We start from the raw sequence: 90,186 nt of genomic DNA, 5'->3' as shown, positions 1-90,186 counted from the left end.
GCCGGACATCGAGGGCGACCTCCTCGGCGTGGGCCCACTGCCCGTACTGATCAGCACGGGTCCAGGCGACCCAGACCTGGGCGACCGGGGCCTCCAGGGTGCGGGTGACCGTGTAGTCGAAACCGGTGGTGGTCATGGCTGTCTCCCTCAGTTCGATCCCGCGGACGCGGGGTCAGGACTCTCTCTCACACAGGACGTCGGAGCCGACGACACGTTCTCGACACCACCCGGAAGATTTCTTTTCCCAGTTGTTCCCGCGGTCCGGAGCGCGGCCCGGCAGAACACCGGGCAGGGACCGCGCTGTCAGTGGGCACTGGCAGGATGGTCGACATGATGATCAAGGAAGTGACGCGTCACACAGTCGCGGAACAGCGGATCGAGCAGGCTCTCGCGGACATGCGGGGCCGGGCCTTCGGCCGGTGTTACGAGATGCGCGACGGCGACAAGCCGCTCCGGCAAGGGCTCAGGGAACTCGGCGGAGAACTGGCCGACCACATCGCCGCGCGTACCGTGTCCGACCCCGACCTGCGTACACCCGACGCGCGAGTCGCGGTCCTCACAGCCGCGGAGTGCGCCATGGGCGTGCTGAGCCTCGCGTGTTTCCCTGACGGGGACTTCACGGTGCCTCTCCCCCTCGCCGCTGACACGCTGAGCAACGAGGAGCTGCACTACGAGGAGAGCTCGGAGCCGGTCGATCCGGTCACCTCGGCGCGGACATGGACGGACGCTTTCGCGTGGTCCGTGATCAGCGGATTGATACGGGAGCGGAGCCGGGTGATCGGCCCTCTGCTGCGCGAGGACTACGCGCCCGCCATCCGTGACGGCGTTCCGTACTCGAAGCGGGAGTCGGTGTCCGACCCGGCCGACCTCGCGGAGATGGACGCGCTGTGCGGCTATCTGACCGTCGTCCAGGGCCCCTATCCAGGCGCGCTCCCCGGCCCGGTGCCGCTGGCCAAGCCGGACACCGCCGAGCGGGCGCGTACGGCCGAGCAGCTCGACACCGCCGGCACGCTGACTCCGGACCAGCGGCTGCTGCGCGTCCTGCTCGACGACGACCAGGCCGCGTTCGAGCGGGCTCTTCAGGAACGACTCGTCGCGCATCGCGAGAGCGTCGGCGCGGATCCGGCTGCCCGGAGTCTGCTGCCGGTGGGGGCCATCACGTTGGCCGCCCTCGCCTGTCTCGCGCACGGCTGGCAGTTGGGCACCCGGTCCGCCTATCTGCCCGAAGGTCTGGTGCGCGCCGCGCAGGAGTGAACGCCCGGCGGAACGGCGGAGTGCGACTGGACCCGGTGGACGCTGTGGACCCGGTGGACGAGCTTGCGGTGCCGCGACCGCGGAGCTGAGCATGTGAAGGGCGGGGTGGGGGGCGTTCCTGAAGCTGTACGGGGTGCCGGGAGGTGGCGGGAGTTGACCGGTCGGCTCTGCGTCAACGCGGCCTGTCCCCGTCGGGGGGCGTGGCTCGGGCGGGTCGGCGCGACTACGAGGAAGGCGTCCAGGAGGCCCGAGCCCGGTACGGGACAGCGGTTCCGGGCCGTCACCCCGCCCGTCCGACGGCGCCTTCGGCGTCGGACGGCACGGTGACGGTCTCCTCGCCGTCCCGCGTCCCCGTCGGCGCGACGGTCGACCGGCGCTTCAGCCGGCGTACGTCCGGAACGGCCAGGACCGCGGCCGTCAGCAGGACGACCAGCGCCGAGCAGCCCCACAGCGCGTACGTACGCCCGAAGGCACTCTCCGCGGGTCCGGCGAGCGCGGTGGCCACCGGAATCATCCCGATCGAGCCGAGCATGTCGTACGCGGAGACCCGGGAGAGTTTCTCCTCGGCGATCTCCTGATGCAGCGCGGTCATCCAGGACACCCCGAAGACCTCGACCGACAGCCCCGTCAGGAACATCACCACCGCCAGCCCCGCGCCCGGCAGCGGCACCGCGAGCCCGGCGGCCGGCAGGGCGAGCGGAAAGACGCAGAGCGTGCCCGCGAGCAGCAGCCGCCGCGGCTTCCAGCGCATCATCACCAGCGCGCCGCCCACGGTGCCCGCGCCGAACGCGGCGAGTGCCACGCCCCAGGGGCCCGCCCCGCCCAACTCGTCGCGGGCGATCAGCGGTCCGTACACCGACTGGGCCGCCACGACAACCGCGTTGACCACCGCGAACTGGACGACGATCGCCCAGAGCCACGGTCTGCCGATGAACTCGCGCCAGCCGTCGCGCAGATCGGCGACCATCCCGCCGCCTGGCTCCCGGGCCGGGATATGGCTCACATCGAGGAAGGCGCGCAGCGCCCCGGCCACCAGGAAGGCGGCGGCGTCGACGGCCAGCACCCAGCCGGGGCCGATGACCGCGACGAGCGCCCCGCCCAGGGCGGCTCCCCCGATCCCGGCGCCGTGCATCGACATCCGGTAGAGGGCGAAGGCGCGGCCCGCCTGTTCGCTGTCGACGCTGGACATCAGCATGCCCTCGGAGGCCGGGCTGAAGAAGGCGTGGCCCGTACCGCCCAGTGCGGCCAGCGCCATCATCTGCCACATCCGCGCGTCGCCCGTGATGACCAGGGCGGCGAAGGTGGCCTGCGAGACGCAGTTGACGGCGTTGGCGGCGACCATCACCCGGTGCCGGGGCAGCCGGTCCGCCAGCGCGCCGCCTACCAGGAGGAAGAGAACGAGCGGAATCGTACGGGCCGCCGCCACGAGCCCCACGTCGCCCGCGTCGCCGCCGGACTCCAGCACCGCGAACGCCGACGCGATCAGCGCGCCCTGGCTGCCCAGATTGGTGGCGATGGCCGCGGCGGTCAGGAGGGTGTAGTTGCGTCCGGCCCACGCGGGGCGGTGGGGGCGGTGGGCGCGTCGCGGGCGTCGCGGGCCGGTGTCGGCTTCGGCGGCAGGGGTCACTCCCGGACTATCCCCGGGCCGACGCTTCCTGCCAACCGGTTTTGTCGCCATCTGGGATCGGCTCCGGAAGCTGCTTACGGGAGGGACGATCGGCGGGAGTTGACGCGCCGTCCGAGTTCAGAGCGTGGTGGCGGTAGTCGCGGGGCGGGAGGCCGAAGGCGGCGCGGAAGGTGCGGGAGAAGACGGCCGCGTCGGTGAAGCCGCAGCGGGCGGCGATGTGGTGGACCGGGGTGGTGTGCTGGGCGGGGTCGGCCAGGAGCCGGCGGGTGCGTTCCAGGCGCTGCTCGCGGATCCAGGCCGCCAGGGTGGTGTGGTGGCCGAGGGTGCGGAAGACGGTGTGCAGGTGGCTCACGGAGATGTGGTGGGCCGCGGCGATCGAGCGCGGGGTGAGGCCGGGGTCGTGGAGGTGGTGACGGACGAAGGTCTGGATCCGCAGTGCGAGGGCGCGGGTGCGGGTCTCCGGCGGGAGTTCGTCGTCGGCGTCCAGGTGGTGCGCCAGGGTCGCGGCGAGCAGGTCGACCACCACCGGTTCCAGGCGGGGCCCGTCCGACGGGCGGAAGGAGCCGATGTCCTGCCTCGCCAAGCGGATGAGGGTCCCGGCCAACAGCGCGCCCGGCCCTTCCCGCCCCGGTAACCGCCGGGTCGCCAGTCGCCGCACCTTGTTGTCCGGAAGGGGCAGGAGTCTTCGGGGAACTTCGAGCGCCACCACCCGGCTGCGCTCTTCATTGGCACAGTCGAAAGGCTCCGAGGTGCTGACGGTGTACATCTCCAGCGGGCCGTGAAATCCGCTCCGGCCTCTTTGGGTTATTCCGATTCCGCCGGCCAGCATGAGTGTCAGGTGGCAGATCTCCGGATCGGACTGCCGGATGAGTCGGGGAGTCCGCCGGAAGCTCATGGGCTTGGACTTGCCTGGCCAGACGGTTACTTCGCCCAGCATCCGCAGGTTCGCCTCCGCCTCGAACCGGTCGGGCCGATCAGTTGTCATCTCCATCGGAGCCATGGCGTTAGCCATCTGCTCACGCCACAGGTCGAACCTGTCCTCCCGAGGAACATCAGAGGTCCGGAACACCGTTTCGATCATCACAGCCCCCGTGCTGCTTCGCGACGTTGTCTTGTTCAGCAGCGTAACGAGAGTGAATAAACACGCACTACTCAGCTGGTGCGTCCGGCCTCGGCCGGGTCGCACGGGCATGGGAGTGCGGGTACTACCACCGCGGGGGTATCGAATGACCAGGAGTCCGGCGGATCGTGGGGCCAAGAACTGCTGGTTCGGACACGATAGGAGGATCTGCACGGTGCCGCCGCTCAGCGAGAGACTCGAACGACGGATCCGGCATGACTTCCCCGGGCCGGGCTCGGCGGCAGAGATCATGCGGATGCTTGACGAGCTACCGAGCAAAGCAGGCCATGAAGCGGAGCACTTCGCAGGTGAGCGCCTGCAAGCTGCGATTGTGCTGCTCACCGACAGGAGCATCGGTCGATTTCATGAGGCCGTCAGACTCGCCTTGAGCGACTGGCGCGACCTCCTGGTCGCGGCCGAGTTGGCTCACGAAGACTGGCCCGATCGGTTGCGTGCCGAATTGGGCGGGCCTGAGCAGGAAGAGAATCCGGGACCTTCCTAGCCGTTCGTCGACGCCCTGGCGAGTTCTCGTAGTCACAGGTCCTGTGGCCATCCACCCAGGGCCCGCGCCAGGTGCTCGTGAAGATCCCCCAGATATAGAGACACTCATTCGTCGACGGGTCAATCACGATCACTCAATTCTCGTGCAGGAATTGGCGGAGATCGGCGGCGAGGGCGGACATCCGCTCGCCCGCTTCCAGCCACGTGGTGACGGAACTTTCCCAGCCACCGGCGGCAGTCGGCCAGGGCCGAAGAGTCCAGGTCAACCCGACATGCCCGCCCGACCGGAAGACCGCTCCGAGGGTGAGGTCGTGATCGCAGTTCTGCCAGACGCGCTCTCCGTCCCACCCTCGAAAGTCCCGGGCCAGCTCCTCCAGGAAGGGCACCAGGTCCGCGTCCCAGATCCATGCGACGACTTCGGAGACTCGGACATCGAGCCCGGGCGCACGTGCCTCAACGGCGTAGTGCACGGCGTCTTCGTCCGGGCGGAAACGATCACAGAACCTCACCGTGACCGCGGGGTTGTCCTGGGAGTGGACGACCACCTCGGTCACCTCGTCGAGGCCGGTGTCGCGAGTGCTCATCCGCTGAACTGTAGGTGAGCCGGCGCCAACCGTCACCGGGATTCCGGACCGGGCAGCCGGCCGCGGATCATGGCACCGCGAACTGCTCGTTCGCGGCCGGTGGCCGATCCGCCCTGTCGGAGGTGTGGGGGCAGGATGGCGCCATGACACAGCGGATCTTGTCTCCGTCGGAGTCCTGGCGCCGGATCGATGCCTGGCTGGCGACCCATCTGGCCTCCGATTTCGCGCTCCTCAACCCACCGGTGACACCGGACCAGCTTCTGCGGGCCGAACGCGTTCTTGGCACCCCGCTGCCCGGTGATCTCGCTGAGTCTCTGCGATGCCACGACGGCGTGAGCTCCTGGACGACCATCTTGCCGGAGCAGTCCCCGCTCCCGGTGAGCGGCATCGTGGACCATTGGGAGACCTGCATGGCCGTCGCGGCGGAGAATGACGGCCTTTCCCCGCGGCCCTGGGAAGACGAGCCCTGGTGGCACCCGCTCTGGGTTCCCTGGGCTGAGAGTGCCGATGGCGCGGCGCAGGTGGTCGACCAGCGTCCTGGTCCGGACGCCGGGCGCCTGGGGTGGGCAGGCAACAGTGGTGGTGGTGACTTCACCGATTCCTGGCCTGATCTGGCGAGCCTTCTCCACGCGGTCGCTCAGGCGCTCCACGAGGGCGGAGACGTCCGCGGGCTGCGCCCCTACCTCACCACGGAAGGTGGGATGTGGTGGGACGAGGACGGCTGCGAGGAGCTCAACGGTCACCCGCTGTGGGCAGCCCCCATCGGGCTGCCCCGACCACCAGCGCGGCCCGACAGGATGTGACATCTGGTGGCGCACGGGACAGCAGTGCCTCCATGTGCGCGTCGACCAGGTCGAGGGCGATCCGCTCGGCGGGCGTGTTCATTTGGCCACCCTGGGGCGTGTTTCAGAAGTGGCGTGGACGGGACTTCTGAAACACGCCCTGGCCGCCTCCCCCGTACCAGGCCGGCCCCCGGGCGATCGACGGGACGATCCCCCGGGATCGCGGCCGAGGTCCGGGCGGCCTGGTCCTTGCCAGCGGGCGGCCAACAGGACGACAAAGCACGTCAGATGGGCGTCGAGACGCTGCGGGGAGCGTCATTTCGGCGTCCAGGTATCACCGAGTGGCGTCCTCGTCGTCGACAGCGCCGCACGCCCCGAGCGCCGGGGTGTGCGGTCGCCCTACCGTGTGTAGACGGCGTCACTGCCGTACAACTGCCTGGTGAACGCGGAGACGTCGGCGCTGCGATCGGCACCGTCGAGGTTGTACGTCAGATAGACGCCGTATCCCTCGCTGACGGTGCGGCGGGCGAGGTCGGCGGCCGTGCTCTGCGAGGTCCGGCCGATCTCGACGGCCGCCGGCGACAGCTTCGACTTGGGCAGCGCGATTCCGGGGACCTGCCAGCTGCCGTAGTACGGGTTCCAGGCGTAGTCGAACTCGGACGAGAGGTCGACACCGCCGTAGGAGAGCCGCGACGCGGCCGGGCCGATGTTGTAGAGGCTGATGATCTTGTTCGGCATGTTCGCGCGCAGCGCCGTCACCAGGTGCACGAACGAGCTGGCGTTGGGCTGGCCGGTGCCGTTGTTGCCGTACTGGGCGTACTCGTCGTCGAAGTCGATGCCGTCGAGACCGTACCTGGCCACGGCGTCCGACATCTGCTTCGCGAACGCCGAAGCCGCCTGCTGGGTCGGGAAGTTGGCGAAGCCCGCGCCCTGGTGGTTGCCGAGCACCGACAGGACGACCTTGATGCCCTTCTGCTGCAACGGCCGTATCTCTGTGGCGGCGTTGTCGAGGACGCGCTGCACGTTCTCGTTGAAGTGCAGATACGCCGTCTTCGAGCCCGTGTCGTAGTTGATGTTCGCCGCGAAGATCACGGCGACGTCGAAGACGTTGCCGCCGCCGTTGGCGAGGGTGTATTTGCCGACGTTGAGCATGCTGTTGTTGTTCACCTCGACGTACGCCACCGAGGCCGGTCCCTGTTTCGCGAGAGCGGGAGCGGGTGCCGCTGCCGCGCCGGTGGTGCCGGTCGTACCGAAGGCGAGGGCCGCGACGGCCGAGAGCGCGAGCGCGGCCGTCCGCACTCTGCTCCGTACCAGAGTGAACATCGTTGATCGGTCTCCCATCGCACGGGTCGGCGCCCGGCCTGCTGCGAGAGCGCCGAGTGAGCCTTCCGAGTTTTCCGCTCCCCTGGCCGAATCCCGAGAATGTCGCACGAACTCTCACGACTCCCACGCATGTTTCACCTCAACTCAGCACTTTCACAAGGGAGTTGACGCATCGAGCCGACGCGTATGGATGTCATACGGAAGCGACTTGAGTCTCCAGCGGCTGGAGGGTCCAGGATCTCCCCCATGAACGACGAACGTCCCGACGTGCTCACCATCGGCCGCCTCGCGCAGCGCACCGGACTTCCGGTGCGTACCCTGCGCTTCTGGTCGGACGAGGGAGTGGTGCCGCCCGTGGCCCGCTCCGCCGGCGGCTACCGGCTGTACGACGCCGAGTCCGTCGCCCGTGTCGAACTGGTCCGCACCCTGCGGGAGTTGGGCCTCGGGCTCGACGACGTGGCACGGGTGCTGAGCGGTCGGGCCACGGTCGCGGAGGTCGCCGACGCGCACGTGGCCGCCCTCGACGCGCAGATCCGCTCGCTCAAGGTGAGCCGGGCCGTTCTGTCCACCGTGGCCACACGTGGTTCCACCACTGAGGAGACAGCACTGATGAACCGGTTGGCGCGGCTTTCCGCCGCCGAACGCAAGCAGATCATCGACGAGTTCAAAGAGGAGGTGTTCGGTGGTCTCGACGTCGAGCCGCGGCTGCGCGACCGCATACGCACGTTGAGCATCGACCTGCCCGACGATCCCACCGCTGAGCAGGTCGACGCCTGGATCGAACTGGCCGAACTGGTACGGGACCCCGGCTTTCGCGCCCGGCTGCGCACCTGGATGGAGCTCAACACACCCGCACCGGGGCAGAGTCGTCCCGCCGGCGCGTCCATCTGGTGGGCCAGGCAGGTCGTGCAGACCGTCGCGGAGGTCAGGAAACGCGGGGTCGACCCCGAGGACCCGGAGGCGGCCGAAAAGCTGACCGAGCTGTTCGGCGACGCCGATCGGGCCGCCGTGCTGCGCGGCCTGGAGGCCGGGATCGAGGCGGGCGCGGAGCGCTACCGCAGGCTCGTCGCCCGCGTGCGCGGGCAGGAATCGTCGCCCGACGCGACCGAGGAGCTGGAGTGGCTGGCGCGCGCCCTGCGCGCCGCGGGTCGGGCCTGACCGGTCAGGCCCGGCCGGCCACGCTGCCCTGGTGCGCGATCCCGTGACCCGTGACCCGGACCCGTGCGGACCTTCGCCTGTAACGGTCGAGGCTCCTGCCATGATTCCCGTCATGGGGATACACATCGCACCGGCCCAGGTGGCCGACTTCCACCAGGTCCTGGCTGATCACTCCCGTTACTGGGGCGAACGCGACCTTCGGTCGCTGCACCTTCTGGCGCTGGTGCAGGAGTTCGGTTCCACCTGCTTGGTTGCCCGGGCCGAGGACGGAATCCGTGGCTACGTCTTCGGCTTCGTCACCCCGGACGGCACCGGATACGTGCATCTGATCGCCACGCGGGACGACGCCCGTGGCACCGGTCTCGGGCGCCGTCTGTACACGGCGTTCGCCGAATCAGCGGAACGTGACGGTGCACGGCGGCTGAAGGCGATCACGTCGGTCGAGAACACCGGATCGATCGCCTTCCATCGCAGCCTCGGCTTCGACACGAAGATCGTCGACGACTACAACGGCCCCGGCCGGGCGATGGCCGTCTTCCTCCGAGACCTGCCGATCGCAGGCTGACGAGTCGACCGGTCGGGCCAACACCCCAGGGTGTCGCGGCAGTCCAGGTCGCTCACCGTCCGGTCTGATCCACACCGGTACCACCTAGATCCATTGCGGCAAGGTCGCACAGTACGGGATACTCGCCCCCTCACAGTCACCCTTCCCCCACACCTTCCATCTCCCTTCCCGGGGAGATGGCCGTCTGTCGTGGGGAGAGAAGGCGCCCGGTGGACGCCCGTCCCCTCGATTCGCCACCGAGAGGACCTCATGCTCCGGTATCTCCCCATGATCGTTGGAGCCGTCTGTATCTACTACTGGTTCAAGACTCGTCGCCACGACTCCGTGATCGCCTCCGGTAATCCCAGACAGTCCGCACGCTCCACCAGACTCGGTTTACTTCCGGTCACCCAGCTGAACAAAGAGCTGGCCGCGCGCCCGGAGCCCGAACTGGAGGCCGCCCTCACGGGAACCCGGTCGGGTGACTGGCGGGCTGCCGCCGATCTTCTGGCGGGCACCGGTACGGACTGGGAACGCCGCTCGATGTACGCGGAGATACTCGGCGGCATCGCGGCGGCGGACGACGGCTGGCTCCTCGCCTGGGAGAAGGCCCGCCACGACGACCCTGGCGCGGCGGTCGTACGAGCTCGCGCCACGGTGAACATGGCGTGGCGGATACGTGGTGACGCCGCCGCGTCGCGCACCAGCCGCAAGCAGTTCGACGGCTTTCATCGGACTCTGGCCCGCTCACGCGAAGACATCGTGCGGGCCGCCACGCTGAACCCGCACGACCCGACTCCGTACATCACCGAGATCTGGACGGCGCTCGGCCTCGGCTACCCGCACGCGGACATGGACCAACTGTGGGCAGAGATCACGGCCCGCGCCCCACACCACTTCCAGGCCCACTTCAGCGCGCTGCAGTACTGGTGCGCGAAGTGGCGGGGATCCGACGAACTGGCCCACGCGTTCGCGGCGCACGCGGCGGCGGACGCACCACCGGGAAGCCTCATGTCGGCGTTCCCGCTCATCGCGTGGTTCGAAGCCCGTCTCAACACCACGGTGAAGGCGTCGGCGTACCGGAGCCCCGAGCTGACGTCGCTCGTCGACGCGGCCCTCGTCGACGCCGCGGCCGCCCCGCGCGAGCACCCGCACCTCGCGGAACTGCGCCATCTGCTCGCGTACTTCCTGTTCCAGCAGGGCCGTTACGACGCGGCACTGGAACAGTTCCGGCTGGTGGACGGCTATGTGAACGCCCTGCCGTGGACCTATTACGGCGAGCGGTACTACGGCTCGATCCGCGAGGCGACGGTCCGCAAAGCCCGCCCGGCCGACGCCTAGGAACGCGTAGCCGATGACGCGCCCCCGCCCAACCCGATACCCATACTCCGGTCGGTCTCGACACGAGGTGTGGGATGCGAACGCCCCCGGTCTGGTTCTCATCACAACGGTGTTGAGTGGGTGGGATCGGGCGCCGATGAGAAATGGCGCCGACAGTCGTCTAAGTACGGTCCAGTGAGAACGCGCTGCGCGCATCAAGGGAGAGCAACGGGATGAGACCACTTCGATACTCGATCAACGTCACGCTCGATGGCTGCTGCCATCACGAGGCAGGGCTCCCCCCGGACGAGGAGTCGATGCGCTACTGGACCACTGAGATGGAGCGAGCCGATGCCCTGCTGTTCGGCCGGGTGACCTACGAGATGATGGAGTCGGCGTGGCGGAAGCCGGCCACGGGTACGTGGCCCGACTGGATGGATGAGTGGGAGATCCCGTTCGCCGAGGCCATCGACCGGGCGAAGAAGTACGTCGTGTCGAGCACGCTGAGCGGGGTCGACTGGAATGCCGAGCTGGTGCGAGGCGACGTGGGGCAGGCGGTTCAGCGGCTCAAGCAGGAGTCAGGCGAGGGCCTGTGGGTGGGTGGCGTGACGCTCCCTCTGGCGTTGGCGGATCTGGGACTGATCGACGAGTACGAGTTCCTTGTGCAGCCGGTCCTTGCCGGACACGGGCCAACGTTGCTCGCCGGTCTGCGCGAGCGCATCCAGCTCGACCCCGTGGACCGTCATGAGTTCCGGTCGGGGGCGGTCGCCCAGCGCTACCGGCCCACGCGAGTTACGGCTTGACGTGATTTATCCCGGCACGTTGGCCGCTCCCTCGCGATGGAACGACGGCTCGGGGTCACGTCGGACGCGCGCTGGCCGTGCCCCCGAACGCGCGGACATATCGAAGGGGGACATCGCCCCGAGGTGCCGGTAGCGGACAGGGCGAACGTTGCCTGACGTGGCCCGAGGTGTTCTGTCCACGGGGGTTGGGTGCGGTGACAGTGATCACCATCTGGGGATCTTGAACGAGTGAGGGCCTTTCGGGTCCGGTGGGGATTGCGACGTCTGCACCAGCCCGGAAGGCCCTCATGCCCCACCGTGATGCGCCTCTGACCGAGACCGGACGTCTGCGGCCGGCCCGCTGCGTAGTTGATGACGGATGGCTTCTGCGCCGGGCCGCGGAGCGGTTCCAGGTCGCGCCATCTCGACCAAGCCGCACCAATCTCGGCGCTGCGGAAAGCCGTCAGTGGTTCGAGATCATCTCGTTGCCCCTTTGACCCGTATCTCGGTCAGACCTCCAGAGGCTGCGATTTCCGACTCCAGTCCTGAGAAACTGTGTGAGTGAGGGGGAATGCCGATACGGATCCGGAATTTCCTCGCCCGGAAATACGGGTCGGACGGGTCAGCAGGTGGCCGCCGTATCGATCCTGATACCGGTCACGGTGTAGGCCGAAACGAAGTTGATGGAGTGGTTCGGCGGGACACAGACGTACTGGGTCGCTCCGGTGCTGTTGTTGATGTAGCGCAGGTAGGCCCGGTCGTCGTTGCGGGTGTTGTGCACCCAGTCCGCGCCGCGGCTGTTGGCGCCGAGGTTCTGGTAGGAGCCAGTGACGTCCTGGTACGCGGCGGTAGGACTGCCGCTGTTCCAGTTGCTGTTGGTGAGGTAGAAGCAGACTCGGGGATATACACACCCGTTGTACGAGTCGGCCGTTGCCGTGGGCGCCGTGGCCAGAGCGGCGACGGCAAGTGCGGCGCCGGCCATACCGACGGTAGCAATTCGCTTGATCGTATTCATAAGGAAATTCTGATGGCGGAATAATCGACTCAGAAGGATTTTCTCAGCCACGGAAGTGGCCCGTTTCTTCTCGGAATTCGAATCTCCTCTTCCACCCGCCGACGCCACTCCCGTGCCGATCTTGACTCCGCCCACGGGCACGGAGCCGACGGCCGTGGCGGCCGGAGGGCGGGCGGCCGCCGGTGACGCACGTCTAGCGGTACCCGGACCAACCCGCCCTGGAGGTGCGTGTCGCCGGCCGGTGGCAGCGGTGCCCCGTCACCGCCCGGGCCACCTGTCCGGGCGGGTGGCCTACCACCTTCGAGCCTCGATGATCTGGATCAAGGACCTCACCCGGACCGCTCCTTGATCACGACCAAATACGCGCCCTAGGCACTGTTTCTCGGATCTCCCGACATGAGTGGGGTGTTGGGGTCAGGCTGTTGGTATGGGGCGTGGAGATCTGACCAATGCGGAGTGGGATCGGCTGGAGTCGTTCTTACCTCCTGGTGGTGCCCGTGGTGGGCGGTGGAGTGATCACCGCCGGGTGATCAACGGAGTGCTCTACCGGGTCCGGACGGGCGTTCAGTGGAGAGATCTGCCGGAGCGGTTCGGGCCGTGGGAAACAGTCTACAAGCGGCATCGCCGCTGGTCGGCCGACGGGACCTGGGCGATGCTCCTGTCGCGGATTCAGGCTGCCGAGGACGCTGCGGGCCGAATCGACTGGGACGTATCGGTGGACTCGACAGCGGTACGAGCCCACCAGCACGCTGCCGGCGCGAGGAAGGCACCGCCGGACGCGTCGCCTCAAAGGGGGAATGTTCGAGGGACGAACCAGGTCGATCCGGTACTGCGGAAACTCGTCGTCCGGCTGGAGGAGGTGGTCAGATCGGCGAGTGTCTGGGCCGCTCCCGCGGCGGATTCACCACCAGAATTCACCTCGCCGCCGACGGACGATGCCGGCCCCTCGCCTTCGTCCTGACACCCGGACACTACGGCGACGGACCCCAGCTCGAGCGCGTACTGGAAGAGGTCTCGGTACCCCGAAACGGAGTCGGCCGACCCCGGACCAGACCCGGCCGGGTCCTGGCGGACAAGGCCTACACATCCCGCAGCAACCGCCGCTACCTGCGACGACGCGGGATCCCACACACCATCCCAGAACGCCTTGACCAGCAAAGACACCGCAAGAACCGGGGATCACAAGGCGGCCGACCCACCAGCTTCGACAACGAGCGCTACAAGAAACGCAACACCGTCGAACGCACCATCAACCGCCTCAAAGGCTTCCGCGCCGTCGCAACCCGCTACGAGAAACGCGCCTACATCTACCTCGGCACCGTCACCCTCGCCGCCCTCGCTATCTGGCTCCGCACATGATCCGAGAAACAGGCCCTAGTACTGCAACGCCGTCGCGACGTCCCTGCCGATGCGTTCGACCGCGCCGAGGTCCAGCCCGTAGAGCACGTAGCGGCCGTTGCGTTCCGTACGGACGAGGCCCAGGTCGCGCAACGCGCGAAGATGGCGCGACACCTGCGGGCGCGTCATCGACAGCCGGTGGGCCAGGTCCGCCGTGGTCATCGACTGGCGGGCGATCAGTCGGCAGAGGCGTACCCGCCTCGGATCGGTCAGCGCGAGCATCCGGCTCCGGGCCAGGGTGACCCCCACCACCGGCGCGTCCACCGGGAAGTGCACGACCGGCGGCAGGCCCGGCTCGTTCTTCACGACCAGATGCGGGGCGCCGTAACGGGTGGGGATGAGGAGCACCGGGGTGCGGGCCGGAGTGATCACCGCGTGGTGCACCTTGTCGAAGACAACACGCGGCGGGTCGGCGAGCCGGACGCTGGAGGGGCTGAGCGCCGCCAGCGCCGCCGCCGGGCCGTCGTCCGCGAGCCGCTGCCGTACGCGGTGGGCGGCGCGTGCCAGATGGGGTCCGGTCTCGGCCCACAGCGCGGTGAAGAAGACGGAGTGGCACAGGCGGAGGAAGGTGAGCACGTCGGCCCGCAGCGCTTCAGGGTCACGCAGCAGCGCCTCGGCGAGTTCGAGGTGCGGTTCGGGGAGCCCGGAGGCGGCGTGGCGCAGGGCCGCGGCTTGGGCGGGGTCGTGGAGGACGCGGTCGAAGGCGTAACCGTTGTAGCCGCTGGCGCAGGAGTACGCGGTGAGTTCGGCGAAACGCTCGACAGGCAGGCGCGACAGCGGGGACATGGCGGCGGGCGGGCCGGACGGGGCGGAGACGGAGGGGGTCGTCGGTGACGGGCCTGCCGGTGGTGGGCCTGCCGGTGGCGAAGTGGCCGACGGAGCGCGGACGCCCGGGGACGGACCGGGTCCCGGCCGCGGGGCCGGCATCCCCTCCGGCCTCTCCAGCCCCGTGTAGAACCCCCGCCACCGCAGTGCCGTCCACAGCGGAGAGAACCGGCGCAGACCGGCCCGGAAGGCCGCCGGCGCCGCGCGTGCCACCTCCTGGGCCCAGGGCGCGTGTTCCGCGTGGTGCCCGCGCCCGTGGCCGGTCAGCACATGCAGACTCGCGGCCAGTTCGGCGAGGGGCGACACCGCGACCGTGAAACGGCCCGGCCCAGCCCCCTCCAGCACGACTACGACCGACATGACGGGAGTGTACGAGCGCCGTCCGGGCGGCCGCTCGTGTCCCCGGCGGCGACGAACCCCGCGTCACTCCCGGCCGCGTCGCTCCCGGCATCGATGTCCCCCGCCGCCCCTGGCTCCTTCCCTTCCGCCCGCGTCGCCGCCTCGAACTCCGCCCGCGCCGCCGCCAGGAACTCCGGATCCGAGACCAGATCCGTCACGACCCGGGCCAGCCCCGTGGCCGCCGTCCGCGTGCGGTCGTGCGCGAAAACCGTCGCCGACGCGTCCCGCATGGCGTGGGAGTGGCTGGGCGTACCGAACGCGGCGGTCTGCATGTACGGATGGATGACCGGAAGCAGGTGGGAGAGGTTGCCGATGTCCGACGAACCGGCCGGTTCGTCCGGTGCGCCGGGCCCGATGTCCACGCCCAACGCCCGCACCGTGGCGCCGAATCGGGCGGCGAGCACACGGTTGTCGCGGCGCTCCGCGTACAGGGGCCCGGTCTCCGTGACCGCCGCCTCCGTCCCGGTGGCGAGCGCCGCGCCCCGCGCCGCCGCGCGGACCCGTTCGACCAGCGCCTCGGTGGCGGCCGTCGTGCCGTCCCGTACGTAGAAGTCCACGGCCGCCCGCGCGGGCACCACGTTCGGGGCCTGCCCGCCGTCCGAGACGATCCCGTGGAGCCGGGCGGTCGGCGGTATGAACTGCCGCATCGAATCAAGTGCGTTGAGGAACAGCTGCGCCGCGGCCAGCGCGCTTCTGCCCTCCCAGGGGGTCCTCGCGGCGTGCGCGCTCACGCCGACGAAGTCCGCCCGAAGGTGCGCGGCGGCCAACGCCCTCTGCGTGGTCGCCGAGCGGTCCGCCGGATGGAACATCACCGCCGCGTCGACACCGTCGAAGACCCCGGCATCGGCCAGCAGGACCTTGCCCGCGCCACCCATCTCCTCACCCGGCGTGCCGATGACGGCGATCGTCCCCGGGTGGCCGGGCAGCGCGCGGACGGCGGCGATCGCGGCGGCCGCGCCGCCCGCCGCGATGAGATTGTGGCCGCAGCCGTGGCCGACGCCGGGCAGCGCGTCGTACTCGGCGAGCACAGCCACGTACGGACCGGGCGCACCCCCCGCGTGCTCGGCCACGAACGCGGTCTCCACCCCGCCCGCCCCCGTCCCGACCGCGAAGCCGGCCTCCGCGAGCCACCCGGTCAGCACCTCCACGGCGTGGTACTCGCCGAACTTCAGCTCCGGCCGCGCGTGGATGGCACGGCTGACCTCTTCCATACGGGGCTGCAGCGCGGTCATTTCGTCCATGACGCGCGTCAAGGACGGGGTGGCCGTGGGCGACGCGACGCGTGGGGGCGTACTGCCGGTGGGCGTTCCGGACATGGGGGCTCCTGTCGTACGGGAGAGCGCGCACCGCGTGGGTTCGCGGCGACGGACCGCCCACGGGGCTGCGTGGCCGGCCACCACGAGCGTGCGTCCGGCCGTGTCCGCCCGGCCCCGGATTACCGCGCCCCAGGTAACCCACCCACGCCCCGGGCCACCCCGTCCGGCACCGGGGTAAAGGCGTTGAGGCGTTGAGGCGTTGAGGCACGTCGGCCGGGTGGTTGCTCAGAGAGCAGCGGACTCAGCAGTCGCCCGAGGTTCTCGCGGGCCGCGGGACCGCAGGGTCCAGCTGAGGACGAGGTTGGTGGTCGTGCTTCCGAACTCGGCCAGCGCATCGACAATCTCTTCGAGGTGGGCCATCGACGTGGCCGCCACCTTCAGGACGTAGCAGTCGTCCCCGGTGGTGCGCAGACACTCCAGGATCTCCGGGCGCTCCCCGAGCAGCCTGCGCAGCGGTTCGTGCCGGTTCCCCGGGTACTTCAGCCGCACCACCGCCAGCACGGCGTACCCAAGTAGTGGCGCGTTCGGCGCTCGTCACGCGAGGGCGCGGATCGCCTCGACGGTCCGGTCCACGCTGAGGGTCCCGTTCGCGCAGTCGCGCAGCAGGGCCGTCACCCGTTCGTCTTGGTATTCGCGCAAAGGCGCGGGTGGGGCCTCGGGTGCCGGCGCTTGGGCGATGTCGTCGCGGGTCAGGAGGTGGTCCGCCAGGGCGGCGCAGGAACGGTGCTGGAAGATGACGTCCGGCTTGATCGGAACGCCGAGGACCGTCCCGACCCGGCGGGCCAGGCGCACGTAGATGATGGAGTTCAGGCCGAGCTGCCGGAACGACGCGTCGTCGTCGAAGCCCAGCGCCTCGTCGCCGATCTCCGGCTGGAGGATCTCGCGTTTGATGCGCTCGATCAGGTCTCGGCGTGGGTCGGGCGCGGGCTCCCGCGCGGCGGTGATCCGGTCGATGAGCGAGGTGAGCACCTTCGATTCGCTCAGTTCCGTGAAGACCGACACGCCCGCGTCCCGCAGATACCGGATGCAGTCGGTCCAGCGGACGGGCTTGGCGATCTGCTCGGCGAGCAGTTCGCGGACTTCCCGCGCATCGGGGCCGAACGGCCGGCCGGTCACGTTGGAGATGACCGGTGTCCGCAGTTCACCCACGTCGACCGAGGCCAGCAGGAAGCGGAAGCGCGCGGCGGCCGGGGCCATCGCCGGCGCGTGGAAGCGTCCGCTGACCCGGACCGGGACGAAGCCCCGGACACCCTCCACCTTCTCGAAGACCGGCTTGATCCGCGCCAGTTCCTCGCGGCTGCCGGAGAGCACGAACTGCTCGGGCGCGTTGTAATTGGCGATGACGACGCCGGTGGCATCGTGCTGCCTCAGGGTCTCCTCGACGATCTGCTCGGAGACACCGACGACCGCGGCCATCGCACCGCCGCTGACCTGGCTCATCAGTTCCGCGCGGCGTCGCACCAGCGTCAGGCCGGTTTCGAAGTCGAAGGCGCTGGCCGCGAACAGTGCGCTGTACTCGCCGAGGCTGTGGCCCGCGAGAAAGTCCGCGGGCGGCAGGTCCTCCCGCGCCGCTGACCAGTGCAGCGCGTTGACGACCGTACGAGATCACCCGGTGCCCCGGCCTGCGACACAGCACGGTGAGCACCCGTGCCCTCTACGGCAATTACAAGGTGCGGCCGCCGTTTCCTCCGCTGCCGGCCACGGCGGGCGGCCTCCAAGATTCCGACCTCGAAAACCTCGACCCCGGTGTATGGGGTGCCGCGGCGATCCGCACGTGCAGCGTCTGTGACCAGCACATCCAGGGTGTGAACCTCCGTCAGGTCTGGATCTCACTGTGGACCTCGGGAGCTGACGTCCTGCCACTGCTGGTCAACGCCTGTTCGGCGGCCTGCATCGACGCGCTGCCCGTACCGGCCGACGGCTACGTCCAAACGCCGCACACCGGCGGGCCGAGCGTCAGCCAGCCGCCGGCCGGCCGGCAGCCTCGTCGACGCAGAGCGGCTTCCGAAGAAGCCCTCGGTTCAGAGAAGTGACGACGCCGAAGCTGATGGCTTCGGACCAGATGGCTGACGGCATGGGACCCTCGGTGGCCGTTCTTGCGGCCGCTGAACTCGGGCCTGACCGGCATCTCGGCCATCCCCACCCCGCTCAACCCTCAACGAGACGAACCCAGTGCCGTGACCGCATAGGTTCACCGGGTGGTTGATTTACAGGTTGTTCAGGTAAAAGTTGCCGAGCCGGTCTACGGCGGCGTCGACGTACTCGGGCTCGTCGTACATCTCGTAATGGCCCGCGCCGTCGATCACCATGAGGTCGACCGGGTTGGGTGCCAGCTTCCACAGCCGCATGCCGGACTCGTAGGAGCCGGTGTTGCCGATGCGTCCGGCGAGGACGACCTGCAGCGGCTGCGTCATGAGCTGGTCGACCAGGTGGTACGCGTCGTAGCCCAGCAGCAGCGAGTCGCCGCGCGAGAGGCGGCGGTTGGTGGAGTGTTCGTTCCTGGCCCGCTCGGTGCGGTAGTAGGTGACTGCCTGGGTCGTGTCGATATCGGTCAACCCGACCGCTGTGGCTTCTTCCAAGGTGTCGGGCAGCCAGTTCACGCGGGTCAGCTCGCCGGAGCGGGTCTCTTCGATGCGCGCGTCGGCCATGGTGTCGAGTGCGGCCGCCGCGCCATCCGGCTGGAAGCCGCGGAACGACGTGCCCATGTTGCCTGGGACGACCGTGCCGACCGCCTTGATGCGATGGTCTGTGCGGGCGGTGTGCACCGCGTAGCCTCCGCCGGCGCAGATGCCGAGGACGCCGATGCGTTCCGGGGCGATGCCGGGGATCGTGCTGAGCGCGTCGATGGCGTAGGAAATGTCCTCACCGCGGCGGTAGGGGTCTTCGAGGTCGCGGGGTTCTCCGCCGCTCTGCCCTTGATGGGCGGGGTCGAACACGAGCGCCGCGATGCCCCGTGCGGCGAGGCGGGACGCGTAGTTGGCGCCGATCTGCTCCTTCACGCTGCTGCCGGGCGTGGAGAGCACCACGGCGCGCAGCGGCGTCGCATCGTCGATGTTGTCGGGCAGGTAGAGGTCGGCCGCGAGATCGATCGGTCCACGCGGGATCATGATGTGCTGAAGCATCCGATGACGCCTTTCACGGCGGAGTTTGAACCATAGCCGTTCAGTACGAGACATCTTCTAGTACAGTTTCAAACTAATTCTAAACTGTACCATCTGGATGGATGGAGGGGCTTGCGTGGCGGTTGACGGGGCGCAGCTGTGGACGCTGAACCAGCGTCTGCTGAGCGTCGTGATGGATGCCTGCAGCGCTGAACTGGCCCAACTTGGGCTGGAGACGAAGGAGTTCTTCGTGCTGGCAGAGGTGGCCGCGTCGCCGTACCCTGCCGAACTCGCGGCGGCGCTGATGATCCCTAAAGCGAGCGTGACGGTCTACGTCCGCAACCTCGTCGCAAAGGGGTTCATGCGGCGCGAGATCGACGACGAGGACCTGCGGCGGCATCGGCTCATCCTGACTGCCGAGGGCCAGGCGGCGCGGGACCGCGCGCTCTCCGCGCTCGCGGCGGAGTTCGACCGCAGGCTGGCGAGGATCACCCCGCAGGACCGCACCGAACTGCAGCGCATCCTTCTGGAGATGCTCAAGACCCCGGAATGAGGCCAGGATGAAGGGCGGTTGGCCTTCCCGGTGAATGCCTTGCCCGTCGGCGGCCGCCCCGGCGGATCTCGCTTCGGATGCGGGCGCGTTCCTCGCGTTCGGCGGCCAGGACGTAGCGATAGGGGCGTGTGGTTGGGCTCTACGCCCTAAGGGGGGCCGAGCCTATGAACGCCGGTCCGGTCGGCCCAAGGCGGCCGGATACAGTGCGCGAGACGGCAGCCTGGTCAGGAGGCGAAGCGTGACCGACACCAGCGATACCCGGCCCGCCGAGGGCGAAGCGCGAGCGCCGCGGCGGAGCCGACTGCGCCGCGTGATGCGCTACATCCCTCTGATCGCCCCCATCCTGCTCTGGGCCGTGCCCTGCTGGGTGCTCCTGCACACCGGCCAGCACTGGCCGCTGCCGGTCACGCTCATCGGCACCGCTCTGTTCGTCCTCGGTCTCGTCGGTATGCCGCTCGCGATGGCGCGCGGCCACGGCCGTCGCCAGCAGGATCGGGCGGCGATCGTAGGTGACACCCTGCTGGGCACCAGTTGGGTTCTGTTCACCTGGTCCGTTCTGATCGGCGGCCTCTTGCGGCTCTTCCTGACCGTGGCCGAGGTCGGCGAGGGGCAGGACCGGGCCCGGACCGTCACCTGGGCCGTCCTCGCCGTCAGCGCCGTACTGCTCGGCTGGGGGTACGCCGAGGCCCGTCGCGTGCCGCGCGTGCGCCGGCTCGACGTACGACTCCCGCGGCTGGGTGCCGGGTTGGACGGCCTCCGGGTCGTCCTCATCACTGACACCCACTACGGCCCGCTCGATCGCGCTCGCTGGTCGGCGAGGGTGTGCGAGACGGTGAACACTCTGGAAGCCGACCTGGTCTGCCACACCGGCGACATCGCGGACGGCACCGCCGAGCGCCGCCGCGCCCAGGCCCTGCCACTCGGCACCGTGCGGGCAACCCGGGACCGTGTGTACGTCACCGGGAACCACGAGTACTACAGCGAGGCCCAGGGCTGGGTCGACCTGATGGAGGAGCTCGGCTGGGAGCCGCTGCGCAACCGCCATCTCCTGCTCGAACGTGGCGGCGACACCCTCGTGGTGGCCGGCGTGGACGACGTCACCGCCGAGTCCTCCGGCCTGGCCGGACACCGAGCCCACCTCGCCGGAGCCCTGGAGGGCGCCGACCCCGATCTGCCCGTCCTGCTCCTGGCCCACCAGCCCACGTTCGTCGACCGGGCTGTGGCGGGCGGTGTCGACCTCCAGCTCTCCGGACACACCCATGGCGGCCAGATCTGGCCCTTCCACCACTTGGTCCGCCTCGACCAGCCCGCCCTCGCCGGGCTCAGCCGTCACGGCGCCCGCACGCTTCTCTACACCAGCCGCGGCACCGGCTTCTGGGGCCCGCCGTTCCGCGTCTTCGCCCCCAGCGAGATCACCCTGCTCGTACTCCGCTCCCCGCATCCCACCACCTCGCCCTAGCCTCAGCCACATCACGAGGCATCAAAGCCGGCTCTGGCCCTTTCGGCTTCAATCGGGGTGGGGGCGGCGCGGTGCGGCCTCCTGTTCGGGAGAGTCGTTCACCGTGCCACCCCGATCCGAGGCCGGGTGAGCGGTGCCACCCGGCGCGCCCCCTGTGTGGGCGGCCCGGTGCGAACCATCCCCGCGCGTGCGGGGATGGCCCCGACCAGGAGAATGGGGGCTCACCCAACCCTGAACTGCGGTTACCTTCAGGCGAGTTGTCCACAGCCCCCGAGGGGACGGGCTTCACCGCCTTCGCGGCCTGGGCGACCGCGCGCTCACGGCCACGGGTCTTCACCGGCGTCTTCGGTACGGCCCCCCAGCTCAATACCGCCGCACTGCATGTACAGCCCGTCCGCGACCGCCGGGCCGGTCAGAAAGATGCCGCGCCGCAGGTCAGATACCTTGCCTGTCTATAGCCTGCGCACATGAACAACGATGTGATCGCGGCATGGGAACGCATCGAGTCCTGGCTGAGACTCCACTCTCCGACCACCCCGATAGTTCCCGGCGCCTCCAACGAGCTGATCGCCGGGGCTGAGGCCGAGCTCGGTTTCCACCTCCCGGTCGACCTTCGTACGCTGTGGCGGCGGTGCGCAGGGCCGCTCGGGCCGTTGACGCCCGAGGGCGAGGTGCTGCTCGGAGTGCGCCAGGCTCTGGATGCCTACGACTTGCTGAATCACCCCGGGGTCTGGGAGACGGCATGGATCCCGTTCACCGCCGACGAACCTGACGACCCGTTCTGTGGGACTTTCATCGACGCCGCGACGGGGTTGACCGGGTCGTGGAACCGGCAGGATGTCTCCCACCTTTACGACGGAGGCAGCACCCTGACCGGGTACCTGACCGAGGTGGCCGACGAACTTCAAGCACTCCACCGACGGCGCCGAACGAATCCCGCCCGTTGAGGAACTGATCCCGCAACGGGCGGGACGGTAGTTGTCGGATCGCTGTTCTCGGGGTGTCAGCGGCGCGGCGGGCTGAGCTTTGCCGACTGACCCCATTCGGGGAAGCCGTCGGCCCACGCGTCGCAGATGACCTTCTCCGCAAGCCAGTTGCATCCGGCGGCCGTCAGGCCCGTCCAGACGTAGTAGCCGTCGGCGTCCAGCAGTCGGTTCCACGACGAGAACTGGCCGAACAGGCGCATCGCCCCGGAATTGACCTCCAGCGACATGGACGACCGCCCGCACTTGGCCTTCGTCCAGTCCGGTTCGGGATAACGCCCGTCGTCGCGGAGGTGCAGCGTGCCGTCGTCGCTCAGGCCCTCGTAGGTCTGCACGCACTCCTCACCGCTGTTGACGAGGTACGGGTTGGCGTTGCCGTCGGGCGTCTTGGGCATGCCACCGGACTCGTACGTGGCGTTGAAGGCGTACTCGTCACAGGACGGCCTGTCCTTCGGGGTCGGCTTGTCCGGCTTGGGCGTCAGGTCGCCCTTTAACTTCGGCGCCGAGTGCCTCGTCGGCGAGGAGAGCCGCTTTGCTGAGTGGAGTCAGACGATCGGACGCGATCTCTTGCCGATTGACTCGACAAAGGCCGGCTCCTCCTCGGCATCGATCAGAACAACAAGGTCTATCTGGTCGAGACGTGGGTCGCGACCTTCGGTCCGGCCCAGGACGCGCTGCAGAAGCTCGTCCTGGGTGTTGCTCCGGAAACTATCGCCAGGGCATGAACTTCGCCAGTGCGTCCCTGTCGGTTCGTCCAGGAAAGCACGTCGGTGCAGGGCAGTCCGGAGGGCAGGATGGCGTCGTGACTGATCAGCTGTCGAATGACGTCAGATGGGTCTTCGACCCCGAGGTGATGGGGTCGCTGCCGGACGTATGTGTTCCTGACGCTTCGGTGGATGACTGGCAGGCGGTGCTTGATCTCGTTCTCGAACAGGGCTGGACACCACCCGCGCGGGAACCGAAGCGCCCGCCGAGGCCGGCAGACCGCTGCAGAATCCAAGCCGACGACCCGCCAGTTCCCGCGCAGGCGGCGGGCGTCGGCCCGAGGCAGTCCAGTAGGCCGCGCTGGCCACGGATAGGCACGCCGAGCCCGAGCAGACCCGGCACGACGCGTTCGCCTCCCGGTCCGCCAAATCCGGCAGCTCTTCCGGGACGTCGCACCGACAGGCACGGACAGGCCCTACCCACCCGCTGGGCTCCTGCGCGGCATGCTCCTGCTCCACAACCCCTCGCCGTGGCAAGAACTGGACGCGGCCCGCTGGCTACGCCCACTGACACCCACTGCACGTCATCGCATCACCGCGCCTGAGCACCCAGTCACCTGCAGCACGCCTCACCCACCTGGCCCTCAGCGCTCACCACTCGTCCGGGGCGGCGCAGTCCAGCACCGATACCGACCGTCTGTACCGTGCCTGCGGCCTCGCCCCCTCACAGCCCGGCGCAGACACTCGACCAACTGGTACTTACCCGCATCATCACCCAATGGCAGTTCAGCCATGACAACGAAGAAATCCACTGGACCCCAGCCCCGCCCGCCTCTCACACACCCTGGGCACAGGCCGGGGTGTAACAGGCGGCCAGCTTCACAGGACTCACCGGCGAGAAGAAGCACGAGAAATGCCTGCCAATCGCAAGAACTCATACACAAGCTCTAGCCGAGGGCGTCGATCCAGGCGTCGCCGGGCGGCGGGACGAAGAAGTAGCCGCCGCCGGTGGTCAGCACGTACTTCGCCAGCGCCTCGCCCTCCAGGCGTTTCTGGACCGCCTCGAATCCCTTGGCCAGGTCCCGCTGGTAGCAGTTGAAGATGATGCCGGCGTCTCCGTCGCCGCGGTCGTAGCTGTAGCTGCGGCGCACGATCGGGGGCGGGTTGCGGCGGTCGGGGGCGGCGAGTCGTACGTGTGAGTCGAGTGGCGTCTGCCGGCCTTTGGGGTCGGCGGCGAAGTTCGGCTCCTCGCCGACGGACGCCCCGTCGAGCCACTTCCCGTCGCGCCGGCGGCCCATGATGCGCTCCTGCTCGGGGACGGAGTCCTTGTCCCACAACTCGGTCGCGAAGCGTATGACGCGCACGACTTGGTAACTCCCGCCGACGGCCCAGGCGGGTTCCCCCTGGCCCTCCCGGACAAGGGCCCGGTCGGCGACCTCCCGCTCGGTCTCCGGGTTCCCGAAACCTTCGGTGAAGTGGAAGGGGTTACGGGCGAGCGCCCGGCTCTCCTCGACGCGATTGTCGGCCCGGAAACCATCGATGCCCCAACGAACGGTCCAACCGACCTCGGTGGCAACGGCCTTGACATCAGCCACGGCCTTCCGCACCGCCGCCGCGTCCTCGCCCGCGACCCGCACAAGAAGATCACCATGCGACTGTGCGGGATCGAGCAGATCACCCGCGAAGGACGGCATCACCCTCAACTGCCGTGGCGCACGCGACCCCGCACCCTCGAAGAGAGACGTCCCCAACCCGAACGCAACTAGAGTGTCGCCCCCGTCGTCAGACCGCGCCCCCTCGACCAGCGCCCTTACCGCACGGCCGACTTCCCCTTCCGACTGGTCCCGATCCAGGACAAAAACCCCCGCCCGGCTCTCTGGCTGGTGCGCTCCCAGCACCGGCGCAGAGACGGTATCGGCGACCGCGCCGGAGCGTTCACCGGTCTCCGACACGCGATCCCCCAAGCGCACTGCGGCCGCACCCGCGCCCACGGCACCGAGTCCAACCGCCGCCCCCGAAACCACCAACGATCTACGCCGCACAACACAGCCCCCACTCCCGGTAGTGATCACCCTGACGAGCGACGAACCGCCGCATGCAAGTACACACGCACCGGCGTCCTCGTTCTATCACTCAAATAGGCGGCGACAGCCAGACCGAACGCCGACTCCTCACCGCCCCCGAGCAAGGACACACCACAAGATCAGCCGCTCGCCCTCTACCACCTTCTGCGCAGCCGGCGCCGGTCCTCCCTGATCACCACCCGTGCCCACCAGCATCCCCGCCCAAGCCCTCGATGACTGCAGCGGGAAGCCCGACGACCTCGACCATCGCCGTGCTCGCCGACACGGTCCGCGCTGCCACGCCCCCGACCACCCTCGTCCTCGCCCACTGGGCCTACGACGGCACCGGCCTCACCCCCGACCTCGAACGCCTCGCCGCACTCATCGGCGGCGGCCCGATGCGCGACCAGGTGGTGACAGCTCGTGCGTGACGACGAACTGCTCACCGTCCCCGAGGCAATGGCCCGTCTCAAGATCGGCCGCTCCGCCCTCTATGACCTCCTGCGCACCCGTCGCCTGGCTTCGCTGACCATCGGCCGCGCCCGCCGCATCCCCGCCCACGCCCTCGCTGACTACGTCCAGCGCCACCTGGAAGAGGCCGCGAGATGACCGTGCCCAAGCGCCAGAAGGCCCGCGCCAACGGGGAGGGCACCATCTACCCGCGCAAGGACGGCCGTTGGGAAGCCGCCGGCTACGTCCTCGCCGCCGACAGCAACCGTAAACGCGTCCGCGTATACGGCAGCACCCGGAGAGAAGCCGCCGACAAACTCGCCGAAAAGATCGCAGACAGCAACCGCGGACTGCCCGTCGCCACCGCCGACAGCACCGTCGGCGACTACCTCACCTACTGGCTCGGCACCGTCGCCGTCCACCGGCTCCGCGAGAACACCCACACCCGCTACGCCACCTGCATCCGCCTCTACCTCAAGCCCGGCCTCGGCACCAAGAAGCTCTCCCGGCTCACTGCCAAGGACGTCCGCACCTTCCTCGACCGGCTCCGCGCCACCTGCCAGTGCTGCGCGCAGGAGCTGGATGCAGCCAAGCGCCAGTGCTGTGCCGTCGACGAGTGCTGCGACAAGCGGCTGTCCCCGCTGACCGTGACGTACGTCCACTCAGTCCTCAAGTCCGCCCTGGAACACGCCGTCCGCGAGGGCGAACTCCCGCGCAACGTCGCCCGGAACGTCAAGACGGCCTCGCCCCGCCCCAGACGCTTCCAGCCCCTGGATGGACGCCGGGGAATTGCAGGTCATGGAGACCCGCGTCTACACCGAACTGCGGCGCCCGCTGCGGGCCGTGCCGCTGCTGACAGACGTGCTCGGACGATACAACGCCAGCCACGCCCGGGAGTTGGCACTGTACCTTTCCTAGATGGCGGTGGCCTACGCCGACTCCAACGAACCCGAGGCTGCGGCGGGAACAGCGGGCCAGATGCTCGCCCTCGGGCAAAGTGGCAGCGAGCGCACGGCGGAACGCACGAAATCGTGCTCGATCGGCTACATGCCTACCGCGACATGCCCGAAGTCGCCGAACTGCTGGCGTCCTGAGCGCCCTCACAGTTGGCCGCCCGGAGTCAGCCTCCGGCAGATTCCGGCAGATTCCGGGCCTGAGTGGGAGGGGACCCTCGTTGGTCGGGCATCTTCGCCGTACCAAGGTTCTCCGGGGGCCGCCAAGGCTCACATCGTGACGCTTGCGCTCGGCCTTGGCGGCCCCCGGGGGTTCCTGGTACGCCTCCGGTGACCGGGCGACGAGAGACCCCCTCCCGCGCCACGACGAAACCGCACCCGACACACCGCCTCCTGTCCCTCAGAGGGAGGGCCGGGGTCTGGGGCGGAGCCCCGGGAAAGGGTTCGCTGTGTGGGTTGGTGCGCGCCCGGACCGGCGGGGTCGGCGGCAAGCGGGGCGGCGGCCCGTGGGGCCGGGCGCGCGCGGGCCGCGCCAGCGCGTCGCCCTGATCAAGTAAAGAAACCTCTGAACAGCCCCGAGCTGTGTGCCCCGCTGTTCCGCCGGGTGCGGGTGGTTCAGCGTCGGCTTCTGCCTTCGTTGAGCCGGTCGCGCCAGGCTTCGCCGCATCCGGTTTCATGACCTCCGCCACTCGGCGGCGACCCTCCTCCTGGAGCAAGGCGTCGAACTCGTCGTGATCAAGGAGCTGTTGGGGCATGCCCACATCGGCGTCACCGCCACGGTGTACGCCCACGTCCGCCTCCGCCTCCGCCTCCGCCTCCAAGGCGACGCCATCGACCTCCTCGGCAACGCCCTCCGCAAGCCCGACGACGGCAACGAACCACCGCTCTGCGCGGCGCCGGTCCGCTGACGTTGCCGTCAACTACTGCCGTCAAGACCCCAAGAAGCCTCGCCCGAATTCGTTATGGCGGGGCTTCTAGGTTATCTGCTCACGGGAGTGAAGGAAATACTTCTTCCCATGCTCTCAACCGCCCGTTGCCCTCTTCTCTGGGTACCACTCTCACGAGACCCAGAGCAGGCGAAATTAGATTCTTGACAGCCCGCAGAAGTCGAATTTGCCCAATATCGAGAGCACGCCAATCGACAGATAGATCCCGGGCTTCTTCGGCTGACATCGGAAGCTCTTGAAATAGAAGGTCGAGTAGATGACTCGGATTCAGAATGCCAACTTCAGCATTCGGTGGAACCTGTTGCAGGAGAGCCACAGAGAGATGCAGGCGTCGAATCACGCTCTCACGCTGATCGATAGAGCCCGAGACCATCGCAGCTTCGAGAGCGTATTCGTGCGCCAACGAACAGGTAACCCAGGACTCCACAGACAAGGAGCCGCACTCGTCAGTCAGGCGCATCGTCATCAGCTCAAGAACACCAAGCCACTCACCGCGACCCAGTTCAGGGACTGCGGGAGCGCGTGAGGCCAGGATCTCAGAAAGAGACCGCAGGTCGAGCGAAGCCAGATTGTCGAGCCTGTTCATCAGAAATGAACTCCCGCCGCAGCAAATGCATCTCTACCGATTTGCAGACTCTCACTCGACGGCAGGAAGTGACCACTGTGGTTGTTGATATCCAAACCAAAGAACCCGTCTCCTGATGAGCCAGCAACATCGGCCTCACCAGCCGCTCGTACCGGGGCCCCTCGGGTGAGAGCCGAGTGTGAAATCTCTTGCCCATTGACGAACTTCGGCATGACCACGAGGCTTCCGTCCTCCCGAACCGCCCATTTAACCGTCCCGGAACTGACTGCGGAATCAAAGCCAGCAGATCCAACACCAGAGGGCGAAACGCCCAGCCTGTCCGCCAGGGCGAGCTCCCTGTCGAGAGTTCCTGGCATTGAATTGGGAAACACCTCACAGCCCGGACCGCTGTTATGCACGAGCACCGGCGTATTTCCCGCGAGTACATAGTACGTGTGGATGTCGTCGACGGTGAGGTTGTAGACGGTCGTTGGCTTGGTGTGGTGGGTGATGGCGGTGATCTGGGTCCAGGTGCCGGTGCTGGTCTGGAGCCATTGGCCGGTGGTGAGTTCGTCGGCTTCGATCCAGCGGCCGAGGGCGGGGACCCAGAAGGGGTGGCCGTCGGTGGCGGTGAGGGTGCTGGTTTTGCCTGTATCGAGGGTTATGTCGACCAGTTGTTTATCGCCGGTGCCCTTGATGAGCGCCGTGACCGGGCGGGAGCCCGATTCGCCGGTCTCCGGGTCGGTGGCGAGGACCTGGTCGCCGATCTGGATGTCCTTGATCGGTTTGCGGGTGCCGTCCGCGAGGAGGACCGGGGTGTCCGCGGTGAAGCTGTTCTTGGGGACAGTCAGGCAGGAGTTCCCGCGGGAGATCCACTTGACCTTGCTCAGCATGCCGCCGGCGCAGCCCAGCGCCGCTGAGGTTCCGACCTGGCCCCAGTTGACCTTGCGGCCAGAGAGGCGCTGGTCCAGCCAGTCCAGGCCTGCCTCGCCGAGGCCGCCGATCACGCAGCCGGCCAGGAGCGGGGAGTTGCCGGTGGGGTCGGTGTAGGTGGTTGGGGAGCTGAGGGCGTACTGGTAGAGGTTGGTGCCGCCGGCGTAGCCGATCGGGTCCTGGGAGATGAAGCGGCCGGACTCGGGGTCGTAGTAGCGGTTGCGGTAGTAGAGCAGGCCCGTGCCGTCCGACTCGCGGCCCGTGAACGTGTACGGGTTGGTGGAGGCCGCCCCGGACGAGGTCGGCTGGCCGTAGGGGTCGTAGGTGTAGCTGGTGGCGACGGTGCCGTCCGCGTCCGCGAGGCCGACCACGCTGCCCAGCGCGTCGGTCAGGTAGACCTGCGTCTTGCCGTTCTCCGTGCGGGTCAGGTACTGGTCCAGGCCGGAGGTGGCGACCGTCGCCTTCGACGCACCCGAACCGTCCTGCTCCACCAGCGGGTTGGAGCCGTCGGTCAGGTACTTCTGGGTCGCGTCGTCGAGCTTCTTCGAGCTGCGGGTGCCCAGTGGGTCGTAGCCGAAGAGGCCGGTGGATCCGCCGCCGGTGGGCGTGACCCCGGACAACTGGCCGCGGGCGTTCCAGGTGTACGTGCGTTTGCCGTCGGACTTGAGCTGGCCGTCCGCGTCGTACGTGAACGAGCGGCCGCCCAGGGATGTGACCCGGTTGTCCTTGCCGAACACCGCCCCCGTCTCGGCCGCCGGAAGGGCGACCGACGCCAGGCTGCCCGTCAGGCCCGTCTGGAGGCCCCGGGGGTCCCGGGTGTACGTCAAGTCGCCGACATCCGTGGTGCCTCGCGCGTAGTCGATTCCGGAGACCACGCCGGTCTTGTCGAGGGTGGTGGTGCGGGTGATGCCGCCCGGCAGGTTCGCCGTCTTCTCCCGGCCCACCGCGTCCAGGCCGAACCGCACTTCCTGACCGCCCGAGGTGACGGAGGTGAGGATGCTGGAGGTGTCGTAGCCGTAAGTGGTGGTGGTCCCGGCGGCCGTCATCTCCTTGCGGCGGTCCGCCGCGTCGTAGTCGTAGCCGACCGTGCCCGTCGGGCCGGTGAGCGTCTTCAGCCGGTCGTAGGCGTCGTAGTGGAAGCTCTGGTCGCCTGCCTGCGTGTCCGTGATCGTCTTCGGCAGGTCCACCGCGTCGTACGCGTACGTGGCCGTGGACTCGGCCACGCCGGCCGCGTTCACGCCGTACTTGGTGTTCTTCGCCCTGTCCAGGAGGTCGTACTCGGCCGTCGCGGCCAGGCCCGAGCGGTTCGTCGCCTTCGTCAGCCGGCCCGCCGCGTCGTACCCGAACAGCGCCTGGGCGCCGAGCGGGTCCGTCACCGACTCCGTGCGGTCCGCGTCGTCGTACGCCCACGTGGTGCTGTTGAGGCGGGCGTCGGTCAGCTTCTTGAGGTTGCCGTTCTCGTCGAAGTCCAGGGATGTCGACTGGCCGAGCGGGTCGGTGATCTTCCGGGTCTGGTTCAGCTCGTCGTACGTGAGTGTGGTGACCGAGCCCGCCTCGTCCGTCACCACGGTCGGGCGGCCCGCCGCGTCCAGGAACTGGGCGCCGGTGCGGCCCTCCGCGTCCTTCACGGAAACCAGCTCGCCGTGCCGGTAGGTGTACTCCGTCACCGCGTCCGATGCGTCGGTGACGGTTCTGACCTGGCCGTCCTGGGCGTAGGTGAGGGTCGTCTTCCGGTTCTCCGGGTCGGTGACCGTTCGCAGGTTGCCCGTCTCGTCGTAGTCGAGGGTCGTCTCGTTGTTCAACGGGTCGGTGACCGAGGTGGGTTGGTCGTAAGGTCCGTTGTAGACGGCTGTGCCCGACTGGCGCGCCTGCGCCGTGCCCGCCAGCTCCGTCGTGCGGGTCACGTAGCCGTTCGCGTCGTACGTCAGCTCCGTACGCCGGTTGTACGGGTCGGTGACCGCGTCGATCCGGTGCTTGGCACCCCGGTGGTATTGGGTGGTGCGGGCGAGAGCGTTTCCGTACGCCTCGGTGTCCTTGACGCCGTAGCCGTCGGTGTCGAACTCCACCCGCCGCACCGATCCGCCCGGCTGCGTCACGTTCGCCGACGTGATCTTCCCGGCGCCGGTCTGCGTGTACGCGAACGAGTACTCGGCGCCCTCGGTGAGGGTCTGCTTCTTCACCCGCCCGTCGGCGTAGAACTCGTTCTGCATGTACGTGACGCCGCGGGCGTCGGTCGCCGACTTGATCCGGTTGGACGTGCCGTCGTACTCGTACCGGCTGATCTTGCCCGCCGGGTCCTTCACTGTCTCCAGACGGCCCGCGGTGTCATATGTGTACGAAGTGGTGCGGCCGGTGTTGTCTTTCGCCGTGTCGACGCGGTGCTGGGTGTCGTAGGTGAGTGAGATCCAACGGCCGTCGGACGTGGCGATGCGGGTGATCTCGCCCTTCTTGCCGTCCCGGCGCGTCAGCTTGATGGTGTTGCCGTGCCGGTCGCGGATTTCCTTGAGCGCGGCGTACTGCGGGAAGACCCATACTGTGCCGTCGCGGAAGGTGAGGTCCCAGCCGCCTTTGTATCCCTTCCAGGTGATCTTTGAGCCCTGGAAGTCGGATGAGGTGTCGAGCGGTTCGAACTCCGCGTCCGTCCAGCTGGTCCCCGGTGAGGTGCGGGTGAAGTGGGTCTTGCTGCCGCCCGGGAGGTAGAGGTCGACTTCCTGCCACTGTTTCTTGGAGTGCAGGAAGGCGTTGTAGGACAGGTCGCGGCCGATGCCGAACGCCCGCTTCTCCTTGTCGCCCTGCCAGTAGGTGCGGGTGACGTCGGCCGACGCGTTCGATCCGGCGACCGCGAGGTCTGTGCGGGAGTCGGTGAGCAGGCCCGTGGAGAGTTCGACCGGGTCGCCGGAGAGCCAGTCGATGACGTCTTCGATCCAGGTGTCTTCCCACGGGATCAGGTCGGCGACGTTGAACATGGCGCCGTGGAAGGCCCAGACACGGGTCTTTTTGTCCGGTACGACCTGGCGGCCGTCGGCCGACACCTCACCGGTGCCGTAGACGTACCAGCCCTTCTTCTTCGGGTCGTAGTCGAGGAACTTGACCCGCGTGCCCGGGGCTTCACGGGTGTAGTTCGGGTAGACGATCTGCGCGCCCTCGGGGAAGACGTAGGTGCCGCCCGGCTGCACGGTGAAGTACACCGGCACGATGCCGTTCTCGGGCAGCGGGAACGGCGGCCGGTCGATCGGGATCGCCGTGATCCCCAGCTCCGTGACCGGCTTCCCCTTCTCGTCACGGACTACCGAGCCCTTGGGAATACGGACTTCGAGACCCGGGATCTTGGGGGTCTTCAGGACGACGTCGGCCTTCGCCGGCGCGGCGAACTTCACCGTGTTCTTCGTGTCCAGCGGTGTCATCCACACCGGGAACCCGAGATCGGCCGTCCGGCCTGCCTCGGGTGTGATGCGGATGTCGTAACGGCCGTAACTACGCTTGGAGTTGTTCGCGCTCGCGCCGTCGACCACCAGGGTGGTGGAGGTGTCCGCGATGCCTGTCAGCAGGAACCGGCCGCGGGCATCCGTCTTCGCTGTCTTCTTGCCCACCGAGACCGTGACTTTGGCCAGCGGCTTGCCGTCCAGCTTGAGGATGCGGCCGGTCAGCGCGGTCGTCCTGGGCGGGGCGCGGAGTGCGGCCGGGCTCTTGGGTGTGTCGCCGCGGCGGGTCAGCCAGTCGTGGCCGGCGAGGTTTCCTTTGTCCGGCTGCCAGGCGTCCGGGCCGGTCGGGGTGATGCGGGCGGCGGGGGGCGTGGTGTCGTCGGTGCTGGTCTTCGGTTTGTCCGCCGACGCGCCGGGGTTGTCTGTTCGGGCGAGGGCTGCGGCGGCGGTCAGTCCGAGGGTGTAGGTGCCGGTCTTGAGGGTGTTCGGGTCGACCGACATCGTGTAGGTGCCGGTGGCCGGGAGCGTCGGGAGGGCGTAGGTGACGGCGGTCGCGCTCATCGAGCGCCCGTCGACCAGCCACTTGCCGTCCGGGCCGTGGACCGACAACGCCCAGGCGGCGGGCGGGGTGTTGAGCCCCAGGGTGAGTTTCTGGCCCTGGGTGCCGGTGAACGTGAAGTGGCCGTTCTGGCCGGCGGTGGCGAGGGTGACGGGCTTGCGTGTGCCGGTGGTGGTGAGGGCTCCGCCGTCGGCGTCCGGTATCAGCGTGCCGGTGGTCTTTCCGGTGGCCGGGGCGTTGGGGCGTACGAACAGCAGGTGGGCGCCGGTGGCCAGCGGCGCTAGCAGGTCTCCCTCGCCCGCCGACTTGGTGAGCGAGCCCAGCGCTGTCTCTGTCCCGTTCGGCGTCCGGTGGACCATCTGTGAGGTGGTGCTGAGGGTGGTGTTGCCGAAGGTGACGGCCGCGCCGTAGGCCGCGCCGGTGGCGGTGAGCGTGAACTCGAGTTGCTGGCCGGGGCGGGTGATCTCGCCGGTGAGCGCGGGTGCCGATGTCGTGAAGGTGCCCGCCTTGACGGGCTTGGACAGCCAGAGCGTCATGCCTCCGGTCGCGGCCTCGGCCGGCTCGAAGACCAGCGAGTACGACGCTCCTGCTGTGAGGCCCGTCAGGTAGAACGCCTCGGCCGCCTTGCTCCCGGCGCGGCCGACGACCGTGCCCGCCCCGCCGTCGGGGCCGATGAGCCTGACCTCGGTGGATTCGGCGATGGTGTTCGCGGTGATGCCCAGGCCGAGGGAGGTCGTGGCGGGTGCGGTGAACTTGGCGCGTATCCGCTGTCCCGCACGGGCCGCTGTGGCCGTGAGTCCGGCCGTGTCAACGGTGAGGGCGGCCGGGGCGTCGGTGGAGAGCGTGAGGCCGGCCGATCCGGCCGCGCCCTTGTTCGGGTCCAGGACGACGCGGTAGGTGCCGGTCTCCGGCAGTGCGGGCAGCGGGACTGTCGCCGATGCGCCGGCCGCCACGTTGAGTCCGTCGACCACCTCGGCGCCGGACGGCGCGAGGACCGTCAGATCGACGTACTGCCCGAAGGTGTTGCCGGTCACGCCGAGCGACAGCGCGGCCCCGGCCTGACCTTGGAAGGACGATTCGGCGTTCTGGCCGATCCGGCCGACCGTGGCGGTGGTGGTGCCCGCCGTGGTCGACAGCGCGGGTACGGCCACCGGACGCGACATTGTCAGCGCCAGCTCGCCGGTCCCCAGGGCGCTGCTCGGCCGCACGAAGATCGTGTAGGTGCCGGTCGTGGGCAGAGGCTCGCTGTCCCACTCTCCGGCGTCGCCGTCGGGGACGAGGAAGTAGTCCACCAGCCCGCCGCCGGGACGGTGGATCTCGACCCGGGTCGACGAGCCGAAACCGGTGGCCGTGGCGCCGAGGGACACCCGCTGGCCCGCCGTCCCGGCGAACTGCGCGCGCCCCTGCTGGCCCGGCCGGGTGAGGGAGACGTTGACCGCCGGGCCGGTCGGGTCGAGCGTGCCGGCGTCGGCGTAGCGGGAGCCGGTCACCTTGACGGTGCCCAGGGCCGCGGTGTCCGGGTCGAGTTGAAGGGTGTAGGTGCCGGACTGGGGCAGCATGTCCAGGTCCAGGCCGGCGATCCGCGTGCCCGTCACGTAGACCTTGTCGATCTCCGCTCCGTCCGGGCCGTACAGGCGTGCGTAGGTGGCCTTGGCCAGCCCGGTCGCGTCGATACCCAGGCTCAGCGAGTCCCCGAGCACTGCGGGGAAGGTGAGGAGGTGGTCCTGTCCGGGTCGGGTGAACTGCGCGTCGGTACCCGCTCCGGTCAGGCTCAGCACCGATGTTCGCGGTGCCGATACGGTCACCTTCACGGAGCCGATGTTGCCGGGGCCCGGGTCCAGAAGCACCGTGTACTGGCCGCTGACGGGGACGTCCTTCATCTCCCAGTCGCCCGCCGGGCCGTTGTAGGCGGCGGTCTCCAGGCGTGTGCCCTGCGGGTCCAGGAACCTGACCGTGACAGTCGAGTTGAACGTCGACTCGGTGAATCCGACGTTGATGTCGTCGCCGGCCTCCGCGTCGAAGACCACCTGTGCCCGGTTGCCGGGAGTGGTGACCGACACCGTCGGCGGGGTCTCGTCCCCCACCGTCGTCTCCTCGGACGTCTCGATCTCTCCCTCGCCCGCGCCCGATTCCACGCGGAAGCTGGAGGCGGATGTGACGATGCCGTCGGGGGTGGCGACCTCTATGGGTCCGGTCGCCGCGCCTGCCGGGACCGTCACGGTCAGGGCGCTGTCGGACCGTGTGTCGATCTCGGCCACGGTGCCGCCGGTGAACCGCACCACGTTGTCCGTCTGCGCCGGGGCGAAGCCCGATCCGGTCAGGACCACCTTCGTGCCCACGAGGCCGGTCGTGGGCTCCACCTTGGTGACGGCCGGGGCGGGCCCGGCGAGCGCGAACGCTTCCGGTGACTGGGCCGTCGTGCCGCCGGTGGTCACCGACACCTTGCCGTTCCCGGCGGCTACCGGGACCTTCACCGTCAGGCGTGTCGCCGATGCGGAGACGACCTCCGCGGCTTTGCCCGCGAACGACACCGCGTTCGAGGCGGGAGTGGTCGAGAAGCCGGTTCCGGAGAGCGTCACGGTCGCGCCGGCCGCGGCCTTCACGGGGACAAGGGAGAGGACCGAGAGGTCGGTGGACGGGAACCGGTCGACGCCCAGGCGGTTGCCCGCCGCGTCGTACCGGTAACGGGCGGTCTCCCCCGCCGGGTCCGTCACACCGACCAGGCGTGAGGTCGCGTCGTACGCGTACACGGCGTTTTTCGTGGTCGGTTCGGCGGCTTTCGCACTCGCCGGTGCCACCGGGCCCACGGGGGCGCCGGCCAGCTTCGGCTGCGGAGGGGAAACATCCGCCGATGGGGAGGAAGTTCCCGGCGTCGGGGCGGGTGGCGCCGCCTCGGCCGACACCAGACCCGCCGACAGGGCCAGCGCGAGCAGACCGACCGTCAGAGACCGTCGGCGCGCGGACATACGTATCCCAAAGCGTTCGCCGTGCATGCGCACCGCGCCCCTCCCCAAAACCCCCTCATGAGTCACTAAGGACTCATGACGCCCACACTCCCCATGCAAGCGGTCACAACTTACACACAAACAGTCACCGTGGCGAGGAAAAAGATCAAGATCTTGCCAACTGGCCTGAGTGGCAGAGCGGAAGGCAACCGGATCCTGTTCCACCGTCGCCGGCGGTTCACACGCCGGAACGGCAGCCCCCGCACGGTCGACCCCGCAGCGAAGGGCGGCCCGTCCCCCGGCTCACGAACGGCCAGCCGGAAACCTGGACTTGACCGGATCCCGCCGGTGACCGCGACAGCGTCTCTGCGGCGGACTGTTGCCCGGCTGATGGGCCGGGCGGTCGCACATGTCGGCCCGACCAGCAGCTCCCGGAACGGGCCCCGGCTCCGGCCTGGGCAAGGCTCATTGGGTAGTAGAGCGGAGTTTCGCTTGGCTCCACCACTTCAAATGACTACCTAGGTGGACTGACTCGTGAGGTTGGGGACGCGGGGCTCGTACGACAGTTCGACAGCTAGGCCGTTTCGTTTGGATCATCCGATCGTTGGTCCGGATGTGCCGTTGACCGACGCGCAGTGGACGCGATCGAGCCGTGTTAACCGGACCGGACACCCCGGCGGGGTGGCCGGTGGAGGGGTCACCGTGAGGTGATCGACGCGATCGCGTGGAAATTCCGGACCGGATCGCAGTGGGTGCACCTGCCGGAGAAGTACGGCAACTGGCGGGGGGTCTACAACCAGCTGCGGATGTGGGCCGTCGACGGCACCTGGGGAGCCCGTCTTCACCGCGCTGACAGCGCAGGCCGACGCCGATGAGGCCCTGAATTGGGCAGTCTCGGTGGACTCCACCATCGTGCGCGCACATCAGCACGCGGCCGGGGCCCGCTAAAAAGGGGCCCGCCCGGCGAGCCGCACGACCATGCCATCGGCCGCTCCTGCGGCGGCCTGACCACAAAGATCCATCTCGCGTCCGACGCCCGCTGCCGGCCCCTGGCCTTCGCTCTCACCCCCGGGAAGGCCGGCGACGCACCCGCACCGACGTCATGGCCCAACTCCGCGTCCCCCGCCCACGCGGGCGGCCCCGCACCCGACCGGACACGGTTCTGGCCGACAAGGCGTACTCCTCCCGCGCCATTCGCGAGCCCAGGTCGTGGTCGCGGGCGCGCTGAGTGGATGCCGCAGGCAGGGCAGGAGCCTGCCAGTAGATTCTGTGTCTGTCGGCGTCTTCCTGCGCCTGCTGGATCGCGGCATCGGCCCGGCCCCCTGGCCATCGACTTGGTCCTCGGCAATGGGTCGTCCCACGTCTCGAAGGCAACCCGAGCCTGGCTGGCCGCGCGCCCACGATTCACCGTCCACCACACGCCCAAACAGCCTCGTGGCTGAACCAGATAGAGAATATTCGAATTGGCACGCTGAAAATTTTTGGGAATTGAGGAACCGTATGCGTAGAGCGCAGGAACGAACCGGTCTCGTCGAACCCCCGATCAAAGCGATGTGCGTTACAAGGTCCCCGGCCCGTTGAAGGGCCCTCATGGCGCGCAGGATGATTTGCGTTACTCCGCGTTGTCCGCGAGCGTTGGGGTGTACCGGTGCCGCCGGGCGGCAGGATCGGGGAGTAGCCGACGATGTAGAGGTGCGCCCTGGCGCACGCCGCCTGATCTCTTGCGTCAGGTCGGACAGTACTGCTGTTCTCAGCGCTGTCGTCCGCTGCCGCGTACTGTCGATGCCGTCCTTGACGTAGCGCTCTCGACAGGGAGCGTCGACCGGGACGTCTTTATTACGAGTGATGAGCTTGTACGCCGTTCCATGGTGAGGCAGCGGGTAAGCATGCTGCTGAAGCCGATGTCATCGCCTCCGATGCCGAGGGTGACGAGTCGGGTTCGGCTGGAAAGGGCGGAGAGCAGCGCCGGGTAGTTGTGGTCGGAGCGGTCACAGCCAGCTGGCTTGCCGCTCTGAGCCGGTATGCGTGGACTGGAAGTGTAGGAGTCACCGAGGGCGAAAAGTGGGCTTGATTCGGTCAGAGACAGGGCACGCCTGGGCCTGCGAGGCAGCGTCCCCGGGGGTCGGTGAAAGGCACCGGTCGCCTCGTCTGTCACCGCGGCGGTTGCATCAGGCCGAACTGGTAGGCGAAGGCGACGAGCTGTGCACGATCGCGGGCGCCCGTCTTGGTTTTGGCCCGCTGGACGTGGGTGCGGACGGTCAGGGGGCTGAGGAAGAGTGCGTCGGCGATCTCGTCGTTGGATTTGCCCTCCGCGACCACGGCCAGCACTTCGCGCTCTCGCGGAGTAAGGCTGCTGAATCGCTCGGGGGCAGGGGCGACGGAGCTGGGCACGGGTAGGGCGAGGAAGCGGGTGATCAGTGAGCGGGTTGCCACGGGTGACAGCAAGGCGTCACCGGACGCGACCGTGCGGATGCCGTCGAGGAAGGCGTCGGCAGTGGTGCTCTTGCCGAGGAAGCCGCTGGCACCCAGGTGCAGGGCTTGGGCGACGTGCTCGTCGGTCTGGAACGTGGTGAGGATGAGGACGCGTGTGTCCTGCAGCCCGCTCTGGTCGCAGATGGCGGCGGTCGCGGCCAGTCCGTCGGTGCCGGGCATTCGGATGTCCATCAGAACGACGTCCGGGCGGTGGAGGCCGGCCAGCGTAATGGCCTGCTGTCCGTCGGCGGCCTCGGCGACGACCTCCATATCGTCACAGGAGTCGATCAGCACCCGGAAGGTCGCTCGCAGCAGGGCCTGGTCGTCGGCAATCAATACGCGGATCGTCATGGAACTTACTCTCTGATCAGGCGCTGATGGGAAGTTCGGCCGTGACGGCGAAGCCGCCTCCCGGGCAGTGCCCGGCACGAAAGGTGCCCCCGACGGACTGAGCGCGTTCTCGCATGCTGATGAGACCGAAGCCTCCGCCGGGTGCCTGCGGGGGCGTGATCGGACTTCTGTCGTTGCTCACGGTGATCGTCAACTGTCCCTGGCCGTGGACGAGGTGGACATGTGCCATGTTCACCGCGGCGTGTTTGGCAACGTTGGTGAGCGCTTCCTGCACTATCCGGAAGGCGGTCAGGTCCACCCCTGCCGACAGAGCCTTCACGGGGCCTTCGACAGCGATCGTGATGTGCAGTGCAGCGGCGGCGAAGGCGGCGACCAGGTCAGGAAGCCGGTCAAGTCCAGGTGCGGGGTTCAGTGATTCCTCGGCGGTCTCAGGCTGGCGCAACAGGCCCACGGTTGCCTCGAGTTCGCGCAGCGCTGCCGTCGTCGTGCCGGTGAGTTCGGTGAGGATGCGACCGGTCTGCGCGGGACGAGTGGAAAACAGGTGGGCGGCTGTGCTGGCCTGGGCGTTGGCGAGGGCCATGTGGTGGGCCACCACATCGTGCAGTTCCCGGGCGATACGGACGCGTTCTTCGGTGACGCGGCGTTGTGCTTCCTCATGGCGGGTGCGCTCGGCGTCCTCGGCGCGTGTGCGGACGGTGTCCATGTACGCGCGGCGAGCTCGCACGGCCAATCCATGCAGGATGGGCAGCAGGATCCAGAAGGCCAGGCTCACCGCCTCGTTCGCCCAGGGCTCGTCCTCCGCATCCCAGCGCAGGGCAGTGGGCACGAGGATGACAGCAACCAGGAGACCGTGGATACGGATGGCTTGCTGGGAGACCTGGAGAGTCAGTTCGTACAGGGCGACGATGACCGGGAGCAGCAGGAGGGGTCCGAAGGTGCTGCCCTGGGCACCTGCGACCGCGGTGCCGAGGGTGGTGAGGACGACAACGGTGCCGGGGCGTCGGCGGCGCGCCAGCAGGCTCGTACAGGTGACTGCCGCGAGGACGAAGCCCGGCCACCACAGGGTGTCGTCGCCGGCCCGGCGGTACTGGTTACTGGTGGCCGCGTAGATCAACAGGAGGAAGGCCGCTTCGACCGGGCGGGGATGGCGATCGACGTGACGTCGCAGGCGGGTGACCATGGTTTCTCCGAGCCGTACCGTGACCGCGGGCTGAGGAAGTGGGCAATGTGGAGGCCGGTCCGGGCCGCTCTGAGACTGGGGTGGAGCGGCCCGGTCGGCACGTGCGTCAGACCGTCACGGAGGCCCGTGGATCGTCGGCGGGCAGATCATTCGGCGCGGAGACCTGCTGGGTGAGTGCTTCGCCCTCGACGTCGACGCGGGGCATCAGCCGGTCCAGCCAGCGCGGCAGCCACCATGCCCGCTTGCCGAGGAGCGCCAGGACCGCGGGCACGAAGGCCATACGGACGACGAAGGCGTCGAAGAAGACGGCACTGGCCAGTCCGAAGCCGACCATCTTGACCAGGGATTCGCCGCCCGTCATGAACCCGCCGAACACCGCCATCATGATCAGCGCTGCTGCCCCCACGACCTGGGCGCTGTGCCGGAACCCGGTGACGATGGCCTGGCCGGGTCCTTCTCCGTGGATGTGCGCCTCCCGGATCCGGGAGACGAGGAAGACCTGATAGTCCATGGCGAGGCCGAAGACGATACCCACCAGGAAGATGGGCATGGTGCTCATGATCGGGCCGGTTTCGTCGACGCCGAAGATGCCGGCTCCGTGGCCCTGTTGGAAGACCGTGACGATCGCGCCGAGGGCCGCGCCGACGGACAGCAGGAAGCCTAGTGCGGCCTTGAGCGGCACCAGGATCGAACGGAAGACCAGGGCCAGGAGGAGGAAGGCGAGACCGACGACGACCGCGAGGTAGGGAATGAGGGCGTCCTGCATCTTCTGGCCCACGTCGATGTTCAGGGCGGTGGTGCCGGTGACCTTGAAGTCGGCGCCGGTGGAGGACTCCACCGCACCGCGCTCGCTGCGGATGGTGTGCACCAGGTCCTGCGTCTGCCGGCTGGTGGGTGCGGTTGAGGGGACAGCGGCGATCACCGCTGTGTCTTTGGCCTCGTTGAACCGTGCCGGGGAGACGGAGACGACTCCCCTGGTGCCGGTGAGCTTGTTGGAGACCGCTGTCACGGCCGCCTGCGGGTCCTTGGCCTCCTTGACGTCGACCACCACGGTCAGCGGGCCGTTGTAGCCCGGGCCGAAGCCCTCGGCGAGCGCGTCGTAGGCGCGGCGCTCGGTGGTCGCGGTCGACTTGGCCTCATCGCCAGGCATGCCCATCCGCAGGTCCAGCGACGGCACCGCGAGCGCCCCGAGGCCGATCACCGACAGGAGCAGGACGGGCAGCGGGCGGCGCACCACGAACTGCGCCCAGCGAACCCCGCGGGGGAGCTTCGTGGAGGTGCCGGCCGTCCTGGTCCTGCCGACGAGGCTGAGGATCTTGGTGCGGGAGCGACGTCCGCCCTTGCGGTCACGGCGCGAGAGCACTGCATTCGGCCAGAAGCCCAGGAGTGCCGGCACTGCGGTCAGGGCGATCAGGACTCCGACCATGACGGTGCCTGCCGAGCCGATACCCATCTTGCTGAGCATCGGGACTCCGATGACGGAGAGACCCAGCAAAGCGATGACGACGGTGAGTCCGGCGAAGACGACCGCGCTTCCGGCCGTGCCCACGGCCAGGGCCGCCGCCTCCTGCGGCTGGTGTCCCTTGGCCCGCTCCTCCCGGTAGCGCGAGACCACGAACAGGGAGTAGTCGATGCCCACGGCGAGGCCGAGCATCATCGCCAGTTCACCGACCGTCGAGGAGAATCCGAAGGCACTGCTCAAAGCGGTGATTCCGGCCAGGCTGATGCTGACGCCGAGGATGGCGGTGAGCAGGGGGAGACCGGCGGCGGCGAGTGAGCCGAAGGTGATCAGCAGAACCACTGCGGCGACGAGAACGCCGAGTACTTCACCCAAGCCCTGCGCTGCTTCGGTCTCCAGCGCGGAGCCGCCGACCTCGACGGTCAGGCCCGCGTCCCGGGCCTGCTCGACTGCCTTGGTCAGGTCCGTCTTGCTGGCGTCGGTGAGATCGTCACCGGCGACCTTGTAGGTGACGGTGGCGTACGCGGTCGACTTGTCCTTGCTGACCGCGTTCGTGTCGAAAGGGCTGGCCGCGTCGGCGACCTGCGGCCCGTCGGCCACCGCCGTGACGAGTTCACCGATGGCCGACCGGCCGGCGGCGGAGGTGACCTGCTGGCCGTGTTCCGCGACAAACACGATGCGGGCCTCCGCACCGTCCGCTTCGGCGCCCGGGAACCGCTCATTGATCAGGTCGAATGCCTGCTGGGACTCGATGCCGGGCAGGGAGGACGAGTCCTCCGATGCCTCGGATGCGCTGGAAGCCCCGAGGAATACAGCAGCCAGTACTGCCACCCAGGCCAGCACCACGGTGCGGCGCCTTCGGAAGGACCAGCGGCCCACCCGATGCAAGAAAGTCGCCATGAAAGACATCTCCATATCTGAATATCGGGAACGTCATTCACCCTGCCGGGGCGCCCGCATTCGTGTCGTCGGCCGTATCGACGATCCCCGTACTCAAAAACAAGTAGGGCTCGGCGGGGGTGTCATATCCCGCCGGTAGTCCTCCTGCGACGAACGGCGGGAAGCCGCGCGAACAGGACGGCGGCACATTTGGCGGAGCACGCCATCGGCTCTGTTGAGGCGTTCGGTGTGTCGGTAACCGCCCGCTGTCCGCAACAGCGGACCGACGGGCTCGGGCGATTCTCAGGAATTGCCGACGAGGCTGTCGGAATGCAACGGCAGCAGGACGCGGAACGTGGCGCCTTCCCCAGGCTGAGAGCACACCTCAACACGGCCTTGGTGAGCGGTCACCAGGGAGCGGACGATGGACAGACCAAGTCCGGCACCGCCGGTCTGTGTGCGGCCGCGGGCGGTGTCGGCACGGTAGAAGCGGTCGAAGACCTGGGTGACCTGTTCGGCTGTCATCCCTGCTCCCTCATCGCTGAGTTCGAGGATGGCCTGGTCCTGCAGAGTGCCTACGCCGATGCGTACCGGCGTGCCGGGCGGGGTGTGGGCGATGGCGTTGCCGACGAGGTTGGAGGTGACCTGCCGCAGGCGTGACTCGTCGCCCAGAACCGGGGCGCCACCGGGCGGGCCGCCGCCCGGCCCGGTCAGGGTGACGGGACGGTCGGGTGCCATGGCCCGCAGGTCGTGCAGGGCGTCGGCGGCCAGGGTGCGCAGGTCCATGGGAGTCAGGCGAAGGGGCAGATGCGCATCAGCGCTGGCGTCTTCGTCGAGCCGGGCGAGCAGCAGCAGTTCCTCGACGATGCGGACCAGGCGGGCTGCTTCACGTTCGATACGGCTCATGGCAGCATCGACGTCCGCACGCTGGGGCATGCCGCCCATCCGGTACAGCTCGGTGAAGCCCTTGATCCCGAACAGCGGGGTGCGCAATTCGTGACTGGCGTCCGCGATGAAGGTACGCATGCGCGCGTTGGTGGCCGCGCGGGCGGCGTCGCCGGCTTCGATGCGGTCCAGCATGCCGTTGAGGGCGGCGGACAACCGGCCCAGTTCTGTGCGCATGGTGGCCGGCTGCGGCACCCGGCTGGACAGGTCCCCGCCCGCGATGGCGGCTGCCGTCTTCTCCATGCGCCGCAGGGGCCGCAAGCCGGCCCGCACCGCGAACCAGGCGACGACGCCCAACCCGATGAGCACCACCGCATCGATCACCAGCATCCACACGCCCAGGTGCCGGATCGTCGTATGGACCGGAGCCAGGGAACCGGCCACGACGACGCTGCCGCCCTTGCCCGCGTCGACGTCCTGACCCGGGGCCAAAGGAGTAGCGATGACACGCCACTCTTCGCCGTCGCCCTTGGCCGCCACCTGGAAGGGGCGCTGTTCGCGGACGGCGACCGCCGCTGCGTCCAGGTCGGGAAGACGTGGGGCGCTGTGCGTAGCCGGACGCAGCGTACGCCGCAGTTGCCCCTCGGAATCGAGGTAGACGACGTAGACGTCGCCCGTCAGGTCGCGCTCCACTGCCTCGCGCAGCTCCGGTGCCGTCTCACCGGGCACGTCTTCCAGGTTCGACAGCCGCGCCGCCGTCGCGGAAGCGGCGCGCAGCCGCTCTTCCAGTTGGTGCACCAGTTGCCGCTCCAGCAGGGTGACGAGTACGGCGTTGCTGGCCAGCAGGGCGGTGACGACCAGCAACAGAGTGATGGCCACGACCCGCCCGCGCAGCGACATCCGGCTGATCGGCCCGCGCGTGGAGGCGGTACTCACGCGCGGGACCTGCGCAGAACGTAGCCCGTCCCCCGCACCGTGTGGATCAGCTTCGGTTCTGTGATGTCGATCTTGCGGCGCAGGTAGCTGATGTAGGAGGCGACGATGGAGTCGTCACCGTCGAAGTCGTAGTGCCAGACCTGGTCCAGAAGCTGATGCCTGGACAGGACCTGGCCGGCGTTTTCCATCAGCACCCGCAGCAGACTGAACTCGGTCGGAGACAGTTGCACCGGCCGGCCGCTGCGGGTCACCTGGTGGCTGTCGGGATCGAGCTCCAGGTCGTCCACCACCAGGAGCCCATCGGGCCGACGGCCGCTGGTTCGGCGCAGCACCGCCTGGATGCGCAGGATGAGTTCCTCGAGGTTGAAGGGCTTGGTGACGTAGTCGTCCCCGCCTGCCCGGAGACCGCTGATACGGTCCTCCGCCGCGTCCCGGGCGGTCAGAAAGAGGATCGGCGGCTGCCCGATTCCCAGGCCGGAGGGGTCCTCACGCAGACGACGTGCCACCTCGAAGCCGTCAAGGTCGGGCAGCATCACATCCAGGACGATCAGGTCGGGTCGGTTGTCGCGGACCGCTTCCAGGGCTTGGCCGCCCGTCTGGGCCGGAGTCACCTCGAAGCCGGCCAGCCGCAAGCTGGCGGACAGCAGCTCACACAGCGTGGGCTCGTCCTCGACCAGCAGCAGTCGTTGTGTCGTCGCCATGGCACCTGTCCCCGACTGATGATCTTCTGTCTTCACTGTCCCGCCCCGCTACGCGTCACGCTTGCCGAAGACAATGAATGCCACCACCATCAGAACCGCCACGGACCCCACCATGACACCCACCCCTGCCCAGGGACTCAGCAAGTCGGGGTCCTGATGGCTGGTAATGATCTGCCCACCTGCGATCGGCGGCCAGTACTTCGACACCCAGTCGCCCAGTTCTCCGGGCAGGGCCGGGGCGAATGCCTGAACAATCAGCATCACCCCGAACAGCGTGGTCACCGTTGCCGTCGTGGAGCGGATCACCGTGCCCAGAGCCAGTCCGAAGAGCCCGGCCAGTGCCAAGTACAAGCCACCACCAAAGATGCCGCGCAGCGCCACGCCGTCGGAGAGCGCGAGGTTCGGAGCGCCCGCCCTGGACAGCGACGTCTGCCCAACCAGAAACCCGGCCAGCGACACCGCGATCCCGACCGGGAGCGCCACGCCCACCAGCACCACAGCCTTGGATGCCAGCACCCGCGCCCGGTGAGGAACCCCGATCAGAGTGGGGACGATCGTTCGCGCGCCGTACTCAGAAGTGATGACCAGACCGCCCAGGAGACCGAGCGCGATCTGCGCGAGCAGGTAACCGCGCAAACTGGTGGCCAGCGGGTCGAACGACGCCTGGTCCGCGGGGCTCAGGTCCGCGAACTCGCTGCCGGCGGACGAACCGTTCAGCGCGGCGAGTCCGAGGCAGAACGCCAGGGTGCCCAGGATCACGTACAACGTCGACCGCATCGTGCGGATCTTGATCCACTCGGCGTGCAGGCAGTGCCAGAAGGTCACCCTTCCATCCCTCGCACGACGCGGTTGCGGCTGAAGACGGAGCACGAGCGGGCGTCGGCGGGCTTTCGTCGCCCTGACAAAGTTTTGCGTGGTCGAACGTGTCATCGGCTCGTCTCCTTCTCCGACTGGTACTCCACCGCATCCCGGGTCAGGTCCATGAACGCCCTTTCCAGCGACACCTGGCGCGGAGCAAGCTCATGCAGCTCCACTCCGTTGGCCGACGCCAGCGCGCCGATCCCGGCGGCCTCCAAGCCCGTCACCACCAGAGCGTCGCTGCTCTCAGTCCGCACCTCAACGGCTGCACTGAGCATGCCGCGCAGTTCCTCGGCCTGGGGACTGCGGACAAAGACCTCACGCTCGGAGTAAGCCTCGATGAAGTCCTTCATCGAGGTGTCGGCGATCAGCCGTCCCCTGCCGATGACGATGAGGTGGTCGGCAGTCAGCTCCATCTCGCTCATCAGATGGCTCGACATCAAAACCGCGCGTCCTTCCGCCGCCATCCTCCGCATCAGCGAGCGGATCCACACGATGCCCTCCGGGTCCAGCCCGTTGAGCGGCTCGTCAAAGACCAGCACCGGAGGATCACCCAACAGAGCCGCCGCGATACCCAGCCGCTGACGCATGCCGAGGGAGAACGTCCCCGCACGTCGGCGGCTCACGTTCTCCAAGCCGACTTCCGCCAGCACCGCCTTGACCCGGCTGCTCGGGATCCCATTGCCGGCCGCCAGCGCCAGCAGATGGTGATAGGCGGTGCGGCTGGGCAGCACCGCGCCCGGATCCAGTAGCGCCCCGACCGCCTTCAGCGGCGTGGGCTGCGCGACGTACGGCCGCCCACCCACAGTCGCAGTCCCGGAACTGGCGGCGTCCAGGCCCACGATCAACCTCAGGGTGGTCGACTTGCCGGCACCATTCGGCCCCAGGAACCCCGTCACTTCCCCGGGCCGGACAGCGAACGTCAGATCGTCCACGGCCAGGACCTCGCCATAGCGTTTTGACAGGCCACGTACTTCGATCATCGAGACTCCAGACCGGCGGTGGTGCACGCGACCCTCGCGCGCACCACTCACTGTCCGCCGCCGCCATGAACCGGATCTGGACGAATATGAACGTCACATGGGAATGCCAAGCCTGTGACCTGGGAAGACTCGGCAGGCTGCACCGGGGCGCCCTCTGACTCACATGAAACTCACATGCTGGCCTCCGGCCGGCAGCCATTGATGGCCACCCCCGCGCGGTGGGCAGAGGCCCAGCAGGAAGAGTCCGGCGCTGGCCGGCCATGGAACGCAGGTGGCCTAGGTGTTCTGTCCGGGGAGGTTGTGGACGGGTGAGGCAGATCTCGACTGAGGGATCTTGAGCAGGTGAGGGCCTTCCGGTTCGGTGTGGATTGCGACGTCTACACCACCCGAAAGGCCCTCATGCCACACCGTAATGCACCTCTGACGGAGACCGGCCGTCTGCGTGTGGCCCGCTGCGTCGTGGACGAGGGCTGGACCCTGCGCCGGGCCGCCGAACGCTTCCAGGTGTCACCCACGACGGCCCAGCGGTGGGCCGTCCGCTTCCGCGAACTCGGCGAGGCGGGCATGGCGGACCGGTCCTCACGCCCGCACCTCAGTGCGCGCCGGACCCCGGCCCGCACTGAACGCAGGATCATCAAGGTCCGTGTCCTGCACCGCTGGGGACCGGCCCGCATCGCCTACCTCCTCGGACTGAACCCGGCCACCGTCCACCGGGTCCTGACCCGCTACCGCCTGGCCCGCCTCACGCACCTGGACCGGGCCACCGGCCGGGTGATCCGACGCTACGAACGGAGCGCGCCGGGCGAGCTGGTGCATGTCGACACATCAAGAAGCTCGGCAACATCCCCGACGGAGGCGGCCACAAGGTCCTCGGGCGCCCGGCGGGCCGCAAGAACCGTGCCAACGCCGGCTACAGCTTCCTGCACAACGCCGTCGACGACCACTCCCGGCTCGCCTACAGCGAGATCCTCACCGACGAGAAGAAGGAAACCGCCGTCGCCTTCCGGCAGCAGGCCCACGACTTCTTCGCCCAGGCCGGGATCATCACCATCGAACGCGTCCTGACCGACAACGGCTCCTGCTGCAAGTCGTATCTGTGGCGCAACACCCTTACCACGCAGGGCATTTCACACAAACGCACCCGCCCCTACAGGCCCCAGACGAACGGGAAAGTCGAACGGTTCAACCGAACCCTCCTCGACGAATGGGCTTACGCGAAGCCCTACCGCACCGAGACCGAACGACGCGAGGCATACCCCCACTGGCTCCACACCTACAATCACCACCGCGGACACACCGCACTCAAGGGCCAACCACCCGCCAGCCGCGTCCCCAACCTCACGAATCAATACACCTAGGGCGTGTCCGCAATGTCTTTCGGTCGTTGGTCCGTTCGTGGTGCGACGTCATGAACTGACTGATCAGGCCTGGGAAGTTGTCGGGCCGTTGCTGGCTCCGCCTCGGATGGGTCGTCCGGTGCGGGACCGGCGGCAGGTCCTCAACGGCATCCTGTGGAAGCTGTCCACGGGGGCGGCCTGGCGGGACCTGCCCGAACGGTACGGGCCGTGGAAGACCGTCTACGAACGGTTCCGCCGCTGGTCGGCCGACGGAACCTGGGACCGGCTCCTGGCCCACGTCCAGCAGCACTCGGATGCGTCCGGCGAAGTCGACTGGTCGGTCGTCTGCGTCGACTCGACGATCGTGCGCGCCCACCAGCACGCCGCCGGAGCCCGAAAAGGGGGCCCTGGACCGGTGAAGCACTCGGCCGGTCCCGCGGCGGGCTGAGCACGAAGATCCACCTCGCCTGCGACGGCCGCGGCCTTCCCCTCGCGTTCACGCTCACCGGCGGGAACGTCAACGACTGCACGCAGTTCGAGCCGGTCATGGCCCGCATCGCCATCAAGCGGGCCGGGCCCGGCCGGCCCCGCACACGACCGCTACGGGTGCTCGGCGACAAGGGCTTCCAGCGACTCGAAGCCGGCTGATCAAGCGCCTGGCCGCCGTGTGCGGCGTGGCCTGTCAGGCCACGTCTGTGTCCTGTTCGATGGCCTTGAGCCGGTTCTTGAGCCGGTAGCTCGGTCCGTTGATGGAGATCACGTCGCAGTGGTGGAGGAGGGCGGTCAAGGATGGCGGTGGCGAGGACTTCGTCACCGAACACCTGTCGGCGCTGGAGGCCCGGAGGACGTACTGCGGCTGGTGCCCGGAGCTGGGCTGAACGCCGGTAACGGCGGCGGCTGGCCGGTGGCCGAGGAGATCCTGATCGACGGCACACCGGCCGGTCGTGCTTACGCCACTCGCCAGGCCACGCAGGAGAAACAGGAGGTCGGTGAGGCGCCGGCCCGGCGGTGGACACCGCTGCTGGACGGTGCGGAGCGGGTCGGAGTCCTACACGTGCGGACGGCGTCGGCCGACGAGGACACAGCCGCGACCGTTCGGCGGCTGGCCGCGCTGGTGACGCTGCTGCTCATCTCCGTGCGTTCGCAGAGCGACTCCTACGCCCGACTGGTACGCACCCGCCGGGTGACGGTGGCAGCCGAACCGCAGTGGAACCTGATGCCGCCACGTGCCTTCGCCAACGGGCAGGTCACCATCGCGAAGGCCGCTGCCGGAACCCGTCCTGGCAACATTCGCAGCGCCAGGATCACCCACGCCGACGACGGCACCGCCGTCCTCGCCAACGCGGCACCCGAAATTCCCTGGCGCCGACAGGAACGGCTTCGTCCAACCCGGACAGGTCGCCGACTCCGACGAATCCACGATCAGTCTCGCTGGCGGTTTCTGGAAGGCGCGCGCTGGCCGGCTGCTGGGTTTCGACTCGGCCGACGCGCCGACGGGGCAGCCATCGCGACCGCCACCCCGCAGCAATGGGCAGGTGAGGCGGTACGCGAGCCGAACCTCATCCCCTGAACCAGCGGCATGATCGACAGGGACACATCCAGGTCCTTGCAGGACCGCCCGCAAGGCACGGAACGCGGTGGACGCGGTTTCGGTCGCTCACTGCCAAGCCGACAAGCTCCGCGGCAGGCGGCCTTCGGACTGGAATGGGCGTAGCTCGCCTGCCTCCGGCCGGCCCTTTCAGGCGTCAGCCTTGCTCCGCGGCGCGGAGGGCGAACCACGTAGCTGTTCGTTGATGCGCTGTGCTTCGTCGAGCTGGTCTTCGAGGATGACGATGCGGCAGGCGGCCTCGACGGGGGTGCCCTGGTCGACGAGTTCGCGTACACGGGCCGCGATCTTCAGCTGATACCGGGAGTAGCGGCGGTGGCCGCCCTCGGAGCGCAGCGGGCGGGTGTGGTGCCGAGCAACCACGCGGGCGCCGACCCGAACCTGGCCGTTTCCGTCAACGTGGGCGCCTTCAACCTCGGCGCCGCGGCTGGCTCCGTCATCGGCGGCGCGATCGTCGCCGCCGGCGCTCCCCGCTGGACCGGCCTGGCCGGCGCGGTACTGAGCCTCGATCGCCGCCTGATACCCCGTCCACTCACCTCGCAAAGAGGTCACCCTGCACGCTATCCAAATCCCTCGTCACGGCGGGCCCGAATTCCTGTCTGTCCGGGAGGTTCCCCAGCCCACTCCAGGAGCTGGTCGAGCCCGAACTCCCCGCCACCCCGGGGAGTCGGAATGCCGTGTGCGGGAGCGCCCCACCTTCGACATCAACCCATAAAAGGCGACATACTGACGCATAGGGAAACCTCTCCGCAAGGAGTTGCCTGTGACCACCAGCAGTCCGGCCGGAAGGCCCGACCAGGCGGTACGCGGCCGCGGAGTCCCGGACATCCTGGGTTCGGACCTCACAGCGCCGCTGGTCAAGGCTGTCCGGGAGGCCGTAGGGCGGCTGGACGCGGTGACGGCGGTGGTTTACCTGCTGAGCGACCACAGCGACCAGCTGTGGGCGGCGATGATCGGCGGCAGTTCCCTTTCGATCTTCGCCCTCCAGGGGCAGATCGCGGTGGACGCGCCGAGTCCTTCTGCCGACGCGCTCCGTTCCGGAACGGTGGTCGTACGGGACTCGCCGAAGCCGGGCGGGGCCGACGAACGCTACGTGCAGGTGTTCCCTTACGCCGTGGCCGCGGCCCCGGTGGCAGCTGCCGGGCACCGTTTCGGCACCCTGGAGGTGCTCCGGCCGCAGACCGAGGCCGGTTACGACGCCGGGGACCGTGCCGGACTCCAGGAGACCGCCGATCGGCTGGGCGCCCGTCTTTCGGCGCTCGCCGCGAGTGGCACGCCAGTCCGCTCCGGGAGCAATCCCGTGCTGGTGCCGGCCTTCGGTGACCCGCCGGACACCGAAGTCGATCCCGGCTGGGGTGTGGCCGGCGTACCGGGTTCGGCGGGGATGAGCTTCATGTACCCCCTCGGCCGCCTGGCCGACGCGATCAACCGCGCCGCCACCATGGACGACGTCATGGCGGCCGCCCAGGTGTCAGTCGGTGCGCCTTTCGGTGCCGACTCCCTCGTCATCGCCTCGGTCGGCGAGGGCCGGTTGTGGGTCGGCGGCCACAGCGGGAGCTCCGCGCGGCTGGCACAGAGCCTGCACGGCAGCAGTGCCTACGCCAGGCGGGACGTGGCGGACGCGATCCAGGGCCGCCCCCACTTCCCCCCGGACGGCGACCTTCGCCCTGCGGCGGACAAGAACTCGGAGACCTCCCAGGACCCTGACCACCCAGGCGCCGGGCCGGCCGCCGAGGTGTTCCTCCCGCTCGTCGGCAGCGAGGAGATCGTGGGGGTGTTCTGCCTGACGTTCGCCGGATCGCGCCGCTTCACGCCTGAGGAGAAGGCGGTCCTGGCGATGATGGCGGTCGTTCTCGGTCCGGCCGTGCAGCGTGTCGAGCTGGGACAGAAGCGGAAGATCATCGCCGAGAGTCTGCAGAAAAGTCTCCTGCCCCGGATGCTCTCGGAGGTGTCGCAGCTGACCACCACGGCCCGTTACCGCGCCTCCGCCGCGACGTCCGAGGTGGGCGGCGACTGGTACGACGTGATCAAGCTGCCCGACGAGCGGGTGGTGCTCGTCGTCGGCGACGTCGAGGGCCACAGCATGGAGAGCGCCGCCGTCATGGGCCAGCTGCGCAGCGCGGTGGTCGCGTACGCGACCGAGGGACACCGGCCCGCGACAGTCATCGACCGCACCAGTCGGCTCTTGGGCGGGCTCGGCACGGAACTGCTCGCCACCTGCTGCGTCGTCCTCTTCGACCCGGACGGCGGGCAGGCCGAGGTGGCACTTGCCGGGCACCCCGCTCCCCTCGTGCGCCGGCCCGACGGGAGCATCGGCACCCTGACCGCCCCCTCCAACGTGCCACTGGGCGTCGAGGCTCCGGCTCCGTACCGTCCCCGGGAGTACCGACTGCAGCCCGAGTCGGTGCTGATGCTGTACACGAACGGTCTCACCGACGGAAGGGCGGCTGACCCCGTGGCGGGCGCGAGCGCGCTGCTCAGCGCCTTCGGGCGTGAAGCCCAGACGTATCTGGAGACCCTCGCCGACCACATGGTCGCCGACCTGCCGGGCCCCGACCGGCGACGCGATGACGCCGTTCTGCTGCTGGCGTCGTACGAGGGTGCGGGCCGAGCGCAACCGTCCAGGACCGGGCGGCTGCACATCCAGCGCTACGACCTGCAAGGAGTCAAGTCCGCGCGACGCTTCGTGAACAGCCGTCTGGATGCCTGGGGGCTCGCCGAGATGTCCGACGACCTCCAGCTGATCATCTCCGAGGTCGTCACCAATGCGATCATCCACGCGGGCAGCTCCGTCGACGTACGGCTGCGGGCGTTCGCCGACCATGTCCGACTGGAAGTAGGGGACTTCGACAGCAATCCGCCGGTCCCGTCGCCGCTGACGCAGAGGCAGGAGGAGAACTCGGAAGCCGAACACGGCCGCGGCCTGATCATCGTGGAGGCGCTGGCCCGCGCCTGGAACACCTTTCCCAACGGCCGCGGCAAGACCTTCTGGCTGGAGCTGGCGATTCCCGGCGCGTGTGGATCACGGTCTGGTCCCGCTGATTGACCTGGAGCGGTATCCCCCGAAGGCCGGGGCCATCCAGCGCGTTCTGCCCCGGCTTCCGGTGACCACGGCATTGGTCGCGGCGCGCCTCGACCGGCCTGCGGCATCATCTGCCTCCGTCACCCGCGCACCAGGGGTTCACCCGGCCGGGCGGGCCGGGGGCGGTCACGGCAGGGTGCCGTGACCGCGCCGCCGCCCGGCCGACTCGGACCGCTGTGCGTCGCGCGTGGCCGTGGCCCCCGGCCACCTCACGTCAGGTCATGTGCCGGTGAGGTAGGCCACGATCATGTCGCCGAGCATGCGGCGGTGCCGGGTGCGGTGCTTGGCGGCTGTCAGGTCGCGGCCGAACAGGGCGTGGAACGTGTGCTGGTTGGAGATCCGGAAGAAGCAGAACGAGCTGATCGCCATGTGTACGTCGGTGGCGTCGGCCGAGGCGGTGAAGTCGCCGCTCTCCCGGCCGGCCTCCAGGATCCGGGTGATCAGGTCCAGCGCCGGCGTGCCGAGGCTCGCGAGCACCGGTGACGTACGGATGTGCTCGGCGTGGTGGATGTTCTCGATGCTCACCAGCCGGATGAAGTCGGGGTGCGCCTCGTGGTGGTCGAACGTCAGCTCGGCCAGGGTGCGGATCGCCTCGACCGGGCCGAGGTGGTCGACGTCAAGGGCGCGCTCGGTGGCTCTCACCTCGGCGTAGGCCTTCTCCAGCACGGCGGTGTACAGCTGTTCCTTGCCGCCGAAATAGTAATAGATCATGCGTTTCGTGGTGCGCGTGAGAGCCGCGATCTCGTCGACCCGGGCGCCGGTGTAGCCGTGCCGCGCGAACTCCCGTGTGGCGATCTCGAGGATCTCCGCCTTCGTCCGGTCGGCGTCCCGCTGACGTTCACGGCCGACTCCGGTTGCGGGATGCGAGGTCATGGGCTCCACCGGTCGACACCTGGAGCGTCCATCATAGGCGTACGGGTCCCGGACGACGCCGGTCATCGTCCCGGGCCGGAAGGCCTTCCTCCCCGTTCCGACGTGGGGACGTGCTGGGCGGCCAGTCGTACCGCCGTGTTCGGCAGGCCGAAGCCGCGGTAGTCACCGGTCCGCTGGACGACCTCGAAGAAGACCCGCCCGACCGTCGTGGTGTAGAGGTGGACGAACTCCCCGGCGCCGTCCGTGTCGTACAGCAGCCCCAGCGCGCGCAGTTGCCGGTGGCGCCGCTCGCCGAGGTCGTGACGGGCTTCCAGGTCGTCGTAGTAGTTGTCCGGGATCGGCAGCAGAACGTCGGGCACGTCGCGCAGGCGTTCGGCGACGGCCACGATGTCGTCGGTCGCCAGCGCCACGTGCTGCCGGGGCAGGTTCCCGTCCCCGAGGTGGGCGATATTGAGCGCCATGCGTACCGTCCCGGCGGCGTTCGACATCGCTCGGCTGCGCAGCAGGCCGTACGGGTCGGCCACCTCGACGCTGTCGTGCGGGCGCAGCCCCAGAACGGTGCGGTAGAACAGCACGGCCTCGTCGAAGAGGTGCCAGGGGTGGCTCAGCGCCACATGGTCGATATGGCTGATCAGCCCGTCGGCAGGCGGCGGCGCGGGGCTGAAGTCGCCGCGCCAGTCGGGATGGGCGGGGCCGTCCGCGCCGTCCTGGGGCGTGGAGCGGCAGAAGAACAGCTGTGTGCCGTCCGGGGCGGCGACGGCGTCGAGCGCCGCCTCCCGCGGGGCGCGGTCACGGGGCAGTACGGGAGAGAGCAGGGACTGTGCCCGCCGGGCCGATGCCGAGGGATCGGCGGACTCCAGGCCGATCGCGGACAGGGTCGTGTCCGGGTCTCCGGGGACGGACGTGTCAGGGTCGCCGGGGACGGACTCGTTCAGCAGGATCCTGGCTCCGCCCTGTTCCCACAGCTCCACGGGCTTGGTCGCGTGTCCCCCGGTACGGGAGAACCCCAGTGCGCCGAGCAGAGTGCCGAGGCGGTCTCGTTCGCGCGTGGCGAGTTCCGCGAAGGCGAAGCCGCCGGGGGGACGAGGTCCGGGGAGCGGCGGGCCGCCGTCGAGGATCTCGGAGGCGGAGCCGGCACCCAGCACCTGTACGACGGATTCCTCCAGGGCGATCAGGGAGCGCATCGCGTCGACGGCGGTGCGTCCGGTGTCGGCCTGCCGGAAGACGTCGTTGAAGACCTCCAGCGAGAGCGGACCCGCGTATCCGGTGCGCAGTACGTGCGCCAGCAGCCGGGTGACATCGAACCCGCCCTGACCGGGGAAGCAGCGGTAGTGACGGCTCCACTGCAGCACATCCATGGCGAGCACCGGCGCGTCGGCGAGTTGGAGGAAGAAGATCTTCTCGCCGGGGAGGGCCTCGATCCCGCCCGGGTCCGAGCCGCGGGAGAGGATGTGGAAGCTGTCCAGGCAGGTGCCGAGGGCCGGGTGGTCGGCCATCCGTACGATCCGCCAGGCGTGCAGGTACTCGTTGACGTGGCGGCCCCAGGCCAGTGCCTCGTAGGCGATCCGGATGCCGTGTGTGGCGGCGAGGTCGGCGAGCAACCGCAGCTGTTCCGCGGCGAGTTCGTCGCCGGCCACGTCAGGGGTGACGTTCGAGCAGACCAGCAGGGTGTCGGCGCCGAGCCGTTCCATGGTCCGGAACTTCAACTCGGCTCTGCGGAGATTGGCCGCGAGCCGGTCCGGCGAGACTCCCTCGAAGTCCCGGAACGGCTGGTAGAGGTCGATGCCCAGGCCGAGGCCGGCCGCGCGGTCGCGTATCCGCTCGGGTGGGAGCGGACAGCCGAGCAGATCGTTCTCGAAGATCTCCACGCCGTCGAATCCGGCCTCGGCGACCGCGTCGAGCTTCTCGGTCAGGCTGCCGCTGATCGACACGGTCGCGATGGACTTGCGCATATCTGCTCCCGCGTTCAGGTGGTGACGAGGGTCGTCAGGTGGTGACGAGCGTGGTCAGGTGGGCGAGCATCCGCTCGGCGTCGGGCTCACGGCCGGTGAACAGCCGGAAGGCGTCGGCGGCCTGGAAGACGGCCATGCCGCCGCCGTCGAGCGTGCGGCAGCCCAAGGCCCTTGCGTGGCGCAGCAGTTCGGTGTCGAGCGGGCGGTAGACCACGTCGGCGACCCACAGTCCGGGGCGGAGCAGTCCGACGGGGAGCGGCAGTCCGGGATGCGTGGCCATACCGGTGGGCGTGGCGTGCACCAGACCGTCCGCGCCGGCGAGCAGGTCCGCGAGCCGGTCGGGGGCGGCCGCGTCGGCCCGGCGTACGCCGAACCGGCCGACCAGCTCGGCGGCGAGCGCCTCGGCCCGTCCGAGGTCGGCGTCGACGAGGGTGACGCGGTCGGCGCCCAGGGTGAGCAGGGCGTGGGCGACCGCCGCGCCGGCACCACCGGCGCCGAGCTGGGTGATGTGCCGCGCGGGCACGTCTTCCAGGCCGCGGGCGAAGGACTGGGCGAAGCCGCTCCAGTCGGTGTTGTGCCCGATGGCGCGGTCCCCGTCGAAGACGACCGTGTTGACCGCGCCGAGCAGCGCGGCGTCCTCCGAGAGTCCGTCGAGGTGCGGGAGGACCGTCTGCTTGCAGGGGTGCGTGATGTTGAGGCCGTCGTAGCCGAACCGCCGGGCGCCTCGCACCAGTTCGCCCGCCGCGTCCGCGCCGAGGCCGAGCCGGTCGATGTCGATGCGCCGGTACAGCAGGCTCAGGCCGTGGTGGTCCCCCTCGCGCTGGTGCAGCGCGGGGCTGAGCGAGGGCCCGATTCCGGAGCCGATGAGCCCGATGAGGTACGAGGTCATACTGCCGCGCCCTTCGCTCATAATGTACGGACTAGTAAGTTATTTATAATCGATCCCGGCCCGATAGAGAAGCCCACGACTCAAGCCGCAGAAGCTTGTTCGGGACCTCTTGACAGTGCGATGCGACCACCTCACGATGTCGGCACGCCTTAATGAACTAACTAGTTCGCAACCCGTGGACACGATCTCCTGGTGGGGCGGGTGCGGTCGCACACTCCCCGGCGACGCACGCACGAGCCACACGGCCGACGGGACGACGGCCTCCCCCTTGTCTCACCTTCTGTCCCCGCGCACGGACACTCGACGAGGAGAACCCCGTGACCGACCAGCCCCCGCTCGCCCGACCCGGCGGGAACGAACAGCCCGGCACACCCCGTAAGGCCGCTGTCGCCGCGTGGGTCGGCAGCGCCCTGGAGTACTACGACTTCTTCATCTACGGGAGCGCGGCGGCCCTGATCTTCCCCCACGTCTTCTTCGACGAGTCGGATCCGGCGACCGCGACCCTCCAGTCGCTGGCCACCTTCGGTGTCGCGTACGCCGCCCGCCCCGTCGGCGCCGTCGTCCTCGGACACATCGGGGACCGGTCGGGGCGCAAGAAGATCATGCTCTTCACGCTGATCCTCATGGGCGTGGCGACCTTCCTGATCGGCTGTCTGCCCAGCAGGGACCAGATCGGCGGACTCGCCCCCGCGCTCCTGGTCTTCCTTCGCGTACTGCAGGGCCTCTCAGCGGCCGGGGAGCAGGCCAGCGCGGGCTCCATGACGCTGGAGCACGCCCCCGCGGACCGGCGCGGCTACTTCTCCAGCTTCACCCTCGGCGGTACCCAGTTCGGCCAGATCATCGCCACGCTCGTCTTCCTCCCCATCGCCGCGCTGCCCGACGAACACCTCTACGGCTGGGGCTGGCGCGTCCCGTTCTGGCTCAGCGCCGTCGTGACCGTACTCGGCTACTACATCCGCCGTACGGTGCGCGAGACGCCCGTCTTCAGGGAGACGGTGGCCAGCGGGGCCGTGGAGAAGATGCCGCTCACCGTGCTCCTGCGCGACCACTGGGCCGATGTGCTGCGCGTGATGTGCGCGGCCGTCATCGCCACGGTCAGTACGGTCTTCACCGTCTGGGCCCTGAACTACGCGACCAGCGACGAGGTGGGCCTCGACAAGACGGTGATGCTCTGGGTGAGCATCGCGGCCAACACCGTCGCGCTGGCCGCTCTGCCGCTGTGGGCGATCCTCGCCGACCGGATCGGCCGCAAGCCGGTCTTCCTGATCGGCGCGATCGGCAGCCCCGTGATGATGTTCGCCTACCTGGGAGCCATCGGGTCTGGCGGCTATCCGCTGATCTTCCTGACGGGCATCCTGACGTTCGGCGTCGTCTACTCGGCGGCCAACGGCATCTGGCCCGCGCTCTACGGTGAGATGTTCAGCGCGCGGGTCCGGATGTCCGGCATGGCCATCGGCACCCAGGTCGGATTCGCCGTCGCCGGGTTCGCCGTCGCCTCGGCGGCCGGGATCGCCTCGCCCGAGGGGTGGCTGGGACTCCAGGGCCCGACCGGCGTCGGGATCTTCACGGCCGCTCTGTGCGCCGTCAGCGCGATCTCCATCGCCACCGCACGCGAGACGCACCGAATACCGACGGAGATGCTCGGCGCCAAGCAGGACGACACGGCACGAAGCCCGCACGAGGCGCCGGCCACGCCGCGCCGCTGACACGCCCACTGCGCCTGCCCGTGATCGGGCAGGGCGCCGGGCAGTGAGAAATGCACGCTGCGACGTGGGGCCTGCCCGACTTCGTGTTCCAGTCCGCACTCACCCACAAGGGTTCCGGGCAGCGGGAGTTGGGTGACCGGCCGCTGCTGAGCGGCACACGCGGCGCGGTCCAGATCAAGTGCCGCACCGTCAGGCCGAAGGGCGACGAGCGGGAACGGACCTGGATCCAAAAGGTCGTTGGGAAGGCGATGGGGCAGGCCAAGGGGACGGTGCGCATGCTGCGCCTCCAGCCGGCCGACATGGTCAACGGACGTGAGCGACGTGACGGCCAGTCAAATTGGCGGAATGAACGGTCAACAGAACGTCGGCGAAGCCTGGCGCTCCCTCACCGGCTGGCTGCAGTCGAATGCTCCGGTCTCCTTCGCCTCGCTGCTGCCTCCGGCCGACGAGCAAGCCATCGAGGCCGCCGACACTCAGCTGAAGCACCACCTCGGCTTTGAACTTCCCGACCAGCTGGCCGCGTTGTGGCGGCTGTGCGGCGGTGTGAATCATCAGGAGATTGAACATGACGAGGAAGGGGAGGTCGGTTCGGGGGCATTCCTGCCCGGCGGGGTGATCATGTCGCCGGTAGCCGCCCTGCGCCCGCGCATGCCCGACCACGCCGGAAAGGACTGGTGGCAAGGCGCGCCGGTGGTGCCGTGGCTGACCGGGGATGAGTCAGGGCCCGAGTCCGGCCACTGGGTCGGTGCCATCGGTGTCGGCCGGTGGGGCTTGGACAGCTTGCCCGGTGTCGGCGCCGAGCCCGCGTTCCCGTCGATCGCCGCCTACCTGGATGCCGTCTTGCGCACCGTGACCGAAGGGCCGGCCAATGCGATGGGCCCGGATGTGCCCGGCCTGGTGTGGGGCTGCCTCATCTGGGAGAACCCGGAGTATCCCCTGCTGGACGAAGCCCTCCCGCACTGGACGCCGATCCACTGACCTGCCTTACGCCGACAGGCGCGGCTCCTTCGGCTCCGACCGGCCGTTCTCGTAGTTCTTCACCGACTGCGTCGACGTCTTCAATACGACCGTGATGGATGTGAAAGCTGCGCTCCTACACCCTGCTCGGCACGACGGACGGCAAAGGCCGACCGGCCCGCGGCGACAGTACCCGGGCCCCGCAACGAGCACGAGGTCACCACGGCGACCAGCATCAACGACATCGCCCGCGACCTCACCATCTGGTTGGCCGCCCGCGACTTCCCCGGAGAGCCAACCATGCAGGTCAGCGAGTTCTAAAACACGCCCTAGCCGCCGTCTGCCACGGAGGGTCACATGCCGTCAGCGATTTGGAACGGTTCCATCTCTTTGGGCTAGTAACTTCTCTGAACTAGCCGCTGAGCCTACGAGGTCTGCTCGCCTCGACGACCTGGCGTCCGTATCTCTCAGCCGGATCAGGCTCCGCCTGGAGAGCACTAATCAGGCGGCACCGCCCCCATCTCGGACGCTGGAAGACGTCGAGCATCCCCACCATCTGGTCGCCGCCGGAGCATATGCCCACCGCCTCAACGTTCGGATCCCCTCCGGCACGGTGAAGGAAATGGTGTAGGGGGTTCGGTGAGCATGGACCGTCGTACTTCAGCTCAGCGGCAAACCGTGCGAAACGGGACCGGGCCTGGCAGGGCGTCGACAGCCATCGCCTCCGGCCGCGTACCACCGGGCATCGCGGCAGGGAAGCTCGTCACCAGCTGGATCAACCCCGCTTCCCTCATCAGGGGTGTACTGGCGGTGGGGGCCGCGGCGCGTACCTCGCGTCGTCTATCTCGCCCGCGACGCCCAGCGCACTGGCGGCCACCCTCACCCAGGCTTTCTGGCTCCGTGCCCTTTACGCCGGGGTGTTCGTGGGTGTTATCTCGGCCGTCGGGCTGTTCGTCCTGCGCGCAGACGCCCGGCTACCGTTCGACGATCTCACTTCCGGCGGCGCCTTGCCCGTCCTCGTGCTGTCCGTGGCCGCCGGCCTTCGCTGTCAACTGCTCGCATGGGGCCGCTCCCAGCAGCGGGGTGATGGGCTCGCTGCCCAAACGGTGGTGAACCGCGAACCGGTCCAGTGGCGGTTGGGGCCGGCGGGGTGAGGCGGGGGGTGAACTGGCGGGACCCCTCCAGCCGCAGCCTCAAGATGACGTAAGAGTTCGCCTCGGCCATGGTGACTGCGCCGTGGCACTGGCGAGCTGCCCACTGGGCGGAGCCAAGTGATGCGATGTTATGTGGTGGGGTTCGCCTCTCCGGAGGAGTCGCAGCCCCGCCGCAATCGTCCGATGATCATATGGAGGCGTCCGAAATGTGGGACGATATCTTCGAGCTGCACATCCCGGTCGCCGAAAAAGTAATTCGGACGCTGATGGTTTATGTCCTCATCCTGGCACTCTTCCGCCTCACTGGAAAACGCGGCCTCGCAAGCCTCAACGCATTCGATTTCGTCGTCATCTTTCTTCTGTCGAATGTAGTGCAAAATTCGATCATCGGGAACGATCAAAGTGTCACCGGCGGCGCGATCGGCGCTGTGACCCTGGTCATGGCCAACGCTGCCATCAACCGCTGGCTGGCGGTCGACGAGCGGGCTGCGCATGTCATCGAAGGAACACCCACCACGGTTATCGAGGACGGAAAGCCCGTACAGAGAGCCATCAGACGTCTCGGACTTCGTTCTGATGAACTGAACGACGCCGTTCGCAAACAGACCGGCAGCGAGATCAGCAGCGTCGCCCATTCCCGCCTGGAGCCTGACGGACGACTAGTAGTCGTGCTCCGGTGGGAAGAGACGAATGCGACTCGGAGGGATATCGACGAATTGGAACGCCGACTCATCACTATCGAAGACCTTCTGCGGGCCCGTCCCGAACGGGCCGACGAAGAAGGCTGAAACCAGATGACCTCTGGCTCCGGTTGTCGCATCCGCACGAGCTGGTGTCGGACTCCGCCGAACAGCAACGGTTGCGCTCAGTCCCGCCGGACCGAGACGGCATCCCGTCTTCTCACGCGGCAAGGTTTTCAAGACGCCACTGACGAGGTGACGTCCCGTACGTCTTTTTGAACGCGCGGCTGAAATGCGACGCGCTGGCGAAGCCGCATCGTCTTGCGACAGATTCGATGGTCGCTTGCCGACCATGGGGGGAAATGAGCTCCCGGCGGCTCTCCTCCAGGCGCTGGGTCCTGATCCAGTCGCCCAGCGAAATACCGGCCCTGGAGAGCACCAGGTAGAGCTGCCGCACGGAGATGTGATGTTCGGCCGCGACCCGCGAGGCGCTCAGGTCGCTGTCGCCCAGATGGGCCCACACGTACGTCATGACGCGCTGCTGAAGGGTGCGGTGGGGCGGCTCGGCGGCGACGCCCAACCGTTGTTCCTGGGTAGTGGCGATCAGGGCACGTATGAGTTCGATGCACGGGGGACCGAGCAGGTCCGGTTCGCGGGTATGGGCGGCCGTGCTGTGAACCAGCTGCCGGAAATACGTCGCGGCGACCTCGGCGGTCGGGTGGCTGGGGTCGATGGTCCGGGCGGAGGCCGCTCTCAGTACCGAAGAAGGAAGCGCGAGCACGTTGCGTGGCACGCTCACGGTGATCTGTTCCACGGCCTGCGTGCCGGAGACCGCAAACGGGCGGGAGTTGTCGTGGATGACGAACTCCCCGGGCCGCACCACTGCCTCTCGTTCATTCTGTCTGACCATGCAGCTCCCGGAGAGCTGCATGGTCAATACCACGGTTTGCTCGACGTTGCCCTGGGTGGCGTTCAGTGTTCTCTGGATAAAGAGTGAATCCCCACTGATGGTCGAGAGAGAGACCGCCCCAAGCCTTATGACCGACAGTGTGCGGCATATGTTCGCGGGCCCGTCGCTGCGATTTACCTCTGGTGGGCGCCGCCCCTGCGGTGCCAGGGTGCTGGTGTCGAAAGGTGCCGCCAAAACGCCTCACCCTCTCCGCATCCCGAGCCCTGGCCGCCGCCGAAGACCAACAGGGTTCTCCCGGTCGGCGGTAACCACATGACAAATAACGCTACGCCGCCCGGGGCGGAGTCGCAGGTCCAGTCTCTCCGCTGAGGGCTTGTGAGCGGCCTGCTTCGAATGAGCGGGCCGACGGCCGAGAGGCGCGTGAGCGGCGATTTCAGCGAGTGACGACCACTTTGCCGACCTGTCCGCCTGTCTCGACGAGTCGGTGGGCCTCACGCAGGCCGGCCGCGCTGAAGTCCCTGATGGTGGTGGTCGCGGTGGTACGGACGCGGTGGTCGTCAACCAGGACCGCCGCATCCTCCAGGAGTTTTTTCTGCTCGATCATGTCCGGGGTTTCGAGCATCGAGCGGGCGAACATCAGCTCCCAGTGCCAGGCGATGCATTTGAGCTTCAGCGGGAGCAGGTCCAGGTGCTCCGGCTCGTCGATGGCCGTGATGTGCCCAAAGGGCCGGATGATCTCGGCGAATGACTCGATGTTGCCGGCGGAGTGCGAAGTGAAGATGTAGTCCACACCCTCGGGCGCCGCCTTCCTCACAGTGGCGACCAGGTCGTGGTGGTCCACGACCGCGTCGGCTCCGAGTTCCCGTACCCAGTCGGAGGACTCGGGGCTGCCGGCGGTCGCGAGTACTGTCAGACCGGTGAGTTCCTTGGCGAGCTGGATCATGATCGAGCCGACGCCGCCCGGTCCTCCGATGATCAGAAGGGTTCCCTGGGAGTCCTTGGACAGTTCGAAGCGTTCGAACAGACTCTCCCAGGCGGTGATGGTCGTCAGCGGAAGCGCCGCCGCCTCGGCATGCGACGGACTCCTCGGCGCCCGGCCCACGATGCGCTCGTCCACCGCCTGATAGTCCGCGTTGCTCCCGGCACGGTTGAAGTCACCCGCGTACCAGACCTCGTCACCGACGCGCAGCGTGGTCACCTTCGGGCCCAGAGCCTCCACCGTGCCCGCCGCGTCGAACCCCAGCACGCGGGGCTGATCAGACGGAGCCAATTCCGCGCGTGCCTTCACGTCCGCCGGGTTGACCGACACGGCCTCCACCCGTACCAGGACATCCCGGGGCCGTAGCTCAGGGACAGGCACCACCACGTCCAGAAGACTCTCCGGATCCTCGACCGGCAGCCCCCGGAAAGATCCCACGCCATTCATTTTCTCTTTCGGCATTTCTTTTCTCCTTTGCGGCGGATCGATCCGGCCTGAGGTGCCACACCGTTGCGTCGGTCCTGCCTAAAACACTAGTTGTCGCATCCAGCACAAGCTCCGGGAATGCACGTCCGGTCAAGACCTCCGCACAGGCGGTCAATAAAGTTGAGAAAAACTCCCCTACGCTTAAAACGTAGTCGTGTGCCACTTCGTTGCTACCCAGAGCGAAAGACGATGCAAAGAGCTACGGACAGTCATCGAATGAAAGGCTGTACGATCATGGATTCGGATACCAGCCCAGCAGAGAGCGCGGTCGGGCGGGAGAATGAAACGGGCGTTCTCACGGAGTCAGATCCGGTTGTCTTGCGAGCAGTGCGGAGCCGAGCCGTAGTGGTGCCCCTGCGCCGGCCCATCGTGGCGGGGATAGGCGAATTCGACCAATGGCCCCTGGTCCTGGTGGATGTGGAAACCAGTGACGGTGTTGTCGGAAGCAGTTACATCGCCCCCTACCGTGCGTCGGCCATGCCCGCGATCGTGGCCGAGCTCCGCGATCTCAGCGATGTCTGGGCAGGCCGGCCGCTCGCGCCCGCCGACGCTTTCGCCGAGTTCGGCAAGGACCTCAACGTGGTGGGAATCGCCGGCCTCTCGATGATCACCAGGTCGGCGCTGGACATGGCGCTCTGGGACGCCCTGGCGAAGTCCGCGGGTCTGCCCTTGGTGAGCCTGCTCGGCGGGACGATCGGGCCGACGGCGACCTACAACAGCAATGGGCTGTGGCGGCACAAGGTCGATACGTTGGCCGCCGAGGCGCGCGAACTCCGCGACGAGGGCGGCTTCGGCGCGATGAAACTCCGGCTCGGCGATCCCGACCTGCGAAAAGACCTGGCAGCTGTGAAGGCGGTGCGGGACGGTGTCGGCACGGACATCAACGTGATGGTCGACTTCAACCAGGCACTGGGATACGGGGACGCCGTACGGCGGTGTCACGAACTGGACGAGCAGGGTCTCTACTGGTTCGAGGAACCCATCGCCTACGACAACGTTGAGGGCTACGCCCGACTGGCGGGCAAGGTGAGGACTCCCCTGCAGTGGGGCGAGAACTTCTACGGCCCGCGTGACCTCTTCACCTATCTGCGGGGCGGAGCGGTCCCCTACGCGATGGCGGACCTCATGCGCATCGGCGGAGTGTCCGGATGGCTCCAGGCGTCCGGTCTTGCCGCGGCGGCCGGCACTCAGCTGTCGAGTCATCTCTACCCGGAGATCGCGGCACACCTGCTGCGCGTCACGCCCACCGCCCACTGGTTGGAGTGGGTCGACTGGGCTCACCCGGTACTTGAGGACCCCTGTCTGCCCGTCGAAGGAACGGTCACCCCGTCGAACCGGCCCGGTATCGGCGTCACCTGGGACGAGAAGGCCGTCAAGAAATACACCGTGGCCACCTGAAGCCGCTTCCAGGTCTCGGGACGGCGTCACGCGAAGCTCACAGACGAAGGAGTTGGCTATGTCCACTCAATCCGTTGCTCCGTCACATGTCCCTCCTCCCCTGGGGAGTTGGGTGGCACCGGACTACGAGGTGGTGGCGGAGTTCGGCGACCTGATGCCGACGGGGGTCACCGTCACCGACGAGGGACGGATCTTCGTATCCTTCCCGCGATGGGGTGACGACGTCCCCTACACGGTCGCCGAAGTGGTGAACGGTGAGGCTGTCGCCTATCCCAACGCCGAGATCAACACATGGGCTCCGAACGGGAGCCCCGACAGCCTTGTCTCCGTGCAGAGCGTGATCACCGACCCCGCCGGACATGTGTGGCTCCTCGACACGGGCAGCCACTCCTTCGCGCCGTGGGTGGAGAACGGTCCGAAGCTCGTCGAGGTCGATCCCGCCAGGGACCAGGTCGTCCGGATCGTGCGTCTGGACGCCGAAGCACTGAACGCGACGACCTACCTCAATGACGTGCGATTCGATCTCTCCCGCGGAACGGGCGGATACGCCTACGTCACCGACTCCCAGCCGGAGGGCGCACTGATCGTGGTCGACCTCGGATCCGGACGGAGTTGGAGCCGGCTTCGAGGCAACGCTTCCACCAGGGCAACGGACGGCTTCCGTGCGATCGTTCAGGGTACGGTCCGTGAGAACTACGCGGTCGGTGCCGACGGTATCGCGATCAGCGCGGACGGTTCTCTCCTGTACTACTGCCCCCTTTCCGGCCGGCGTCTCTACAGTGTGCCGACCAGTGCCCTGACCGACCGCTCGCTCGGCGACGAGCAGGTGGCCGCGGCCGTCGTGGACCTGGGTGACAAAGGCTGCTCCGACGGGCTTGAGTCGGACACGGCAGGCAACGTCTACGCGACGGCGTACGAACACAGCGCCGTCCTCAAGCGTGCCCCGGACGGTACGTGGTCGACGCTGCTGCACGCCCCCGCTCTGCTGTGGCCGGACACGCTGGCCCTGGCGGCCGACGGCTACCTCTATGTGAGCGTGAACCAGCTGCCCAGGACACCGCTGTTCAACAACGACGTCGACGACCGCATACCCCCGTACCAGATCGTCCGGGTCCACGTCGGCGCACGCCCCATACGCCTGGCGTGAGGCGGCGAAATGAGCTGATCCCCCGAGCCGCTGACGTGCAGGCTCGCCCGAGCAGGAGGAATGACTGCGATGAAAACACCCTACGACCTGATCGCCCAGGTACCCGCCTTCACCCTGGCCAGCGACGACATCCAGGACGGGGGGAAGATACCGCTGCCCCAGGCGAGTGGGATCCTCGGTGCGGGGGGTTCCGACATCTCCCCGCAGCTCAGTTGGTCCGGCTTTCCGGCTGAGACCAAGAGCTTCGCGGTGACCATGTACGACCCCACCGCACCGACCGGGAGCGGATTCTGGCACTGGGCGGTCGCCGACATTCCCGCTTCTGTCGACGAACTGCCGACCGGGGCAGGCGATGCGTCTGGCTCCGGCATACCCGACAAGGCGTGGCAGCTCCACAACGACGCGGGAATGCCGCGCTACCTCGGCGCGGCCCCGCCGCCCGGCAGCGGCGAGCACATCTACTACATCGCCGCACACGCCGTTGACGTCCCCACGCTGGACCTGGACAAAACAGCACGACCGGCTCTCCTGGGATTCAACCTCGCCGCCCATACACTCGCGCGAGCCGTGATCACAGCCGGGTTCACCGTCGAAGGCTGACAAAGCAGTCAGAGGCAGCGGGGCCGTCCCCGATTGAACGATCGGGTTAGCCGGCCGGCCGGTGGACGTCAGTCGACGTCAATCACGATTCTGCCGTGGGCGCTGCCGTTCTCCAGGATCGCGTAGGCGTCGGCAACGGTGTCGAGGGTGAAGCTCCGGTGATCGATCAGAGGCTTGAGTGCCCCTCCGTCGGCGAGGGCGGCTGCCTCGCGCATGATCTCCCCATGGTGTTCCCGCCCGCGGCCGGTCAACAGGGGCAGGAGGGTAAAGACACCGGAGTAAGTGGCTCCGCGGAAGGAGAGGGGTGCGATGCTGTGGGTACCCCACCCCAAGGCGCTCAAGACGTGGCCGGTGTAGGTGCGTACCGCTGCGAAGGACGCGTCGAGTACCGGCCCGCCGACGGTGTCGAAGATGACGTCGAAGCCCTCGCCGGCGGTGTATCTGGTGACGTACTCCTCAACGGCGGTGGTGGTGTGGTCGATCGGCGTCGCCCCCAGGCCCTGGACGACATCCAGTCGCGAGGGTGACGCGGTGGCGAAGACCTCGGCACCATAGGCTCGGGCGATCTGAACGGCCACGTGGCCGATACCGCCGGCGCCGCCGTGGATGAGCACCTTCTGCCCCTCGTGGACCCGCGCCCGGTCGACCAGTCCCTCCCAGGCCGTGATGACGACCAGGGGCAGGGCCGCGGTCTCGCGCATGGTGAGTGAGGTCGGTTTGCGGGCGAGCAGGCGGGCGTCGACGGCCGCGTACTCGGCGAGCGAACCCTGCAGGTCACCGACGCCACCGGTCATGCCGTAGACCTCGTCGCCGGGGGCGAGGCCGGTGACACCCGCGCCGAGCTCCTCAACCACGCCGGCGAGATCCATGCCAAGGACGGCGGGCAGCGTGATCTTGGCGTGGGCAGCAGCACCGGCCCGGATCTTGGTGTCCAGAGGGTTGACGCCGCTGGCTTTGACTTTGACCAACACCTGCCCCGGGCCGGCGGTGGGCTTCTCGATCTCGCTCAGGATCAGCGGAGTACCGAACTCTTGCAGAATCAATGCGCGCACGAGTGAGCTCCCTTATGTCTTGTCAGTGAGGTGCGGAGGTCAGCCTGGAGGCCCCGCCGGGAAAGCTGAGAGTCAACTCCGCAGGCCGCCGTCCATCGAGCCGGGGGTACACCCGCACCAGCGCCGAGGGCGTTCCTCCGGGAAGCAGGATCAGACGAGGTGGCCGCCGAGAACGGAGAGGAACTGGAGTTTGTTGTGGCTCTCGCTGCCGGGGCTGGCTGTGAAGACCGTGAGGATCTGGGACTGGTCGGGGTCTATGAGACTCTGCCCGTGCAGTTCCATGGAACCGACCTGGGGATGGTTGATGCGCTTGGGTGCGCAGTACGGGCCGATGACGGGGTGCTCGTTCCAGATCTCGGCGAATTCCTCGCTGCTTTCGAGCAGTGCCCCCACGAGGGCGGAGACGCGGGGGTTGGCGGGGTCGCGGGTGTGGGCGCCGTGCAGCTGCGCGGTGATGGTCCGGCCGTTGCCGGGGTGGTCCTCGGCGGGGAAAAGCTGCCGTTCGGCGGGATCGGTGAACCAGCGGTAGGCCAGGGCACGGGCCATGCCTGTGTGCCGGGTCTGATCTCCGATCAGGAGAGCGGAGAACCGGTTCTGCGCAAGAGTCTCCCCGAGATGGTTCATGATCTGCGCCGGGGTGTCTTCCATACGCTGGAAAATCGCGAGCATGCCGGGGTTGATGTGGTCGGAGCGGGAGACGCGCAGGGGCGTGGCGTAGCCGCCGAGCCGGAAGAGGTGATCACGTTCGTCCAAGGACAGGCGCAGCCCGTGGGCGATGGCGGCGAGCATCTGTTCGGATGGGCGGGGCCCGCGCTGCTGCTCGATGCGGCTGTAATAGTCGCTCGACATGCTGCTGAGGGCGGCGATCTCTTCACGGCGCAAACCAGCTGTACGCCGGCGGCCGGTGCGGGGCAGACCGACATCCTCGGGTTGCAGCGCCTCGCGCCGCGTGCGCAGGAAATCGGCAAGCTCTGCGCGGTCCATGCACCCTCTCCTCTCCGTACAGGCAGCGGCGGCAGCCCTCGATGAGGGGCCCTGGGGGCTCGCCTCCCGAGAAGCGCCGCTCAGGTCAGGTGTACACCAGCTTCACAGAGTGCGAAGGCTGATGAGGGGGCTCAGCCAGGGACCGTCTGTCCGTGGCTGACGCACCGCCGACGCGGTAACACGCGACCTGGATCGTTTATTACTGCGGTGATCGTGAGTGACCTTGATCACCGGACTAGCTGTCCCTGGCTGCGCTCACTGGTTCTTGTGAGGCTTGATCCCATGAACAGCAACCGTGAACCCAGTTTTCCCGCTCCCGCCCACTGGATCGACGGCCGGGCGATTCCCTTCGACGGTCCCGTGATCGAGGTGGTCAACCCGGCCACCGGCGCCGTTATCGCGACTGTCCCCGAAGGCACGGCCGGCGATGTCGACCGCGCCGTGGTTGCGGCCACCGCCGCGTTCCCTGCGTGGGCCGCCACCGACCCGGCCGAGCGTGCCGCCGTCATGCGGTCCATCGCCGCAGGCCTCAAAGCACGCAGCGAGGAGATCGCCGTCGCCATCAGCACGGAGATGGGCGCCCCGATCTCCCTGGCCCGCTGGGGCCAGGCCGCGATGCCGATCATGTCCACGGAGGCCATCGCCAGTGTCGAGAGCGACTTCCCGTGGAGCGAGGAGATCGCGAACTCGTTGATCCTCCGTGAGCCGATTGGTGTGGTCGCGGCGATCACTCCGTGGAACTTCCCGCTCCAGCAGGTTGTCACCAAGGTCGTTCCGGCCCTGCTGGCCGGCAACACCGTGGTCCTCAAGCCGTCCGAACTCGCCCCGCTGTCCGCACGGATCTTCGCGGAGGTCGCCGCCGAGGCCGGTCTGCCCGCCGGGGTGTTCAACGTGGTGCACGGCACCGGGCCAGTCGTCGGTGAAGCGCTTGCCGGTCACCCGGCCATCGACATGGTGTCCTTGACCGGCTCCACCAGTGCCGGCAAGCGCGTCGCCGCTGTCGCGTCCGGGACCGTCAAGCGGGTCGCACTGGAACTGGGGGGCAAGTCCGCCGCCGTCATCCTGCCCGACGCGGATCTGAAGGACGCGGTCACCCGCGGGCTTGCCAGTGCCTGGACCAACAGCGGCCAGGTCTGCGGCGCCTACACCCGCATGCTCGTCCCGGCCGAGCTGCACGACCAGGTGGTCGACCTGCTCCGTGAAGCGGCCGGCGAGTACACGACGGGCGATCCCACCGACGAGAACACACGGCTCGGCCCGCTGGCCTCCGAGGCGCAGCGCACGCGCGTGGCCGCCTATATCGAGCGGGGCGTCGCCGACGGGGCCACCCTTGTGGTCGGCGGTCCCGGCAGACCCGTGGGGCTTCCCACCGGTGCCTATGTCAAGCCCACCATCTTCGCCAACGTCGAACCGGACTCCGTCATCGCCCAGGAGGAGATCTTCGGCCCGGTCCTCGCGGTCATTCCTTACACCGATGACGACCACGCCGTATGGATCGCCAACAGCACGATCTACGGCCTCAACGGCGCCGTGTTCGGCGAGACCGAGCACGCCCTGGCCATCGCCAAGCGGATGCGTACTGGCCAGGTCGACATCAACGGTGGCCAGTTCAACCCGCTCGCTCCCTTCGGCGGCTACAAGCAGTCCGGCAACGGACGCGAATACGGCCGCTTCGGTCTGGAGGAGTTCCTGGAGACCAAGGCCATCCAACGCTGAGCCCCATGCCAACGGCGCCCTCCGGCGGGCCGGGCTCAGACCGTCAGGGCCGGTTTCCGTGTACCACGGTCAATCAGATATCCACCCCAGGCCCTTCCGATCGGCGGTCGACTCAGTCCGAGGAGACTTCCGGTCCCGTTCACACAGGGCAGTTCGTACATTTCCGAGTCACGCATCGCTGCGGCAGGCCGATCACCCCTGATGGGCCTGCGCCCAGCGCGAATCGAGGTATTCATCTTGAAGGCAACCCCCGGGCTCACTGCCCGCGCAGTCGATCGCCTCCTCCGGCGGCTAAGAAAGCTTCCCGCGCCACGCAACGAGTACGCCGTCGTGCGTGGCTTGCGGACGCCGACTCGGGATGGCTTCGTCCTGGTGAGTGACCACTACAGTCCTGTGGTCTCGGGCTCCGACAGCGCCACGATTCTGATCCGCACACCGTACGGCCGAGGGTTGCCGGTCGATGCGCTCTGGGCCCGGACTTTCGCGGCGCGGGGATATCACGTGATCCTCCAGAGTGTCCGCGGGACGGTGGACTCCACCGGCACCTTTGAACCCATGGTGCGGGAAGCCGAGGACGCCCAGGACACAATCGTGTGGTTGCGCGAACAGTCGTGGTTCAACGGAAAATTGGCAACTTTGGGCATGTCCTACCTGGCCTTCACCCAATGGGCCCTGCTGGCCGACCCCCCGCCCGAACTCCGGGCGAGTGTAATGATCGCTGGACCTCACGACTTCAGTCGGGTCATCTGGGACAACGGCTCGTTTGCGCTGGAGGCCATGCTGGGCTGGAGCGCTGTCAACAGTGTCTCGTTCGAGGACAGGCCGAGCCTGTTCCGGCAGCTCGTGGGGAACAAGCAGTCTACGAACCGGTTGGTTGCGTCGTTCGCGGGTCTGCCCTTGGCAAGAGCGGCAGAGTCCGTCCTGGACAAGCGTGCCCCGTGGTTTCAGGAATGGCTGGACCACACGGACCTGACCGACCCGTACTGGCGCCCGTACAACTACACCGGCGCCGTGCAGCATGTGCGGACGCCGACGCTACTGGTGGGTGGCTGGCAGGACGTTTTCGTCGGACAGACCGTGGAGCAGTACGAAGCCCTGCGGTCCAGGGGCGTTGATGTCGCTTTGACGCTCGGTCCGTGGACGCACGCCGGTCACGTCACCAAGGGGTCAGGCGTCATTGACAACGAGGCCCTGGACTGGCTGGACACGCACCTCGGTAATGATGGACCGGCTCGACGTGCCCAGCCGGTCCACACGTTCGTCACCGGCAGCGACACCTGGCATACCTCACCGATATGGCCGCCGACCTGCACTGAGACAAGCTGGTATCCGAACAGTGCCGGTCAGTTGACGGCGACGGTCCCCTCGGGAGGCGAGTCGGCATTCAGCTATGACCCCGGCGATCCCACGCCCTCGGTAGGCGGGCGGAGACTGACAGGCGATGCGGGTGTGCGGAACAACTCGGATTTGGAGGCGCGGCAGGACGTCCGGACCTTCACCACTCTGCCCCTTACTGCCGATCTCGAATTCGAAGGATTCCCTGTCGTCGACGTGTCCTTGAGTTTGGACAACCCTCACGCCGACCTCTTCGTACGTATCTGCGACGTCGACGTAAAGGGCCGCTCACACAACATCGCCGATGTCCTCGTCCGACTCGACCCCACGGCGGACGCCGGACAGGTCCAGCACGTCACCGCACGGCTGTCTCCCTGCGCTCACCGATTGCTGAAGGGACACCGTCTCAGGCTGCAGCTCTCGGGTGGCGCTCATCCGCAGTACGCCCGAAATCTTGGCACTGGCGAGCCCCTGTCGACCGGGACCGGCCTCAATGCGGCCGTCCACACCATCCACCACGACTCCACGCGGCTGACTCTTCCTGTCACTTCCACGGGGACCACCAGACCGTCGTAGCCCAACTGCTGCTGGTCGCCCGCCTGCGACCTGCCGCACGTCGTCGGCGGCCTCCTGTACGCGACGGGTGTCCCTCGATGGCCGGTATCGCCCGGCCGATTCGACTCCAATGAAATGGGGCTCCGTCCGACCGACTAACCGATGGGGTTCTCGGCCGCGAAGGTCCTGGGCCGCCGGCACCCCCACCCCACTACACACGCCCAAGCCGTCAATCTGGGCTTTCTCCAGAAATACGACAGCCGACCAGTAGCCGCCCTGGACGGGGAGCCGGCCTGTGTGCCCGCACCATGACGGCGCGTACCCGGTGCGGCCGGTGAGTTCGGGCAAGAATCTCCGCGGCTGCCGCCTCGGACGGAGGTCTCCACTCCGCCCTGCCGGCGGGGCAGATGTGCCATTGTTTCTGGCGTCTTCCCGACAAGGCGTTACATACGCAACCCGAGAATTGGTCCCGCAACTCGGTGCACACCCGGTAGGAGACAGGGCTTTTATCCACGGACTCTTTGTCCATGGGTAAACGCTCCGGACCCGGTCCAGCTTCTGCAAGGCTTCAGGTTCATACGGATGACCGTTGACTAGGAGTCGTTGTGAAGGACATATCGGTTCCCCATCTGACTGGGAAACTCGCGGTGGTGACCGGCGCGAGCGACGGTATCGGGCTCGGTCTGGCCGAACGGCTGGCCCGCGCCGGCGCCGAGGTCTTGATGCCGGTCCGTAACGCCGCCAAGGGCGAGGCGGCCGTCGCCCGCATTCGCTCGTCCGTCGCGGACGCCGCGGTTTCCACCTTGGCACTCGACCTGGCCTCGTTGAACTCTGTGGCCGCGCTCGCCGAGCACCTCACCACTGTCGGGCGTCCGATCAATATCTTGATCAACAACGCGGGCATCATGATGCCGCCCACCCGGCACACCACGAGCGACGGATTCGAGCTTCAGTTCGGCACAAATCATCTTGGTCATGTTGCGTTGGTGGCACGCATACTGCCGCTGTTGCGGGAGGGCAGGGCAAGGGTCACCACCATGACCAGCAGTGCCGCCCGCACCGGCAAGATCAACTGGGACGACCTTCAGAGTGAGCGCTCGTACGCGCCCATCGGCTCTTACCGGACCTCGAAACTGGCCAACCTGCTGTTCGGGATGGAGCTTGACCGGCGCAGCACGGCAGGCGGCTGGGGAGTTGTCAGCAATGTCGCCCATCCGGGGACGACCCTCACGAACCTGTACACCGCCGGCCCCGACATGGGGCGCCAGAAACCCTCGGCGTACAAGGCGATCATGACGCGGCTCGCTGGTTGGGGTCTGTTCGTGCAGAACGTCGACGCGGGATTGCTTCCTACTCTCTATGCGGCCACAAGCCCGGAGGCGCACGGCGGAGGCCTGTACGTACCCGACGGTCTCGGCCACTTCACGGGCGGTCCCACCAGCCAGACTCCCTACAAGCCTGCCCGGAACGAAGCCCTCGCCGCACGGATGTGGGAGGTCTCCGAACGTCTGGCCGGGGTCGCCTTCCCGCGCGTCTGACCCACACGCAGAAGCCCGCCCTGTGAACCGAGCCGAAACCGCCGCCCTCCTGCGCAGGCGCCGTTGAGTACTCCAGCTCGGATGTCAGGCCGCCCGAGGACAGACCCAGGGGCAACGCACCTGAATGGTTGCACCGTCCATGCCTCCGCTCTGGGTAAACCCTGCCGCTGTGCTCGGATCCCCCGAAAGCACGCCGTGGCGCGAGCCACCACCGCCGCACATGCATACAAACTGGGGACCGCACCCTTCCTGCGCGGGGAATTGAGCTCGCCCGTGGTGGCCGGCGACAAAAGAAGGAGCTTTCGCGTGACAACCGTTATCCAGCACGTGCTGAATCGGCTTCAGGACATTGGCGTGAAGCACGTCTTTGGCGTACCCGGTGATTACGCGTTCCCCATCAACGATGCCATTGCCCAACATCCAGACGTCGAGTGGGTCGGCAACTGCAACGAACTCAATGCCGCCTACTGCGCGGACGGCTACGCGCGCGTTCACGGGGTGGGCGCGGTGTGCACCACCTACGGTGTCGGAGAACTCAGCGCCATCTGCGGCATCGCCGGCGCCTACACGGAGCACGTTCCACTGTTCCATCTCGTCGGAATGCCGCAGATGGGGGTGCAGGCTCACCACTCCGTCGTGCATCACACATTGGGCGACGGCGAGTTCAACCTCTTCGAAAAGCTGTCGGGTGCGGTGGTCTGCGCGAGCGCCATCATGACCCCCCAGAACACCGCCGCCGAGACGGAGCGCCTCATCGCTGCCGCGCTCTACCACCGTCGGCCGGTCTACATGGCCTTCCCCTCCGACCTGGCAAGCATGCCCGTAGTCGGTGAGGCGCAGCCGCATCCCACTCCGGCCAGCGATCCCCGCCAGGTGGATGTCGCCGTGCAGGCGATCAGTGACATGCTCGGCAGAGCCAAGAGCTCGTGCGTCCTGCCCGGTGTCCTCCTGGCACGTGCCGGCCTGGAGCCGGACCTCCAACAACTCCTCGACGCCACCGGAATGCCCTTCGCCACGATGATGTCGGACAAGGGAGTCCTCAACGAGGACCAGTTGTCCTTCGTCGGCATGTACGACGGCAAACTCATGAACGAAGACGTCCGCCGCTTCGTCGAGGACAGTGACGTCGTCATCCTCGGTGGCACACTGATGAATGACTTCAACACCGGAGCATTCACCACGAACCTCGATCCCGGCCGGTTGATCGACATCCGGCACCACTACGTGCGGGTCGACGGCATGACCTACCAGAGCGTGGAGATGAAAGACCTCCTCAACGCTCTCGCCGAGAAGCTCCCCCACAAGCAGTGGCCGCAGCCGTCGGCGGAGATCACACGCATGGCGCCGGCAGGAGGCAGCGGTGACGACCCCATTACCGCCGCAACCCTCTACCCGCGGTGGGAGAGGTTCCTCAAGCCGAACGACGTACTGATCGCCGAAACCGGAACAGCGTCCATGGGCATGGCGTTCGCCCGGCTGCCCGCGGGTGCCACCTTCCACAATCAGACACTGTGGGGCTCGATCGGCTGGGCCACCCCGGCAGCTGTGGGCGCCGCCGTCGCGGCCAAGGACAGTCAGCGCGTCGTGCTGATCACCGGAGAGGGCTCGCACCAGCTGACAGCCCAGGAAATCAGCCAGTTCGGGCGAAACGGCCTGCACCCGGTGGTCTTCGTGATCAACAACAACGGCTACCTGATCGAGCGCCTGCTCTGTGCCGACGGCGACATCGCCTACAACGACATCGCCGACTGGCGGTACTCAGAGCTGCCGAAGGTGCTGGGCTGTGAAGGTTGGTACACGGCACGCGTGACCACCATCGCTGAGCTCGACCACGCCATGGACACCGCGGCGAACGCCGACACCGGATGCTACGTCGAAGTGGTCACCGGCACCTACGAGGCACCTCCCCTGCTCAACCAACTCCACAATTACACCGCGACGCTCTACTCAACCTGAGCGCACGCACGGGGCGTCCGAGAGTGCCGGCTGCTGGCCATCAGGGGACGGCCAGCAGCCGGTTGGCGATGGCGGTGACGAAGGCCTCGCCGAGGTCGTCGGGAGGTGTGCGGCTGTAGGCGGTGATCTCCCTGTCCACTGGGGGTACGGGAAAGGCCGTCCGCCCGGTGAAATGTGGGGGAAGGTTGTTCTCCGGGACCAGGGCGGGACCCATTCCCGCGGCGGCCAGCCGGAGTGCGGAGGACGCCTGTTCGGTGCGGATACTCACCGCGGGGGTGAACCCGGCCCGGGCACAGGCGGCGTCCAGAATGTCGGACAAGCCACTGTCTGGGGTGAAGTGCACCCATTCCCGGTCAGCGAGTTCCACCAGGCTGATGGTGTGGCGTCCGGCGGCCACGGGGTCGTCCTCGGCGGTGACCACCGTGAAGCGCTCGAAGCCCAAGGAGCGCACATATCCGTCCCAGTGGTCCGGACGCGGGCCGATGGCGATATCGGCCTGGCCGTCCACCATGGCCGCTGTCATCGTCGCGGACCTGCGGTGCTCGAACAGGCGGACTCGGATTCCGGAGTGGGTGAGCCGCCAACTGCGCAGCGCGTCGGGAAAGATCCCGACGCTGTGTGAGTACATCGTCGCGACGTACAGCTCCGCCTCCACTTCGGCGACGACTCGGTGTGCGGTGGACTCCACCCGTGCGCCGGCGGCCAATGCGGCTCGGGCGTGCGGCATGACAGCTCGGCCTGCCGGGGTAAGCCGTGGTCGGCGGGGCGTCCGCTCGATCAGTCGAACCCCGAGCGCTCGCTCCAGGGCCTGGAACTGGTGCGACAGGCCGGGTTGGGTCACGTGCAGGAGCTCTGCCGCCCTGGAGAAGGAACCCTCATCCATGATCGCGACAAAGTACTCCAGCTGGCGCAGTGAGACGTTCATGCGCTCAGCTTATGCATTTTCATAAAAACTGTCCTTGGACGCATGGGCTCGGCTGGGCCACTGTGTCCGTGCAAGACCAATTTGCCGGAAAAACCGAGCGAGGAGCACACAGCATGAGTACGTCTGGCACGATGCGGGCGGTGGCCTCATACCAGGGCCTGCCGGTCGACGACCAGGACAGCGTTGTAGACGTTGAGGTGTCGGTGCCCGAGTTGCGTGGTCGGGATGTGCTGGTACGGGTGCAGGCGGTTTCGGTGAATCCCGTGGACGTCAAGATCCGTTCGGGGCTGGCCGCTTCGAAGACTCCCCGAATCCTGGGATTCGACGCGGCTGGCGTCGTCGAGGCGGTGGGTCCCGACGTAACGACCCTGGCAGTTGGCGACGAGGTCTGGTACGCCGGCGACGTCACTCGCCCCGGCGCCAATGCCGACCTGCACGCGGTCGATGAGCGGCTCGTCGGGCGCAAGCCGAATTCGCTCACCTTCGCCGAGGCGGCAGCGATGCCACTGACCACCATCACGGCCTGGGAGACGCTCTTCGAGCGTTTCGGGCTTACCCAGGACTCGAAGGGCACACTGGTCGTTTTGGCCGGGGCCGGCGGCGTGGGGTCGATGACGGTCCAGCTGGCCAAGGCGCTGACCGGCGTGCGCGTTCTCGCTTCTGCCACTCGCTCCGAGTCCCGGGCGTGGGTACAGGAGCTTGGAGCCGACGCGGTGGTGGACCACCACGACCTTGTGGAGTCGGCGACGAACGCCGCCCCTGACGGCATCGACTACCTCTTGAGCCCGCATTCGCGCGGAAACATCGAAACCTACGCGCAGATCATGCGGCCTTTCGGCCACATTACGGCTATCGATGAGCCCGAGGGCCTGGACCTGCTCCCGCTGAAAAGCAAGAGCGTCGCCTGGCACTGGGAGTTGATGTTCACCCGGTCCATTCACCAGACCGACGACATGGTGGTGCAGAAGAATCTGCTGGAGACTGTCGCTGGTCTAGTCGACGAAAAGCGGATCCGCACCACACTCACCACCGCAATTGACGACTTCTCCGCCGCCGGCCTCCGCGAGGCGCACCGCTTGGTGGAGACTGGTCGGGTCACCGGGAAAATCGTCGTCACTCGCTGAAACAGAGCCGCTCGCGGTCCAACGAGGCGTAAGCGTCTCCAGCAAACGCCGCTGGCCGCGCCCGTTGCCCCTCGTGCGCACCCGTGAGCTGGCGGGAGAGTCGCGTCACATCACCGACTACGCAAACGAATCCCGGAAAATAGCCGCACAATTTTCCTTGCAGAGATCAAAGGTTTTCCCGCCGGCTCTGCTCAGTCTAATATCGCCTCATCCCTGATCGTACTGCCGAGGAATTATGATTTCCGATTTCACCACCACCGCCAAGACGTCCGGCCCCATCGGGATACTCATGCCGATCGAAGTCCATTTCGACGACTTGGACGCTCTGGGAATGCTTCACAATGGCCGCTACCAGGTACTGGTCGAGCGCGCATGGCTTTCCTTCTGGCACAGAAAAGGGTTTTTCGGCGCCGAAGGCCTGGAGAATGACGGCTTCAACGTCGTAAAGACTTTCACGATCACGTACGACACCCCTGTAACCGCGTTCGGTACGTATGCCGTCAACTTGTGGATCGAGAAGATCGGCACGACTTCAGTGACATGCGGTTATCGCGTGTGTTCCGCCGATGGCGAGAAGACTTACGCGTACGGCATCCGTACCGCCATCTGCCTCGACCGAAAGACGCTCTTGCCCACGCCATGGTCTGATCACGCTCGCGAAGTCGCCGCCACAATCATGGCGACACAGGCTAGCTGAACCATGGTGCAGCGACTCGAAGAAGTGATGCCGCTCGGACGGGGCCGGCCTGCGGGAGTCCGGGTGAGTGATGAACAGCGCTAGTCAGGCTGGGCGCGGGAATTGCCCCGTGGATGGGCATCTGCTCAGAGAAGTACTCGACCGGCCTGCGTTCCAGGCAAATCCGCATCTCGTATTGCGAGATCTGCGGGAGGCAGGGGCAGCGCACCGGTGCGAGCCACGTGGAGCTCCGGCGCAGTGGTTGGTCACCGACTACGAGGAGGCTCGTTCGGTACTCAGCGACCCCCGGATGAGCAAGCGCTCGGAAGCTGCGGGCCTGGAGCCAGGATGGTTGATGAGCGGGATCCGGGTCCCCGAACAACCGCCGTGGCTCATTACGCTGGACGCGCCTGAACACACGCGGCTGCGACGATTGGCAGGACGGGCCTTCATACCTCGTCAGGTTGAGGCGCTGCGCCCGGCAATCCAACGCACGGCGGACCGGTTGTTGGACGACATGCTGGCGACCGGGTCGCAGGCAGATCTCGTGGACGCCTTCGCCTTTCCCCTGCCCGCCCTGGTGATCTGTGAGCTCCTTGGGGTGCCGGCCGAGGACATACCCGGGTTCCGCTCGTGGACCGATGTGGTGACACGGTCGGACGCACCAGAGCTGCAGCAGAGGGCTTTTATCGAACTTTCCACATACTTGGGGTCTCTCATCGGCCGCAAGCGGGACGAGCCTGGTGACGATTTGCTCAGCGCCTTGGCCCAGCCTTCAGACGAGGAAACCCCTCACGATCGTCCTCTGGATGACGCCGAGTTGGTCGGTGTTGTGTTGGTGCTGCTCGTTGCCGGGTTGGAGACAACGGGCAGCCTGATCGGCAACGCGGTGCTGGAGCTGCTACGCCGTCCGGAGTTGGCGGCCTCTCTTCGCACCGATCCGGATTTGATGCCTGACGCCGTCGAGGAGTTCCTGCGCTTCAACGGACCGGCTCACGCCACGACTGAGCGCTTCGCCACCCAGGACCTGACGATCGGCAGCCTTCCGATCCGCCGAGGTGACATGGTGCTGGTCTCCTTGTCCGCTGCTAACCGGGACCCTTCGCGCTTTTCTGACGCGGACGACCTCAGGATCGGTCGTGACACGGCGGGCCATATGGCCTTTGGTCATGGCCCGCACTACTGCCTGGGAGCCCCCCTGGCTCGCGCCGAGGCCGTCGTTGCTCTGAACGCGCTCCTGCAGCGTGTCCCGGATCTAAGGTTGGCGGTGCCGGAGAACGAGCTGACGTGGCGTCCCGGGCTGCTCATCCACGGACCTGCCATCTTGCCGGTCTGCTTCGACGCCATGTCCGGCAGTCCAGCCGCGAAGTAGGCAGCTGCTGTCGTTTCCAAAGCTGAGTCCTCGGCGGCCCGGTGATCACCGAAGGTGATTCCCGGGCCGCCGTCACGTTGGCGCGTTGGTGTGTGTCTGCTCGTGCTGATGAGGTGCCACGTAGCGGGCGTGCTCGGCCCGGGCGTCGTACTTCCGGGCGAACCGCGTGGCTCTCGTGTTGTAGCGGATGGTGAACGCGGTGATCTTGTTCAATACCCGCAGCCTCCGCTTGTCGGCTACAACAGCCAAACCGTCGGCGCCGAGGACTGGCGGCGTCTGACCGTCGAGCGAGTCGGTCACGGTGCCATGCCCTTGGTGCGCATCGCTGTCTGGTCATGCGTGGAGACACCGCAGAAGGCACGATGGGACAGGGCCGCGCGGGCCCACTTCTTGGTCACACTCGAAGAACCGGTGCGGCCCCTGTCACGTCAGGGCCGAGCAGATGGTTCGCGGACCGGGTCGTGGCCATCGTGCTACGACAGGGTCAGGCTTTCGCATCAGTGCAGGCCCCGGGTGGGCGAACCATGAACACGTCGATCGGGTCTTGAGCTTCCACGACGAATCCGTGGCGTTCGTAGAGCCGACGGGCAGCACTGCCTTGCAAGACGTTCAGACCCACGGTCATGCCCTGCGCGTCAGTCCGCTCCAGCACCGAGTGCAAGACAGCAGATCCGTGACCTCGGCCTTGACGGTGCGGAGCGAGGGTAGAAGTGCTCCAGCCACTGCCCGCCTTCGAAGGGCCGGACCGTGACGCATCCTGCGAGTTCGCCGTCGATCATGATGATCGACGTGTGCTGCGTGGAGAAGGAATCCAGCAGCCGCTGGCGCACCCGGTGCTCGTCCTAGCGGCCAAGCCGTTCCAGGTCCGCACGCATGACCGTGGCCCGCGGCTCCGCGATCACCTCGATGTCCCTTGCCTCCGCAGATCGCACCATCCAGCCCGCGCCGTGCGCCGGCCTGGGCCTGTACAGGGACCACGTCTGATTGCGCCCCGCTTCCCATCAACCCGGCATCCATGGCCCGATTATCCAGTCCTTCGGCTCGGGCCCGGCAGATGGGGGGACCTCACGTCTGGCTGCCCCATCCTGCTGCGACCTCAATCGCGGACCGACTCGGTTCAGCGGGTTCGCCTGAGGCTGATGTCCGCATCCGATCGCGCCTGCGCGGGGAACGCACCGTTCCGTGTTGTCGGACCACGTCGGCCCAGCTCGGCAAGACGAGTGACTGTGTTCGGCGGTGTCTGGTGCGCCCCGTCGACAACCGGCGGGCGGGGTAAATCATGGCGTCCAGCGCGTGGCACATCACGGCGGAGCACCGACGTGGCCGCGCTCGGGCACCAGCAGGGCCTCCGGCGAATCCCTGACGCATCCTTTTCGAGAGCGAGTAGACGCACCGTGACCTCTGCCGAACAACACTCCGCAGCGCCCAAGGATCCGCAGGTCATTGTACTGTTCGGCGCGACGGGCGACCTGGCGGGCCGCAAGCTCTTTCCCGGCCTGTACCGCCTGTTCCGCGCCGGGATGCTGCCGGATCGTTTCACCGTCATCGGCTCGGGGCGGCACTCCCCCGGAACGGACGAGGAGTTCCGTACCCGACTGGCGGGCAGGGTACGGGAGCACGCCGGGGACGCGTTCGAGGACGACACGTGGGCCGCGTTCGCCAATCACCTGACCTTCCATACGTCGTCGGCCGACGACGGGGCGGGACTGGCGGAGGCGCTGAAGCGCACCCAGCGGGAGTACGGCGAATCGGCACGGACCCTCGTATACCTCTCCGTGCCGCCCGACAGCATGGAACCCATGATCAAAATGTTGGGCGACACAGGCATCGCCGACGCCGCCACCCTCATCATGGAGAAACCCTTCGGCCGGGACGAGGCGAGCGCCCGTTCCCTGAACGCGGCCGTGCACAAGGTCGTGCCCGAGGAAAGGGTCTTCCGCATCGACCACTTCCTGGGCAAGGAGGCCGTTCAGAACATTCTGGCGCTGCGCTTCGCGAACGGCCTCTTCGAACCGGCCTGGAACCGAGACCACATCGCGTACGTGCAGATCGACGTGCCGGAGCAGATCGACATCGAGGGTCGGGCGGCGTTCATGGAGAGCACCGGAACCTACCGCGACATGATCACCACACACCTCTGCCAGATCCTCGGCTTCGTCGCGCTGGAACCGCCCGTACGCATCGGCGCACAGGAACTGCGGACCGAAAAGCACAAGGTTTTCGAATCGCTCCGCCCCTTCGATCCGAAGGAGGTCATCTTCGGGCAGTACGACGGCTACCGCGACGAGAAGGGCGTCGATCCGGGGTCGACCGTCGAGACGTTCGTGGCGGTCCGCGCGTGGGTGGACAACTGGCGCTGGCAGGGCGTTCCGTTCCTGCTTCGCACGGGCAAGGCCATGGCCCAGTCCCGGCGCGTGGTGACCGTCGGATTCCGCAACCCGCCGCAGGCGCTCTTCGGCGCGACCACATGCGAGCAGGGCGAGCCGAACGAACTGGTCCTGGAGCTGACCGACGAGCCCGAGGTGTCGCTGGTGCTGCGTGCCAAGCGGCCCGGCCCGGAACTCGTGCTGGCCGACGCGCGCCTCGGCCTGAAGTTCGACAAGGCGTTCCCGGGCGTCCAACCGCTTGAGGCGTACGAGAAGTTGCTCCTCGACGCCATGCGCGGAGATCAGACACTGTTCACCGGTTCGGCGGGGATCGAACGCCTGTGGCAGGTGTGTGACCCGGTGCAGCACGACAGGCCCGACGTGCTGCCGTACGCCAAGGGGTCGTGGGGTCCCGAGGCGGCGCTACCGCTCGCAGGCGAGGGCGGCTGGCGGCTTCCTGACGCATGACACCGCGAAGCAGGACCAACGATCCGATGATCGGAAAACACTTCCTAGAACCACCCGCCTCGCGGGAAACTCGCCCGCTGAAGTACAGCCTCAGCTCGGCCAGCTGCTGTCCAGTGCGTATTGTCTGCGCTCGACTTCGGAACGACAGCGTCCGCCGACCCCGCGTCCTCGTGCACGAACCGATTGCTGACCAGGCCCTCCGGCCCACACCCTTGTTGAAAGTCTTGAGCGTCGCACCCCTACAGCGGCATCGTCCCCGCCGCGGGCTTCGCACACGGTCGCGGAACCTTCAACGACGTCACCGTGCCGGCTTCGCATTTTCGCAGTTCAGTGCCCCCTTCCTCATACGAATGTGTGAGGAAAGGACACAGTCGGCCGCAACGTAGCCGTCAACCGCGTCTTCGGAATCCCTTGTCCGGTCGATGTGGCGCCGGTGTTCTGGAGTGTTTCCTGTCAACACCCGAACAGGTTCAGAAGCAAGGCAGGAGACCATGAAAACCGCAGGCCGCCCCACCGTCGTTCTCGTCCACGGTGCCTTCGCAGATGCCTCCAGCTGGGCCGGGGTGATTTCCCGGCTCCAGCAGAACAACGTGCGTGCCCTCGCCGTCGCCAATGAGTTGCGCGGCGGCGCATACGACGGAGCGAGACTGGCAGCACTTCTGCACGACCTGGAAGGGCCGGTCGTGCTCGTCGGCCACTCCTACGGCGGCGTGGTCATCGCCGAGGCGGCTTCCCGCGCGAGCAATGTCAACTCACTCGTCTTTGTGGGTGCGTTCGCACTGGAGGAGGGAGAGAGCCCGATGGATCTGCTGGGCCGTTTCCCCGCCAACGATCTGGGCTCCGCGCTCGTGCCGATGGCGTTGCCGGGCGTCGGCGACGCTGAGGAGACCTGGCTGCGGATCGACGAGAGTGCCTATTCGAAGGTCTTCGCCGCAGACGTCGACCCGACCCGGGCCAAGGTGCTGGCCGTGAGTCAGCGTCCCATTCTCGCCTCGGCCTTCGACGAGAAGGCCGGCCCGGCCGCATGGCGGACTGTGCCCACCCACCACCTCATTACCGCCGCGGACGAGGCCATTCCGGCCGAGGCCCAGCGGGCCATGGCAACGCGTACTGGCGGCACCAGTACAGAGATCGCGGCCTCTCACGCGGTCGCCGTTTCCCGGCCGGGCGCCGTGACCGCGGTGATCCTGGAGGCCCTCAAGGACTGACTGCCCACTCTCCCCTCCCACAGCAGGAATCCGGTGTCTCTCTGTTCGCCGGCCCGCATACCCATCAAGGACTTCTGATGAAGCGCAGCAGGAAAATACTCATCCCCACCGCTGGTGCCCTCGCGGCGGCAGCAGTCGTGGCAGCCGTGGCGATCAACGCCGGCACCGCCTCGGCCACCGCTTCTCATCCGGCGCCTCACCGGCCCACGGTGGTACTGGTGCACGGCGCCTTCGAGGACGCCTCAAGCTTCGCCGGTGTCACCACTGAACTCCAGCGGGACGGGTACACGGTGGTCGCTCCAGCCGTTCCGCTGCGCGGGCTTGCGCAGGACTCCGCCTATGTGGCCAACGTGGTCCGCTCGATCGACGGGCCCGTCGTGCTGGCGGGCCACTCCTACGGGGGCATGCTGATCAGCGAGGTGGCCGCCCAGGTCCCGGACGTGCATGCCCTGGTGTACGCCGCCGCCTTCATCCCGAGGAGGGGCGAAAGCCTGCAGGACCTCAACGAGAAGTACCCGGGCAGCCTGCTGGGCCCCGACACCACCTTCACCGTCAACCAGGCGGACGGTCCCGAACTCCACGTCAAGGCGGAGAGTTTCCGGTCAGTGTTCGCCGCCGATCGCACGGCTGGTGACGCCGCGGTGGCCGCCGCGGGACAGCGTCCAGTCCTCGCCTCCGCTCTGGGTGACAAGGCACAGCACGACAGCCCGTCGTCCGTTCCTGTGTACTCCATCATCACTACTCAGGACAAGGCGATTCCGCCGGCAGTGCAGGAGTTCATGGCGCATCGTGACCACGCCAGGACGTGGAAAGTACGGTCCGCCCACGATGTCACCACTACCCACTCACAGTTGGTGGCCTCCGTCATCGAGCAGGCGGCGGGCCGCAACCGCTGACGTGGCGGGGCACCAGTGGCCGGCGCGCTCCTCACCAGGGGCTCGCCGGCCGGCGTCTCACTCCAGGGTGAGTACGAACCGGGTGAGGTGCACCCGGGAACTTATGCCCAGCTTGGCGAAGACAGACCGCAGGTGTGTGCCCACCGTGCTCGGGGAGACGACCAGCTCTGTCGCCGCGGAGCGATTGGTGTGCCCCTGCGCGATCAGCAGCGCGACGCGGCGCTCCGCCAGGGTCAGCGACTCCCACCCGGAGGACGGCCGCGAGGCCGCCCGGCGTGTGCGACTCCGGACTCCCGACGCGTGCAGGTGCCGCCGCACACGGGCGGCTGGTCCGACCGCACCGGCTTGCTGGTACTGGGCAAGGGCATTTTTCCAGGCCTCCAGTGCCGCGTTCTTGTCGTTGGACATGGCCGCCAGCCCCCATTCCTCCTCGGCCCGCGCCCTCAGCAGCAGTCGCGGAGACGTCGCCAGCGCGTCTCTCGCTTCATCCAGATTCTGCTCGCGCAGACCGCGGGCCAGAGCCGCGGCTGCAGAGATATCCGCCGCTTCGGGATTTTGTCCGGCCAGGTCGGTCAGGCTCGCCACCGCTGCGCGCAGCGTCTCCCCGTCGGCGGCGTGATGTGCGGAAATGGCAGCTTGAAGCAGGAACTCCTCTCGCCAAGGCAACGCGGTCTCCGCCGCGGCCCTCAGCAGCCGCGGCGCGGCTTCCGGCAATCCCTCGAAGTCCGCGGCGAGGGCGGCCAGAACGGGCAGCGCCCTGTTGCTGCCCGGAGAGCGGGCGAGGTGCTTGCGGGCCGTCGCCCGCTCACCCCGCAGGAGCGCGACCCATCCCAGTACGTGACGGGCTTCGGGCTCGATGACCGGGTCACCTATCTCCTTGGCCAGTCGCAGACCGCGCGCAGCGGAGTCGGCCGCATCGGAGAGCCTGCCGACAGCCACCAGAACCTGGCTTCGAGCAACAGCAAACTGGGCTGAATCCCAGGAATCGAGACCGAGATGCAAGTCGTCGACGGCGGCGTCCAGTTCCCGGAGGACTCCGGACGGCTCCCCCAGTACGGCGCGCAACACCAGGACGCGTATGTGCAGGGACGCGTTCGGCAATCGCCCGACCTCTGTCGGGGAGACGGCGGCATTCAGCCTCAGCGCTGTTCGGTAGCCTCTCAGCGCGGCAGTGTACCCACCGTCCGCGACATGCGACTGGGCGTGAGCCGCCGCGGTGACAGCAGCGGCCAGGTGGTCGACGGGTGCCTCAAGAGGCGTCCCGGCGGACCAACCACGGTAGGCAGCCAACCGCTCGCGCAGGGCCTCGGGCGCGTACGGCACGTCCCGCGCGAAAGCGTGTACATCCGCGTTGCGTCCAGCGAGCCACATGTGAGGGGCGAGGGAAAGGCGCACTTCGGCCTCGGTACTGGGGGCGAGGCCGACACGCAACAGGTCGCCCGCGAAGGTTTCCGCCGCGGCGTACTGGCGGGCGTGCAACAGCACCTTCACCACGTCCCGGCCCAGTCGGTCGCGCAGGACCGTGTCCTCCCGGACAAGGTCATATGCCTGCCTGATAAAGATGGCAGATGTCACGGACATGGTGTCAAGGATCTCGAAGGCCGCCCGTCTCAGTACTTCCACGGCCGCGCTGTCGCCCGGCTCCGCCGAGGCCAGTACGTGGGGTGCCGCCTCAGCGGCGCCCCGCTTGTCGCTCAGAAGGCGGTCGACAGCCTTCTTGTGAAGTTCCGTACGTACGGAGGGCGGGATGTCCTCATAGACAGCCCGTCGCAGTAGGTCGTGTGAGAAACGGATCTGGCCGCCCTCGTCGGTGAGCAGCCCCGCGGACAGCGCTTCTTCCAGGGGCGCCGTCAGCCGGATGACAGCCTCCGACAGCAGATGGGCCACGTCGCGGAGGGGGAACGAGGAGCCGAGTACGGCACCCGCTCGTAGCAGCGCCCGGCACAGGTCCGACGTGGGCGCGATGCGGCGCCTGATGCCTGCGACCAGGCCGGCTGGAAGCCCCGCCCCCTCTTTGTCGTCGCTCCCAGGTTGCAGAAGCCCTTCTGCGATGTGAACAGCCAGGAACGGGACGCCGTCAGCTTCGAGAAGGTGGCCGGCAAGCACCGGTTCGATGTCACGACCCAGACGGTCACGGGCGATCTCCAGAATGGCATCGCGCCGCAGGGCCCCAAGATCGATGCGCAGGACAGGGACGTCCGCCTCGGTCGCCATGCCGACAACCTGATCGGTGGGGCCGGCGGCAACGGGCCGACTGGCCAGGAACCACAGAATGGGCGCTCCGGCGAGCCGGGCAGGGAGGGTACGCAGAGCGAAGGCACTGAGCGGATCAGCCCACTGGAAATCATCCAACGCGATCAGCAACGGACGGACGTCGGATGACCGCCGCAGCAGACTCGCCAGCTGTTCAACCAGCCACAGGGGTTGCTCGACGAGCGGGAGCAGACTGGCGAAGTCCTCCGCGGAAAGCAGTGGAACGCGGCTCCCTGCTCGAAGGGCCGTGCCCAGCGAAGCCAGTGGAGTAGTCCGGTCACCTTCCCCCGCTGCCGCAGCGCCCACGGCGAAGCCGCCACTCTTGAGCTGTTGACGGACGACCCGCAGGAATTGGGTCTTGCCGATCCCGGGATCGCCGTCCACGACCACCAGTCGAGAGCCGGTCCGCTCGGCGCGCCGCGCCTCGTCCAGAACCGACTCCAATTCCGCCGTACGTCCGCGCAACGGATAGGACGGCGATGGCGGAACGAATGCACTCATGTTGCCTCAGCTAGGTGAATTGCCTGCGACGCCTCGGGCGTGCAGGGCGCCTTCTGCATCGGATCGCTTACCGATAGGTAGCGATCGTTCAGTCCTCGAACTTCCCCGAGTGCATGCGGCCTCTACCACACGCGGTATCGGACATCAGTGTCCCTTATCGGTTTACAGCAATAGCACCGAGGCCGTTTTGTCATTCACACACAAACTCAGTACCGAAATATGGGCCTTTCTTGACTCTGACAATACGGTCGCACTCGCTCTCGCGGATCAGTTCACCAGCATCCCCCGGGGCGAAACAGCAAGCGTAAGTACGGATAAATGCCAGTCGCTGGACGGTCTGAGGGGTCAGCGGGTTGACCGGGGGACTCATCAGGACTCCGGAGAGCGTGCGTTGGGGCAAGCCGAGGTTGACTGGACTTGACCGGTTGCCCGACGGGCCGCGTCACGCTTGGCCCGAAGGACAGTCAGTGTCAAGTCGATCTCACGGTTTGTTGTAGAGGGCGGCGGCCCGGCCGAGGAAGTCACCGCCCCGAGCACGGACAACTTCGAAGCGCGGCACGTCCAACGTGGACGACTGCCGACGAGCAAGGTCCGTGGTACCCACCCACTCGACGTTGACAAGGCCTGCATAGATGACGACGACCTTGTAGAGCATCTCGGCGGCATCCGACCGACCGACTACGTGCGACTCATAGCCTGGGAGTCCTTGCCGCCACTTTCGTTCAGAAGAATGACGTCCGCTTCCCTGCTCGTTCAGCCGACGGAGGCGGGGATCCTCGACGGCCAAGGCGGTCCGAAGGGGGTATCAGCCGAGGACCGTCCTCAGGATCAGTTCCTCGAAAATCAGGTAGGCCAGTAGCGAGAAGGGCATGGCGGTCAGGAGGGTCAGTACGCGTTCCTTGTGGGTGCGGCCCATCAGCAGCGCCACGAGGACCAGAACGGCGAGGCATGCCCATGCCTGGGAAACGTAGTGCAGGACCCAGGCGTACTGGATGGCCTCCATGCCGAAAACACCCGCGAGGGCGGCGAGTCCGATGACGCGGTAACGCGGGCTGCAGCCCCGCCACCAGGAGCCCGCCACCCCGAACAGAGGGCCGGCGATGAACGCCATACCCAGCCAGATGAGGGGAGCGAACAAAGAGCCCATGCCAACGCGCGCGACCTCCGCGTAGCCGTAGTAGCCGACGACTAGACCGGACTCGGCGCACAGACCCGCGACGGCCACTGCGGGCAGGCTGACCTGCCGGGCCAGCAGCGCGCCAGCCGCGAACGCAGCGACGGACCAGACCGCACCGGAGTTGGGGATCTGATTCCAGGCCCCCGGAAGCCAACCTTGGGCCAGATTGGTCAGGACGCCGAGGAGGAGGCCTCCGGCGAATGCCGACACCGTTGGGTAGAGCCAGACTCTTCTGCTCGTGTCGGACACCGAGGCCGCGGCAGGGGACGCGTTCATGGCGGTGGTGCTCCCTGTTTCTTTCGAGGCTGCGAGGCTCACGCCCCTTGGTGCAGTTGTAAGGATGCAGGGGGCCGGCAGTTCGTTCCCTTGATGGGCTCCGCCGATGTGGGTAGGCGCACCCAGAACTCCCAGAACGTGGGACAAGAGGTGAGCAAGCCCGCCGTCTGAGCTTGAGTTCTAGTGGTTGTCGCAACACCCCGGTTCAGGGGATGCGATGGACTTCGAAATCCGGAAGATCCCGTGCGCCTCCTCATCGCCACCGAAGACCACTCGATCCGGTTCCGCCGGATCCACCTGGAAGACATGGGTCTGGTCCGCAACCGGAAGGTCTGCGAACTGGACGGTGAGGAAGTCACCTCGGCCGAGATCGGCAAGGGCTACGAACTGTCGAAGGACAACGTCATCCCGATCAGCGACGATGAGCTGGCGGACATGCCGCTGCCCACGGCACGTGCCATCGACGTCGTCGCCTTCGTCGACCGCGGCACGATCGACCCCATCCGCCTCGGCCAGACCTATTACCTGGAGGCCGTCAGCGAGGTCGCCGCGAAGCCTTGCACCCTTCTACGGAAGGCGCTGGAGCGGTCCTCGAAGGCGGCTGTGGCGAAGTACGCGCTCCGTGGCCGCGAGCGCCTTGGACTCCTGTCCATCAAGGAGAACGCGATGGTGCTGCACCAGATGCACTGGCCGGACGAGATCCGGGACCCGCCGAGCTGACGCCTCCCGAGGTGGAGCTGGACGAGGGCGAGATCGAGGGGGCGCTCGCCCTGATGGAGACCATGGCCCTGGACGACGTTTCCGGCTTCCACGACGAGTACACCGAGGCGCTGGAGAAGGTCATCGAGGCGAAGGCCGATGGCAAGGCACCGCCGCAGCCTGCTGGCGAGGCGAAGGGCAGCGGCCAGGTGGTCGACCTGATGTCCGCGCTGGAGCAGTCCGTCCAGCAGGCCAGGAAGTCCCGCGGCGAGACCGGTGAGGACGCCACCGTGCACGACATGCCGGCCCGCAAGAAGACCGCCGCGAAGAAGGCCCCTGCCAAGAAGCACGGATCAGGCTAGGGCTCCCACCCGGCGGCCGGTGTGACAAGGAGCGGCATGACCCCTTCAACGATCGACGGAGCAGTGCTCGTGCGAGTAGACGGCTCGGCGGGCCCCAGGGTGCTGGACGTTCTCGGCCCACGATGCGGCGGGGTCATCGCAGACCCCGGTGCGTCGGCGTTCTACTGGTTCGTTGACGCGCAAGCCACTGAGGGGTGGGATGCGCTGGGCGCCTCGGTAGTTGCCGCCGAGGATCGGCCGACCGTCCCTCCACTCGACAGAACCAAGAGCCCTGGCCCTCACTGGCGTATGTGTCCGGCCGGGGACAGCTGGCACACCGATGCCGATGCCCTGCGGGCAGCCATCGCCGACACCCACATGGCGCCCTCCAATTCCCCGGTTGCGACGGCCCAGGCACCGAGAAGCCGCTTCATGGATTCAGGTGCCGGACAGGCCATCGGAGCACCACGTCTGGGTACGACTCGCCGTCGTCCTGGCGGCCCTCCCGGTGTCCATCGCGGCAGCCCAGCAATCGCACTTAGACGTCGTTTCTTATGGCTTGATCGTTCGTTGAACGGTGCATGACGGACTTGGTTGAGCGGTTGGTGCCGGATGAGTTGTGGGTGTTGTTCCGTCGGGTGGTGCCGCCGACGGTGGTGATACGTCCGCAGGGTGGTGGCCGGGCTCGGGCGGGTGATCGTGAGGTGCTGGCGGCGATCCTGT

67 protein-coding genes and 10 pseudogenes are annotated in these 90,186 nt (G+C 67.8%); 41 read left to right on the top strand and 36 right to left on the bottom strand.

The annotated features are described in order from the left end of the window. The first annotated feature begins 345 nt into the window (after positions 1 to 345). Positions 346 to 1,254: an immunity 49 family protein gene (locus IEY79_RS33090; RefSeq protein ID WP_229701341.1), complete on the top strand. Its 909-nt coding sequence runs from the start codon at positions 346 to 348 to the stop codon at positions 1,252 to 1,254. A 280-nt stretch (positions 1,255 to 1,534) separates the two neighbouring features. Here IEY79_RS33090 and IEY79_RS33085 read toward each other — a convergent pair whose 3' ends face one another. Together IEY79_RS33085 and IEY79_RS33080 are read right to left on the bottom strand one after the other, a co-directional pair. Beyond that, positions 1,535 to 2,881: an MFS transporter gene (locus tag IEY79_RS33085; RefSeq protein ID WP_229701340.1), complete on the bottom strand. Its 1,347-nt coding sequence runs from the start codon at positions 2,879 to 2,881 to the stop codon at positions 1,535 to 1,537. 7 nt (positions 2,882 to 2,888) lie between these two features. After that, positions 2,889 to 3,962, bottom strand: coding sequence for an AraC family transcriptional regulator (locus IEY79_RS33080; protein ID WP_189111329.1), 1,074 nt, complete (start codon positions 3,960 to 3,962; stop codon positions 2,889 to 2,891). 214 nt (positions 3,963 to 4,176) lie between these two features. On the opposite strand from IEY79_RS33080, the gene IEY79_RS33075 reads away from it, so the two are divergent. Further along, positions 4,177 to 4,503 (top strand): hypothetical protein, encoded by a 327-nt coding sequence (locus tag IEY79_RS33075; RefSeq protein ID WP_189111328.1) that lies wholly within the window; start codon positions 4,177 to 4,179, stop codon positions 4,501 to 4,503. Between the two features lie 133 nt (positions 4,504 to 4,636). On the opposite strand, the gene IEY79_RS33070 is transcribed toward IEY79_RS33075, so the two are convergent. Next, a complete protein-coding gene (locus tag IEY79_RS33070; protein ID WP_189111327.1) occupies positions 4,637 to 5,086 on the bottom strand; it encodes a DUF6228 family protein in 450 nt (149 codons plus the stop codon). A 143-nt stretch (positions 5,087 to 5,229) separates the two neighbouring features. Between IEY79_RS33070 and IEY79_RS33065 the strand changes: the two genes are divergently transcribed. Continuing rightward, on the top strand, positions 5,230 to 5,889 hold the full coding sequence (locus tag IEY79_RS33065) for an SMI1/KNR4 family protein (RefSeq protein ID WP_189111326.1): 660 nt from the start codon (positions 5,230 to 5,232) through the stop codon (positions 5,887 to 5,889). A gap of 378 nt (positions 5,890 to 6,267) precedes the next feature. Here the strand turns inward: IEY79_RS33065 and IEY79_RS33060 are convergent, their stop codons facing one another. Then, positions 6,268 to 7,191, bottom strand: coding sequence for an endo-beta-N-acetylglucosaminidase H (locus IEY79_RS33060; protein ID WP_189111325.1), 924 nt, complete (start codon positions 7,189 to 7,191; stop codon positions 6,268 to 6,270). Positions 7,192 to 7,437: 246 nt separating this feature from the next. Here IEY79_RS33060 and IEY79_RS33055 point away from each other — a divergent pair, with 246 nt between their 5' ends. From IEY79_RS33055 to IEY79_RS33035, 5 genes and pseudogenes are all read left to right on the top strand, one after another. After that, positions 7,438 to 8,349 (top strand): helix-turn-helix domain-containing protein, encoded by a 912-nt coding sequence (locus tag IEY79_RS33055; protein WP_189111324.1) that lies wholly within the window; start codon positions 7,438 to 7,440, stop codon positions 8,347 to 8,349. A gap of 100 nt (positions 8,350 to 8,449) precedes the next feature. Continuing rightward, a complete protein-coding gene (locus IEY79_RS33050) occupies positions 8,450 to 8,914 on the top strand; it encodes a GNAT family N-acetyltransferase (protein ID WP_189111323.1) in 465 nt (154 codons plus the stop codon). Between the two features lie 267 nt (positions 8,915 to 9,181). Continuing rightward, positions 9,182 to 10,234 (top strand): hypothetical protein, encoded by a 1,053-nt coding sequence (locus IEY79_RS33045; protein WP_189111322.1) that lies wholly within the window; start codon positions 9,182 to 9,184, stop codon positions 10,232 to 10,234. Positions 10,235 to 10,446: 212 nt separating this feature from the next. Further along, a complete protein-coding gene (locus tag IEY79_RS33040; RefSeq protein ID WP_189111321.1) occupies positions 10,447 to 11,016 on the top strand; it encodes a dihydrofolate reductase family protein in 570 nt (189 codons plus the stop codon). Positions 11,017 to 11,303: 287 nt separating this feature from the next. Beyond that, a pseudogene (locus IEY79_RS33035) lies at positions 11,304 to 11,432 on the top strand (IS481 family transposase); the annotation flags it as partial. A 185-nt stretch (positions 11,433 to 11,617) separates the two neighbouring features. On the opposite strand, the gene IEY79_RS33030 reads toward IEY79_RS33035, so the two are convergent. Beyond that, on the bottom strand, positions 11,618 to 12,010 hold the full coding sequence (locus IEY79_RS33030) for a hypothetical protein (RefSeq protein WP_189111320.1): 393 nt from the start codon (positions 12,008 to 12,010) through the stop codon (positions 11,618 to 11,620). 427 nt (positions 12,011 to 12,437) lie between these two features. On the opposite strand from IEY79_RS33030, the gene IEY79_RS33025 reads away from it, so the two are divergent. Further along, a protein-coding gene (locus IEY79_RS33025) for an IS5 family transposase (RefSeq protein ID WP_373292673.1) occupies positions 12,438 to 13,369 on the top strand; the annotation gives its coding sequence in 2 pieces (ribosomal slippage) (positions 12,438 to 12,843 and positions 12,843 to 13,369; 933 coding nt in all). Positions 13,370 to 13,384: 15 nt separating this feature from the next. On the opposite strand, the gene IEY79_RS33020 is transcribed toward IEY79_RS33025, so the two are convergent. The 4 genes and pseudogenes from IEY79_RS33020 to IEY79_RS33005 form a co-directional block, all read right to left on the bottom strand. Next, positions 13,385 to 14,593, bottom strand: a complete 1,209-nt coding sequence (locus IEY79_RS33020) for an ArsR/SmtB family transcription factor (RefSeq protein ID WP_189111319.1) — start codon at positions 14,591 to 14,593, stop codon at positions 13,385 to 13,387. Further along, entirely contained in the window at positions 14,581 to 15,948 is a 1,368-nt protein-coding gene (locus IEY79_RS33015; RefSeq protein ID WP_229701339.1) for an amidohydrolase, read from the bottom strand. Before IEY79_RS33015 ends, IEY79_RS33020 begins: the two co-directional genes overlap by 13 nt. Positions 15,949 to 16,173: 225 nt before the next feature. Next, positions 16,174 to 16,458, bottom strand: a pseudogene (locus IEY79_RS33010) (Lrp/AsnC ligand binding domain-containing protein); the annotation flags it as partial. Positions 16,459 to 16,482: 24 nt separating this feature from the next. Then, on the bottom strand, positions 16,483 to 17,505 hold the full coding sequence (locus IEY79_RS33005; RefSeq protein WP_268240652.1) for an acyltransferase domain-containing protein: 1,023 nt from the start codon (positions 17,503 to 17,505) through the stop codon (positions 16,483 to 16,485). Positions 17,506 to 17,585: 80 nt separating this feature from the next. Between IEY79_RS33005 and IEY79_RS33000 the strand changes: the two genes are divergently transcribed. Then, on the top strand, positions 17,586 to 17,981 hold the full coding sequence (locus IEY79_RS33000; RefSeq protein WP_189111318.1) for a hypothetical protein: 396 nt from the start codon (positions 17,586 to 17,588) through the stop codon (positions 17,979 to 17,981). Positions 17,982 to 18,155: 174 nt separating this feature from the next. On the opposite strand, the gene IEY79_RS32995 is transcribed toward IEY79_RS33000, so the two are convergent. Beyond that, positions 18,156 to 19,070 carry an alpha/beta hydrolase gene (locus IEY79_RS32995; protein WP_189111317.1) on the bottom strand — a complete coding sequence of 305 codons (915 nt, stop codon included), beginning with the start codon at positions 19,068 to 19,070 and terminating at the stop codon, positions 18,156 to 18,158. A 115-nt stretch (positions 19,071 to 19,185) separates the two neighbouring features. Between IEY79_RS32995 and IEY79_RS32990 the strand changes: the two genes are divergently transcribed. From IEY79_RS32990 to IEY79_RS32980, 3 genes are all read left to right on the top strand, one after another. Continuing rightward, complete coding sequence (locus tag IEY79_RS32990; RefSeq protein ID WP_189111316.1) at positions 19,186 to 19,602, top strand: MarR family winged helix-turn-helix transcriptional regulator; 417 nt, start codon at positions 19,186 to 19,188, stop codon at positions 19,600 to 19,602. Positions 19,603 to 19,840: 238 nt separating this feature from the next. Next, a complete protein-coding gene (locus IEY79_RS32985; RefSeq protein ID WP_189111315.1) occupies positions 19,841 to 21,061 on the top strand; it encodes a metallophosphoesterase in 1,221 nt (406 codons plus the stop codon). Between the two features lie 467 nt (positions 21,062 to 21,528). Continuing rightward, positions 21,529 to 22,008, top strand: coding sequence for an SMI1/KNR4 family protein (locus IEY79_RS32980; RefSeq protein ID WP_189111314.1), 480 nt, complete (start codon positions 21,529 to 21,531; stop codon positions 22,006 to 22,008). Positions 22,009 to 22,064: 56 nt separating this feature from the next. Here IEY79_RS32980 and IEY79_RS32975 read toward each other — a convergent pair whose 3' ends face one another. Together IEY79_RS32975 and IEY79_RS32970 are read right to left on the bottom strand one after the other, a co-directional pair. After that, positions 22,065 to 22,439: a hypothetical protein gene (locus IEY79_RS32975; protein WP_189111313.1), complete on the bottom strand. Its 375-nt coding sequence runs from the start codon at positions 22,437 to 22,439 to the stop codon at positions 22,065 to 22,067. 1,256 nt (positions 22,440 to 23,695) lie between these two features. Continuing rightward, complete coding sequence (locus tag IEY79_RS32970) at positions 23,696 to 24,646, bottom strand: Dyp-type peroxidase (protein WP_229701344.1); 951 nt, start codon at positions 24,644 to 24,646, stop codon at positions 23,696 to 23,698. 398 nt (positions 24,647 to 25,044) lie between these two features. On the opposite strand from IEY79_RS32970, the gene IEY79_RS32965 reads away from it, so the two are divergent. The 4 genes and pseudogenes from IEY79_RS32965 to IEY79_RS32950 all read left to right on the top strand — a co-directional run. Next, on the top strand, positions 25,045 to 25,242 hold the full coding sequence (locus tag IEY79_RS32965; RefSeq protein ID WP_189111344.1) for a hypothetical protein: 198 nt from the start codon (positions 25,045 to 25,047) through the stop codon (positions 25,240 to 25,242). After that, positions 25,235 to 25,420, top strand: a complete 186-nt coding sequence (locus tag IEY79_RS32960) for a helix-turn-helix domain-containing protein (protein ID WP_125543060.1) — start codon at positions 25,235 to 25,237, stop codon at positions 25,418 to 25,420. Before IEY79_RS32965 ends, IEY79_RS32960 begins: the two co-directional genes overlap by 8 nt. Further along, a pseudogene (locus tag IEY79_RS32955) lies at positions 25,417 to 26,079 on the top strand (tyrosine-type recombinase/integrase); the annotation flags it as partial. The gene IEY79_RS32960 and the pseudogene IEY79_RS32955, both read left to right, overlap by 4 nt. Before the next feature lie 782 nt (positions 26,080 to 26,861). Further along, a pseudogene (locus IEY79_RS32950) lies at positions 26,862 to 27,122 on the top strand (tyrosine-type recombinase/integrase); the annotation flags it as partial. Positions 27,123 to 27,201: 79 nt separating this feature from the next. On the opposite strand, the gene IEY79_RS32945 reads toward IEY79_RS32950, so the two are convergent. Together IEY79_RS32945 and IEY79_RS37700 are read right to left on the bottom strand one after the other, a co-directional pair. After that, the gene (locus tag IEY79_RS32945; RefSeq protein WP_189111312.1) at positions 27,202 to 27,747 is read right to left on the bottom strand and encodes a hypothetical protein; all 546 of its coding nucleotides are present in this window, start codon (positions 27,745 to 27,747) and stop codon (positions 27,202 to 27,204) included. Further along, a complete protein-coding gene (locus IEY79_RS37700) occupies positions 27,747 to 35,606 on the bottom strand; it encodes a polymorphic toxin-type HINT domain-containing protein (protein WP_308426711.1) in 7,860 nt (2,619 codons plus the stop codon). The genes IEY79_RS32945 and IEY79_RS37700 overlap by 1 nt, the downstream gene beginning before the upstream one ends. Before the next feature lie 656 nt (positions 35,607 to 36,262). Here IEY79_RS37700 and IEY79_RS37695 point away from each other — a divergent pair. Then, positions 36,263 to 36,783 (top strand): annotated as a pseudogene (locus tag IEY79_RS37695) (IS5 family transposase); the annotation flags it as partial. 953 nt (positions 36,784 to 37,736) lie between these two features. On the opposite strand, the gene IEY79_RS32900 reads toward IEY79_RS37695, so the two are convergent. The 7 genes from IEY79_RS32900 to IEY79_RS32870 all read right to left on the bottom strand — a co-directional run bounded on the left by IEY79_RS32900 (position 37,737) and on the right by IEY79_RS32870 (position 46,289). After that, on the bottom strand, positions 37,737 to 38,408 hold the full coding sequence (locus tag IEY79_RS32900) for a response regulator transcription factor (RefSeq protein WP_189111310.1): 672 nt from the start codon (positions 38,406 to 38,408) through the stop codon (positions 37,737 to 37,739). Positions 38,409 to 38,424: 16 nt separating this feature from the next. Further along, the gene (locus IEY79_RS32895; RefSeq protein WP_189111309.1) at positions 38,425 to 39,588 is read right to left on the bottom strand and encodes a sensor histidine kinase; all 1,164 of its coding nucleotides are present in this window, start codon (positions 39,586 to 39,588) and stop codon (positions 38,425 to 38,427) included. A 106-nt stretch (positions 39,589 to 39,694) separates the two neighbouring features. Next, positions 39,695 to 41,947: an MMPL family transporter gene (locus tag IEY79_RS32890; RefSeq protein WP_189111308.1), complete on the bottom strand. Its 2,253-nt coding sequence runs from the start codon at positions 41,945 to 41,947 to the stop codon at positions 39,695 to 39,697. A 282-nt stretch (positions 41,948 to 42,229) separates the two neighbouring features. Further along, the gene (locus IEY79_RS32885; protein ID WP_189111339.1) at positions 42,230 to 43,711 is read right to left on the bottom strand and encodes a sensor histidine kinase; all 1,482 of its coding nucleotides are present in this window, start codon (positions 43,709 to 43,711) and stop codon (positions 42,230 to 42,232) included. Between the two features lie 32 nt (positions 43,712 to 43,743). Next, entirely contained in the window at positions 43,744 to 44,448 is a 705-nt protein-coding gene (locus IEY79_RS32880) for a response regulator transcription factor (RefSeq protein ID WP_189111307.1), read from the bottom strand. Positions 44,449 to 44,496: 48 nt separating this feature from the next. Further along, a complete protein-coding gene (locus IEY79_RS32875; protein WP_229701338.1) occupies positions 44,497 to 45,273 on the bottom strand; it encodes an ABC-2 transporter permease in 777 nt (258 codons plus the stop codon). Positions 45,274 to 45,374: 101 nt separating this feature from the next. After that, complete coding sequence (locus IEY79_RS32870; protein WP_189111306.1) at positions 45,375 to 46,289, bottom strand: ABC transporter ATP-binding protein; 915 nt, start codon at positions 46,287 to 46,289, stop codon at positions 45,375 to 45,377. Positions 46,290 to 46,688: 399 nt separating this feature from the next. On the opposite strand from IEY79_RS32870, the pseudogene IEY79_RS32865 reads away from it, so the two are divergent. Next, positions 46,689 to 47,647: pseudogene (locus IEY79_RS32865) on the top strand (IS481 family transposase). Between the two features lie 37 nt (positions 47,648 to 47,684). Then, positions 47,685 to 48,253, top strand: a pseudogene (locus IEY79_RS32860) (IS5 family transposase); the annotation flags it as partial. Positions 48,254 to 48,308: 55 nt separating this feature from the next. Here IEY79_RS32860 and IEY79_RS37685 read toward each other — a convergent pair. Then, positions 48,309 to 48,450, bottom strand: a pseudogene (locus IEY79_RS37685) (ATP-binding protein); the annotation flags it as partial. Positions 48,451 to 48,530: 80 nt separating this feature from the next. Between IEY79_RS37685 and IEY79_RS32855 the strand changes: the two are divergent. Beyond that, complete coding sequence (locus IEY79_RS32855) at positions 48,531 to 49,196, top strand: hypothetical protein (RefSeq protein WP_189111305.1); 666 nt, start codon at positions 48,531 to 48,533, stop codon at positions 49,194 to 49,196. A 168-nt stretch (positions 49,197 to 49,364) separates the two neighbouring features. Here IEY79_RS32855 and IEY79_RS38495 read toward each other — a convergent pair whose 3' ends face one another. Next, positions 49,365 to 49,742, bottom strand: coding sequence for a MerR family transcriptional regulator (locus IEY79_RS38495; protein WP_373292675.1), 378 nt, complete (start codon positions 49,740 to 49,742; stop codon positions 49,365 to 49,367). Between the two features lie 253 nt (positions 49,743 to 49,995). Here IEY79_RS38495 and IEY79_RS32845 point away from each other — a divergent pair, with 253 nt between their 5' ends. Continuing rightward, a complete protein-coding gene (locus tag IEY79_RS32845; protein ID WP_229701337.1) occupies positions 49,996 to 52,278 on the top strand; it encodes an ATP-binding SpoIIE family protein phosphatase in 2,283 nt (760 codons plus the stop codon). Positions 52,279 to 52,533: 255 nt separating this feature from the next. Here the strand turns inward: IEY79_RS32845 and IEY79_RS32840 are convergent, their stop codons facing one another. The 3 genes from IEY79_RS32840 to IEY79_RS32830 form a co-directional block, all read right to left on the bottom strand. After that, positions 52,534 to 53,187 (bottom strand): TetR/AcrR family transcriptional regulator, encoded by a 654-nt coding sequence (locus IEY79_RS32840; RefSeq protein WP_189111304.1) that lies wholly within the window; start codon positions 53,185 to 53,187, stop codon positions 52,534 to 52,536. Positions 53,188 to 53,249: 62 nt separating this feature from the next. Beyond that, entirely contained in the window at positions 53,250 to 55,139 is a 1,890-nt protein-coding gene (locus tag IEY79_RS32835) for a bifunctional sugar phosphate isomerase/epimerase/4-hydroxyphenylpyruvate dioxygenase family protein (protein WP_189111303.1), read from the bottom strand. Between the two features lie 34 nt (positions 55,140 to 55,173). Then, positions 55,174 to 56,028, bottom strand: a complete 855-nt coding sequence (locus tag IEY79_RS32830; RefSeq protein ID WP_189111302.1) for a shikimate dehydrogenase — start codon at positions 56,026 to 56,028, stop codon at positions 55,174 to 55,176. A gap of 317 nt (positions 56,029 to 56,345) precedes the next feature. Here IEY79_RS32830 and IEY79_RS32825 point away from each other — a divergent pair, with 317 nt between their 5' ends. From IEY79_RS32825 to IEY79_RS32815, 3 genes are all read left to right on the top strand, one after another. Further along, a complete protein-coding gene (locus IEY79_RS32825) occupies positions 56,346 to 57,734 on the top strand; it encodes an MFS transporter (protein ID WP_189111301.1) in 1,389 nt (462 codons plus the stop codon). 312 nt (positions 57,735 to 58,046) lie between these two features. Further along, positions 58,047 to 58,712: an SMI1/KNR4 family protein gene (locus IEY79_RS32820; protein WP_229701336.1), complete on the top strand. Its 666-nt coding sequence runs from the start codon at positions 58,047 to 58,049 to the stop codon at positions 58,710 to 58,712. A 1,324-nt stretch (positions 58,713 to 60,036) separates the two neighbouring features. Beyond that, on the top strand, positions 60,037 to 60,633 hold the full coding sequence (locus tag IEY79_RS32815) for a DUF421 domain-containing protein (RefSeq protein WP_229701335.1): 597 nt from the start codon (positions 60,037 to 60,039) through the stop codon (positions 60,631 to 60,633). A 112-nt stretch (positions 60,634 to 60,745) separates the two neighbouring features. Here IEY79_RS32815 and IEY79_RS32810 read toward each other — a convergent pair whose 3' ends face one another. After that, a complete protein-coding gene (locus tag IEY79_RS32810; protein ID WP_189111300.1) occupies positions 60,746 to 61,669 on the bottom strand; it encodes a helix-turn-helix domain-containing protein in 924 nt (307 codons plus the stop codon). A 199-nt stretch (positions 61,670 to 61,868) separates the two neighbouring features. Continuing rightward, entirely contained in the window at positions 61,869 to 62,861 is a 993-nt protein-coding gene (locus IEY79_RS32805) for a zinc-binding alcohol dehydrogenase family protein (RefSeq protein ID WP_229701342.1), read from the bottom strand. A gap of 117 nt (positions 62,862 to 62,978) precedes the next feature. Between IEY79_RS32805 and IEY79_RS32800 the strand changes: the two genes are divergently transcribed. From IEY79_RS32800 to IEY79_RS32790, 3 genes are all read left to right on the top strand, one after another. Beyond that, positions 62,979 to 64,298, top strand: coding sequence for an enolase C-terminal domain-like protein (locus IEY79_RS32800; protein WP_308426710.1), 1,320 nt, complete (start codon positions 62,979 to 62,981; stop codon positions 64,296 to 64,298). 112 nt (positions 64,299 to 64,410) lie between these two features. Further along, on the top strand, positions 64,411 to 65,445 hold the full coding sequence (locus IEY79_RS32795) for an SMP-30/gluconolactonase/LRE family protein (protein ID WP_229701334.1): 1,035 nt from the start codon (positions 64,411 to 64,413) through the stop codon (positions 65,443 to 65,445). Between the two features lie 69 nt (positions 65,446 to 65,514). Next, a complete protein-coding gene (locus tag IEY79_RS32790) occupies positions 65,515 to 66,045 on the top strand; it encodes a YbhB/YbcL family Raf kinase inhibitor-like protein (RefSeq protein ID WP_189111296.1) in 531 nt (176 codons plus the stop codon). Between the two features lie 68 nt (positions 66,046 to 66,113). Here the strand turns inward: IEY79_RS32790 and IEY79_RS32785 are convergent, their stop codons facing one another. Together IEY79_RS32785 and IEY79_RS32780 are read right to left on the bottom strand one after the other, a co-directional pair. Further along, a complete protein-coding gene (locus IEY79_RS32785) occupies positions 66,114 to 67,097 on the bottom strand; it encodes a zinc-dependent alcohol dehydrogenase family protein (protein ID WP_189111295.1) in 984 nt (327 codons plus the stop codon). Positions 67,098 to 67,247: 150 nt separating this feature from the next. Then, entirely contained in the window at positions 67,248 to 68,081 is an 834-nt protein-coding gene (locus IEY79_RS32780) for a helix-turn-helix transcriptional regulator (protein WP_189111294.1), read from the bottom strand. Positions 68,082 to 68,363: 282 nt separating this feature from the next. Between IEY79_RS32780 and IEY79_RS32775 the strand changes: the two genes are divergently transcribed. The 4 genes from IEY79_RS32775 (at position 68,364) to IEY79_RS32760 (ending at position 75,181) form a co-directional block, all read left to right on the top strand. Next, the gene (locus IEY79_RS32775; RefSeq protein WP_189111293.1) at positions 68,364 to 69,797 is read left to right on the top strand and encodes an aldehyde dehydrogenase family protein; all 1,434 of its coding nucleotides are present in this window, start codon (positions 68,364 to 68,366) and stop codon (positions 69,795 to 69,797) included. Positions 69,798 to 69,998: 201 nt separating this feature from the next. Then, complete coding sequence (locus IEY79_RS32770; RefSeq protein WP_189111292.1) at positions 69,999 to 71,708, top strand: CocE/NonD family hydrolase; 1,710 nt, start codon at positions 69,999 to 70,001, stop codon at positions 71,706 to 71,708. 584 nt (positions 71,709 to 72,292) lie between these two features. Continuing rightward, on the top strand, positions 72,293 to 73,225 hold the full coding sequence (locus IEY79_RS32765) for an SDR family oxidoreductase (protein WP_189111291.1): 933 nt from the start codon (positions 72,293 to 72,295) through the stop codon (positions 73,223 to 73,225). A 306-nt stretch (positions 73,226 to 73,531) separates the two neighbouring features. Continuing rightward, positions 73,532 to 75,181: an alpha-keto acid decarboxylase family protein gene (locus tag IEY79_RS32760; RefSeq protein ID WP_229701332.1), complete on the top strand. Its 1,650-nt coding sequence runs from the start codon at positions 73,532 to 73,534 to the stop codon at positions 75,179 to 75,181. Between the two features lie 40 nt (positions 75,182 to 75,221). Here IEY79_RS32760 and IEY79_RS32755 read toward each other — a convergent pair whose 3' ends face one another. Next, positions 75,222 to 76,106, bottom strand: coding sequence for a LysR family transcriptional regulator (locus IEY79_RS32755; protein ID WP_189111289.1), 885 nt, complete (start codon positions 76,104 to 76,106; stop codon positions 75,222 to 75,224). Positions 76,107 to 76,219: 113 nt separating this feature from the next. Between IEY79_RS32755 and IEY79_RS32750 the strand changes: the two genes are divergently transcribed. The 3 genes from IEY79_RS32750 to IEY79_RS32740 all read left to right on the top strand — a co-directional run bounded on the left by IEY79_RS32750 (position 76,220) and on the right by IEY79_RS32740 (position 79,278). Then, positions 76,220 to 77,230, top strand: coding sequence for a zinc-binding alcohol dehydrogenase family protein (locus IEY79_RS32750; RefSeq protein WP_229701331.1), 1,011 nt, complete (start codon positions 76,220 to 76,222; stop codon positions 77,228 to 77,230). A gap of 235 nt (positions 77,231 to 77,465) precedes the next feature. Further along, on the top strand, positions 77,466 to 77,927 hold the full coding sequence (locus tag IEY79_RS32745; RefSeq protein WP_189111288.1) for an acyl-CoA thioesterase: 462 nt from the start codon (positions 77,466 to 77,468) through the stop codon (positions 77,925 to 77,927). 241 nt (positions 77,928 to 78,168) lie between these two features. Beyond that, positions 78,169 to 79,278 carry a cytochrome P450 family protein gene (locus IEY79_RS32740; RefSeq protein WP_229701330.1) on the top strand — a complete coding sequence of 370 codons (1,110 nt, stop codon included), beginning with the start codon at positions 78,169 to 78,171 and terminating at the stop codon, positions 79,276 to 79,278. Between the two features lie 72 nt (positions 79,279 to 79,350). On the opposite strand, the gene IEY79_RS32735 is transcribed toward IEY79_RS32740, so the two are convergent. Together IEY79_RS32735 and IEY79_RS32730 are read right to left on the bottom strand one after the other, a co-directional pair. Then, positions 79,351 to 79,578: a hypothetical protein gene (locus IEY79_RS32735; RefSeq protein ID WP_189111287.1), complete on the bottom strand. Its 228-nt coding sequence runs from the start codon at positions 79,576 to 79,578 to the stop codon at positions 79,351 to 79,353. 184 nt (positions 79,579 to 79,762) lie between these two features. Next, positions 79,763 to 80,213 (bottom strand): annotated as a pseudogene (locus tag IEY79_RS32730) (GNAT family N-acetyltransferase). 459 nt (positions 80,214 to 80,672) lie between these two features. Here IEY79_RS32730 and zwf point away from each other — a divergent pair. From zwf to IEY79_RS32715, 3 genes are all read left to right on the top strand, one after another. After that, a complete protein-coding gene (gene zwf / locus IEY79_RS32725) occupies positions 80,673 to 82,112 on the top strand; it encodes a glucose-6-phosphate dehydrogenase (RefSeq protein ID WP_229701329.1) in 1,440 nt (479 codons plus the stop codon). A gap of 491 nt (positions 82,113 to 82,603) precedes the next feature. After that, complete coding sequence (locus tag IEY79_RS32720) at positions 82,604 to 83,320, top strand: alpha/beta fold hydrolase (RefSeq protein WP_189111286.1); 717 nt, start codon at positions 82,604 to 82,606, stop codon at positions 83,318 to 83,320. A 77-nt stretch (positions 83,321 to 83,397) separates the two neighbouring features. After that, the gene (locus IEY79_RS32715) at positions 83,398 to 84,216 is read left to right on the top strand and encodes an alpha/beta fold hydrolase (RefSeq protein WP_189111285.1); all 819 of its coding nucleotides are present in this window, start codon (positions 83,398 to 83,400) and stop codon (positions 84,214 to 84,216) included. Between the two features lie 57 nt (positions 84,217 to 84,273). Here the strand turns inward: IEY79_RS32715 and IEY79_RS32710 are convergent, their stop codons facing one another. The 3 genes from IEY79_RS32710 to IEY79_RS32700 all read right to left on the bottom strand — a co-directional run bounded on the left by IEY79_RS32710 (position 84,274) and on the right by IEY79_RS32700 (position 88,423). Next, positions 84,274 to 86,970, bottom strand: coding sequence for a helix-turn-helix transcriptional regulator (locus tag IEY79_RS32710; RefSeq protein WP_189111284.1), 2,697 nt, complete (start codon positions 86,968 to 86,970; stop codon positions 84,274 to 84,276). Positions 86,971 to 87,451: 481 nt separating this feature from the next. Then, the gene (locus IEY79_RS32705) at positions 87,452 to 87,625 is read right to left on the bottom strand and encodes a hypothetical protein (RefSeq protein WP_189111283.1); all 174 of its coding nucleotides are present in this window, start codon (positions 87,623 to 87,625) and stop codon (positions 87,452 to 87,454) included. A 150-nt stretch (positions 87,626 to 87,775) separates the two neighbouring features. Next, on the bottom strand, positions 87,776 to 88,423 hold the full coding sequence (locus tag IEY79_RS32700; RefSeq protein ID WP_229701328.1) for a DUF6518 family protein: 648 nt from the start codon (positions 88,421 to 88,423) through the stop codon (positions 87,776 to 87,778). A gap of 243 nt (positions 88,424 to 88,666) precedes the next feature. Here IEY79_RS32700 and ku point away from each other — a divergent pair, with 243 nt between their 5' ends. From ku to IEY79_RS32690, 3 genes and pseudogenes are all read left to right on the top strand, one after another. Then, positions 88,667 to 89,143: a non-homologous end joining protein Ku gene (gene ku / locus IEY79_RS38255; RefSeq protein ID WP_308426709.1), complete on the top strand. Its 477-nt coding sequence runs from the start codon at positions 88,667 to 88,669 to the stop codon at positions 89,141 to 89,143. A gap of 11 nt (positions 89,144 to 89,154) precedes the next feature. Continuing rightward, positions 89,155 to 89,484: a Ku family protein gene (locus tag IEY79_RS38250; RefSeq protein WP_308426708.1), complete on the top strand. Its 330-nt coding sequence runs from the start codon at positions 89,155 to 89,157 to the stop codon at positions 89,482 to 89,484. Between the two features lie 560 nt (positions 89,485 to 90,044). Further along, a pseudogene (locus IEY79_RS32690) lies at positions 90,045 to 90,186 on the top strand (IS5/IS1182 family transposase); the annotation flags it as partial.

Source organism: Streptomyces camponoticapitis (genome assembly GCF_014646115.1).
Taxonomy (GTDB): domain Bacteria; phylum Actinomycetota; class Actinomycetes; order Streptomycetales; family Streptomycetaceae; genus Streptomyces; species Streptomyces camponoticapitis.
This window is presented reverse-complemented; position numbering and strand designations above follow the sequence as displayed.

What these genes read in the sequence shown, in the direction of transcription:
- IEY79_RS32770 (WP_189111292.1), top strand. Translation starts at nt 69,999, where the DNA reads ATGGGCCTGCGCCCAGCGCGAATCGAGGTATTCATCTTGAAGGCAACC.
- IEY79_RS33060 (WP_189111325.1), bottom strand. Translation starts at nt 7,191, where the DNA reads ATGTTCACTCTGGTACGGAGCAGAGTGCGGACGGCCGCGCTCGCGCTC.
- IEY79_RS32805 (WP_229701342.1), bottom strand. Translation starts at nt 62,861, where the DNA reads ATGAATGGCGTGGGATCTTTCCGGGGGCTGCCGGTCGAGGATCCGGAG.
- IEY79_RS33015 (WP_229701339.1), bottom strand. Translation starts at nt 15,948, where the DNA reads ATGTCCGGAACGCCCACCGGCAGTACGCCCCCACGCGTCGCGTCGCCC.
- IEY79_RS32815 (WP_229701335.1), top strand. Translation starts at nt 60,037, where the DNA reads ATGGAGGCGTCCGAAATGTGGGACGATATCTTCGAGCTGCACATCCCG.
- IEY79_RS32700 (WP_229701328.1), bottom strand. Translation starts at nt 88,423, where the DNA reads ATGAACGCGTCCCCTGCCGCGGCCTCGGTGTCCGACACGAGCAGAAGA.
- IEY79_RS32945 (WP_189111312.1), bottom strand. Translation starts at nt 27,747, where the DNA reads ATGAACAGGCTCGACAATCTGGCTTCGCTCGACCTGCGGTCTCTTTCT.
- IEY79_RS32835 (WP_189111303.1), bottom strand. Translation starts at nt 55,139, where the DNA reads ATGCGCAAGTCCATCGCGACCGTGTCGATCAGCGGCAGCCTGACCGAG.
- IEY79_RS32775 (WP_189111293.1), top strand. Translation starts at nt 68,364, where the DNA reads ATGAACAGCAACCGTGAACCCAGTTTTCCCGCTCCCGCCCACTGGATC.
- IEY79_RS32705 (WP_189111283.1), bottom strand. Translation starts at nt 87,625, where the DNA reads ATGCTCTACAAGGTCGTCGTCATCTATGCAGGCCTTGTCAACGTCGAG.
- IEY79_RS32750 (WP_229701331.1), top strand. Translation starts at nt 76,220, where the DNA reads ATGAGTACGTCTGGCACGATGCGGGCGGTGGCCTCATACCAGGGCCTG.
- IEY79_RS32720 (WP_189111286.1), top strand. Translation starts at nt 82,604, where the DNA reads ATGAAAACCGCAGGCCGCCCCACCGTCGTTCTCGTCCACGGTGCCTTC.
- IEY79_RS32995 (WP_189111317.1), bottom strand. Translation starts at nt 19,070, where the DNA reads ATGCTTCAGCACATCATGATCCCGCGTGGACCGATCGATCTCGCGGCC.
- IEY79_RS32715 (WP_189111285.1), top strand. Translation starts at nt 83,398, where the DNA reads ATGAAGCGCAGCAGGAAAATACTCATCCCCACCGCTGGTGCCCTCGCG.
- IEY79_RS33045 (WP_189111322.1), top strand. Translation starts at nt 9,182, where the DNA reads ATGATCGTTGGAGCCGTCTGTATCTACTACTGGTTCAAGACTCGTCGC.
- IEY79_RS32980 (WP_189111314.1), top strand. Translation starts at nt 21,529, where the DNA reads ATGAACAACGATGTGATCGCGGCATGGGAACGCATCGAGTCCTGGCTG.
- IEY79_RS32840 (WP_189111304.1), bottom strand. Translation starts at nt 53,187, where the DNA reads ATGACCTCGCATCCCGCAACCGGAGTCGGCCGTGAACGTCAGCGGGAC.
- IEY79_RS32755 (WP_189111289.1), bottom strand. Translation starts at nt 76,106, where the DNA reads ATGAACGTCTCACTGCGCCAGCTGGAGTACTTTGTCGCGATCATGGAT.
- IEY79_RS32790 (WP_189111296.1), top strand. Translation starts at nt 65,515, where the DNA reads ATGAAAACACCCTACGACCTGATCGCCCAGGTACCCGCCTTCACCCTG.
- IEY79_RS32830 (WP_189111302.1), bottom strand. Translation starts at nt 56,028, where the DNA reads ATGACCTCGTACCTCATCGGGCTCATCGGCTCCGGAATCGGGCCCTCG.
- IEY79_RS33040 (WP_189111321.1), top strand. Translation starts at nt 10,447, where the DNA reads ATGAGACCACTTCGATACTCGATCAACGTCACGCTCGATGGCTGCTGC.
- IEY79_RS32745 (WP_189111288.1), top strand. Translation starts at nt 77,466, where the DNA reads ATGATTTCCGATTTCACCACCACCGCCAAGACGTCCGGCCCCATCGGG.
- IEY79_RS32800 (WP_308426710.1), top strand. Translation starts at nt 62,979, where the DNA reads ATGCACGTCCGGTCAAGACCTCCGCACAGGCGGTCAATAAAGTTGAGA.
- IEY79_RS32895 (WP_189111309.1), bottom strand. Translation starts at nt 39,588, where the DNA reads ATGGTCACCCGCCTGCGACGTCACGTCGATCGCCATCCCCGCCCGGTC.
- IEY79_RS32965 (WP_189111344.1), top strand. Translation starts at nt 25,045, where the DNA reads ATGACTGCAGCGGGAAGCCCGACGACCTCGACCATCGCCGTGCTCGCC.
- IEY79_RS32890 (WP_189111308.1), bottom strand. Translation starts at nt 41,947, where the DNA reads ATGGCGACTTTCTTGCATCGGGTGGGCCGCTGGTCCTTCCGAAGGCGC.
- IEY79_RS32710 (WP_189111284.1), bottom strand. Translation starts at nt 86,970, where the DNA reads ATGAGTGCATTCGTTCCGCCATCGCCGTCCTATCCGTTGCGCGGACGT.
- IEY79_RS32975 (WP_189111313.1), bottom strand. Translation starts at nt 22,439, where the DNA reads ATGCCCAAGACGCCCGACGGCAACGCCAACCCGTACCTCGTCAACAGC.
- IEY79_RS33050 (WP_189111323.1), top strand. Translation starts at nt 8,450, where the DNA reads ATGATTCCCGTCATGGGGATACACATCGCACCGGCCCAGGTGGCCGAC.
- IEY79_RS32880 (WP_189111307.1), bottom strand. Translation starts at nt 44,448, where the DNA reads ATGGCGACGACACAACGACTGCTGCTGGTCGAGGACGAGCCCACGCTG.
- IEY79_RS33030 (WP_189111320.1), bottom strand. Translation starts at nt 12,010, where the DNA reads ATGAATACGATCAAGCGAATTGCTACCGTCGGTATGGCCGGCGCCGCA.
- IEY79_RS33065 (WP_189111326.1), top strand. Translation starts at nt 5,230, where the DNA reads ATGACACAGCGGATCTTGTCTCCGTCGGAGTCCTGGCGCCGGATCGAT.
- IEY79_RS37700 (WP_308426711.1), bottom strand. Translation starts at nt 35,606, where the DNA reads ATGTCCGCGCGCCGACGGTCTCTGACGGTCGGTCTGCTCGCGCTGGCC.
- IEY79_RS33080 (WP_189111329.1), bottom strand. Translation starts at nt 3,962, where the DNA reads ATGATCGAAACGGTGTTCCGGACCTCTGATGTTCCTCGGGAGGACAGG.
- IEY79_RS32780 (WP_189111294.1), bottom strand. Translation starts at nt 68,081, where the DNA reads ATGGACCGCGCAGAGCTTGCCGATTTCCTGCGCACGCGGCGCGAGGCG.
- IEY79_RS32900 (WP_189111310.1), bottom strand. Translation starts at nt 38,408, where the DNA reads ATGACGATCCGCGTATTGATTGCCGACGACCAGGCCCTGCTGCGAGCG.
- IEY79_RS32870 (WP_189111306.1), bottom strand. Translation starts at nt 46,289, where the DNA reads ATGATCGAAGTACGTGGCCTGTCAAAACGCTATGGCGAGGTCCTGGCC.
- IEY79_RS33070 (WP_189111327.1), bottom strand. Translation starts at nt 5,086, where the DNA reads ATGAGCACTCGCGACACCGGCCTCGACGAGGTGACCGAGGTGGTCGTC.
- IEY79_RS32885 (WP_189111339.1), bottom strand. Translation starts at nt 43,711, where the DNA reads ATGTCGCTGCGCGGGCGGGTCGTGGCCATCACTCTGTTGCTGGTCGTC.
- IEY79_RS33055 (WP_189111324.1), top strand. Translation starts at nt 7,438, where the DNA reads ATGAACGACGAACGTCCCGACGTGCTCACCATCGGCCGCCTCGCGCAG.
- IEY79_RS33020 (WP_189111319.1), bottom strand. Translation starts at nt 14,593, where the DNA reads ATGTCGGTCGTAGTCGTGCTGGAGGGGGCTGGGCCGGGCCGTTTCACG.